The 94,857-nt window shown below is 67.7% G+C and carries 89 protein-coding genes and 1 tRNA gene (1 of these 90 cut by a window edge); 34 read left to right on the forward strand and 56 right to left on the reverse strand.

What is annotated here, in order from left to right:
• On the forward strand, window positions 1–1,213 hold the 3' portion of the coding sequence (locus AC1DKQ_RS10620) for a DUF445 domain-containing protein (RefSeq protein WP_476884166.1). The gene continues 119 nt to the left of window position 1, outside the view; only the last 1,213 of its 1,332 coding nucleotides appear in the window; its start codon lies beyond the left edge, outside the window; the stop codon is at window positions 1,211–1,213.
• 19 nt (window positions 1,214–1,232) lie between these two features.
• On the opposite strand, the gene AC1DKQ_RS10625 is transcribed toward AC1DKQ_RS10620, so the two are convergent.
• Both AC1DKQ_RS10625 and AC1DKQ_RS10630 read right to left on the reverse strand, forming a co-directional pair.
• Window positions 1,233–1,982: a LamB/YcsF family protein gene (locus AC1DKQ_RS10625; protein WP_476918959.1), complete on the reverse strand. Its 750-nt coding sequence runs from the start codon at window positions 1,980–1,982 to the stop codon at window positions 1,233–1,235.
• Window positions 1,973–2,857, reverse strand: coding sequence for a hypothetical protein (locus AC1DKQ_RS10630; RefSeq protein ID WP_476918960.1), 885 nt, complete (start codon window positions 2,855–2,857; stop codon window positions 1,973–1,975). The genes AC1DKQ_RS10625 and AC1DKQ_RS10630 overlap by 10 nt, the downstream gene beginning before the upstream one ends.
• Window positions 2,858–2,983: 126 nt before the next feature.
• Here AC1DKQ_RS10630 and AC1DKQ_RS10635 point away from each other — a divergent pair, with 126 nt between their 5' ends.
• Window positions 2,984–4,360: an MFS transporter gene (locus AC1DKQ_RS10635; protein ID WP_476918961.1), complete on the forward strand. Its 1,377-nt coding sequence runs from the start codon at window positions 2,984–2,986 to the stop codon at window positions 4,358–4,360.
• Between the two features lie 71 nt (window positions 4,361–4,431).
• Here AC1DKQ_RS10635 and AC1DKQ_RS10640 read toward each other — a convergent pair whose 3' ends face one another.
• The 4 genes from AC1DKQ_RS10640 to AC1DKQ_RS10655 all read right to left on the reverse strand — a co-directional run bounded on the left by AC1DKQ_RS10640 (window position 4,432) and on the right by AC1DKQ_RS10655 (window position 9,612).
• Window positions 4,432–6,762 carry a glycoside hydrolase family 65 protein gene (locus AC1DKQ_RS10640; RefSeq protein ID WP_476918962.1) on the reverse strand — a complete coding sequence of 777 codons (2,331 nt, stop codon included), beginning with the start codon at window positions 6,760–6,762 and terminating at the stop codon, window positions 4,432–4,434.
• 98 nt (window positions 6,763–6,860) lie between these two features.
• Window positions 6,861–7,604, reverse strand: coding sequence for an HAD family hydrolase (locus AC1DKQ_RS10645; protein ID WP_476918963.1), 744 nt, complete (start codon window positions 7,602–7,604; stop codon window positions 6,861–6,863).
• A 148-nt stretch (window positions 7,605–7,752) separates the two neighbouring features.
• Window positions 7,753–8,775: a LacI family DNA-binding transcriptional regulator gene (locus AC1DKQ_RS10650; RefSeq protein ID WP_476918964.1), complete on the reverse strand. Its 1,023-nt coding sequence runs from the start codon at window positions 8,773–8,775 to the stop codon at window positions 7,753–7,755.
• Window positions 8,776–8,994: 219 nt separating this feature from the next.
• Window positions 8,995–9,612, reverse strand: a complete 618-nt coding sequence (locus AC1DKQ_RS10655) for an alpha/beta hydrolase (protein ID WP_476884173.1) — start codon at window positions 9,610–9,612, stop codon at window positions 8,995–8,997.
• Window positions 9,613–9,925: 313 nt separating this feature from the next.
• Between AC1DKQ_RS10655 and AC1DKQ_RS10660 the strand changes: the two genes are divergently transcribed.
• From AC1DKQ_RS10660 to AC1DKQ_RS10685, 6 genes are all read left to right on the forward strand, one after another.
• Window positions 9,926–10,189: a DUF6458 family protein gene (locus AC1DKQ_RS10660; protein WP_377984549.1), complete on the forward strand. Its 264-nt coding sequence runs from the start codon at window positions 9,926–9,928 to the stop codon at window positions 10,187–10,189.
• Window positions 10,190–10,719: 530 nt separating this feature from the next.
• Window positions 10,720–11,538, forward strand: coding sequence for a DeoR/GlpR family DNA-binding transcription regulator (locus tag AC1DKQ_RS10665; RefSeq protein WP_476884175.1), 819 nt, complete (start codon window positions 10,720–10,722; stop codon window positions 11,536–11,538).
• Entirely contained in the window at window positions 11,535–12,521 is a 987-nt protein-coding gene (locus AC1DKQ_RS10670; protein WP_476918965.1) for a 1-phosphofructokinase family hexose kinase, read from the forward strand. Before AC1DKQ_RS10665 ends, AC1DKQ_RS10670 begins: the two co-directional genes overlap by 4 nt.
• A gap of 2 nt (window positions 12,522–12,523) precedes the next feature.
• Entirely contained in the window at window positions 12,524–14,599 is a 2,076-nt protein-coding gene (locus tag AC1DKQ_RS10675) for a PTS fructose transporter subunit IIABC (RefSeq protein WP_476884177.1), read from the forward strand.
• Between the two features lie 69 nt (window positions 14,600–14,668).
• Complete coding sequence (locus AC1DKQ_RS10680; RefSeq protein ID WP_018774864.1) at window positions 14,669–14,950, forward strand: HPr family phosphocarrier protein; 282 nt, start codon at window positions 14,669–14,671, stop codon at window positions 14,948–14,950.
• 325 nt (window positions 14,951–15,275) lie between these two features.
• Window positions 15,276–15,563: a DUF7218 family protein gene (locus AC1DKQ_RS10685; protein WP_476918966.1), complete on the forward strand. Its 288-nt coding sequence runs from the start codon at window positions 15,276–15,278 to the stop codon at window positions 15,561–15,563.
• A 35-nt stretch (window positions 15,564–15,598) separates the two neighbouring features.
• Here the strand turns inward: AC1DKQ_RS10685 and ku are convergent, their stop codons facing one another.
• Window positions 15,599–16,627: a non-homologous end joining protein Ku gene (gene ku / locus AC1DKQ_RS10690; protein ID WP_476918967.1), complete on the reverse strand. Its 1,029-nt coding sequence runs from the start codon at window positions 16,625–16,627 to the stop codon at window positions 15,599–15,601.
• A gap of 109 nt (window positions 16,628–16,736) precedes the next feature.
• Here ku and AC1DKQ_RS10695 point away from each other — a divergent pair, with 109 nt between their 5' ends.
• A complete protein-coding gene (locus AC1DKQ_RS10695) occupies window positions 16,737–19,289 on the forward strand; it encodes an ATP-dependent DNA ligase (RefSeq protein ID WP_476919012.1) in 2,553 nt (850 codons plus the stop codon).
• A gap of 22 nt (window positions 19,290–19,311) precedes the next feature.
• Here AC1DKQ_RS10695 and AC1DKQ_RS10700 read toward each other — a convergent pair whose 3' ends face one another.
• Window positions 19,312–19,569 carry a hypothetical protein gene (locus AC1DKQ_RS10700; protein ID WP_476918968.1) on the reverse strand — a complete coding sequence of 86 codons (258 nt, stop codon included), beginning with the start codon at window positions 19,567–19,569 and terminating at the stop codon, window positions 19,312–19,314.
• A 370-nt stretch (window positions 19,570–19,939) separates the two neighbouring features.
• On the opposite strand from AC1DKQ_RS10700, the gene AC1DKQ_RS10705 reads away from it, so the two are divergent.
• Window positions 19,940–21,538, forward strand: coding sequence for an MFS transporter (locus AC1DKQ_RS10705; protein WP_476918969.1), 1,599 nt, complete (start codon window positions 19,940–19,942; stop codon window positions 21,536–21,538).
• A gap of 201 nt (window positions 21,539–21,739) precedes the next feature.
• Window positions 21,740–22,792, forward strand: coding sequence for an FUSC family protein (locus tag AC1DKQ_RS10710; protein ID WP_476918970.1), 1,053 nt, complete (start codon window positions 21,740–21,742; stop codon window positions 22,790–22,792).
• A 12-nt stretch (window positions 22,793–22,804) separates the two neighbouring features.
• Here the strand turns inward: AC1DKQ_RS10710 and AC1DKQ_RS10715 are convergent, their stop codons facing one another.
• The 8 genes from AC1DKQ_RS10715 to AC1DKQ_RS10750 form a co-directional block, all read right to left on the reverse strand.
• Window positions 22,805–23,587 carry an SDR family NAD(P)-dependent oxidoreductase gene (locus tag AC1DKQ_RS10715; RefSeq protein ID WP_476918971.1) on the reverse strand — a complete coding sequence of 261 codons (783 nt, stop codon included), beginning with the start codon at window positions 23,585–23,587 and terminating at the stop codon, window positions 22,805–22,807.
• A gap of 25 nt (window positions 23,588–23,612) precedes the next feature.
• Window positions 23,613–24,443: a hypothetical protein gene (locus tag AC1DKQ_RS10720; protein ID WP_476918972.1), complete on the reverse strand. Its 831-nt coding sequence runs from the start codon at window positions 24,441–24,443 to the stop codon at window positions 23,613–23,615.
• 126 nt (window positions 24,444–24,569) lie between these two features.
• A complete protein-coding gene (locus AC1DKQ_RS10725) occupies window positions 24,570–24,914 on the reverse strand; it encodes a GNAT family N-acetyltransferase (protein WP_377984537.1) in 345 nt (114 codons plus the stop codon).
• A complete protein-coding gene (locus AC1DKQ_RS10730; protein WP_476918973.1) occupies window positions 24,911–26,251 on the reverse strand; it encodes an acyltransferase family protein in 1,341 nt (446 codons plus the stop codon). The genes AC1DKQ_RS10725 and AC1DKQ_RS10730 overlap by 4 nt, the downstream gene beginning before the upstream one ends.
• A gap of 212 nt (window positions 26,252–26,463) precedes the next feature.
• The gene (locus AC1DKQ_RS10735; RefSeq protein WP_476918974.1) at window positions 26,464–27,324 is read right to left on the reverse strand and encodes a class II fructose-bisphosphate aldolase; all 861 of its coding nucleotides are present in this window, start codon (window positions 27,322–27,324) and stop codon (window positions 26,464–26,466) included.
• Window positions 27,324–28,772 (reverse strand): GntP family transporter, encoded by a 1,449-nt coding sequence (locus AC1DKQ_RS10740; RefSeq protein WP_476918975.1) that lies wholly within the window; start codon window positions 28,770–28,772, stop codon window positions 27,324–27,326. The genes AC1DKQ_RS10735 and AC1DKQ_RS10740 overlap by 1 nt, the downstream gene beginning before the upstream one ends.
• 133 nt (window positions 28,773–28,905) lie before the next feature.
• Window positions 28,906–29,805 carry an NAD(P)-dependent oxidoreductase gene (locus AC1DKQ_RS10745; protein WP_476918976.1) on the reverse strand — a complete coding sequence of 300 codons (900 nt, stop codon included), beginning with the start codon at window positions 29,803–29,805 and terminating at the stop codon, window positions 28,906–28,908.
• A 59-nt stretch (window positions 29,806–29,864) separates the two neighbouring features.
• Window positions 29,865–31,352: a four-carbon acid sugar kinase family protein gene (locus AC1DKQ_RS10750; protein WP_476918977.1), complete on the reverse strand. Its 1,488-nt coding sequence runs from the start codon at window positions 31,350–31,352 to the stop codon at window positions 29,865–29,867.
• 192 nt (window positions 31,353–31,544) lie between these two features.
• On the opposite strand from AC1DKQ_RS10750, the gene AC1DKQ_RS10755 reads away from it, so the two are divergent.
• Window positions 31,545–32,255 carry a FadR/GntR family transcriptional regulator gene (locus AC1DKQ_RS10755; protein WP_476884190.1) on the forward strand — a complete coding sequence of 237 codons (711 nt, stop codon included), beginning with the start codon at window positions 31,545–31,547 and terminating at the stop codon, window positions 32,253–32,255.
• Window positions 32,256–32,339: 84 nt separating this feature from the next.
• Here the strand turns inward: AC1DKQ_RS10755 and AC1DKQ_RS10760 are convergent, their stop codons facing one another.
• Window positions 32,340–32,597 (reverse strand): metal-sensitive transcriptional regulator, encoded by a 258-nt coding sequence (locus tag AC1DKQ_RS10760; protein WP_277525530.1) that lies wholly within the window; start codon window positions 32,595–32,597, stop codon window positions 32,340–32,342.
• Between the two features lie 162 nt (window positions 32,598–32,759).
• Here AC1DKQ_RS10760 and AC1DKQ_RS10765 point away from each other — a divergent pair, with 162 nt between their 5' ends.
• From AC1DKQ_RS10765 to AC1DKQ_RS10785, 5 genes are all read left to right on the forward strand, one after another.
• Complete coding sequence (locus AC1DKQ_RS10765; protein WP_476918978.1) at window positions 32,760–33,695, forward strand: SGNH/GDSL hydrolase family protein; 936 nt, start codon at window positions 32,760–32,762, stop codon at window positions 33,693–33,695.
• 52 nt (window positions 33,696–33,747) lie between these two features.
• A complete protein-coding gene (locus tag AC1DKQ_RS10770) occupies window positions 33,748–33,957 on the forward strand; it encodes a dodecin (RefSeq protein WP_090954457.1) in 210 nt (69 codons plus the stop codon).
• Between the two features lie 110 nt (window positions 33,958–34,067).
• A complete protein-coding gene (locus AC1DKQ_RS10775) occupies window positions 34,068–35,039 on the forward strand; it encodes an aldo/keto reductase (RefSeq protein ID WP_476918979.1) in 972 nt (323 codons plus the stop codon).
• Window positions 35,040–35,360: 321 nt separating this feature from the next.
• On the forward strand, window positions 35,361–35,624 hold the full coding sequence (locus tag AC1DKQ_RS10780; RefSeq protein WP_476884193.1) for a GlsB/YeaQ/YmgE family stress response membrane protein: 264 nt from the start codon (window positions 35,361–35,363) through the stop codon (window positions 35,622–35,624).
• A gap of 171 nt (window positions 35,625–35,795) precedes the next feature.
• Window positions 35,796–36,239 (forward strand): YtxH domain-containing protein, encoded by a 444-nt coding sequence (locus AC1DKQ_RS10785; RefSeq protein ID WP_476918980.1) that lies wholly within the window; start codon window positions 35,796–35,798, stop codon window positions 36,237–36,239.
• Window positions 36,240–36,277: 38 nt separating this feature from the next.
• Here AC1DKQ_RS10785 and AC1DKQ_RS10790 read toward each other — a convergent pair whose 3' ends face one another.
• Complete coding sequence (locus AC1DKQ_RS10790) at window positions 36,278–37,183, reverse strand: class I SAM-dependent methyltransferase (protein ID WP_476918981.1); 906 nt, start codon at window positions 37,181–37,183, stop codon at window positions 36,278–36,280.
• A 254-nt stretch (window positions 37,184–37,437) separates the two neighbouring features.
• Here AC1DKQ_RS10790 and AC1DKQ_RS10795 point away from each other — a divergent pair, with 254 nt between their 5' ends.
• Window positions 37,438–38,538, forward strand: coding sequence for a lactonase family protein (locus tag AC1DKQ_RS10795; RefSeq protein ID WP_476918982.1), 1,101 nt, complete (start codon window positions 37,438–37,440; stop codon window positions 38,536–38,538).
• On the opposite strand, the gene AC1DKQ_RS10800 is transcribed toward AC1DKQ_RS10795, so the two are convergent.
• The 3 genes from AC1DKQ_RS10800 to AC1DKQ_RS10810 form a co-directional block, all read right to left on the reverse strand.
• Window positions 38,524–38,790 carry a hypothetical protein gene (locus AC1DKQ_RS10800; protein WP_476918983.1) on the reverse strand — a complete coding sequence of 89 codons (267 nt, stop codon included), beginning with the start codon at window positions 38,788–38,790 and terminating at the stop codon, window positions 38,524–38,526. The two genes, AC1DKQ_RS10795 and AC1DKQ_RS10800, sit on opposite strands and share 15 nt — an antisense overlap.
• A gap of 63 nt (window positions 38,791–38,853) precedes the next feature.
• On the reverse strand, window positions 38,854–39,348 hold the full coding sequence (locus AC1DKQ_RS10805) for a MarR family winged helix-turn-helix transcriptional regulator (protein ID WP_476918984.1): 495 nt from the start codon (window positions 39,346–39,348) through the stop codon (window positions 38,854–38,856).
• Window positions 39,349–39,471: 123 nt separating this feature from the next.
• Window positions 39,472–39,544, reverse strand: a tRNA-Lys gene (locus tag AC1DKQ_RS10810).
• A gap of 202 nt (window positions 39,545–39,746) precedes the next feature.
• On the opposite strand from AC1DKQ_RS10810, the gene AC1DKQ_RS10815 reads away from it, so the two are divergent.
• The 3 genes from AC1DKQ_RS10815 (at window position 39,747) to AC1DKQ_RS10825 (ending at window position 42,444) form a co-directional block, all read left to right on the forward strand.
• Window positions 39,747–40,400, forward strand: coding sequence for a hypothetical protein (locus tag AC1DKQ_RS10815; protein WP_476884198.1), 654 nt, complete (start codon window positions 39,747–39,749; stop codon window positions 40,398–40,400).
• 408 nt (window positions 40,401–40,808) lie between these two features.
• Entirely contained in the window at window positions 40,809–41,426 is a 618-nt protein-coding gene (locus AC1DKQ_RS10820) for a DUF47 domain-containing protein (protein WP_476884199.1), read from the forward strand.
• A gap of 4 nt (window positions 41,427–41,430) precedes the next feature.
• Complete coding sequence (locus AC1DKQ_RS10825; protein ID WP_476919013.1) at window positions 41,431–42,444, forward strand: inorganic phosphate transporter; 1,014 nt, start codon at window positions 41,431–41,433, stop codon at window positions 42,442–42,444.
• 21 nt (window positions 42,445–42,465) lie between these two features.
• Here AC1DKQ_RS10825 and AC1DKQ_RS10830 read toward each other — a convergent pair whose 3' ends face one another.
• The 5 genes from AC1DKQ_RS10830 to pstS form a co-directional block, all read right to left on the reverse strand.
• Entirely contained in the window at window positions 42,466–43,089 is a 624-nt protein-coding gene (locus AC1DKQ_RS10830) for a hypothetical protein (RefSeq protein WP_476918985.1), read from the reverse strand.
• Between the two features lie 99 nt (window positions 43,090–43,188).
• Window positions 43,189–43,968 carry a phosphate ABC transporter ATP-binding protein PstB gene (gene pstB / locus AC1DKQ_RS10835; RefSeq protein WP_229995114.1) on the reverse strand — a complete coding sequence of 260 codons (780 nt, stop codon included), beginning with the start codon at window positions 43,966–43,968 and terminating at the stop codon, window positions 43,189–43,191.
• Window positions 43,969–44,017: 49 nt separating this feature from the next.
• The gene (gene pstA, locus AC1DKQ_RS10840; protein ID WP_476884201.1) at window positions 44,018–45,127 is read right to left on the reverse strand and encodes a phosphate ABC transporter permease PstA; all 1,110 of its coding nucleotides are present in this window, start codon (window positions 45,125–45,127) and stop codon (window positions 44,018–44,020) included.
• On the reverse strand, window positions 45,128–46,060 hold the full coding sequence (gene pstC, locus AC1DKQ_RS10845; protein WP_476884202.1) for a phosphate ABC transporter permease subunit PstC: 933 nt from the start codon (window positions 46,058–46,060) through the stop codon (window positions 45,128–45,130).
• A gap of 196 nt (window positions 46,061–46,256) precedes the next feature.
• Window positions 46,257–47,378, reverse strand: coding sequence for a phosphate ABC transporter substrate-binding protein PstS (pstS, locus tag AC1DKQ_RS10850; protein ID WP_476918986.1), 1,122 nt, complete (start codon window positions 47,376–47,378; stop codon window positions 46,257–46,259).
• 248 nt (window positions 47,379–47,626) lie between these two features.
• Here pstS and AC1DKQ_RS10855 point away from each other — a divergent pair, with 248 nt between their 5' ends.
• From AC1DKQ_RS10855 to AC1DKQ_RS10870, 4 genes are all read left to right on the forward strand, one after another.
• Window positions 47,627–48,754: an FUSC family protein gene (locus AC1DKQ_RS10855; protein ID WP_476918987.1), complete on the forward strand. Its 1,128-nt coding sequence runs from the start codon at window positions 47,627–47,629 to the stop codon at window positions 48,752–48,754.
• Between the two features lie 80 nt (window positions 48,755–48,834).
• Entirely contained in the window at window positions 48,835–50,208 is a 1,374-nt protein-coding gene (gene radA / locus AC1DKQ_RS10860) for a DNA repair protein RadA (RefSeq protein WP_277525347.1), read from the forward strand.
• A gap of 64 nt (window positions 50,209–50,272) precedes the next feature.
• A complete protein-coding gene (locus tag AC1DKQ_RS10865; RefSeq protein ID WP_476918988.1) occupies window positions 50,273–52,468 on the forward strand; it encodes a copper-translocating P-type ATPase in 2,196 nt (731 codons plus the stop codon).
• 15 nt (window positions 52,469–52,483) lie between these two features.
• Window positions 52,484–53,119 (forward strand): class I SAM-dependent methyltransferase, encoded by a 636-nt coding sequence (locus AC1DKQ_RS10870; RefSeq protein WP_476918989.1) that lies wholly within the window; start codon window positions 52,484–52,486, stop codon window positions 53,117–53,119.
• A 234-nt stretch (window positions 53,120–53,353) separates the two neighbouring features.
• On the opposite strand, the gene AC1DKQ_RS10875 is transcribed toward AC1DKQ_RS10870, so the two are convergent.
• On the reverse strand, window positions 53,354–54,556 hold the full coding sequence (locus AC1DKQ_RS10875) for a fatty acid desaturase family protein (RefSeq protein WP_476884207.1): 1,203 nt from the start codon (window positions 54,554–54,556) through the stop codon (window positions 53,354–53,356).
• Between the two features lie 13 nt (window positions 54,557–54,569).
• On the reverse strand, window positions 54,570–55,652 hold the full coding sequence (locus AC1DKQ_RS10880; protein ID WP_476918990.1) for a ferredoxin reductase: 1,083 nt from the start codon (window positions 55,650–55,652) through the stop codon (window positions 54,570–54,572).
• Between the two features lie 97 nt (window positions 55,653–55,749).
• On the opposite strand from AC1DKQ_RS10880, the gene AC1DKQ_RS10885 reads away from it, so the two are divergent.
• Window positions 55,750–56,958, forward strand: a complete 1,209-nt coding sequence (locus AC1DKQ_RS10885; protein ID WP_476884209.1) for a PucR family transcriptional regulator — start codon at window positions 55,750–55,752, stop codon at window positions 56,956–56,958.
• Window positions 56,959–56,988: 30 nt separating this feature from the next.
• Here the strand turns inward: AC1DKQ_RS10885 and AC1DKQ_RS10890 are convergent, their stop codons facing one another.
• Window positions 56,989–58,347, reverse strand: coding sequence for a protein kinase domain-containing protein (locus tag AC1DKQ_RS10890; RefSeq protein ID WP_476918991.1), 1,359 nt, complete (start codon window positions 58,345–58,347; stop codon window positions 56,989–56,991).
• Between the two features lie 175 nt (window positions 58,348–58,522).
• A complete protein-coding gene (locus AC1DKQ_RS10895; protein WP_476884211.1) occupies window positions 58,523–60,136 on the reverse strand; it encodes a peptide chain release factor 3 in 1,614 nt (537 codons plus the stop codon).
• 332 nt (window positions 60,137–60,468) lie between these two features.
• Here AC1DKQ_RS10895 and disA point away from each other — a divergent pair, with 332 nt between their 5' ends.
• Entirely contained in the window at window positions 60,469–61,545 is a 1,077-nt protein-coding gene (gene disA / locus AC1DKQ_RS10900) for a DNA integrity scanning diadenylate cyclase DisA (RefSeq protein WP_018774911.1), read from the forward strand.
• A gap of 57 nt (window positions 61,546–61,602) precedes the next feature.
• Here disA and AC1DKQ_RS10905 read toward each other — a convergent pair whose 3' ends face one another.
• Entirely contained in the window at window positions 61,603–62,328 is a 726-nt protein-coding gene (locus AC1DKQ_RS10905) for a hypothetical protein (RefSeq protein ID WP_476918992.1), read from the reverse strand.
• A gap of 275 nt (window positions 62,329–62,603) precedes the next feature.
• Between AC1DKQ_RS10905 and AC1DKQ_RS10910 the strand changes: the two genes are divergently transcribed.
• Entirely contained in the window at window positions 62,604–63,440 is an 837-nt protein-coding gene (locus tag AC1DKQ_RS10910) for an HhH-GPD family protein (RefSeq protein WP_476919014.1), read from the forward strand.
• Between the two features lie 16 nt (window positions 63,441–63,456).
• The gene (locus AC1DKQ_RS10915) at window positions 63,457–63,954 is read left to right on the forward strand and encodes a hypothetical protein (protein WP_476918993.1); all 498 of its coding nucleotides are present in this window, start codon (window positions 63,457–63,459) and stop codon (window positions 63,952–63,954) included.
• 78 nt (window positions 63,955–64,032) lie between these two features.
• On the opposite strand, the gene dhaM is transcribed toward AC1DKQ_RS10915, so the two are convergent.
• The 10 genes from dhaM to lysS form a co-directional block, all read right to left on the reverse strand.
• Entirely contained in the window at window positions 64,033–64,704 is a 672-nt protein-coding gene (gene dhaM / locus AC1DKQ_RS10920; RefSeq protein ID WP_476918994.1) for a dihydroxyacetone kinase phosphoryl donor subunit DhaM, read from the reverse strand.
• The gene (gene dhaL, locus AC1DKQ_RS10925; protein WP_476918995.1) at window positions 64,701–65,333 is read right to left on the reverse strand and encodes a dihydroxyacetone kinase subunit DhaL; all 633 of its coding nucleotides are present in this window, start codon (window positions 65,331–65,333) and stop codon (window positions 64,701–64,703) included. Before dhaL ends, dhaM begins: the two co-directional genes overlap by 4 nt.
• Window positions 65,334–65,335: 2 nt before the next feature.
• On the reverse strand, window positions 65,336–66,337 hold the full coding sequence (gene dhaK, locus AC1DKQ_RS10930) for a dihydroxyacetone kinase subunit DhaK (protein WP_476884216.1): 1,002 nt from the start codon (window positions 66,335–66,337) through the stop codon (window positions 65,336–65,338).
• 160 nt (window positions 66,338–66,497) lie between these two features.
• On the reverse strand, window positions 66,498–66,749 hold the full coding sequence (locus AC1DKQ_RS10935; RefSeq protein WP_476918996.1) for a hypothetical protein: 252 nt from the start codon (window positions 66,747–66,749) through the stop codon (window positions 66,498–66,500).
• A 204-nt stretch (window positions 66,750–66,953) separates the two neighbouring features.
• Window positions 66,954–67,463 (reverse strand): amino-acid N-acetyltransferase, encoded by a 510-nt coding sequence (locus tag AC1DKQ_RS10940; RefSeq protein WP_476884218.1) that lies wholly within the window; start codon window positions 67,461–67,463, stop codon window positions 66,954–66,956.
• Between the two features lie 60 nt (window positions 67,464–67,523).
• Window positions 67,524–69,641, reverse strand: coding sequence for a S9 family peptidase (locus AC1DKQ_RS10945; protein WP_476918997.1), 2,118 nt, complete (start codon window positions 69,639–69,641; stop codon window positions 67,524–67,526).
• A 155-nt stretch (window positions 69,642–69,796) separates the two neighbouring features.
• On the reverse strand, window positions 69,797–72,289 hold the full coding sequence (locus tag AC1DKQ_RS10950; RefSeq protein ID WP_476884220.1) for an ATP-dependent Clp protease ATP-binding subunit: 2,493 nt from the start codon (window positions 72,287–72,289) through the stop codon (window positions 69,797–69,799).
• Between the two features lie 469 nt (window positions 72,290–72,758).
• On the reverse strand, window positions 72,759–73,085 hold the full coding sequence (locus tag AC1DKQ_RS10955) for a histone-like nucleoid-structuring protein Lsr2 (protein ID WP_476884221.1): 327 nt from the start codon (window positions 73,083–73,085) through the stop codon (window positions 72,759–72,761).
• A gap of 154 nt (window positions 73,086–73,239) precedes the next feature.
• Window positions 73,240–73,422 carry a hypothetical protein gene (locus AC1DKQ_RS10960; protein ID WP_277525310.1) on the reverse strand — a complete coding sequence of 61 codons (183 nt, stop codon included), beginning with the start codon at window positions 73,420–73,422 and terminating at the stop codon, window positions 73,240–73,242.
• A gap of 2 nt (window positions 73,423–73,424) precedes the next feature.
• On the reverse strand, window positions 73,425–74,957 hold the full coding sequence (gene lysS, locus AC1DKQ_RS10965; RefSeq protein ID WP_476884223.1) for a lysine--tRNA ligase: 1,533 nt from the start codon (window positions 74,955–74,957) through the stop codon (window positions 73,425–73,427).
• Between the two features lie 98 nt (window positions 74,958–75,055).
• Here lysS and AC1DKQ_RS10970 point away from each other — a divergent pair, with 98 nt between their 5' ends.
• From AC1DKQ_RS10970 to AC1DKQ_RS10980, 3 genes are all read left to right on the forward strand, one after another.
• A complete protein-coding gene (locus tag AC1DKQ_RS10970) occupies window positions 75,056–76,054 on the forward strand; it encodes an alpha/beta fold hydrolase (protein ID WP_476884224.1) in 999 nt (332 codons plus the stop codon).
• 56 nt (window positions 76,055–76,110) lie between these two features.
• Entirely contained in the window at window positions 76,111–76,737 is a 627-nt protein-coding gene (locus AC1DKQ_RS10975; protein ID WP_476884225.1) for a thymidine kinase, read from the forward strand.
• A gap of 96 nt (window positions 76,738–76,833) precedes the next feature.
• Window positions 76,834–77,667 carry an alpha/beta fold hydrolase gene (locus AC1DKQ_RS10980; RefSeq protein ID WP_476884226.1) on the forward strand — a complete coding sequence of 278 codons (834 nt, stop codon included), beginning with the start codon at window positions 76,834–76,836 and terminating at the stop codon, window positions 77,665–77,667.
• Between the two features lie 118 nt (window positions 77,668–77,785).
• Here the strand turns inward: AC1DKQ_RS10980 and AC1DKQ_RS10985 are convergent, their stop codons facing one another.
• The 15 genes from AC1DKQ_RS10985 to dacB form a co-directional block, all read right to left on the reverse strand.
• Window positions 77,786–79,273 (reverse strand): MDR family MFS transporter, encoded by a 1,488-nt coding sequence (locus AC1DKQ_RS10985; protein ID WP_476918998.1) that lies wholly within the window; start codon window positions 79,271–79,273, stop codon window positions 77,786–77,788.
• Between the two features lie 184 nt (window positions 79,274–79,457).
• Window positions 79,458–80,360: a pantoate--beta-alanine ligase gene (panC, locus tag AC1DKQ_RS10990; RefSeq protein ID WP_476918999.1), complete on the reverse strand. Its 903-nt coding sequence runs from the start codon at window positions 80,358–80,360 to the stop codon at window positions 79,458–79,460.
• Window position 80,361: 1 nt separating this feature from the next.
• Complete coding sequence (locus AC1DKQ_RS10995; protein WP_476919000.1) at window positions 80,362–81,282, reverse strand: Rossmann-like and DUF2520 domain-containing protein; 921 nt, start codon at window positions 81,280–81,282, stop codon at window positions 80,362–80,364.
• The gene (locus AC1DKQ_RS11000; RefSeq protein ID WP_476919001.1) at window positions 81,275–82,873 is read right to left on the reverse strand and encodes a PH domain-containing protein; all 1,599 of its coding nucleotides are present in this window, start codon (window positions 82,871–82,873) and stop codon (window positions 81,275–81,277) included. The genes AC1DKQ_RS10995 and AC1DKQ_RS11000 overlap by 8 nt, the downstream gene beginning before the upstream one ends.
• Window positions 82,874–82,891: 18 nt before the next feature.
• Entirely contained in the window at window positions 82,892–83,404 is a 513-nt protein-coding gene (locus tag AC1DKQ_RS11005; protein WP_476919002.1) for a PH domain-containing protein, read from the reverse strand.
• Window positions 83,385–83,909 carry a DUF3180 domain-containing protein gene (locus AC1DKQ_RS11010; RefSeq protein WP_476884231.1) on the reverse strand — a complete coding sequence of 175 codons (525 nt, stop codon included), beginning with the start codon at window positions 83,907–83,909 and terminating at the stop codon, window positions 83,385–83,387. Before AC1DKQ_RS11010 ends, AC1DKQ_RS11005 begins: the two co-directional genes overlap by 20 nt.
• Window positions 83,906–84,469 carry a 2-amino-4-hydroxy-6-hydroxymethyldihydropteridine diphosphokinase gene (folK, locus tag AC1DKQ_RS11015; protein WP_476919003.1) on the reverse strand — a complete coding sequence of 188 codons (564 nt, stop codon included), beginning with the start codon at window positions 84,467–84,469 and terminating at the stop codon, window positions 83,906–83,908. Before folK ends, AC1DKQ_RS11010 begins: the two co-directional genes overlap by 4 nt.
• Window positions 84,466–84,825 carry a dihydroneopterin aldolase gene (gene folB / locus AC1DKQ_RS11020; protein WP_476919004.1) on the reverse strand — a complete coding sequence of 120 codons (360 nt, stop codon included), beginning with the start codon at window positions 84,823–84,825 and terminating at the stop codon, window positions 84,466–84,468. Before folB ends, folK begins: the two co-directional genes overlap by 4 nt.
• Window positions 84,826–84,838: 13 nt before the next feature.
• Window positions 84,839–85,783 (reverse strand): dihydropteroate synthase, encoded by a 945-nt coding sequence (gene folP, locus AC1DKQ_RS11025; RefSeq protein WP_476884234.1) that lies wholly within the window; start codon window positions 85,781–85,783, stop codon window positions 84,839–84,841.
• An 11-nt stretch (window positions 85,784–85,794) separates the two neighbouring features.
• Window positions 85,795–86,436, reverse strand: coding sequence for a GTP cyclohydrolase I FolE (folE, locus tag AC1DKQ_RS11030; RefSeq protein ID WP_476919005.1), 642 nt, complete (start codon window positions 86,434–86,436; stop codon window positions 85,795–85,797).
• A 9-nt stretch (window positions 86,437–86,445) separates the two neighbouring features.
• The gene (ftsH, locus tag AC1DKQ_RS11035; protein WP_476884236.1) at window positions 86,446–88,512 is read right to left on the reverse strand and encodes an ATP-dependent zinc metalloprotease FtsH; all 2,067 of its coding nucleotides are present in this window, start codon (window positions 88,510–88,512) and stop codon (window positions 86,446–86,448) included.
• A 200-nt stretch (window positions 88,513–88,712) separates the two neighbouring features.
• Window positions 88,713–89,264, reverse strand: a complete 552-nt coding sequence (hpt, locus tag AC1DKQ_RS11040; RefSeq protein WP_277525279.1) for a hypoxanthine phosphoribosyltransferase — start codon at window positions 89,262–89,264, stop codon at window positions 88,713–88,715.
• Window positions 89,265–89,294: 30 nt separating this feature from the next.
• Complete coding sequence (gene tilS, locus AC1DKQ_RS11045) at window positions 89,295–90,332, reverse strand: tRNA lysidine(34) synthetase TilS (protein WP_476919015.1); 1,038 nt, start codon at window positions 90,330–90,332, stop codon at window positions 89,295–89,297.
• A gap of 95 nt (window positions 90,333–90,427) precedes the next feature.
• Window positions 90,428–91,591: a zinc-dependent metalloprotease gene (locus tag AC1DKQ_RS11050; RefSeq protein WP_476919006.1), complete on the reverse strand. Its 1,164-nt coding sequence runs from the start codon at window positions 91,589–91,591 to the stop codon at window positions 90,428–90,430.
• A 142-nt stretch (window positions 91,592–91,733) separates the two neighbouring features.
• Entirely contained in the window at window positions 91,734–93,227 is a 1,494-nt protein-coding gene (gene dacB, locus AC1DKQ_RS11055) for a D-alanyl-D-alanine carboxypeptidase/D-alanyl-D-alanine endopeptidase (RefSeq protein ID WP_476919007.1), read from the reverse strand.
• A gap of 141 nt (window positions 93,228–93,368) precedes the next feature.
• Between dacB and AC1DKQ_RS11060 the strand changes: the two genes are divergently transcribed.
• Both AC1DKQ_RS11060 and AC1DKQ_RS11065 read left to right on the forward strand, forming a co-directional pair.
• Window positions 93,369–93,860 carry an inorganic diphosphatase gene (locus tag AC1DKQ_RS11060; RefSeq protein ID WP_476884239.1) on the forward strand — a complete coding sequence of 164 codons (492 nt, stop codon included), beginning with the start codon at window positions 93,369–93,371 and terminating at the stop codon, window positions 93,858–93,860.
• Between the two features lie 100 nt (window positions 93,861–93,960).
• Window positions 93,961–94,713: a DUF429 domain-containing protein gene (locus tag AC1DKQ_RS11065; protein ID WP_476919008.1), complete on the forward strand. Its 753-nt coding sequence runs from the start codon at window positions 93,961–93,963 to the stop codon at window positions 94,711–94,713.
• Window positions 94,714–94,857: the final 144 nt, after the last annotated feature.

Below are 94,857 nucleotides of genomic sequence, written 5' to 3' on the forward strand. Positions count from 1 at the left end.
GCGCCGGATGAAACTCCTGGCCCTCGCGCTCCTGATCGTCATGGCCGTGATCTTCGTCGTCGCGTTCGCCCTGCAGAAGCAGTATCCGGGGCTCGAATACGTCCGCGCGGCGGCCGAGGGCGGCATGGTCGGGGCCCTCGCCGACTGGTTCGCCGTTACCGCCCTGTTCAAGTACCCGATGGGAATCAAGATCCCGCACACGGCGATCATCCCGCGCCGCAAAGACCAGATCGGCGCCTCGCTGGGCGAATTCGTGGAGACCAATTTCCTCTCCGAACAGGTGGTCCAGGAAAAACTCGCGTCCGCTGACATTGCGCGCAAAGCCGGCGCCTGGCTCTCCAGCCCCGGCGGCCCTGACCGCGTCGCCAAAGAGGGTGCCGCCGTCATCCGCGGCGCGTTCAAGGTCCTCAACGACGACGACGTCCAGGCCGTGATCGAGTCCATGGTCCGCAAGCACCTGCTCACTCCGCCGTGGGGACCGCCGGTGGGCCGGCTCGCCGAGCGGATCTTCGACGACGGCCACCACCACGCCCTGGTGGACCTGCTGGTAGACCGCACCGTGGACTGGGTGCGGGACAACCAGGAGACGGTCAACAGACTGGTCACCGACCGTTCCCCGACGTGGGTGCCGTCGTTCGTGGACGGGCTCGTGGGCGACAAGGTGTATGTGGAAATCCTGAAGTTCACCCGCGCCGTGCAGTCCAATCCGCAGCACCAGGTCCGCCAGTCGATCGACAAGTACCTCAAGGAACTCGCGCAGGACCTGCAGCACGACCCTGTCATGATCGCCCGTGCCGAGGGCATCAAGGCGCAGGTGCTCGGCGACCCTGAGATCCGCGAGCTCGCATCCCGCACCTGGGACACCATCAAGACGGCCCTGCTCTCCGCCGTCGATGACCCGCACAGCGAACTGACCGTCAAATTCAAGGCCGCCGTGCATGACTTCGGCACCCGGCTGCTGGTCGATCCCGATCTCGCCGGCAAGGTGAACGCGTGGATCGGCGACGCGGCGGGCTACCTCGTGAAGACCTACCGCTCGGACATCGCGGGCGTCATCACGGACACCGTGGCCCGCTGGGATGCTGAGGAAACGTCGCAGAAGATCGAGCTGCAGGTGGGCAGGGACCTGCAGTTCATCCGGATCAACGGCACCGTGGTGGGCGCCCTGGCCGGGCTGGCCATCTTCACGGTGGCCAGCATGCTGTTCGGCTAGTTACGTGCCGGCCCGCGGGTCAGGCGAAACTCTCGAGCTCCACGCCGGCGGCCTCCAGCCCGGCCCGCACGGCGGCGGCAACGCTGACGGAGCCGGGAGTGTCGCCGTGCAGGCAAAGCGACTGCGGCTCGATCCGGAGCACTGTGCCGTCCACCGCCTCCACCTCGCCCTTCGTGGCGAGCCTGACCGCCCGCTCGGCGACCTGTCCGGCGTCGAGCAGCACCGCCCCTTCCTGTGCGCGGGGCACCAGCCTTCCGTCAGGGGAGTAGGCGCGGTCCGGGAAGGCTTCGGCGACGACGGGGTGCCCGGCGTCCCGGGCGATTTCGAGCAAGGCCGAGCCGGGGAGGCCCAGGACGGGCAGTCCGGGATCGTAGGCCTGGATGGCGGCAATGACTGCGGAGGCCTGCTCGGCGTCGCGCACGGTGCGGTCGTAGAGCGCCCCGTGCAGCTTGACGTAGTCCACCGAGGCGCCCACGGCATGGGCAACGCCGTCGAGCGCGCCGAGCTGGTACAGCACCGCGCCGAACAGGTCATCAAAGGTCATGTCCAGCGAGCGCAGGCCGAAGCCAGCCAGATCGGGGTAGCCAAGGTGGGCGCCGACGTTGACGTCGAGCTCGTAGGCCGCCCGGCAGGTGTCCAGCATTGTCACGGGGTCCCCTGCGTGCATCCCGCAGGCCACGCTGGCGCTGGTGATGAGCGGAAACATCGCGGCATCGTCACCTCTGGTCCAGGTCCCGTAGGCCTCCCCCAGGTCAGCGTTCAGATCCAAAACGCGCCGCCGTCCTTCGTTGTCTTCGGGGCGCCGTTGTTTTGTGGCGCATCCGGTGCCGCGTCCAGGGCCGACTCCGGCGCAGACTCGTAGAGCGCGGCCGTGCCGGTTGTTTCGGCAAGGGCCTGCAGCTCCCCCGGGATCGTGTCCGGGATGGGACCGAACGCTTCCCTGGCATTGGCGACGACGGCGCGGCCCATCAGCCGGTTGCCGACGCCGCCCACGACGGCGCCGATGCCGAAGGGAAGGGCGCGGCCCAACAGGGCCGATCCCTGGGTCTTGAGCAGGGAGCGGAGGAACATCGTCTGGATCTTGGCCCGCACTGTGCCAAAGCCGGCGAGCGGGACGCTGCGGGTGAAGGCCGTGGTCCAGGCCTGGGTGGGTCCCCTGCCCCGTCCTGCCGCCTGCCCGCTCAACGAGCTCAACAGTTCGGTGCCTTCCTCGCCCAACATGATCGCCATGACCAGGGTGCTGGCCCTGTCCGGGTCCACCATCCGCACGCCATGCAGTTCGGCCAGCGCTGTGGAGAACAATGCGGTGGCTTCGAGGAACCCGACGGCCGCGGCGGCCGAAAGACCGAGGGCGGCCGCCGTTCCAACGCCCGGAATCACGGCTGCCCCGCCCACCAGCGCCCCGCCGCCGGTGACGGCCAGCAGGTAGTCGCGCTCCATGATGGCGGCGAGCTGAGCTGCCGTGGCGTGCGGGTGCTTGCGCTGGAGCCTGCGGATATTGGCCAGCACCAGCGGCCGCTGGACTTCAACGGCCCGCAGGAGCACCTTGTGGAGGCCTGGCCGGGGGTTGCCGGCGGCGTCGAACATCGCACTGTGGGCTGTCTGCTGGGCAACCTTAATTGCCGGGTTGCTGCGCTTGGCCATGATCGCCTCTCATCGGAACCAGAAAAGTAAGTTCACTTAACATTAGGGCACGGCCCGGCAAGCCGGGGTCCCGCTGGACCGCGGCGGGCGCCAGCCGGCCGCGTGGCCGGCTATTAGACTGGGCCCATGCCCGCCCTGCGAGCCCTCCGCCCCTTCGCGCACCGGGAGTACCGGGTGCTGATCACGGCGCTGGCCATCTCCATCTTCGGTTCGGGAATGTGGGCCGTTGCGATGGTCTACGAGGTCATCTACCTGGGCGGCGGTCCACTGGAGCTCTCGCTGGTGGCTGCGGCGGGCAGCGTTGGGCTTGTGGCGTTTCTGCTGGCCGGCGGCATCGCCGCGGACCGCGTTCCCCAACGGCTGCTGATCATCGCGGTCGAGGGCGCCAACCTCGCCGTCATCGCCAGCATCAGCGCACTGGCCCTGGCGGGCTTGCTGCAGCTCTGGCATCTGGCGCTGGGGGCCTTCGTGCTCGGCGTCGGGGCTGCGTTCTTCTTCCCCGCCTATTCCGCCATTCTGCCGCGAATCCTGCCGCCCGAGGACCTGCTGGCGGCCAACGGCGTGGAGGGAACCATGCGGCCAATCCTGCAGCAGGCGGCCGGGCCTGCCGTCGCGGGCGTCCTGGTGGCGGCCATGTCCCCCTCGTACGCAGTCACCGGCGTGGCGGCCTGCCACCTGCTGGCTTTCTCCATCCTGAACTTCCTCCACCGCCAGCCCGCGGCGGGGGCGCCGAGCGCTGCGGGCAGCGCCGGCGGCCAGAGGCGGGCGAAGGCGTCCTTGCGCCATGACCTCCGCGAGGGCGTCAGCTATACCGTGCGCACGCCCTGGCTGCTGTGGACCCTGCTCTGGGCCTGCATTTCAGTGCTGTTCCTGATCGGCCCAATCGAGGTCCTGGTCCCGTTCGTGGTCCGGGACCAGCTCGGTGGGGACGCGCGCATGTTCGGCTTCCTGCTCGCCATCATGGGCGTCGGCGGCGCCGCAGCCTCGCTGGCAACGGCCTCTTTTCCCCTTCCGCGCCGCTACCTCACCGTCATGATGGTGTCTTGGGGAGCGGGCAGCCTGCCGATCGCCGCCATCGGAATTATGGACAGCTTCTGGGCCCTGGCAGCAGTACTGTTCATCTTCGGCGCCACCGGCAGCGTGGGCATGGTGATCTGGGGAACCCTGCTCCAGCGCCGCGTGCCGCCGCATCTGCTGGGCCGCGTCTCCAGCCTGGATTTCTTCGTGTCGCTGGCGCTCATGCCGGTCTCCATGGCACTGGCCGGACCGGCCGCCGAGGTGCTGCCGCTGTGGCTGATCTTCCTCGTCGCGGGGACCGTGTGTCCGGTGATGGCCGTCGTCGCGATGGTGGTGGCGCGGATGCCGTCCGATGAGCTGGCCAACCCGCTCGTCCGCAGCGCTGAAGTGTCCAGCGGCGCGGAAGAGGCCAGCGGAGCAGAACACGCCGGCGGCGCCGAAGACCCTGCCGAAGCCCTCGGATCAGGGGAGCCCGGCCAGAAGTAACGCGGGGTCATTTAGCGCCCATGTCCGGGGGATCATGGGCGCTAAATGACCCGCGTTGCTTTGGCGGTGCCTCAGACTGCGGCGCGCACCACCGGGATCGACGACGTCGGAAGGCCGCTGGGGAAGATGGTCGGCTCAGGGGCCGTGACGGGCGCCAGCGGGACCCGGACCGGGCCGCCGTCGACGGTGAGCAGTTCCCCGCGCACGTCGATCTCCAACGGGGCGCCTTCACGGACCGTCAGGCTGATCGAATCCTGTTCCAGCACGACGTGCAGGAGCCTGCCCTGGATTTTCAGGTGGAACTCAAGTCCGTCCCATTCGGCAGGCAGCCGCGGATCGAAGTACGGCACCGCGCCCTGGTCCCGCAGACCGGCGAAGCCGCTGACCAACGAGCTCCACACCCCGCCGGTGGAGGCGATGTGGACGCCGTCGATCGTGTTGCCGTGGGTGTCGTCGAGGTCGATGAACAGGGCGTGCGTGAAGTGGTCCAGCGCAGCCTTCCCGTAGCCGACCTCGGCCGCCATGATCCCCTGGACACAGGCGGACAGCGTGGAGTCGCCGGTGGTGATGGGATCGTAGAAGTCGAACGCGCGGCGCTTTTCCTCGGCGGTGAAGTCCTGCCACTGCAGGAACATGGCCAGCACGGTGTCGGCCTGCTTCAGGACCTGGTGCCGGTAGATCACCAGCGGGTGGAAGTGCAGCAGCAGCGGGTACTTGGACCGGGGCGTGGTCCAGTCCCACGGCTCCAAGGCCATGAAGTCGTTGTCCTGGGAGTGGACCTGGAGGTCTTCGTCGTAGGGCAACTGCATGCGGTTGGCGGCCTGCTCCCAAAGCTCGCGTTCGGCGTCGTCGATCTCCGGGTGATCCAGGGCCGCGGCGGTGCGCAGGTTGAAGCGCGCCATGACGTTTGTGTACAGGTTGTCGTTGACGACGGCGGTGTACTCGTCGGGGCCGGTGACGCCGTGGATGTGGAAGAGCCCGTCCTTGCCGAAGAAGCCCAGCGAGACCCACATCCGGGCGGTTTCGATCAGCAACTCGGAGCCCAGGGTGTCCTGGAACTCGGTGTCCCCGCTGGCCCAGATGTACCGGTTGGTCGCGAACGCGATCGCGGCGGCGATGTGGAATTGCGCGGTGCCGGCCGCGTAGTAGGCGCTGGCCTCGAGTCCGTTGATGGTGCGCCAGGGGAAGAGGGCGCCGTCCACGCTGAGCTCCTTGGCGCGGATCTTCGCCTCGGGCAGGAGGTTGTGGCGGAATTCCAGGACCTGGCGGGCGTTGCCCGGGTTCGTGTAGGTCAGGTAGGGCAGCAAGTACACTTCCTGGTCCCAGAAGTAGTGGCCGTCGTAGCCGGAGCCGGACACGCCCTTGGCCGGGATGCCGGCCACGTCGGCGCAGGCGGTGGCCTGTGCGAGCTGGAAGAGGTTCCACCGGACGCCCTGCTGGAGCTCGGTCTGCCCTGCCACCACGATGTCGCTGGTGCTCCAGTAGGCGCGGTAGTGGGCCTCGCTCTGGGCAAAGACCTCGCTGACCGGCAACAAGGCCGCTTCGGCGTCGTCGGCCAAGTCCGCCGAGGCCTGGCCCACGGCGTAGCTGACGCTCTTCTCCAGCACGAACGGTGCGTCCGCGCTGACGGCGAGCACGTAGCGGACGCTGCTGTCGTCCTGGTCCACCAGGGTATCGAAGGGCTGGACCCCGGCCGAGGTCCAGTGGTCCACGGCCATTCCGAGTCGCTGCTCGGATTCCGCAGCTTCCCACGCGAGGCGCAGGGAGCCGTCGCCGCCTTCGAGACGCAACGGAAGCAGCACGCGTCCGGCGTGACGGCCGGCACGGCGCGGGTCATGGGCGGAGTGATCGTCCACCGGCTGGTCCTGGCGGTTGATAACCGAGGACGTGACGTCCGCGGAGATATCCCGGTCGGCCGCCACTTCGAGGCTGATGCCCAGCGCCCCGCGGGATTCGTAGCCGACGGCGCGGCGTTCGGTGGTGGTCACGGTCGCGCCGGAGCGGCACTGCCAGGTGATCCGGCACTCGTAGATACCGGTGGCGAAGTCCACCGAGCGGCGGTAGTCCAGCACCGTCGACTCGTCCAGGCTCAACGGCTCGCCGTCGATGATGACGGTGAAGTTGTTGGCGTCCGGGACGTAGAGGATCCGCTGCCCGGTGCGCGCGAAGCCGTAGGCGTTTTCCGCGTGCTTGATGTCCCAGGTCTCGTGGAAGCCGTTGATGAAGCTGCCGGGAAGTTCGGCGTCAGCGGCGCCCCAGTGCGCGCCGCGGATGCCCAGGTGCCCGTTGCCGAGGCTGAACAGGGTCTCCAAGGTGCCGGCGTTGCCGGGCAGGTGGACGGTCTCGACCAGCTGCCAGGGATCGTTGGGGAACCGGGCGCGGTCCGAGGTGATGAGGGCCATGGTTTAGGGGTTCTTTCGGCGGGAGTAGGCAGTGAGCTAGGCGGTGGGAGCTGGCAGCCGCAGGGGCTGAGCTTATGGCGGCGGAAGCCGGCGCTGGGTTAGAGCAGTTCGGCGAGGTCGTTGACCACTACCGTGGCCCCGGCGTCGAGGAGGGTCTGCCGGCCGGCGCCGCGGTCGACGCCGATCACCGAGCGGAAGTCTCCCGCGCTGCCGGCCTGGACGCCGGAGACGGCGTCCTCCACCACAACGCAGTCCTGGCTCGGCAGATCCAGGAGCCGGGCGGCGTATTCGTAGGTGGCCGGGCTGGGCTTGCCGGGCAGCCCCTCGGCGACTGCGACGACACCATCGACCACAACGGGGAAGTAATCGGAGAGCCCGGCGGCTTTGAGCACGGCCGGGGCGTTGCGGGAGGAGGAGACGACGGCGAGCTTGAGTCCGCGGGCCAGCGCGGCGTCGACCAGCCGGACGGAGCCCTCGTAGGGCTGGACTCCGCCGGCCTCGACGATGTCGTTGAAGACCTTGTTCTTGCGGTTGCCCAGCCCATGGACGGTGTCATGCGCGGGCTCGTCGTCCGCCGGGCCCTCGGGCAGCACAATCCCGCGGGAGGCCAAAAAGTCCCGGACGCCGTCGAAGCGCGGCTTGCCGTCGATGTGGTCGAAGTAGTCGCTCTCACGGTACGGCGCGGCATCAGGGACCGAGGCCAGGAATCCGTCGAAGAGCTGCTTCCAGGCCTGCTCGTGCACCACCGCGGTGGGCGTCAGGACGCCGTCGAGGTCAAAAAGGATGGCGGATGCGCCGGAGAGTGCACCGGCGAGGCCGGAGGTGTCGGGAACTATAGTCATGAGTCAGGGTCCTTTCAGACAACGGGCAAGCTAGACGGTTTGCTCAAAGCGGCGGTTTAGGGCAGTCAGTTCAGGGCAGTTCCGGTGCGACGGCGGCTCTGCCTTTGCTGCTCTGTTTGGGGACGTTCCGGTAGGGTCGCCGCCCGGATCAGCGGCGGCGCGTGCTGGTGCGCTCTACCAATTTGGTGTCCAGCAGATGGTTCGACGGCGGACTGGCAAGCGGCGGATTGGGAAGTCCCGAGCGATGAAGTCTTTCAATCAGCAGGTTGGCCGCGAGAGCGCCTTGGTCGGCCACAGGCTGGGCCATAGTACTCAGGCCCAGGAACCAACTCATCTGATGATCGTCTATTCCTATGATGGACACGTTTTCCGGCGCTGACAAACCGAGCTCCCGTAGTGCCATGAGCGCGCCGAAGGCTGTCTCGTCGCAACCGGCGAAAACCGCGGACGGCATTTTGCGGTTTTCCGCGAGCTCTGCCATGGCCAGCCGGCCGCCTTCGATGCTCGATCCAGCGTCGATCACGAGGCCCGGATCTACCCCGAGGCCGTGGCCGGCCAGGGCCTCTTCGAAGCCCCGCCGCCGCTCGCTGGCGGTCACGAGGGAGGGTGCACCGGTTTCGCTGCCGGCGAGGATCGCGATGTCCCGGTGGCCCAGTTCCAGCAGGTGGTTCGTGGCGGCGCGGGCGGCCTCCGCGTTGTCAATGCCCACGTTGTCCCACGGCACGCCGTGCATCCCGACGCTGGCCACGGCGAGGCCCGACGCGGCGAGGGCGGCCAATTCGGCCTTACTGAGGCCGATGTTGAGCAGCAGCACGCCGTCCACGCGCTGGGCCAGGCCCGCGAGGTCGCCGAAGAGCTTCTGCTGCACGCTGGGCCGGTCCCGGAGGCTGATCAGGACGGTGTCGTAGCCGCTGTCCACGAAAACTTCCTCGGCCGCTTCCACCGCGCGGGCAAAGAACCATGCTGTGGCAGTCGGGGCGATGATGGCCACGGAACCGGTGTTGCCGCCGGCCAGCCTGGATGCTGCCGACGAGGCCTTGTAGCCCAGCTGGGCCGCCGCGTCGCCGACCCTTGCCTTGGCTTGCGCGGAGACGTTGGGAAGCTGCCGGAGTGCACGGGAGACAGTGCAGATGGAGAGCCCGGAGAGCGCGGCGACGTCCTGGATTCTCACGCGCGGGGTTTTGGCCTGCGGCACGGGCTCAGCCCTTTCTCCCCCCGAAGTAGTGGGCCCGGTGTTCATGGCCGAGGTCGATTGTAAGCGCTTACAAATTTGGCATGCAAGTGGATGGTCCCATGTCGGGCGAGTGTTTGGCCGCGCGTTCGGACGGCATCTGGTCAGTGGCTGGTCAGTGGCCGCCCGGCGGAGGCCCGGCGGCCGCTCTGGATCTGGTCAGCGCAGGACGTAGTGCCGCAGGAAGGCGCTGACGTCCACCAGTTCGGCCTTCGAAATCGAATGGCCCATGCCGGGGTAGGTCCGGGCCGTGAGCTGCGTGTTCCGGTCCAGCCACTCCTCGGTGTGTTCGGCAGCGGCGTCGTTAATCACGACGTCGGCCCTGTCCCTGCCCCAAAAGAATGGCGGCCGGGAGGTGAAGGACTCACTCATGGTCAGGAGCTCGTTGTCCAGGACAAAGCCCGAGAGTCCGACCACCGCGCGGAACTGGTCCGGCCGGAGCCGTAGAAGCGTGCTGGCCATGGCCATGCCCTGCGAAAATCCGAACAGGCTGACGCTGCTGTGCCGGGACTTGACGGACTCGATCCAGGCGAAGACACCGTTCGTGGAGGCGATGACGTCGGCAAAGTCGTGGGTGAGGAAGTAGTCCAGCAGGAACCAGCCGTGGTGGTCGCCGATGTCCTTGGGGCCGCGCAGCGCGGCGCAAGTGAACTCCGGCGGCAGGGAACTGAACAGCTTGGACATCCGGGACTCGTCCGTGCCATAGCCGTGCAGCATCACAAGCAGCGGCGTGCCAGCGCGCTCGTGTTCGGGTCGTGACCAGACGACAGTCTCCATGGGCTCAGCCTATCCAGAGCGGGCGCTTCCTCGGCCAGCACTCCTGGCACGGCGGCATTGCACTCAGGGCCGGCCTCCTGCGCCGGCCGTCGGCTCCGCCGCGGAATCGGAGACCCACTCTGGGACCCGCGGCGCGCCCGTGGGAAACCGGGGCGGACGTCCGAGCACGGGCCGGATGCCGGAACCTGTGCGGAAATATCCCGGCCGGACCGAGGGGGATTTCATTGAAACGGCAGGGTCGGGGTTGTAGCGTGACGCTGGACAGCATGCTTAGCATCACCCATCCGTCCCCCGGGACACCAAGGAGCACGTCATGAGAATCGGTTCCGCAATCTTCCTCATTGCCATCGGCGCCATCCTTGCCTGGGCGGTTGCCCCGGGGCTGATCCCCAACGTGAACCAGGCCATGATCGGTTACATCCTGATGGCGGTCGGCGTTATTGGACTCATCGCCTCCCTGGTCCTCGCCTCCCCCGGACGCGGCCGCTCGCGCCGGGTCAGCGAAAGCCGCACGGTTGTTGACCCCAACACCGGCGAGACCATCACACGCAATGAGAGCCGCGACGCGAGCCTCTAAGCTCCGCCCACGGCCCCTTCGCGGCGTGGAATCCAACGACCCGGAAGCCGGGCCGGGCCTTGAGGTCAGGCCCGGCTTCTGCCACTTATGCCGCACGCCCCACGCGGAGCACATGCCCAGCCCCCGGAGCAGACCATGGACATAAGCCCCACCTGCCCATCCCCTGGCCCCACCACTGGACATGTCCCCCCGGCACCCGGCCCGACCCCTCCGCGCGCGCGGAGCACATGCCCAGCCCCCGGAGCGGACCATGGACATAACCCCGACCCGCCCATCCCCCGGCCCCACCACTGGACATGTCCCCCCGGCACCCGCCCGCAGCCACCCCAACCAAGGGACATGCCCCCCGAAACTTACCCATTTTCTGCGTTCATGTGGTTTTTCATTGACAAACCAACATGAACGAAGATAAAGTCAAACAATTCCACTTCATGTGACGGGAGTCACCGAAGCGGCGACATCGGGTTCGGCATTTCAAAGGCCCGGAAAGAACAGAAGCCAAGACAGTCGCAGTACGCAATGGAGGGTAAGTGTTTGCCGAAGAACGCCAGCAGCTGATCGTGGGGCTCATCTACGCCAGCGGCCGGGCCAGTGTCACAGACCTGGCCGAGCGCTTCAGCATCACCACCGAAACCGTCCGAAGGGACCTCGCCGCGCTGGAAACCGCCGGCAGTGTCCGCCGGGTGCACGGCGGCGCTGTCTCCCCGGACCGCTTCAGCACCACGGAGGAAAGCGTTCTCGAACGGACTGTCCAGCGCCAGTCCGAGAAGACCCGGATCGCCGAGGCCGCCCTTGCCCTCATGCCCCCGGGCCTCACCGGCAGCATCCTGATCGACGCTGGCTCCACCACAGAAGCCCTCGCCGAACTCCTGTCCGCCCGGGCCGCCGCAGCAGCCGCCGCCGGCAACCTGCCCGGCCCTGGGTCCGACGCCGAACTCGTCGTCATCACGCACTCCCTTCCCATCGCGTCCAGGCTGTCCGGCGAACCCGGCATCGCCCTGCACCTGCTCGGCGGCAAAGTCCGCGGCCTGACGCAGGCCGCCGTCGGCCAGTCCACGGTGGAGGCCGCCCGCCGGATCCGCCCGGACATCGCCTTCATCGGCACCAACGGCATCCATGCAGCCTTCGGGCTGAGCACACCCGATCCTGAAGAAGCCGCGGTCAAGGCTGCCTTCGTCCAATCAGCGCGCCGCATTGTGGTGCTGGCTGATTCCTCCAAGCTGGACGCGGAGACGCTGGTCCAGTTCGCCTCGTTGAAAGATCTGGACACCGTGATCACAGACACCCAACCCAGCCGGGAACTCGCGGACGCCCTTGCGGAAGCCGGAGTGGAGGTGGTGGTCGCGTGATTGTCACCCTTACCGCCAACCCCAGCCTGGACCGCACCGTGGCGCTGCCCGGCCCCCTCCTCCGCGGAGAAGTCCAGCGGGCCATTTCCGTCCGCCAGGAATCGGGGGGCAAGGGAGTCAACGTCTCCCGCGCCCTCGTTGCCTCGGGGCTCAAGACAGTCGCCGTCCTCCCCGGCGCCGAGGCCGACCCTGTCCTCGCAGGCCTGCGGGAGACCGACGTTCCGTTCGCGGCCCTCCCGATTGACGAGCCGCTGCGCAGCAATGTGGCCCTCACCGAGCCCGGCGGCGTCACCACCAAGATCAATGAACCCGGACCGGTCCTGAGCGCGGATCAGCAGGAGGCCCTGATCAGCCTGCTGCTGGACCACGCCCGCGGCGCCGCCTGGGTAGTCCTGGCCGGCTCGCTCCCACCAGGGGTTCCAGCCGACTTCTACGCGACCGTCACCCGGCGGCTGCGTTCCCTGTTCGACGGCGAGGCCGCACCTCGGGTCGCCGTCGATTCATCTGGCGAACCCCTCGCCGCAGCGGTCTCCGGCGACACCTCGGGAAAACCGGACCTCTTGAAACCCAACGCCGAGGAACTGGTGGAACTGGCTGCCGCAGCCGGTTTCGCCACGAACAAGTCCGCCGAGGAGCTCGAAGCGGACCCGGAGGCTGCAGCAGCGGCCGCCGCCGCCGTCGTGCGCTCCGGAGTGGGTGCCGTACTGGCCACCCTCGGTTCCAAGGGTGCCGTTCTTGTGACGGCCGACGGCGCGTGGCTGGCCACGCATCCGCCGGTCACCGCGGTCAGCACTGTCGGCGCCGGCGATTCCTCGCTGGCTGGATACCTGCTCGCATCCAGCCAGGGCGCCGCCCCGGTCGATTGCCTCCGTCAGGCGGTGGCCCATGGTGCCGCCGCCGCTTCCCTGCCTGGCTCCACTGTCCCGGCAGTCAACCAAACCACCCCTGATGCCGTAACCATCACGGCCCTCCGGAAGGATTGACAGTGACACAGCTCATTACTACCGAACTGGTCGAGCTCGACCAGAATCTGGGCAACTCGCCCGAGGACGTGATCCGGCATCTGGCAGGCAGAGTTGCCGCCACCGGACGCGCCACCGAGGCCGAAGGCCTCTTTGCCGACGCCTTTGCCCGGGAATCCAAGACCGCCACGGGCGTCCCTGGCGGCATCGCGATCCCGCACTGCCGCTCGACGGCGGTCACCGAGCCCACCCTGGCGATGGCGCGGCTGTCCCAGCCGGTGGACTTCGGTGCCAAGGACGGCCCTGCGGACATCATCTTCTTCATCGCCGCTCCTGAGGGCGCGGACCAGGACCACTTGAAGCTGCTTTCGAAGCTGGCACGGTCGCTGATCAAGAAGGACTTCACGGCCAGCCTGCGCGCCGCGACCTCCCAGGCGGAGATCGTCGAGCTCGTCGATGGCGCACTGGCGGACAAGCCGGCGGCCCATACCCCGGCCGAGGCGACCGGCGCAGCTTCCGCGGCCGCCGCCTCAGCCGCTGCCGGCGCCGGTGAAGGTGCGGGCGCAGCGAAGGCCAAGGGGCCCAAGCGCCTCGTCGCCGTTACTGCCTGCCCCACCGGCATTGCCCACACCTACATGGCCGCCGACTCGCTCGTTGCAGCGGCCAAGGAGGTCGGCGTGGACCTGCAGGTGGAAACCCAGGGGTCCTCCGGAGCCAAGGCACTTGACCCCGCCGTGATCGCCGCCGCGGATGCCGTGATCTTCGCCGTGGACGTAGACGTGCGCGGCAAGGAGCGCTTCGCCGGCATGCCGGTGATCAACGCGCCGGTCAAGCGGGGCATCGACGAGCCGGACAAGATGGTAGCGGAAGCACTCGCCGCCGCAGACAACCCCCATGCCCGCCGCGTGCCGCACTTCGGCGCCGAGGAGCAGGCCGAACACGAGGCCGAGGAAAAGGGCGAGCACCTTGGCACAAAGCTGAAGAAGGCCCTCCTGACCGGCGTCAGCTACATGATTCCGTTCGTGGCGGGCGGCGGTCTGCTGATCGCCCTCGGCTTCCTGTTGGGCGGCTACGACATCACCGCTTTCGCGGACAAGATCCTGGCGGAGAACAGCCTCTTCAACTTGCCCACCGCGTACCCGGAACTGGCGTGGGGCCCGCTGGGTGCCTACCTCGGTGCCGTGCTGTTCAAGATTGGCGCCCTGTCCCTGGGCTTCCTTGTGCCGGCGCTGGCCGGCTACATCGCCTACGCCATCGCTGACCGGCCGGGCATCGCCCCGGGCTTCGTTTCCGGCGCCGTTGCCGTCTTCATGGGTGCAGGCTTCCTCGGCGGCATCGTGGGCGGCCTGATCGCCGGCTACGTGGCGCATTCCATCGGCAAGCTCAACGTGGCCCGCTGGCTGCGCGGCCTGATGCCGGTGGTCATTATCCCGCTCGTGGCGTCGCTTGCGGCTTCCGGCCTGCTGTTCGTGTTCCTGGGCGCCTACATCGCCCGGGTCACCGTCGGGCTCAACGAATTCTTGTCCGGCCTTACCGGTGCCAGCGCCGTCGCACTTGGCATCATCCTGGGCCTGATGATGTGCTTCGATCTCGGCGGTCCGGTCAACAAGGTTGCCTACTCCTTCGCCGTCGCTGGCCTGAGCGCCGCCTCCATCACCAACCAGGCTCCGTGGCAGATCATGGCGGCCGTCATGGCCGCCGGCATGGTCCCGCCGCTGGCCATGGCGCTGGCTGCGACCGTGCTGAACAAGAAGCTCTTCAGCCTGGCGGAACAGGAAAACGGCAAGGCCGCATGGCTGCTGGGAGCCTCCTTCATCACCGAAGGCGCCATCCCCTTCGCGGCCGCGGACCCGCTGCGCGTCATCCCCGCCAGCATGCTCGGCGGCGCCGTAACCGGTGCCATCTCGATGGCGGCAGGCGTGGGGTCGAAGGCCCCGCACGGCGGAATCTTCGTCTTCTTCGCGATCGATCCCTTCTTGATGTTCGTCGTCGCGATTGCGGCCGGTACGGTCGTAAGTGCCTTCGCCGTGATTGCGCTCAAGCGCTGGGCAGTCAAGAAGCCGGTTGGTACGGTGGAAACGGTTCCCGTAGCCGCCTGAACCAGTGCACGATTTTCCAAGCAGATACTCACAGCTGATGAATACCCAAGCTGACTTCAAGGAGCAGAAATGACCGAACGTAACGCCACCATTGCCAGCCGCGTTGGGCTGCATGCCCGTCCGGCCGCCATCTTCGCCGAGGCTGCAGGCGAGTTCGACAACCTCGAGATCACGATTGCCCGCCTGGGCGAGCCGGAGGACGAGGCCATGGACGCCGCCAGCATCCTGTCGCTGATGAGCCTGGGCGCCTCCCACGGCGAGGTTGTGGTGTTGCGTGCCGAGGGTGAAGGCGCCGACGCGGCACTGGACCGCCTCGTGCAGATCCTTGAGACGGATCACGACGCCGAATAGCCTCACCTTCCGGCCCCGCGCCGGAACACCGGCAGCACCAGAAGGCCCGGCCGCCCCCGAGTTAGGGGCCGGCCGGGCCTTCGCGTTTTCCACCCCCTAGTTCAATGGCAACGCGGGGTCACTTACGGCCCATTCCGTTGGGGAACATGGGCGCTAAGTGACCCCGCGTTGCTCTGGCGGCGGACCGTCAGTGACCGCTTTTTGTCAGTGACCTTAGTAAGTGCTTGTCACCGCCCTGCGGCGCGGCTAGTTTGGAATCCCCGGCGGCACCGTCCGCGCGCCGCCGCCCAAGTGGTTCCCGGCCGAAGGAGATGACCTCGCAGCCATGCCAACGACGAAGGGCGAGCCCCGCGGCTCAGAAAGCCCCAGCATCAAGGACCCCGAGCTCTACGAGAAGCTGGTAAAGGACGGCGCCTCCAAGCAAAAAGCCGCCAGGATCTCCAACGCCGCCGCCAAGCGGGGCCGTTCCTCAGTCGGCCGCAAGGGCGGCAAGGCCGGTGACTACGAGGACTGGACGGTGCCACAGCTGAAGGAACGGGCCAAGGAGATCGGCCTCAAGGGCTACTCGGCCAAGAAGAAAAGCGAGCTCATTTCCGCCCTGCGAAACTCCTGATCAGGGTGGGCGACGGCGCCAGACGACAGCCGGGCTCAGGCACCCTTTCGAGCCGCAGTCTTCGCGGCCGGCGCCTTGGAATCCGCCGCAGTCTTGGGAGCCTCCGCGGTTTTGGAAGCTCCGGCCTTGGAAGCCGCCGCGGTCTTGGTGGACGCCGCCTTGCTTGCCGTGGACTTGCTGGCGGTGGACTTGGCCGCCGTCGTCTTGGCGGACGCCTTCGGGGCAGCCTTGCCGGCGGATGCGGAGGCCTCGGCGGGAGCTTCCGCGGCCCCTCCCCCGCCGCCGCGCTTTTTCTCGATGCTGCGCTTGAGGGCTTCCATCAGGTCGATAACTTCGCCCTCGCCCGCCTCGGCCGGGGCACCGAAGGTCTCCTCCGTGTCCAGCGACTCCCCCTTGTCCAGCTTCGCCTCGATCAGCTGGCGCAGTTGCTCCTGGTATTCGTCCGTGAACTGGTCCGGCACAAAATCGGAGGCCATCGAATCAACCAGGGCGGCGGACATTTCGCGTTCCTGCGCGGAGATCCGGATGGAGGTCTCGAGTGCGGGAAAGCTGGCCTCGCGGACTTCGTCGGCCCACAGCAGCGACTGCAGCACCAGGACGTCGTCGCGAATCCTCAGCGCACCAAGCCGGGTCTTGTCCCGGAGCGCGAACTGCACAATTGCCACACGGTCCGTGTCCTCCAGGGCGCGCCGCAGCAGCACATAGGCCTTGGGCGACTTCGAGTCGGGTTCAAGGTAATAGCTTTTTTCAAACATCATGGGATCGAGCTGATCGACCGGAACGAACTGGACCACTTCGATTTCGTGGCTGTTTTCCGCCGGGATGGACTTCAGCTCGTCGCGGGTCAGGACCACCGTGCGGCCATCGTCCTCATACGCCTTGTCGATGTCCTCGTAGTCGATGACCTTACTGCAGACCTCGCAACGGCGCTGGTAGCGGATCCTGCCGCCGTCGGCGTTGTGAACTTGGTGGAGACTGATGTCGTGGTCCTCAGTGGCGCTGTAGACCTTGACGGGCACGTTGACCAGCCCGAACGCTATTGCGCCTTTCCAGATGGCTCTCATGGATCAAGTGAACATCACAGTTGCGCGGAGGTGAAGGGTTTTGCCCAACGGTAAGGAACGCGTCCGGGTGGACGGACGCGAACTGGTGCTCACCAACCTGGAAAAAATCATGTACCCGGAGACGGGAACCACCAAGGCCGACGTCCTGGCCTACTACGCCGCCGTCGCGCCGGTGCTGATCCCCGCTGCCCGCAACCGGCCGGCCACGCGGAAGCGCTGGGTCCACGGCGTCGGGACCGCCGACGCCCCCGGGGAAATGTTTTTCCAGAAGAACCTGGACCATTCAACGCCAGGCTGGGTGCCCCGCGCCGCCATCACGCACAAGGACCGGACCATCCAATATCCCTTGGTCAATGATCCCGCCACGCTCACCTGGCTGGCCCAGATCGCAGCCCTGGAGATCCACGTGCCTCAGTGGGGGGTGGACTCCCACGGCAACGCGCTGCCGCCCGACCGGCTGGTGCTGGACCTGGACCCCGGCGAGGGCGCTGGGCTGGAGGAGTGCGTGGAGGTGGCCAAGCTGGCCCGCACCATCCTGCAGGATGTGGGCCTGGACCCGGTGCCCGTGACGAGCGGCAGCAAGGGCATTCACCTCTACGCGCCTTTGGACGGGTCCCAGAGCTCGGACCAGATTTCCGACTTCGCCCGCGAACTGGCCCGCTCGCTCGAAGCAGACCACCCGGATCTGGCCGTCAGCGACATGAAAAAGACACTGCGTACCGGCAAGGTCCTGGTGGACTGGAGCCAGAACAACGCCGCCAAGACCACTATCGTGCCGTATTCGCTGCGCGGCCGGCTCCGGCCCACAGTGGCCGCACCGCGCACGTGGCGCGAACTCAGCGCCCCTTCACTGCACCACTTGGACTTCCAGGAGGTGATGAAGCGCGTCGCAGCCGGCAAGGATCCGTTCGCTCTGGTCTCCGGCGGCCGGCACGACGCCGGAGCCGAGGCAGCCCACGCGGCGGTCAGCAGCCCCAGCGGACGGGCTGAAATGCCGCCCGAGCTGGCCGGCGACGGCGGCGACACCGACCCGCGGCTGGAAAAGTACCGGACCAAACGGGACAGGGCAGGAACGCCAGAGCCCTTCACCGCGGAGCGGCACCACGCCGACGGCGACGGCGGCGGGACACGGCAGGAGAAGTTCGTCATCCAGGAGCACCACGCCAGGCGGCTGCACTACGACTTCCGGCTCGAACGCGACGGCGTGCTCGTGTCCTGGGCACTGCCCAAGGGCGTCCCGACCAGCAAGGCAAAAAACCATCTCGCGGTCCAGACCGAAGACCACCCGATGGACTACGCGGACTTCGAAGGTGACATTCCCCAGGGCCAGTACGGCGCCGGGGTCGTCAGCATCTGGGACAGCGGATACTACGAATGCGAAAAGTGGATCGCCGGCAAGGAAGTCATTGCCACGCTGACCGGGGCAGAGGGCGGCGGCCTTGGCGGGACCCGCAGGTTCGCCCTGATCCACACCGGCCAGGCCAACGACCAATGGCTCATCCACCTGATGGACCCGGCCGGCCCGAAAGACTCCCCGGCCGGGCGGCGCCCCTCCGGCGCAGAAGACGACGAGGACGACGTCGGCGGCAGCGGAAGCGAGGACGGCGGCCGCCAAGTCGAAAGCGAAAGCCAGGACCAGGGCCAGGGCCAGGTCGCCGGCGGACCGGAAACCGATACACGCCACGAACCAGCCCCCGACGCCTCCGCGTTCAGCCCGATGCTGGCCACGTCCGGGACCCTGGCGGACCTCCCGGACCTGGACTGGCAGATCGAGCTCAAGTGGGACGGGGTGCGGGCCCTGGTCATCGGCGATGCCACCAGGATCCGGCTCATCAGCCGCAACGGCATCGACATGTCCCTGAGCTACCCCGAACTAACGGACCGGTCCCACTGGCCGGAACAGGACTTCGTCGCCGACGGCGAGATCATTGCCGTCGGGCGCTCCGGCCGGCCCGACTTCGGCCTGCTGCAGGGCCGGATGAAACTCACCAAGTCCGCGGACGTCAGCAAAGCGCGGGCATCGACGCCCGTGCGGCTGATGCTGTTTGATCTGCTCTTCGACGCCGGCAAGGATCTGCGGCGCCTGCCGCTGAGTGAGCGCCGCCGCGGGCTGGAGCAGTTCTTCCGCCCTTCCGCCGGCCCGGTGGAACTCTCGGGCGTGATCGACGGCGACGCCGAGCACATCCTCGAGAGCGTCGCCGAACTGGGGCTGGAGGGTGTCATGGCCAAGCGCACGGACGGGCGCTACGTCGGCCAGCGCAGCCGGTCCTGGCTCAAGCTCAAGGTTGAACGGACCCAGGAAGTGGTGGTGGGCGGCTGGCGGCCCGGAAAGGGCGGGCGCCGGGAATCCGTGGGCTCGCTGCTGCTGGGGATTCCGGACGGCGCCAAGCTGCGTTACGTCGGCCGGGTGGGCAGCGGCTTCAGCACCCGTGAACTCAAGGAACTCAGGCAACAACTGGACGCCCTGCCACGGAAGACCTCCCCGTTCCGGGACGTGCCGCACGCTGACGCCGCAGACGCCAACTGGGTGAGTGCAAAACTGGTGGGCGAGGTCACTTTCGGTGAATGGACCGGCAGCGGGAAACTCCGGCACCCGGTGTGGCGCGGCTGGCGCCTGGATAAGACGCCAGCCGACGTCGTGGTGGACCCTGGCGGCACCTAGTTAAAGGACCGGTTGTGATGGGCTAGTCGTGGTGGGGCATCTGCGGGCGGCTCTGCCGGTGCATGGCTCCGGCGGCCATCTGCTGGCCTTGCCGCCCGCGGGCGCTATCGCGGTCCTTGGGGTGGCGCTGCTTGCCGCTTCCGTCCGGCCACTGCTGTCCCTGGCCCGGCCCGGGGGGAGCATGGTGCAGTGTCTCCGGTCCGGGGGCTTCAGCCATGGACTGCCCCAGGTGGCTCGCGACCTCGGGCTCGATTTCTTCTCCGAACTGATGATCCGCCATTGATCTTCCTTTCCGCTGAAATAACCGCTGTGAAATGAAGTGTCCATCAATCGTAGGACCGCACTGATGAGATGTCTGTAGTGGCTGTGGCGGGCCTCTCGTTTCGGCCCGATTCCCACCCAATATCCCGCGTTTGCGCGGGCCGGTGGGGAAAACTTTGGCCTCGGCGCCGCAGGGCTCGCCGGTTCCCAGTAACCGCGCGGTGAAACAGGGCAAAAGAAATTCGCCGATCGGGCCCAAATACCGCCGAAACTCGGGATGATACGGCACGAAACTCGGAAACTCCAGAGAAATCCCGTAAAATTGAAAGCCTGCCCAGAGCGGGGCAGCTACAAGTCGCAAGCAAATGATCTCCCTAGGAGCTTCCCAAATGCCCACAGACCGAAGCATGACCGACTCTTCAGCAGGCGTTATCAACGCCAGCGGAACCAACCAAGGCGCGCCCAAGGGTGTGAAGAAACCGAAGCTACGCCGCCGTCGACTCCGCGAGTCCGACGTCAACGTAGTCGACCAGCCGATGCTTAAGAAAGCACTCGGCGGCACCATCGTGGGTAACACCATGGAGTGGTACGACGTCGGCGTGTTCGGCTACCTGATCACCACCATGGGACCGGTGTTCCTGCCGGAGGCGGACAAGTCCGTCCAAACCCTGTTCCTGCTGGGAACTTTCGCCGCCACGTTCATCGCCCGCCCCCTCGGCGGAGTCGTGTTCGGCTGGCTTGGCGACAAGATCGGCCGCCAGAAGGTCCTTGCCGCGACCCTCATGATCATGGCCGCCAGCACCTTCGCCGTCGGGCTCCTGCCCGGTTACGCACAGATCGGCATCTGGGCCGCGGTCCTGCTGGTCCTGTTCAAAGTTATCCAGGGCTTCTCCACCGGTGGTGAATACGCCGGCGCCACGACCTTTGTGAGCGAGTACGCCCCTGACAAGCGCCGCGGATTCTTCGCCAGCTTCCTGGACATGGGCAGCTACCTCGGCTTCGCCCTTGGTGCAGCCCTCGTCTCGGTGCTGCAGCTGACCCTCGGCCAGGACACCATGGAGCAGTGGGGCTGGCGCATCCCGTTCCTCCTTGCCGGCCCGCTCGGCCTGATCGCCGTGTACTTCCGGAGCAAGATCGAGGAATCGCCGCAGTTCCAGGCAACCCTGGATGCCCAGGAGAACCTCGCCAAGGACGCAACGGCCTCGGACACCGCAGCCTCCAAGGGCCCGGTGGGCATCGTGAAGGCCTACTGGCGCTCCCTCATCGTCGCGATGGTCCTGGTAGCGGCAGCAAACACTGCCGGCTACGCACTGACCTCCTACATGCCGACGTACCTGACCGAGTCCAAGGGCTACGACGAGCTCCACGGCACATTGCTGACCATCCCCGTGCTGGTCATCATGAGCCTCTGCATCCCGCTGACCGGCAAGCTCTCTGACCGGATCGGCCGCCGCCCCGTGCTGTGGATCGGCGCCATCAGCACAGTGGTCCTCGCCACCCCGGCGTTCCTGCTGATCGGTATCGGCGAAATCTGGTCCACGTTGGCCGGCCTTTCACTGATTGCTTTCCCGGTGACGTTCTACGTGGCCAACCTGGCTTCGGCCCTGCCGGCCCAGTTCCCGACGGCAAGCCGCTACGGCGCCATGGGCATCGCGTACAACTTCTCGGTGGCCATCTTCGGCGGCACCACGCCGTTCATCGTTGCCGCCCTGATCACCGCCACCGGCAACGACATGATGCCGGCCTACTACCTGATGGCCACCTCGGCGATCGGCGCAGTCGCGATCTACTTCCTCAAGGAATCGGCCCAGATGCCGCTGCCCGGCTCCATGCCGAGCGTGGACACCCAGGCTGAGGCCCGCGAACTGGTCGCGACGCAGGACGAGAACCCGCTGATCGACCTTGAGCACATGGACATGCCGATGGTCGCCCAGGCCGATTCCACCGCAGGGCGCGGGGAAGCCGGGAAACTCCCGACCCCAGCCTGAGACTGCCCGGTCCGACCGGACCCGGCAGCAGTAGTCCAGGCTACGTAGCTGACAGCCCCGCCCTTTGAGGCCTGTTCCGTATGCTTACCCGTTGGGAAGCATCCGGAACAGGCCTTAGGCGTGTCCAGACGCTTTCAGTCCCAAGGAACCCTGGGGAGCCCGGGCACCCGGAAACAACTAATCCGGAGAGAGGCAGTTGTGATGTCCCTGCTGCACCACATCCGTTCGCTGCACAGCTTTGCCCCGGCCAACAAGGACCACGTGTCGGCTTGGCGGGTGGCGATCAGCGTGGCCGTTCCGTCCCTGGCGCTGTTGGCAGCCGGGCGCCCGGAGCTGATCGGCTACGCTGTTTTCGGCGCGCTGACGGGCATGTACGGCCGCACCGAGCCTCATCAGCTCCGGCTCCGGCATCAAGGCCAAGCGGCCATCCTCCTGCTCGCCGGGGTGGGAATCGGCGTCTTCCTCTCTGTCCATCACATTCATTCGTGGGCCCTGGTGGTCGTGGAGGCAGCGTTTGCCGGCGTGGCGTCGCTGTTCACGGACAGGACGGCCCTGAAACCCGCCGGGCCGTTCTTCGGGATCCTGGCCCTGGGCGCGTGCGCGTCTGTTCCCGCCGCAGTGCCGTGGCACACCGCCGTCCTTATCGCCGCGGGATCGGCCGGGTTCTCGATTGTGATCGGCTTTGGCGGCTGGTTCCGGGGCCGCACCTGGCAGCGAGGTCGGCGGCGGGACGTCGAGTCGTTGCGCGGTGCAGGTCGCAGGGCGGCGTGGCTGCATGCCGGCCGCTACGTGAGCGCCGTCGGCGCCGCCGGCACGCTGGGAGTCCTCAGTGGCAGCGGCCGCCCGCATTGGGCCATGGCCGCGGCGGCGGTGCCGCTTTCCGGCGCGGATCTGCCCAGCAGCGTATACCGCGGTGTCCACCGAATTGTCGGCACGCTTCTGGGCCTGGTGGTGGTTGCGGCCATCCTGTTCCCGTGGCCGGGGTCGCCGCTGCTGGCCTTCCCCGGCCATGGGGCCGCGGTCCTGGCGTGCCTGGTGATCGCCCTGCAGTTCAGCACCGAGCTGTTCATGGCCCGGCACTACGGCCTCGCCATGGTTTCCTTCACCCCGGTGATCCTGTTGATCGGACAACTGGCGGCGCCGGCCGATCCCGGCGTCCTCATCGCCGAACGGGCCGTCGAGACCGGGGTGGGCGCCGCCGTCGGGATCCTGGCGGTCGTGCTGATCCGGCGACGGCGTGTGGCCGTTTCCTGATGTACCCGGCGGCTACTTGGCGCGCCGCGGCGGCCCGGCAACGAGCCGCGGCGGCAGCACCCGCGAAACCGATGTCAGGACCTTGTAGCGCTTGCTGGGGATCGAGACGGCCTTGCCCTTGGCGTTGTCCGCCAGACCCTCGCTGACCACCTGCCGGGCTTCGAGCCACATCCAGCGCGGCGTCACCGTCTTGTCCATCCCCATCCGGTCGTGGAACTCGGTGTGGGTGAATCCGGGGCACACGGCGGTGACCTTCACCCCGCGGGCCGCGTAGGCCATGTTGGCCGAACGAGAAAAGCTCAGCAGCCAGGCCTTCGCTGCGGAGTACGTTCCGCGGGGCAGGAAGGCGGCCACGCTGGCGACGTTGATGATCCTGCCGGACTGGCGCGCCAGCATGCCCTGCAGGGCGGCGTGGCTCAGTTCCATGGCTGTTTCGACATGGAGTTTCAGGTGCTTCTTCTCCTCGGCAATGTCGTTGTCCTCGAAGGACCGCAGCAAGCCGATTCCCGCATTGTTGACCAGGATCTCAACCGGCCGTAAGGGATCGGTGAGGCGCGCGACGACAGCGGCAATCCCGGCGTCGTCGGTCAGGTCCGCGGCAATTGTCTCTGCCGCAGCCCCGTAGCTGTTCTCCAGCTCCGCCGCCGTGGCCGCGAGGCGGCCGGCGTCGCGGGCTACGAGCACCACGCGGTGGCCATCTTCGGCGAGCTGGCGGGCGAACTCGGCGCCGAGGCCTGCCGTCGCGCCCGTAATGAGAGCGGTGGTGCCCGGCGTGGACGCTGTTTGTGGGTTCATAGCCACAGCCTAACGGTGCAGCGGCTCAGGCCAAGGCCGTGTCCGGCGCCAGTTCCTCCCCGTCCGCCAGACCGTCGCCGTCGCCGCCCGCCTGGTCGTCCCCGTCCGCCAGACCGTCGCCGTCCGCCTGGTCGTCACCGTCCGCCAGGTGGCGGTTCTGAAGCTCTTCGGCCGCGAGCTCGTACCAGGTGTGGGCCCCGTACAAAGGGGTGCTCGTGTCGAGGTGGCGATACAGGGCGTCTGCGAGCCGGCACAACGCGGTGTCGGACAGGGCCCGGACCGTGGCCACAGGATCAAGGGTGTCCTCGAAGTACTCCGAAAGCGCCAGCCCGTCCATGCTGCCAAAGTCAGTGGCGCTGCCGGTTTCCGTGGCCAGCGGAACGTGTGCTGCCCCCAGCTCGGCGTCCAGGCCGACCCGGAGTCCGGGGCCGATTCCGGTGTCCAGCACGGTCTCGAATCCGGCGTCAGGTCTTGTCGCGAGGCCGGTGTCGAGTCCGGCGAGGACCACGGCGTCGGAACCGACGTGCAGGAGGCAGATAGGCAGCTCGGCTGGCTCGTCGAGGATCAGGCGGAGCGGCACCACCGCTCCGGAGGGCCCGGCGTCCGGGGATAGCGCCGGTCCCGGCAGGTGTCCGGCCTCCGCGAGCCGACGAAGGTCCAGCAACAGTTCCGGGTCCAGGTGGGACGTGCCGTGCAGGTCGATGACCACGTCGGCCCCCGCGGCGAGCCGGGAGGCCCGACGCACGATGTGCATGAGGGCATCCGAATCCGACGGGGTAACGCAGCCGGTAATTTCGAGCGTGACATTGGCGGGATCGACGTCCATACGAACGAACACTCGCAGCTTGTGGTTCATGGGGTTCTCCAAAAAGGGACCTGTCCAAGAGCCAACTGCATAACTCTGCTCAAACTTTACGAGGTTGTTCTCCGGCTCACAAGCGGACCCGGCGCCCGCGCCAGTCCAGCCTGCCGGGACAGGCGCTCAAGCCCCCTCAGGCACCCGTTCCGGCCAGTCCACGTACTGGTGGTATGACTCATGTTTGCGCAGGTAGCGGTACATGAACGGGCAATTCGGGATGATCCTCTTGCCGGATGCCACCACGTCATCAAGGGCGAAGTGCGCCAGCACCTTGGCGAGCCCCTGGCCCTGGAACTGCTCTGCGGTATCCGTGTGGATGAAGTCGATATGGCCGGGCCTGTCGATGAAGCGCACCTGGACGGCCAGCTTGCCGCCGACACGGAGTTCGTAGCGGTGCAGCTCGTCGTTTCTGACTGTGGAGACGTCCGGGGTGAAGGTGTCTTCCGTGGTTGCCGAGTTCTCCGTCATGGTTCGACATTGGCACTTAATGGCGGGTGTGGCAATGGCGGTTCAGATCCGCCCTGCCGGTCAGGCGGCGTTGTGAGCCGAACGGGAATCCGGCCCAGGAGCACGACGGCGAGCGCGAAGCAGGCGGCACCCCCGCCGAGGAGCCCGAGCGTGAGCCCGTTGAGCGCCGCGTCGACTGCCGGGACAAAAACGGCGACGGCGGCCAGCAGCACGGCGGCCGCCGGCCGGCTCTGGGACGGGCCGGACGCCGTCGGCCGCTCCTCCAGCCAGCCGAACAGCGCCAGCACCGGCAGCAACAGCGCAACGACGCCCAACAGCACCAGGGGCCGCCCCCACCACCAGGCCGCGCTTCCCCCGGCCGGCTGGGGAAAATTGGTCAGCAGCAGCAGCCCGGACATCGCCGCCAGCAGGGGCAGGTGCCACAGATAAACGGTCATGGACCGCCGGCCGGCCACGGCCATGGTCCGCCGTACCCCGGCCAGGGACGCCATCCGGGACAGCCGGGGCCGGAAGAGCTGGAGGGCGGCGGCCTGCGAGATGCCCAGGAGCAGCAGCGTCACGTTGGGCGGGTTGAGGTTCACCAGCATGTTCCCGGAGTACAGCCCCAGCAGGACTATCAGCCCCAGCAGCATGTTGCTGGCGACCATGATGCCAACGTGCGCCGGCCGGCCCGGCAGCAGCCGCGGGCCGTCCGCCAGGATGAATCCGAGCTGCTGCACGGCGCACCACAGGAACACCATGTTCAGGTAGGCCAGCGGCGGCAGCACTCCCCGCAGGCAATCGACCGTTACCACCAGGGAGGTGAGCCCGGCGAGGGTCAGCCACGGCGCGCGGGTGTGGAGGGCGGCCAGCCAGGGAAGGTTGAGTTGCGCGGCGAGGTACGCGGCCAGGAACCACAGCGGCATCCCGGCTCCGCTGGTGAGCAGCTCGATGACCTGCGGGTCAACCCCGGCCAGGCGGGCCGCCGACAGGGCGATGAACATGATGGCCAGCAGGACTGCGGCCGGACGGATCAGGCGCAGCAGCCGGCCCTGCATGAAATCGAAGGCGTTGCCGCCCCTGGCGCGGAGCCGCCGCCAGGACTGCAGGCCGGTGATCCCGCCGGCCACGAAGAACAGCGGCATGATCTGGAGGACCCACACCACAGGCTCAAACCAGTGCTGGTTGCCCAGGATGTTCTCGGTGGTCACCGTGCCGTCCGGGTGCAGCACGGGGCTGACCATCATCGTGTGCGAGACCACCACCAACGCCAAGCAGAAGAACCGGACAAGGTCGATCACCGGGTCGCGGTCCGGCATCGGGGCCGGGCCGCCGGCTGACCGCTGCTGTGGAACCATGGCGCCCCCTGGGAAGGCTGGCTGTAGCGTCCATTGTCGGCCTTGGGGGCCCTGGCGGCCAGAGCAGTTTGGCCCAGATCCGCGCCGATGGTCAGGAGGGTGAGCAGCCTCCAGCATGCCGGTCACGGCGGCGGGGCAACGGCGTCAAAAGGGCAAAAACGAGGGAGGCCAGGATCATGGTTCGATCCCGGCCTCCTGTTCCGCCTGCTACCTCAGCGGGAGAGCGTGGCCAGTGCGGTAGTGGCGAACGCCTTGGCAGATGCATCCCAGTCGCCCAGCAGTGCCTGGAGGTTCTCGCCGTCGGCCCGGTGGACGGTGGTCTGTTCCTCAAGGACCGCCAGGACGCCGGTGCGCAGCTCGGTGTTGAAGTTGACCTTGCCCACGTTCATGGCCGCGGCCTTGACCAGTTCCTCGGCCGGAAGGCCCGAGGCCCCGTGCAGGACCAGCGGAATCCGGGTCCGCACGGCGATGTCCTGCAGCACGTCCCAGCGCAGCCGGGGCTCCCCCTTGTACTTGCCATGGACATTGCCCACGGCCACGGCGAGCAGCTGTGCCCCGGTGCGGGACACGAAGTCCTCCACCTGAGCGGAGTCGGTGAGGCCGGCGGGTTCCTCGGCCACGTCGGTCCCGAAGGCCCGGTCCTCGTCGCCGGCGAGTCCGCCGAGTTCGGCTTCAATCACGACGTCGGCTCGCCCCTGCGCCGCCAAGGCTGCCCGGACGCCCTGGACCAGTGCGATGTTGTCCTCGTAGGGCAGCGAGGACCCGTCGACCAGCACCGAGTCGGCTCCGGCGCTGACGGCATCGGTGATCACCTGCGGGTCGGCGGCGTGATCGAGCTGCACCGCAATCGGAACGCCGGCTGCGTCGGCCAGTCCGCGGAGGGCGGTAACCAGCCGAAGCCCGTTGGGGGTGGCCGCGGTCTTCGGCGCGACCAGCAGGATGGCGCCCCGGCCGGATTCCTCGGCCGCCGCCACCATGGCGAGCGCGGTGGTGAAGTCGTAGCAGGTGAACGCCGGGACGGCCGAGCCGTGCTGCAGGGCGCCGGTGACCAGGGTGTCGAGTTGGGTACGCATCAGGCGCTCAAGCCTCCTACCAGGATCCAGGCGACGAACGTCAGGGCGAAGCCGGCCAGCCCGAGAATGGTCGTCAGCACCGTCCAGGTCCGGAGGCCGTCGGAGACGGTCAGGCCGTAGTAGCGCACGACGGTCCAGAATCCGGCGTCGGTCACGTGGGACAGGCCGAGGGCACCGAAGCCGATGGCGATCACGATCACAGCGATCTGGGCCGGCGAGTAGCCGCCGCCGGCAACGGTGGTGGTGACGATCGCGACAGTGGCAGAGCCCTGGGCGGCGCGGAGGGCAAGGGAAATGATGAAGCCAAGAACAATGACCGGCAGGCCCAGTTGGTCCAGCGTCTGGGACAGGGCTGCACCGATACCGGAGGTCCGCAGGACCTCGCCGAACACACCGCCGGCCGCGACGACCATGAGGATGGACGCGATGGGAGGCAGGGCACCTTCGAAAATCTCGCCGGTTTCCTTCAGTGACCAGTTGCGGCGCACGGCCAACAGGAAGAAGGACAGTGCCACGGCCACCAGCAGGGCGAAGAACGGGTTGCCGATGAAGGCGGCCAGGCCATACCAGCCGTTGTCTTTGGGAATGGTGAGGGTGCCCAGCGTGCCGACCAGGATCTGCACGATCGGGGCAGCGATGAGGAAGATGATCAGGGCCGGACGCGGCGGGGCAACGGCGAGGGCACCTGGGCCGTCGTGGCCGACGCGCACCAGGGACCCTGAACCGTACTCGTCCACCTGGGCCTTGACTGCGGGCAGCAGCTCGTAGTCCCTGCTGTTCATGATGCTGGCAACCCAGTAGGACAGGAAGCCGAGCGGGATGCAGATGAGCAGCGAGATGAGGGTGATCAGTCCGATGTCGGCGCCGAACACCCCGGCACCGGCCACGATGCCCGGGTGCGGCGGGACAGCCACGTGAATGGACAGCATGATCCCGGCCATGGGCAGGCCGAACTTGACCGGGTGCACCTTGGCGATCTTCGCGAACGCGTAGACGATCGGCACGAGCACGATGATGCCCACCTCGAAGAACACCGGGATGGCCACGAGGAATCCCACCGCGGTGAGGGCCACGGCCACCCGCAGGGCGCCGAGCTTGGCGGTGAAGTGCGCCGCGAGGGACTGCACACCGCCGGAGACCTCGATCATCCGGCCCAGTATGGCGCCGAGGGCGATCAGGAGTGCCACCTTGCCCATGGTGCCCCCCACCCCGTTGGCCACCACGGTGAAGACGTCCTTGAGCGGGATCTGCGCGGCCACGGCCACCAGGATGCTCACGGTCAGCAGCGCCACGAAGGCCTGGATCTTGAAGCGGATGATCATGAGCAGGAGCAGGGCTACGCCGGCGGCGGCGATGGTCAGCAGCAGCGGAGTTCCCAGCTCCACGGCGGGCTTGATGACGGGCGCGTCGGCCGCGCGCACCATCAGGGAATTGAGCAGGGGAGTCATGAAAGGGGTGTCTCCTTTGACAGGAAAGTCGTCCGACGATTCAACCGCGAGGTGAAAGTGGCGGATCAGGGGCGGGAGGGACCCGGCGACGGCGGAAGGGGGGACCGCCGTCGTTCGGGGGTGTGGTGGATGGTTAGGCGGTGCGCTTGGTGGGCGCGATGACCTTGATGACGGCGGAGTCATCCGCGGCGGCGAGGCCCTGGGCCTGGCCCAGGAGGTAGAGCTGCTCCGCGGCGGCGGCCACCGGGGCGGCGAGGCCGGCGGCGCGGGTGGCCTTGCCGACGATCCCCATGTCCTTGACGAAGATGTCCAGGCGGCTGAGGACCTCGGCGCCGTTTTCCGTGTAGGCCTCCAGGATCCGCGGGCCGCGGTTGGAAAGCATGAAGGAGCCCGCCGCGCCGGCTTCGAGGGCGGCGAGGGTCTTGGTCTGGTCCAGGCCGAGGGCGTCGGCCAGGGCCATTGCCTCGGCGGCGGCGGCGATGTGGATGCCGCAGAGCAGCTGGTTGACGGTCTTGAGGGCCTGGCCGTCGCCGGGCTTGTCGCCGACCACTGTCAGGGTGGAGGCCAGAAGTTCCAGGGCCGGGCGGGCCTTTTCCTGGGCTTCGGGCGATGCGCCCACCACGATCAGCAGGTCGCCTTCGCCGGCACGCTTGGGGCCGCCGGAAAGCGGGGCATCAACCAGCTCGACGCCGTAGGCGGCCAGGCGGTCCACGGTGGCCGGGATCGCCTCGGTGCCCACGGTGCTGCCCAGGATCACGACGGAGCCCGGCCTGAGCACGGAGGCCACGCCGTTCTCGCCGAAGAGGACATCGTTGAGCTGCTCCCCGTTGCGCACCGCCAGCAGCAGCGCGTCGGCGCCCTTCGAGGCTTCCTGGGCGGAGGCGAACGTGCGGATGCCGGCCTCTTCAGCCAGCTTCAGGCGCGGCTCGGCGATGTCGAAGCCGTGGACGGTGAGCTGGCTTGCCAGGCGCGTGGCCATGGGCAAGCCCATGGCGCCGAGGCCCAGGACGGTGATGGTGTAGTTGCTGGTCATGGTGTTCTCCATCGAATGACGTGTTGTGGCGTGCGGTGCTGGTAAGAATGCGGTGCTGGTCAGAAGGTGCTGCTGAGCTTGCGCGTGACATCGGCGAGGGACTGGTCATCTCCCACGTTGCCGGCGAAGACGATGTACGGAATGCCCTTGGCCGGGCCGTCCACCGGCTCCCACAGGCTGACAATGCCCGGCAGCATGGGCCCGCGGACAATCGCGTGCCGGATTTCCAGGCCGTGCGCGGCCACGTCCGAGGACGTAATGCCGCCCTTGGCGATCACAAAGCGGGGAGGGAAAGTCTTGAGCGTGCGGTTCACGACGGCGACGACGGCGGCCGAGACGGTGCGCGCGATCCGCAGGCTTGCGGCGGCGTCGTCGGTCTTGATCAGGAGCCGGCTGGTGTGGACGATCACGTCGCCGCCGTGCAGGGCATCGACCACCTTGTCAACGGTCTGGTCCAGGTGGCTGTCCGCGTTGTCGCCGAGCAGTTTCTCGACGTCGATTTCCACGATGCGGGCGGCGCTGTGCTGCTCGGTGAGGACCTTGAGCTGACGGGTTGTGACGCCCACGTGCGAGCCGACCACGATCAGGCCGCCGGCTCCCGAGGGGGTGTTGCCGGCGTAGGCTTCCTCGCCGCTGAGTTCGGTCCGGATTTCCTGGCCGATCCGTGCCCGGACGAACGGCGGGCCCACACGGTAGAGGAGCTTCTTGCCGCGGCGTTCCGCTTCTTCCAGGCCCAGGGACAGGGCACGCAGATCGTTTTCTGTGACGATGTCCGCGACGATCGGGTTGGAGTCCGTGGCGGTGTCGACGGCGTCGGCAATGGCCTTGGCGGAAATGTTCGGATCGGTGGAGGCCCGGATGATGTTCAGGTCCAGCACGATCACCGAGCCTGCGGCGAACCGGCCGTTCGATTTCTCCTCGACGTACTTGGCCATCTCGGAGTTGGCGAAGCCGAAGCTGGCGTCCTTGGCGAATTCGGTCTCAGCCACGGGGGTGAGCTTGCCGGCGTCGTCGCCGGTGCCGCGCATGTAGTGCACACCGCCGATCGTTACGCGGCCGGCGTCCGGGAATGCGGGGACGATCACGACGCCGTCGGTCGTCTGACCGTTGACGGCGGTGACGGTGGCGGCGATGACATCCGGTTCGAGCGGGTAGTGGCCGCGGAGGGTGGAATCGCTGCGGCTGACGAAGCTGAGCCGCAGGGCGGGGTCAGCGGATGCTGCGGCAGCGAGGGCGTTCCGGACGACTTCCTCGTTGCGGACAGCCGCCTCGGCAGGGTCAAGGCTGCGGGTGTTGGTCAGGACGTAGACCGCGCGCTGGCGCTGGCCGTTGACTTCGTAGCCGAATGCCCAGGCGAAGTCCGCCACGTCCCAGCGGGTGAGGACCGGCAGGTTCGCCACTGACTGCGTGCCGGTTGGGTCGTCGTCGAGCACTACCAGGACCCGCGGGGATGCCTCGGACGAGGCGGCCACGCTGTCTGCCACTAGCCGGGCGGGGATCTGTACTTCCGCGGGGAAAGCGGCCAGCACGTCTGCTTCGAGGGGCACTATGCACTCCATTGTGTGGGGATCATTCGGTGGAAACCTGAGGCTCCACGGGAGCCACAGAAGGGTGGTATATGTAAGATGTCAGACATCTTATATCTGGGTGCTAGTGTGGCATATGGCACAACGGCGCGCAAGTAGACTTGGCCATCAGGAGCACGCCATCAGGCATAGCATGACGCTGGACGGGGAGAATTGGCTAGGAAATCGCTGGTCGGCGTAGTGGCCGACGAACTGCTGGACCGGATCATTGCCGGCGAGTTTCCGCCCGGCGCGAGCGTCCCCGGCGAACTTGAGCTCAGCTCCCGGCACGAAGTCAGCCGAATGACCGTGCGCGAGGCCATGAAAACCCTTGAAGCCCAGCGGATTCTCAGCGTGGAGCGAGGCCGCGGCACGTTCGTGAACCCGCTCAACCGCTGGGGCTCCCTGGATGCCGTGCTGCGGGCAGCCTCGGAGGGCAAAAACGACGCGTCGGCCGCCATCCAGCTCATTGAGCTGCGCCGGATGCTGGAAACGGGCGCCTGCGAACTGGCCGCCGGGCGGATGGCGGATTCCGACATCCTGGCCCTCCGCGCGCAGGTCGATAAGATGCGGCTGGCGCACGAGAACAACGATCTGGCGGCGTTCGTCGAGGCGGACCTCGCCTTTCACGACCTCATCCTGCAGGCGTCGGATAACGTGTTCGTCGCCGTATTGTTCGAGCCCCTGCACCGCGTGCTGGAAAAGCGGCGGACGGAAACGTCCAAGGTCCCGGAGATCCAGGAGCACGCCATCGGGCACCACCAGAGCATCGCGGATGCCCTGGCCTCACGCGACCCGCACCGCGCCCGCGACGCCATGGACGCCCACATGCAGCAGACCCTCGACGACCTGAAGACCTTTGTCCTGGCCGAAGGGCCCGCCTGACGCGAAACCGCAAGGCTTGGTGCGCCTGGGCGCGCGGGCCGTGCCGGGCGCGCTTGGCCGGGCGCGCTTGGCCGGATGCGCGGCTCAGGCGAGCGAGAGGAAGAGCTTCTCGAGTTCGGCCCGGTCCACGCTGGGGTCTTCCTGCTGCATGCAGTGCTGCAGGCCCGTGGCGATGATGGAGAATCCCGCCTTGTCCAGAGCGCTCGAGACGGCAGCCAGCTGGGTCACGACGCTCTTGCAGTCACGGCCCTCCTCGATCATCCTGGTGACTGCCGCGAGCTGCCCCTGGGCGCGGCGAAGCCTATTGATGACAGGCTTCATGTCGGTGGGATCGAGTTCCATTGGTTCCTCCGGTTCGATGCGTCGGGTCATCATTATACCCCCCTGAGTATTTTGGCCCCCTTGTCGCAGACCCCGTGGGGGCGGCGGCGAAAGCGTCCACGGTGCCTCGCTAGGGGCATAAGTACCTAGCGCGGCATGGAATATCGGCGTATTGGTGGTGATGTGAACGCCGCCAGGTTCCTCGAGCCGGACGCCGGCCATACCGGCGCCAATATCCCCGCCGCGGGGCCGTGGCATTCAGGGGATCGGGGCTCCGCACGAGGGCATCCCGGCGCCCGGCGTTCCCGGCCCTGGAGCCGGTACGTCGCCTTGGGAGATTCGTTCACGGCAGGCGTCGGCGACCCGGAACCGCTGAGCCCCGGCGGCATGCGGGGGTGGGCGGACCGCATTGCCGAGGAACTCGGTGAGGGCCGCGGCGAGTTCGGGTACGCCAACCTCGCCATCAGCGGCCTGGTTCTGCGCGAAATCCTCGACCAGCAACTCGGACCGGCCCTGAGCCTGAAGCCGGATCTCGTCACCCTCTCGGCCGGCGGGAACGATCTCGTTTTCCATCGCGGCGATCCGGACCGGATGGCGGCCGCCCTCGACGAGGCTGTGGCAGTACTCTCGGCCACCGGGGCCACGGTGGTCCTGTTCACCGGGCCGGACTGGGGCGAGACCGCCGTGTTCGGGCACATCCGGGGGAAGGTCGCGGTATTCAACGAGCACCTCCGTGTCATCGCCGCCCGGCACGATGTCCTTATCGCTGACCTGTGGGCACTGCGGCAACTGAGCGATCCGCGGATGTGGGATCCGGACCGCCTGCACTTTTCGCCGCTGGGACACCACACCATTGCAGCCATGGTCCTGGACACGCTCAACGTGCCACACCGCCTGCGGCCGCTGGAGCCCAAGCCCATGCCGCCGGGCAACTGGCGGGAGGCCCGCGCCGGTGACCTGGCCTGGGTGGCGCACTACATGCTGCCCTGGATGGTGAGCCGGATCAGGCCGCGGGCAGACCCTCTGCCCCGGCAGGCCAAACGCCCGCTGCCCGGACCCCCTCCCGGGGTCCCCGGCTCCGGACCCAAACCCCTAGTCCGGCCGGGTTCAGTCGGCTAGTCTGCAGGAACGGCCCGCAGCCGGGCATCGATGGCGATCACGAGGAGCGAAGTTGTCTAATCACACTTACAGCATTTCTGAAATTGTCGGAACCTCGAACGAGGGCGTCGATGCAGCCGTCCGGAACGGCGTCGCCGAGGCCGCCAAGACCCTCCGGAACCTAGATTGGTTCGAAGTCAAGGAGATCCGCGGCCACCTTGAAAACGGGCAGGTAGCCGACTGGCAGGTCACCATCAAGCTCGGGTTCCGCCTGGAGCGCTGACGCCAGCCTCCGGAGCGACGGCGGCACGCAGTTGGAGCAACGGCGCCCGCCTTCGGAGGAAACCCGCAATGCGTCAGGGCGGAGGAGGTCAGGACGGAGAGGAACGCGTTATGCGCTACACGCACCTTGGCCGCTCCGGTCTGACAGTCTCGCGTCTGTGCCTGGGGACCATGAACTTTGGCCCGCAGACCGAGGAGAGGCAGGCCTTCACCATCCTGGACGCGGCGCAGGCCGCCGGCATCAATTTCGTCGATACCGCCAACGTGTACGGCGGCTCGAGCCACCGCGGCTGGACCGAGGAAATACTCGGCCGCTGGTTTGCCCAAGGAGGCGAGCGCCGTGAGCGCACGGTGCTCGCCACCAAACTGTTCGGCACCATGACGGACCGGCCCAACGAGGCCAAGCTCTCGGCCTTGCATATCCGCCGGGCGCTCGATGCCAGCCTGAAGCGGCTGCAGACGGACTACATCGATCTCTACCAGTTCCATCATGTGGACCGGAACACTCCCTGGGAGGAGATCTGGCAGGCCATCGAGGTCGCCGTCAGGCAAGGCAAGATCCTGTACTCCGGCAGCAGTAACTTCGCCGGGTGGCACATCGCCCGGGCCCAGGAAATCGCCGCCCGCCGCAACTACAACGGGCTGGTCAGCGAACAGTCGATCTACAACCTGCTGACCCGGGACGCGGAACGGGAAGTCATCCCTGCCGCCCAGCAGTACGGCCTGGGGATCCTGCCATGGTCGCCGCTGCACGGCGGCCTGCTGGGCGGCGTGTTGAAGAAGGACGGCGACGGCGTCCGGCGCGTCGCCGGTCGCGCCCTCGAGGCGCTCAAATCGCACCAGAAACAGATCAGGCGGTACGAGGACTTCGCCGCCGAGCTGGGTCAGGAACCGGGGGACGTGGCGCTCGCGTGGCTGCTCCACCAGCCGGCAGTCACCGCTCCGATCATCGGCCCGCGGACCCCCGAGCAGCTCGAGGGCTCCATCAGGGCGCACAAGTTGAAGCTCGACGCCGACGCGCTCAAGCGCCTGGACGAGATCTTCCCGGGCCATCGCACGGCACCGGAAGACTACGCGTGGTAGGCCCCGGCCGGCGTCGGGGCCGCCAAACGCACAATGAAAACACGAACATTTGAACCGTGAATATTTGAGCCGTGACCATTCGAACCGGTGAATTTTCGAACGGTGAACAGCTGAACGAATGACAACGAAACAACGCCTGTACGCGGCGTGAACTCCCGTGAATCGCCCGGCCACATTGTTGCTGTTTTGGCACCCCGTCTGACAAACCCACAGGTAGCCGGGTGGCTCTTTGATACTAAGCATGATTAGTATTGAGGCAGAAGGATGAAGCGCACCCGGCGATCCGGGTGCCTCCTCAATGAAAGAAGAAGGAACGAAAAAATGGGTTTTCTCGCATTTCTGATTCTGGGCCTCATCGCCGGAGCAATCGCTAAGGCCATCCTCCCGGGACGTCAGGGCGGTGGCATCATCATCACTCTGATCCTCGGCGTCGTCGGCGCCCTCCTCGGTGGATTCATCGGCAGCGCACTGTTCGGCGTGGGAATCAACGAGTTCTTCTCGCTGTCCACTTGGCTGCTGGCCATCGGCGGTGCGATCATCGTCCTGCTCGTTTACGGCATGATCAGCAAGCGCTCAGTTCGCTAACACGGCGACTGGCCGGAAACCGGTCCCGGGATATTCCCGGGGCCGGTTTTTTGCATTACTTTGACAGGCAAGGGTGGCCTGCGGGCCCCAAGAGACAGCCCCGCCATCCACAGTTTAGGGACTGTTCAGAAACGTCTACTTTTCACCAACGTCAGGGAGCAGGAGCACAGCATGAAAGGCAAACTTCTTTTCGGCATCGGAGTGGCAGCAGGATATGTCCTGGGATCAAGGTCCGGCCGCGCCGCCTATGACAAGCTCAAAGCCCGCAGCGAAGAACTGTGGCGCAGCAAGCCGGTCCAGGACAAGGTGGCCGCGGCAGCCGAAACAATCAAGGACAAGGCCCCTGAGGTCTCCGAGCAGCTCGGCGAGGCCGCCCGCCGCGCGGGTACTGTCATCAGCTCCGCCGTTCACCGCGATGCCGGACACGGGAGCACCACCGCCACGCCCGCAACAGCCACACACGGAACAGCCACGCCTGGAACACCCCTGTCCGCGGCCGGCGATGTCGACTCCGACCCTGCCCTCACCGACCAGGACGGCCAGGACTGGTCCGACGAGGGCGGCGCCACCCCAGCCGGTCCCGCTACCAACGTGGACGGGGACAAACTGCCCTAGGCGGTATCCGCAGTGACCGCCGGAGCCGCCCACGGCAGCTACTGTCCGCCGGCAGGCGCCAGCGCGCCGGCCACCACCGTAGCCCCCAGCTCCTCCGAGCGCAGCACGCGGGCCGCCAGCCCGTGCCTGCGAAAAATTCCGGCCGTCTGGGCGGCCTGCCCGCGGCTGGTCTCTATCAGCACGTGGCCGCCGGGCATCAGCCACTCCCGAGCGCCGGCGGCGACCCGGCGCTGCACTTCCAGTCCGTCAACGCCGCCGTCGAGGCAGGCCCGCGGCTCATGCACACGCGCCTCCTGCGGCATGGTTTCGATGTCCGAGGAGGGCACGTAGGGGGCGTTGACGGCCAACAAACGGACGCGGCCCCGGAGCCCCGGCGGTAGCGGAGCATAGAGATCGCCTTCGTGGACCTCCCCGCCCAGTGGCAGGACGTTGGTGCGCGCGCACGCCACGGCCGTGGGATCGATATCCGCGCAGTGCAGTTCGATGGCGCAGTGCAGTTCGATAGCGCGCTGCAGTTCGGCAGCGCAGTGGAGTTCGGCAGCGCAGTGGAGTTGGGCGGGGCCGGCGAGCGCGGCCAGCGCCGCGCCGACAGCCCCGGACCCGCAGCAGAGATCGACGACGACGGGTGCCGGGCGGCCAGCACCCGGCACCATGCGCCACGCGTCCAGCAGCGCAGCGGCCTGCCGGACGAGGAATTCCGTCCGCCGCCGCGGCACAAATACCCCGCTGGCGACGGCGATGCGGAGTCCGCAGAATTCCGCCCAGCCGAGAATGTGTTCAAGGGGAAGGCCGGCAACCCTCCGGGCGGCCATCGCCTCGAGTGCGTCCGGCGCCGGGGCTGCGTCGATCATGAGGCGGGCTTCGTCTTCGGCAAACACGCAGCCGGCGGCACGGAGCCTGGCCGTGAGGGTCTCGTGCGTGGAAAGATGGCGGATTACTCCCATGGGAGCGCCTTTCGGTCTGGTGTCAGACGCCCTCACCGTGAGCTGGCCGCAGCCGGCACTGCTGTGAGGGCACCCCTTCTGGACTTGCGGGAACGGGACCCACCTCCTTTTGCTGCAGCTGCGCGGACTCCCCCATGCTACCGAAGGCGTGGGGTCCCCACCCACGGGCACGTTCCGGCGGTTCGCGACTGTTTTTTCGACGGTTGTTTGCTGAGGTGCCGCGCCGCAGCAGGGCCGGCTGGCAGGATGTCAGCATGGACTCCATCCCTGCAAACGACCTCATCTGGACCGGCTCCTATACGGCAGACTCTGGTGGCAGCGGCGCGGGGATCGGCGCGGTTGCCGCGGCGGCCGACGGCACCCTGCACTGGCTCGGAGTAGCGGCCGCGGCCGACTCACCGTCCTTTCTGGCGGTCCACCCCACACTGCCCGTGGTCTACGCCGTGGCAGAGTACGCCGGGACTGTCCGGGCCTACCGCCGGGCCGGCACGTTTGGCCTGGAGCCCGCGGGCCCCGCATGGCCGGCTGGGGACGCGGCCTGCCATGTCGCCGTCGAGCCTTCCGGCCGCTTCCTCGTGGTCTGCTGCTGGGGCGACGGCCAGGTGCTGTTCTATGAGCTCGACGCCGACGGCGGCATCATGGACCGGACCGCCGCCGCCGAATCCCGCGACCCCTACGGTGACGTTCCCGACGGCGGCGCCGCCGAACAACAAGAGCGGCCCAGCCGCGCGCATGCCGCGCTCATGCTGGCCGACGGCCGGGTGATGACCACCGATTTCGGCCACGATCTCCTGCGGATTTGGAATGTCCGCTCCGGACCGGGGCGGGCTTCGGGGCCGGTTCTGGATCATGAGGTGGTCCTGCCGCGGGGCAGCGGCCCCAGGCACCTGGTCCAGCACCCGGGCGGCAACGTCTTTGTGGTGACCGAGTATTCAATTGAGGTGGCCGTGGCCGTGCTGTCGCCGGGCGCCGGGGACTTCCGGCTCGGTTTCGTCGGGCCGGCCACCGCCGGTGGGGCGCTGGCTGGAGACTCGGCAGCCGAGATCGCGTTGGCAGCCGGCGGCAGGCACGCCTACGTGGGCGTCCGCGGCTCGAACCGGGTCAGCGTGCTGGAGGTCGAGGCCGGAGGCGCGGCGCTGCACCCGGTGGCCGATGTCCCCAGCGGCGGCAACTGGCCCCGGCACCACCTGGTCCGCGACGGGTCGTTGCACGTCGCCCACGAACGCTCCGGCGACGTCGTCACGTTTGTCCTGGACGCCGAATCAGGGCTGCCGGGAGTCCCCGCGGACCGGCTGCACGTGGCCTCGCCCACCGCGCTCGTGCCGGCCCGGCCCCGGCTCTCAGCGCGAGACTGAGGGGCTGACGCCCGCGTGGCCCCGTTCAAGACCGTCCCGCTGGAAAGCGCCGTCCAGCTGGAAGCCGCAGTCGCAGCGCCAGACGGCTGGCAGGGTCAAGGATGGGTCGGCGGGCCCGAACGAGTACGAGGACATGGCGTCCGGCTCCGGCGAGCGCCACTCCATGGGGGCACCGCAGTGCAGCGGGGCCCAGGGAGAGGGAACCGACAGAACCGTCCCCAAGTGCCCGGTCTGGGTTGCGGATTCAGCCACGGCCCCTACTCTCGTTGAGATCAAAAACCAAGTAGTAAGCATACATATAAGTAGTTGAACGAGCTAGTTGCGCTGCTCGTCGCCAAGGGCCGCGCTCATCCGGCGCAGAAACGTAATGACCGCCCGGGCGTCCTCAGTGCTCATGGACTCGGCCACCTCCATCATCCGCTGGTGCATGTGGCCGAGCGTGGCGCGGACCTCGGAATCCGTCGCCACCGTCGGGACGATCACGAGCGAGCGCCGGTCGGTCGGGTGCGGCTCGCGTCGGACGTGCCCGCTGGCCACCAGCCGGTCGATCAGGGACGTGGTGGAGGCAGTGGTGATGCCCAGGACCCTGCTGAGATCCTTCGGCCCCGCCTGCTGGCCGGTCACAGCGGCCCGCAGCAGGTAGCGCAGGGCCAGCAGGTCCGTCTCACCCATCCCCATCGAATCGCGGGTGGACCGTCTGGTCGCCACCTCCGCGGTCCGGTAGTCGCGGAGGGCCTGCAGGAGGGCCGCAGGGGTGTCCAGGCTGCCATCCGGGCCATACCAATATCCGGAGGCGCCGTGGGAGTCCATCCGCCAAGCGTAGCCGAACTGCTAACTAGCCAGCCGTACAATCCGGCCGCCCGCGGCGGGCACAAAAAACCCCGGCCTCCTGTTGCCAGGAAACCGGGGAATTTCCACTCTTCTCTAAAAGAGTGGGCCCTGTGGGGATCGAACCCACGACCCACGGATTAAAAGTCCGATGCTCTACCAACTGAGCTAAAGGCCCCAGCCGATAGCTCCGCACCAGCGGACAAATCCACTGCTGCGGTGCGTTTCAGCCCAGTCCATTTCTGGACGTTAACACTGTACCCCAGACCTGGACCGGCTTTTTCACATTCCCCGGGACCGGCGTCGTCGGTCACCGGCGTCACCGGCAGCAGCGCCGGCCGATCCTCGATTCCCTTGCGGCACTGGAGTAGCCTGGGGGCATGAGCGAGCAAGCAGGATCAAGCGCCACCGGCCCGCGGCACCACAAGCCCAAGCCCTTCGCGCCGATCGACTTTGAGCCCTTCGCCGGCGGGGCCGATCCCGCCCGCGTCTCGGAAGCGGCCCATCTGGCCGCGCAGGCGCTGGTGCGCCGCGGCCGCGACAGCGACGACCCCAAAGTCACCAAACGGCTCGTGAAACTGGCCGATGAGCAGGGACTGGAAGCCATTGCCGAAATGTGGGCCGAAAGCCCCGCCCGGTCCCTCCCCGGCGCCCTGTGGCGCCTGTACGCGCTGCGGGCCGCCACCATTCAGGATCCCGAGCGGATCTCCGTCTACTTCAAGGCGGGCAAGGACACGGCCCAGGTTTCGCATGTCGTGGCCGGCGCCGCCGAACCGCCCGGCGCGGATGAGATGAAGTCCATGGCGGATGCCATTCTCTCCGGGGCGTTCGACGGCGAATTCGACGTCGCACTGGAACGTTCTGCCGCATTCTGCCGCGTGGTGGCCCTCGGCCAGGCGACGCTTGCCGACAATGCCGAGTACAGCAACGAAAACCACGCCAGCAAGCTCACCCGCAACTCGCATCTTCTGGTCAAGACTGCGGAGGACCTCGAGCACGCTGCCAATGCGTGGCGGCTGGGCGAGCTGGACTAAATGGCTGGCCGACCGGGGGCCGGTGACGCCCGAATGAGGGGGAGAAACCACCTCCGACACGCACGGCAGGGGCAGGCTGTCAATGTTGACTTGCAGGAACCTACGTAGAAAACTGAAAGCGGTGCCGAACCGCGAAACCCCCGGGCTTCAACATTTAGCCGCCTAGAGCGGCCTACCGCCGAGAGGCGTATCCGGTTCGGCACCATTTTCATGTCCTTTGTGCCTCCGGCTTTAGCTGCCCTTTTTAGCTGCCTCTGCAGCTTGGCCGCTGACTGCGCCGTCACACGCCGCGTCCGGCCGGTCCGGGCCGGAGGCTGACGGTAAAGTAATGCGTATGCGCAGGTCGTCGTCAAGTAACACGGCCGGCCGACTCCACCCGCGAGCCCCTCTTCGGAAGACCGGTACCACGTGAAGCTGCGCCTGTTCCCTCAGGAGTCCGCCGGACTGAACCTGCTCTCCCAAATGGCGCGCCAGATCGTGCTGGCGACCGGGACCCTCTCGGAGATCCTCGGTGCCCCGGCCAGCGAGCATGCCCGGCTCGTGGAAGACATGCACAACCATGAGGCCAAATCGGCGGAGCTGCACTTTGCCCTCCTGACCCATATGCGGACCAGCTTCGTAAACCCGCTGCCCCGCGAGGACATGTACACGCTGTCCCGTTTCCTCAACGAAGCCATGGAGAAGCTCGACGCCGCCGCCGAGCTCGTGTCCCTCTACAAGCTCGAGCGGCTGTCCAAACGCGCCGCGGACCAGCTGGAAATCATCAGCCGCCAGGCCGAACTCACGGTCGATGCCATGCGGAAGCTGAACAATCTGGACGACCTTGAGGACTACTGGATCGAGATCCTGCGGCTGGCCAAACGCGCCGAACGCACGCACCGGGTCTGGGTGGCGGACATGCTCCACGAGATGAAGGCGATGCAATACGCGCGTAACCGTGACGTCGCGAACCAGCTCGTGGAAGTCACGAAGGACATGCGCCGGATCGCCACGCAGGTGGGCAGCATTATCGTCAAGGAATCCTGACGTGATGATGTTCTTCCTGGCCCTGGTGCTGCTCTGCGCCGGGGCCTACGCCTTTCTCAACGGCTTCAGGGACGCGTCCGCGTCGGTGGCACTGGCCGTCAGGACGCGGGCGTTGACCCCAACGGTGGCGGTGCTGCTGGCAAGCCTTTTCAACTTCATCGGCGCCGGGCTCAGCGCCGCACTGACGCTGGCCGTGAGCCAGGCCTGGCTGTCGCTGCCGCCGGGCACGAACGGCCTGACGATCCTGCTGGCCGGGCTGCTCAGCGCCATCCTCTGGGGCGTGTACATGTGGTGGCGCGGCATCCCGGCCTCCTCCACACATGCCCTGGTCGGTGGGCTCGCCGGGGCGGGGGTCGCGAGCGTCGCCGTCGGCGGTAACCCCGTCACGGGCGTTGACGCCTCGCTCCTGTCCCAGGTGGTGCTACCGCTGTTGGTCTCACCGGTGATCGCCTATGTCGGGTCTTACCTGCTGGTCTGGCCTGCCAGCTGGGCCGCCCGCTATACGCCGCCCAACGTCGTCAACACCCGCTCCCGCAGGGCCCAGGCCATTGCTGCCGGTGCTGTCGCCTTCGGTCACGGGCTACAGGACGGCCAGCGCACCAGCGCGGTGGTGATCCTGGCGCTGCTGGCCGCCGGGCTCTCCGACGGCGGCTCCGTGCCGATGTGGGTGGCCCTGCTGACGGCCCTCTTGTTGTCGGCGGGGACCCTGGCCGGCGGCTGGCGGATTTCCTACACCATCGGCTACCGGCTGACCCGAATCGACCCCCTGCGCGGATTCGTCGCGCAGATGTACACGGCGGTGATGCTGCTCGTGGGCGCGATCGGGCTGCACTGGCCCGTCTCCACCACCCACACGGTGACCGCGGCAACCCTCGGCGCCGGCGCCCACCAGTCTTTCCCGGACACTAATCGCCTGCTGGTGATCCGCATCCTGGCGTTCTGGGTCCTGACCCCAGTTGTCACCGCGGCCGCCGCGTTCGTCCTTCAGCTGGCGCTCTCGCCGGTGGCCGGGCTGTAGGACCGGTTCCTGTAGAGCCGCTCAGCCACCAATCGCGTCGCCTATCCGGGATGTTTCCCTGAATACGACTACATCCCCGTAGTGGTGGGCTATTTCGATTACGGCCGGATTGTCCCTTATCGGGATATCCGGTCGTCCAAGGACTCCAACTACTACTGCGTCCAAGGCTGTGTTTAGGCCTACCGACTGGATGGCCTCCTGGCCCTTCCCCATGTACTTCTTTACGAGGATGTCCTTTACCGAATCGAGTTCGGACCAGGACCACTGGGCCTCCACCAGGACGATCTGCCTGTGGCCCGGATCCAGCTTCTTCGCCAGCTCTTCGAGCTCTTTGGCGGCGGCGTCGGAAGGCCTGGCAACCCCCACGAACAGCTTGGAGGAGTCCACAGAGAAGTAGGCCCCTGAAAAGGTGTCCGGGTGCGCGGTGACGTAAAGGTTGACCTTGTCCGCCATACCGCTCAGCTCGCCACTGGCCGATCCGGTGTAGGCAGGATCGGTGACGATGCGGACCGGCTTCTGCGCCGGGGCCGTTTCGGTCGGAGTTTGCAGTCCCGGTTGGGCGTCGGCTCCTGGAATACCGCACGCAGCCAGACTTAAAGCCACGCCCAGAACAGCCGCCAGCGAGGGCTTGGAGAGATCTTTCACCTGCGCGCCCTTCAACGAATCCCTACGCCGAACTATTCGCCCGCCCGTGGAGTGTGTCAAGGAAATGGGCGGGGTCCGGGTGCTAGGAAGCGTCGCGGGTTATCCGAAGCGGCCGGAAACGTAGTCCTCGGTGGCCTTCTCGGTCGGGTTGCTGAAGATCGTCGGGGTGTCGCCGAACTCGATCAGCTTGCCCGGCTTGCCGGTACCCGCGATGTTGAAGAAGGCCGTTTTGTCCGACACGCGGGCCGCCTGCTGCATATTGTGGGTCACGATCACCACCGTGTACTGGTCCTTGAGCTCGTTGATGAGGTCCTCAATGGCCAGCGTCGAGATCGGGTCCAGGGCGGAGCAGGGCTCGTCCATGAGGATCACCTGGGGCTCAACGGCTATCGCGCGGGCAATGCACAGGCGCTGCTGCTGGCCACCGGAGAGTCCGGAGCCGGGCTTGCCCAGACGGTCCTTGACCTCGTTCCACAGGTTCGCCCCTTGCAGGGAACGCTCCACCAGGACATCGGCCTCGCCCTTGGAGATCTTCGTGTTGTTCAGCTTCACGCCGGCCAGCACGTTGTCCCGGATGGACATGGTGGGGAACGGGTTGGGGCGCTGGAACACCATGCCGATCTGGGAACGGACCGTCACCGGGTCAACGCCGGGGCCGTACAGGTTGTCACCGTCCAGCAGCACCTCGCCTTCAACCCGCGCACCGGGGATGACCTCGTGCATGCGGTTCAAGGTGCGCAGGAAGGTGGACTTGCCGCAGCCTGAGGGGCCGATGAAGGCCGTGACGGACTTGGCCTCGATGTTGATGTTGACGTCTTCGACGGCCAGGAATTTGCTGTAGTAGACGTTCAGGTCCTTGACGTCGATGCGCTTAGACATGGTGTTCCTTCACTTGCTGGAGGTATGGGCGGCGGGGCGCGGGGGTGGCCTAGCGGCCTGTCTTGGGGGCGAACATGCGGGCAATCAGGCGGGCGCCAAGATTGAGCAGCATCACCAGGATGATGAGCACCAGGGCCGCGCCCCAGGCCCGCTGGGAGGACGGATCCGGGTTGGACGGCGAGGTCGGGTTCAGGATTTGGGTATAGATGAACGTCGGCAACGAGGCCATCCAGCCGCTGAACACGTTGGTGTTGATGGTGGTCGCGAATCCGGCGGTGACCAGAATCGGCGCGGTTTCGCCGATCACGCGGGCGATCGCCAGGGTGATGCCGGACGCGATGCCGGAGATCGCCGTCGGGAGAACCACTTTGAGGATGGTCCGCCACTTGCGGACGCCGAGGGCGTAGGCGGCCTCGCGGAGTTCGTTGGGCACGATCTTGAGCATTTCCTCGCTGGAGCGGACCACCACCGGGATCATCAGGACCGAGAGTGCGACGGCGGCAACGGCGCCCGTCTTGGTGCCCGGACCGACCAACGCGAAGAAGGCGGCAGCGGCGAAGAGGCCAGCGACAATCGAGGGAATGCCGGTCATGACATCCACGAAGAAGGTGATGGCCCGGGCCAGTGCGCGGTCCTCGCCGTACTCCACGAGGTAAATCGCGGTCAGCAGGCCCACCGGGACCGAGATGATGGTGGCGAGCACCGTGATCAGCAGTGTGCCCATGAGTGCGTGGTAGATGCCGCCCAGCAGGGGGGCGCCTTCCTCGACGGTCTTGTTATCGAAGGCGCCGGTGACGCCGTTCATGGAGGTGGTGAGGAAGCCGGGGTCCAGGAGCCCGGGGAGCCCGTTGACCAGCACGGTCCAGATCACCGAGAACAGGGGCAGCAGGGCAACCAGGAAGGCTCCCACCACCAGGCACGTGGCCAACTTGTCCTTGGCCTTGCGGGCGCCTTCCACAACCAGGCTCCAGCCCACCAGGCCGGCGGCGAAGAGGATGGCGGAGACGATCCCCCAGCCGAAGGCGTTGAAGCCGATCAGGGCCAGGATCGCGGCGCCGAGGACCAGGGCAACGGCCAGGACGATGTACGGCGCGGCCTTGGGCAACTGGCCCTTGGTCAGTGCCGAACGCTTGCGTACCGGGGTCAGGGTGGAGGTCATTTAGTTGGCTCCCGAGAATTCTTTGTGCCGGGTGATGATCCCGCGGGCGATCATGTTCACGCCGAGGGTGATGACGAACAGCACCAGGCCGGCGGCGATCAGCGTGCTGACCTTGAGTCCGCTGGCCTCGGGGAAGTTCAGGGCGATTTCGGCGGCGATGGTCTGGTTGCCGCTCTGGATCAGGCTGGCCGTGAGGGCTCCGGAGGATAGGACCAGCGCCACTGCCATCGTCTCACCGAGGGCACGGCCGAGTCCCAGCATCACGGCGCTGATGATTCCGGGCCGGCCGAACGGCAGCACGGTCATCCGGATCATTTCCCAGCGGGTGGCGCCGAGCGCCAGCGCGGCCTCTTCGTGCAGCTTGGGGGTCTGCAGGAAGATTTCGCGGCTCAGGGAGGTGATGATCGGCAGGACCATGACGGCCAGCACGATCCCGGCCGTGAGGATGGTCTTGCCGGTGGCGGAGGCGGGACCTTGGAAGATCGGCAGCCAGCCCATGTTGTTGGCCAGCCAGTTATAGGCCGGGGAGATTTCCTTGGCCAGGAACGCAACGCCCCAGGCGCCATAGACCACGGACGGGATGGCGGCGAGCAGGTCAATGACGTAGCCCAGGCCGGAGGCAAGCTTGCGCGGTGCGAAGTGCGAGATGAACAGCGCCACTCCGATGGCGATCGGCGTCGCGATCGCGAGTGCTATCACGGCGGCGATGAGGGTGCCGATAACGAGCGGCCAGATGTAGGTGAGGAATCCTTCGCCGCCCTGGATCTTGTCCGGCGAGGCCACGAGGGCCGGGAAAGCCTGGATGACCAGAAACAGTGCCACGCCGAAGAGCACGACGAGGATCAGACACCCTGCCGCCAAGGCGGCAGCGGAAAAGACTTTGTCACCGGTGTGGCCTGCGCCCCGGGACTTGGTCAGGGAGGTGGTGGTCACTTCACGGTCCTTCGGTTTGGATGGGGATCCGGGTGCCGGTTGCGGAGGCCTCCGCGGCCGGGGTCCGGCAAATCTTGATGTTTGGAACAAAATGCATTGGTTCCCTGCCCCGGTTGGCGATCTGCGATCGCTTTCCCGGGACAGGGAACCTTGGTCAGGCTCGTGTTTCCACTATGCCTCGCGGTGCAGCGTATCCCTAGGCCTTGCCCTTGACGGCCTCGAGGGCTGTCTTTACCTTGTCCTGGAGGGTCTTGGACAGCGGCGCCGACTTGGCGGAGTCGGCCGCGGCCTTCTGCCCGGCGTCGGAAGCTGCGTAGGTGACAAAAGCCTTGACCAGGTCAGCGGTGGCCTTCGTGTCGTAGCTCGTGCAGACGATGTGGTAGGACACCAGGACGATCGGGTAGGCGCCGGCGACCGTGGTCTTGCGGTCCAGCTTGATGGCGAGGTCGTTGGCGTTGCGGCCTTCAACCGGCTTGCCCTGGTCGACTGCCTTGGAAGCAGCCTCGGCGGAGATCTTCGTGAAGGAGTCGCCGACCTTGATCTGAGCGGTGCCGAGCTTACCGCTCACGGCAGAGTCGTCGGCGTAGGTCACGGCACCGGAGGTGTCGGTGACGGTCTTGACCACGCCGGAGGTGCCCTTGGCGTTCTCGCCCTTCAGGCTCGCGGGCCAGATTCCGGAAGCCTTGTCGGTCCAAACCTCGGGCGCGACAGCGGACAGGTAGTCCGTGAAGTTGGTGGTGGTGCCGGAGTCATCCGACCGGTTCACCGGGGTGACCTTGAGGTCCGGCAGCTGAACGCCCGGGTTCAGTGCCGCGATGGCGGGGTCGTTCCAGTTGGCGATCTGGCCGCGGAAGATCTTGGCAACGGTGGCAGCGTCGAGCTTCAGGTCCGTGATGCCAGGCAGGTTGAACGCCACGGCGATCGGGGAAATGTAGACCGGGAGGTCGATGGCACCGTCGGGACCGCACTTGTCCTTGGAGCTGGCGAGCTCCTCGTCCTTGAGGTAGGCATCGGAGCCGGCGAACTGGGCCGAGCCGTCGAGGATCGCCTTGCGTCCGGCGCCGGAACCGTCCGGGGAGTACTGCACGGTTGCACCCGGGTTCGCGGAAGCGAAGTTGGTCTTCCACACATCCATGGCCGCGCCCTGGGCGGTGGAACCGACGCCGGTCAGGGTGCCCGTGACTGCGGGACCAGAGGCGGACGGCGCGGCGGACGAGGGCGTGTTGGTTGCGTTGTCCGAACCGCATGCGGTCAGCGCGAGTGCGCCGACGGCGATAACAGCGATAGCCGCGTTGCGGCCGAAGCGGAGTGCCTTCACTTAGATGTACCCCTTTCAGGGCTTTGCGTGCCGGGCCGGAGATGGCCAGCAGGGATGCGTACGGGTTTGTACCTTTACCGACCGTAGGCGGCCCAGGTGAAGAGAATTGCGGACCAAAGTGAACAGCCGGTTAACGACGCCGGGCTATTGGCTTACATCTGCCGGGCACCCATTGTGTTCTGTGCGTCACAGTCGTATCGCCCCCAGCCGTGAACGCCCGCCCCCGGGCAGCAAATAGACTGGAGCGCATGGCCTCCGCGACTGGACTCTCCGCAAGCGCACGATTCCTGCGCGTCCGGGTCCGCACCGGCTTTGTCCGGAGCCGCAACTCACTGGGCCCGGCCATCCAGATGACCGCCTGCGCGGTCAGCGCCTACGCGTTCGCCGAATACGTCCTGGGCCACTCCGGACCGTTGTTTGCGGCCACGTCATCCCTCATTGCCCTCGGCTTTTCCCGCGACCCCAGGCTGCGCCGCGTCATCGAGGTGGGCCTGGGCTGCACGCTCGGAATCGTGGTCGGGGACCTGCTGCTGCACTGGCTGGGCTCCGGAATCTGGCAGGCCGCCGTCGTCCTGCTGTTCTCCATCCTGCTGGCCAGGTTCCTGGACAGCGGGACCATCTTCACTACCCAGCTGGGCCTGCAGTCAGTGCTCGTGGTGCTCCTGCCCGCGCCGGTGGGCGGTCCCTTCACCCGCAGCATCGACGCCGTGGTGGGCCTGGTGTTCGCCCTCCTGATGACCGTCCTCGTTCCCAAGGACCCCCGGCGTGAACCCCGCAGCGATGTCAAGAAGCTCCTGCATGAGCTCGCCGAAGTGCTGCGGGAATGCTCTTCGGCGCTGACCTACAGCGACTCCACCCAGGCCTGGCATGCCCTGATCCGGGGGCGGAACTGCCAGCCCCTCGTCGACGCCATGCGGCAGTCCCTGCGCGCCTCCGCCGAGGTGGCCACACTGGCCCCCGCCTACCGGCGGCACCGGGAAGAGCTGGACCAGATGGAGCAGTCGCTGGACTACATCGACCTCGCACTGCGCAACAGCCGGGTCTTTGCGCGCCGCCTGACCAGCGCCATCAATCATGCGGCGCTCTCGGACGAGGCCACCCAGAACATCGCCGAGGTCCTCCAGGACACGGCGGCCGCCGTCGACGAGCTCTCGCTGGGCCTGGCGGAAGTCCACGACGGCGCCCGCCGCGCCCACCTGCGGACAGCCCGGACCGAGCTGCGGGAGATCGCCGTCCGCCTGCATCCGCGGATGCTGGACGTCCAGTTGCTCGAGGGCGAAACGGTGGTCATGCTGTTCCGCCCGCTCATGGTGGACCTGCTCGAGGCCGCCGGCGTGGATTCCAAGGAAGCACGGGACATCCTTCCTCCGCTGTAACTGCCACGGCAGATGCCGCCTGAGCGCCGCTGACCCCGCTGGCGCCCCTGGTTGTCGCTAGCCACCGATAGTGTGGACCAATGGCTACGAAGACTTCCCGGGGGCCGAAGGCACCGGGCTACAAATGCGCCGAATGCGGCTGGACGACTGCCAAGTGGGTGGGCCGCTGCGGCGAGTGCCAGGCGTGGGGCAGCGTCGAGGAGACCGGCAACGCCGTCGCCCGGACGACGGCGGCCACGACGGTTCTGGAACCGGCCCGCCGGATCGCCGACGTCGACGCCACCACTGCCGCGTTCCTGCCCACCGGCGTGGACGAGCTGGACCGCGTGCTCGGCGGCGGGCTGGTGCCCGGCGCCGTCATCCTCCTGGCGGGCGAACCCGGGGTGGGCAAGTCCACACTGCTGCTGGATGTCGCGGCCAAGTTCGCCCGCACCGCGCAGGACGTCCTCTACATCACCGGCGAGGAATCCGCGGCCCAGGTCAAGCTCCGCGCGGACCGGATCGACGCCGTCGCCGAATCCTTGTATCTGTCCGCCGAAACGGACCTAGGGCAGGCCCTGGGTCAGGTGGAGAAGCTGGAACCGCGGCTCCTGGTGGTGGACTCCGTGCAGACTCTCAGCAGCGCCGATGTCGAGGGCAGCGCCGGCGGCGTGTCCCAGGTGCGCGAGGTCGCGGCATCCCTGATCGCCGCGGCCAAGCGCCGCAACATGACCACGCTGCTGGTCGGACACGTGACCAAGGACGGCTCCATCGCCGGGCCCCGGCTGCTGGAGCACCTTGTGGACGTCGTTTGCCAGTTCGAGGGCGAACGGCACTCGCGGCTGCGGCTGCTGCGCGCCGTCAAGAACCGCTACGGACCCACCGACGACGTCGGCTGCTTCGATTTGAATGAAGACGGCATCGAGGGCCTCGCCGATCCCAGCGGACTGTTCGTCTCCCGGACCAAGGAGCCCGTTTCGGGAACCTGCATCACGGTCACGCTGGAGGGCCGCCGGCCGTTGCTGGCCGAGGTCCAGGCCCTGCTGGCCGAGAGCGCCAGCTCCCAGCCCCGCCGCGCCACCAGCGGACTGGACAGCTCGCGCGTGGCCATGTTGCTGGCCGTCCTGCAGCAGCGCGCCGGCTGCCTGCTCAACAAGGACGACTCCTATGTGGCAACGGTCGGCGGGGTCAAGCTCAGCGAACCCGCCACGGACCTCGCCGTGGCCCTGGCGGTGGCTTCCGCCAAGGCCAAAAAGCCGCTCCCCCAGCGCCTGATCGCCTTCGGCGAGGTGGGCCTGGCAGGCGAAGTCCGTCCCGTGCCCGGCATCAACCAGCGCATCCAGGAGGCACACCGGCTCGGGTTCACCCATGCCGTGGTCCCGGCCAGCCCCAACGGGCACGGACCGGTTCCCGCGGGCTTCTCGGTCCGCGAGGTCGGCCACCTGGCCGAGGCGCTGGGACTGCTGATCAGCTGACGCCCCTGTTTCGCGCAACCCCTTGCGCGCAATACCCCCAGGGGGTATGTTTGTGAGCCTGCAGATGACTGAACATCCTTCAGGAGCACGCACCATGGAACACCGGCACAGCAGCGCAGGCGCGGACCAGGGCATCCGGGCTCAAAGCCCGCACCGGCTGCCTCCTGGAAACCATGCAGCGGGCCCAGCCGTCCCCCCTGCCGCCCCCGCAGGCCCCGGCCCTGCCGGGGACGACCACACCGTGCACACCCGCGGCCAGCATGCCGGGCACAGCGTCGCAATGTTCCGGGACAGGTTCTGGCTGACGCTTGCCCTGGCCGTGCCCGTGGTCTTCTTCAGCCCCATGTTCGCGGACCTCCTGGGCTACGAGCCTCCCGCCTTTCCCGGCTCAGCCTGGATCCCGCCGGTATTCGGCACAGTGATCTTCGTTTACGGCGGCCGACCGTTCCTCACGGGCGGCCTCGCCGAACTGAGGACGCGCAAACCGGGGATGATGCTGCTGATCGCCATGGCCATCAGCGTCGCCTTCATCGCCTCCTGGGTGACCAGCCTCGGCATCGGCGGTTTCGATCTCGACTTCTGGTGGGAGCTGGCGCTGCTGGTCCCCATCATGCTGCTGGGCCACTGGATCGAGATGCGCGCCCTCGGCTCGGCCCAGGGCGCCCTGGACGCGCTGGCGGCGCTGCTGCCCGACGAGGCAGAACGCGTCACAGCCGCCGGCACCGAGACTGTAAGCCTCGCAGAGCTCCGCGCCGGAGATACCATCCTGGTCCGCCCCGGCGGCCGGATGCCGGCCGACGGCACTGTCAGCGGCGGCCAGGCCGACTTCGACGAATCCATGATCACGGGCGAATCGAAAACCGTCCTGCGGGCCCCGGGCGATCCCGTGGTGGCCGGCACCATCGCCACGGACAACTCGGTGCGGGTCAGGGTGTCAGCCATCGGCGAGGACACCGCCCTCGCCGGGATCCGCCGCCTTGTGGCCGAGGCGCAGGCATCCTCCTCCCGCGCCCAGGCCCTGGCAGACCGGGCCGCGGCGTTCCTCTTCTACTTCGCCGCAGGCACCGGCGTCGTGACCTTCATCTTCTGGACCCTGATGGGCAGCGTAGGCGACGCCGTCACCCGCACCGTGACGGTCCTCGTGATCGCCTGCCCCCATGCGCTCGGCCTGGCCATCCCGCTCGTCATCGCCATCTCTACCGAGCGGGCCGCCCGGGCGGGCGTGCTGATCAAGAACCGGATGGCGCTGGAGCGCATGCGGACTGTCGACGTCGTGCTGTTCGACAAGACCGGAACCCTGACCAGGGGCGCGCCGGAGCTCAAGGAGGTCGCCGCCGCAGGCGCGGGAACAGCAACCAGCCAAGACGCCGCCGAGAATACAGTGCTGGGGCTCGCGGCCGGCGTGGAGGCTGACAGCGAACATCCCCTGGCCCGCTCGATCGTTGCCGCCGCCCGGGTACGGGGACTGCCGATACCGGCGGCGGACGGGTTCACCTCGCTGACCGGACGCGGAGTCCGCGCCACGATTGATGGCCGCATGGTCCAGGTGGGCGGCCCAGCCCTGCTCCGCGAGCTCGGATTGCAGGAACCGCCGGCCTTGGCCGCCGCCACCGCCGCCTGGCTGGAGCGTGGGGCCGCGGTGCTCCACGTGGTGGACGGCGGCACGGTCCTGGGCGCTGTTAGCCTCGAGGATGCCGTGCGGCCCGAGTCCTATCAGGCTGTCCGGGCACTCCAGGCACGCGGCATCAAGGTGGCCATGGTCACCGGCGACGCCCGACAAGTGGCGCACGCTGTCGCCGCCGGGCTCGGCATCGATGAAGTGTTCGCCGAGGTCCTCCCCGCCGACAAGGACAAGAAGGTCGCGGAACTGCAGGGCCGCGGACTGAAAGTGGCCATGGTGGGCGACGGCGTCAACGACTCCCCCGCGCTGGCTCGGGCGGAGGTGGGGATCGCGATTGGCGGCGGCACCGACGTGGCAGTGGAATCCGCCGGTGTGGTCCTGGCCGGCAACGATCCGCGCGCAGTGCTGTCGATGCTCAAGCTTTCCAGCGCGAGCTACCGGAAGATGTGGCAAAACCTCGTGTGGGCCACCGGATACAACATCATCTCGGTGCCGCTGGCGGCCGGGGTCCTGGCCTTCGCGGGAATCGTCCTCTCCCCCGCCGCCGGCGCCGTGATGATGTCGGCGTCGACCATTGTGGTTGCCCTGAACGCGCAGTTGCTGCGCAGGCTCAAGCTCAACCCGGCCGATCCCGGCTGACCGGAAGGAATTCCCATGCCGGAAACGAACCGCCGCGAATCGTCGTTCGGGGCATCCTATGCCCGCGTGGGTCCGCGGATGGATGCCCGCGGGGCAACGGAGCACCGCCGGCGGCTCGTGGAAGCGGCGCACGGCGTCGTCATCGAAATCGGGGCGGGCTACGGGGCTACGTTCCCGTTCTACCCTTCCGCTGTGTCCAGGGTGCTGGCCCTGGAACCGGACCCCACGCTCCGTGGTCTGGCCCTCGCCGCCGCCAGCACGGCACCGGTGCCTGTCAGCGTGAAAGACGGAGTGGCGGAAGCGCTGCCGGCGGCGGATGCCTCGGTGGACGTCGTCGTCTCCAGTCTGGTGCTGTGCAGTGTGGCGGACCAGTCCGTTGCCCTGGCGGAGGTGGTCCGGGTCCTGCGCCCCGGCGGCTTGCTGCTGTTCTACGAACACGTCCGCTCCGCCCACCGCGTGCTGGCGGCCGCCGAAGACCTGGTCACCCCGCTGTGGAGCCGGGCGGCAGGCGGATGCCACCCGAACCGTGACACCGCCGCCACGATCGCGGCGGCCGGCCTCACTGTGCAGCGCCTCGAGCGCTTCGGCTTTTCGGTCCTCCCCGGCAACCCGAGGCTGGCCCACGTCCTTGGCGCGGCGAGCAAGCCCTGAGCCCGCCGCCGGGTGTGACGCTCCTGCCCAGTTACTTCGGCCTGCCGAACCGCTGCGGCGCGGATTTCCGGCGATTCCCGCTGCCGGGGGGACGTCGCGGGCCGGGTAACCGGGCGGGAGCGTCGGACCCACGGTGGAGGGACACGGCAAAGGGGCGCCTGCCGCGATGGCAGACGCCCCTCTGGTCAATCACTCACGCCAGCCAATCATTCAAGGCCGGTTGGGTCAGTGTGCCTAGGCCTTCTTCGGAGGCAGCGCCAATTTGAAGACCTTGGCCCAGGTGGAGCCGACCTGCTTCAGCAGCGGCCCGGTGGTGTACGGCAGCCCATAGCGCTTGCAGATCTCCTGCACCTTCGGGGCCACTTCGGCGTAGCGGTTCGATGGAAGGTCCGGGAAGAGGTGGTGCTCGATCTGGTGCGAGAGGTTGCCGCTCATCAGGTGCATGAACTTGGACCCGGAGATGTTAGCCGATCCGATCATCTGCCGGACGTACCAGTCGCCGCGGGTTTCGCCTTCGACCATCTCTTCGGTGAACGTGTCGGTGCCGTCGGGGAAATGCCCGCAGAAAATAATCGCGTGCGCCCAGACGTTCCGGATCGCGTTGGCGGTCAAGGTGCCATACAGGGCCTGCTTGCCCGAGCCGGTCAACATGGCGACGGCCGGTGTGGCGGCATAGTCCTTGGTGAATTGCTTCACGGCCTTGAGCCCCAGCGCCTTGAGGTCCCGGGTCATGGCCTCCTTGCTCTTCTTGCCCTCCTGGTAGTCAGGCAACTCAAGATCGTAGAGGGCGATGCCCCATTCGAAGACTGGCGCCAGGATCGCGTTATACAGCGGATTGCCCAGGTTGAAGGGCTTCCATTCCTGGGACGGGTCCATCCGCAGCAGGTTGTACCCGATGTCATTGTCCTTGCCCACGACGTTCGTCCACCGGTGGTGCAGGTCGTTGTGGGTGTGCTGCCAGGATCGCGTCGGGGTGACGAAGTCCCAGTCCCAGGTGGTGGAGTGGATGTCCGGGTCCCGCATCCAGTCCCACTGGCCGTGCAGGATGTTGTGGCCCAGTTCCATGTTTTCCAGGATCTTGGCGAAGCTGAGCATCGCCGTGCCGGCGACCCAGGCTGCTTTGTGCTTGCTCACCAGAAGGGTGGCGCGGCCGGTGATCTCAAGCCCGCGCTGGACCTTGATCACCCGGCGGATGTACGCCGCGTCGCTGGCGCCGCGCTTGGCGAGGATCTCGTCCTTGATGGCGTCGAGTTCGCGGCCGAGCTCGGCGACCTGCTCGTCAGAGAGGTGCGCCGCCGCGTCCGGACGGACCAGCGGGCTGCCGGACTCCGCTAGGGCACCGGGCCGCGGCTTTACGGCAGCGGACGCTTTGCTTTGCGAAGGGTTGCCCTTGGGAGCTTCCTCGGAAACGTCGGGTTTGTCGGAAACAATCGTCATGCGGTGGTACTCCTTAGAGGTCGAGGTTAACGGGTCCAGCGGCTGCCGAAACACACGTCTGAATTAGTTGGCCGGGCTCGCCATGGACTTCGTCCGTGCGCAGGTCACGAACATGGCCGGCCCGGAGTGGGATGAGGCAGCTGTGGCAGATGCCCATGCGGCAGCCGCTGGGCATCAGGATGCCGGCGTCCTCGCCGACGTCGAGCAGCGGCGTGTCGCCGTCGGCTTCGATTTCGCGGTCGGAGGCCTCGAACGTGACCAGGCCGCCGTCGTGTCCTTCCCCGCCGGCGAGCTTCGTGCTGAAGCGTTCGATCGTCAGTGAGCCTTCCACGGCCGACGGGGCTTCAGTGGCCTCGGCGGCTTCGGCTTCCCACAGCGTCTCGGCATCGTCGAGGAAGCCTTCCGGGCCGCAAGCGTACGCGGCGCGCTGCCGCCAATCCGGGCACAGCCTGTCCAGGTCGGCGGGGGAGGTGAAGTCCAGCCGGCCTTGCTCGCCGGTAAACCAGTGTGTGACCCGGAAGTTCGGAAACTGGTCGGCGAGCTCCGCGAGCTCTTCACGGAAGATGGTGTCCGCGGCGGTGCGGGCGGTGTGGATCAGGACGACGTCGGAGTCGGGACGGTGCGGGACCAGCGTGCGGATCATCGACATCACCGGTGTGATTCCGCTGCCGGCCGTGAGCATCAGCAGCGGACGGGGGTGTTCGGGCAGGACGAAGTCGCCTTGCGGAGGCGCCAGGAACAGGACGTCGCCGGGTTTGGTGCCGCGCACGAGGGCGCCGGAGACAGCGCCCATATCGGTAACAGTAATTGCCGGGTCCTGCCCGGCGGGGGCGCTGAGCGAATAGGACCGCCAGTGGCGGACGCCGTCGAGCTCGACGCCAATACGGGCCCATTGGCCAGCAAGGTGCGCTTGCCAGCCGCGGCCGGGACGGAAGAAAATAGTGGCGGAATCGGCCGTTTCTGGAACCACCCTCGTGACCACGCCGCGCAGTTGGCGGGCGGAGAAAACAGGATTGAACAGCGACAGAATGTCTTCTGGAGCTAGTGGGGTGGTCAGTAGAGATGCGGCGCGCGCCAGCTTACGGAGCCGGATCATCTATCAAGCTTATGTCAGTTTGCGTAATACATCTTCACCCAAGGCATACGATCGACACAAGAAAACTATCCCGCCGCAACAACTCATCGGATTGACCATGAACGCAGCCCCTGTTCCGGAGCCCTCTGGGCCCGCCCCCGCCCACGAACCTCCGTGGCTGGCACTGCCCCGGGAGGTCAGCGACATGCTGCGTCCCAGGATGCCCGGCATCGTCGAGGCGATCATCGAGGCCGTCCCGCAGCTCGTTCCGGCGTACGCCAGGCCGATTGAGGGGCGTTTCGGCCGGGGCCTGAGGCGGGGCGTTGCCGCTGCGCTGGACCGCTTCCTGCAACTGCCCGGGACCCGATTGCCGGCGTTGTCCGAGGAGAGCCGGGAGCTGGTGGCCGGGCTCGGCAGCGGCGAGTTCCGGCAGGGGCGGAGCATGGACGCGCTCCTGAGCGCCTACCGGATGGGTGCCCGCGTGACCTTCCGTGAGATGTCCAAGGTCTCGGTGGAACACCATCTGGGCCAAGGGGTCGTGGTGGACCTGGGCGAATCGATCCTGGCGTACATCGATGAGCTGTCGGCGGTCAGCGCCGAGGCCTATGCCTTTGAACAATCCGAACGCGCCGGAGCGGTGGACCGGCGCCGCACCGAACTGCTGGACCTGCTCCTGCTCGGCCAGGCCGACGAGGCAGCCCTGCGCCAGACGGCGGCGATGGCGGACTGGTCCCTGCCGCAGCGCATGGCGGTAGTGACACTTCCGCTGGACCGGGCGGCCGGGCTGCGGCTGCGCCTCGGGCCGGGAACCCTCGTGATTGAGCGTGAGACCGACGTCGTGGCGCTGGTGCCGGCGCGGAATTCGCGGTCCGCCCGCGAGGACCTGGATCGTGCCCTGAAGGGGCGTGGCGCTGCCGTGGGGCCGGCCGGCGGCTGGGAGCGGGTTCCGGATTCACTGCGGCTGGCTGTGCTGGCGGCCGCGGCGCTGCCTCCGCGGGAGGGGCCGGACGATCCCCCGATATGGGCGGACGAGCACCTGGCGCAGGTGATTCTTGGTGCGGAACCCTCGGCAATCACCGAGCTGGCCACCCGGCGGCTCGCGCCGCTGGAAGGGCTCCGGCCCGCGCAGCGCGAGCGGCTCGCCGAAACCCTGCTCTCCTGGCTGCGACACTGGGGCCAGCGGGCACCCGTGGCCGCCGAGCTCGGGATCCACCCGCAGACCGTGGGCTACCGGGCGGCGCAGCTGCGCGAGCTGTTCGGCGACGCCCTCGAAGATCCAACGGCGCGCTTCGAACTCGAACTGGCCCTGCACGCCGGGCGGCGGTAGGCGCCCCGCGGGCGCGGTGCGGCCCGCAGACTACCCGGCGAGCGCCCGCCGGCTGTGGAGCCGCAGCTCCAGGTCGTGCATCACGAGCGCTGCCAGGTCCTCCAGCGCAGCTGTGTCCTCATCGCTGAACTCGCGGGGCTCACGGTCCAGGATGCACAAGGTCCCCAGGTTGTAGCCGTCCGGGGTGCGCAGCGGCACGCCGGCATAGAACTGCAGGCCGAACTCGCCGGCCACGAGAGGGTTGGACAGCGTCCGGGGATCGTTGACGGCGTCCCGGACAATCCAGGCATCGCCCTGCAGGACGGCGGAGGCGCACAGGCCGGGGTCCCGGCCGATCTCCGTGACGTCCGTGCCGTGGTGCGCCTTGAACCAGATGCGGTCATGGTCCACAACGCTGACAATCGCCACGGGCACCGAGAACATGCGTGCGGCCAGCGCCGCGATCCGGTCGAAGGCGCCGTCCGCGGGAGTATCCAGGATCTGGTACCGCTCGACCGCCTGCATGCGCCCGTCTTCGTCGGTCAGCAGCGCGACCGCGTCGCGGCGGTGGCGTCCCGTGCCATAGATGACTTCCTGGCGCAGGGCCAGGGACACTTCCCGGGCCGGCGGGCGGGCCGCCGGATCCCTGTCCAGCATGGAAGTCAGCAGTGCCACCCACAGGGGCGCGAGCTCTTCGGGGATGTGCGGGTCCTGGAGCAGCCGGGCCAGGGCGGACTGGACCGGCGCGCCGGGGTACGCCATCTTCCCGGTAAGGCCTTCCAGGAGGACCAGCCCCAGCGAATAGACGTCGCTGGCGGGGCCGGCCGGTTCGCCGGCGGCCTGTTCGGGGCTGAGGTAGGCCGGGGTGCCGGAACTGTCGCCAGGGTCGCCGCAGTGGCGTTCGCGGATTGTGATGGCCACGCCGAAGTCGCTGAGTTTGGCGCGCGGGCGCCGGTCTTCGACGCTGTAGTCCACAAGCAGGATGTTGGCCGGTTTGACGTCCCGGTGGATGATGCCGTGGTGGTGGATGTGGGCCAGTCCGTCGGCGACATCGTGCCCGATCAGCGCCATGTGGGCTGCCGAGAGCGGGCCCTCGGCCGAGCGGCGTCGGAGGTCGGGGCCGCGGACAAGTTCCATCACCAGGTAGCTGAGCCTGCGGGCCGGGTCGCTCAGGTCTGTCCCGGCGTCGAACAGTGTCACAAGGGCGTGGTGGGCCATCCCTGCCAGGATCCGCACTTCTTCGCTTTGCCTGCGGGTCCGCTCTTCGTCCACAGTCCCGTCGCGGAAAAGTTTGACTGCCACTTCGCGTCCCAGGACCTCGTCTGTGGCACGGTACACACTCGACTGGCTGCCCCTGCCAATGAGCTCTTCGATCCGGTAGCGCCCGCTAAGCAGGAACCCGGGGTTCATGGTTGTCAAAAGGTTTACGTGGTCCCTCTAATGGGGCCGCCGCTGGAATCGGGGCGGATCAGTCCAAAGCCGGAAACTGATCCCGGCGCCCGCATCATAAGCAAGCTTACTTATGATAACGCGGAACCCGGATTTCGGAAGACGTCCCGGGGTTCTTTCCGTCCGGCCCTTGCCGCTATTTTGCGGGGTTGTGGGTCCCGATCGGCACCAGGGTGAGATCAGGGTGGTTCTTTTCGATCCGGCGCAGGGCCCAGACGTCGTTGAACAAGGCCAGATATTCCCCGTCGGAGCGCAACAGGACTTCGGCGCCGGGGACGTTGGCCAGCGCCGGCATGGCGTCGGCGGTCGAGATCCGGGCCATGGAATACGGCAGGCGTTCCAGCCGCATCGGGGCGCTGAAGTCGTGCGCCATGCGGTCTTCGACCACTTCGAACTGCATGGGGCCGACGGCGGCAAGGACGGGCGCCTGGTCACCGCGGATGTCGGAGCGGAGCACCTGGATGACGCCCTCGTGCTCGAGTTGTTCGATGCCGCGGCGGAACTGCTTGAACCGGCTCGGGTCCTTGGAGCGCGCCACCTGGAAGTGTTCCGGGGCGAACAGCGGGATCGCGGGGAACTCCACGGGCTGGTCCAGGAACAGGCTGTCCCCCACGCGAAGGGAGGAGGCGTTTACGAGGCCAACCACGTCGCCCGGGAAGGCCTCGTCGATCACCTCGCGTTCGCGGCCAAAGACCTGCTGGGCGTACTTGGTGGCGAAGGATTTCCCCGTTCGGGTCTGGGTGACCACCATGCCGCGCTCGAACATGCCGGAGCAGACACGGATGAAGGCAACGTGGTCGCGGTGGGCCTTGTTCATGCCGGCCTGGACCTTAAAGACGAATCCGGCGAAAGGGGCGTCGACAGGGCGGGGCTCACCTTCGACATCGGGCCGCGGGGCAGCGGGCGGGGCAAAGTCGACGAGGGCGTCGAGGATTTCCTTCACACCGAAGTTCAGCGCGGCCGAGCTGAAGAGGATCGGCGTCGCCTTGCCGGCGTGGAAGGCCTCGACGTCGAACGCCAGATTGGATTCAACGACCAGCCCCGCCTCGTCCACGGCATTCGACCAGTCATCTCCCTGGCTGGCCGCGGCCTCGTCCGGGGTGAAGTACTCGGTGAGGGCGATATTGGCCCCGGAGTTGTTGCGCTTGAACTGCGCGAAGCGGTCATTGCGCAGGTCCCAGACGCCGCGGAAGTCGCCGGAGATGCCCACGGCCCAGGTCAGCGGCATGGGCTGCAGGCCGGTGCGCTCGGTGATCTCGTCCATGAGGGCCAAGGCGTCCAGGCCGGGCCGGTCCCACTTGTTGATGACAGTGATGATGGGCAGGTTGCGCTGCTTGCAGACCTCGAAGAGTTTCATGGTCTGGGTTTCCAGGCCCTTCGCGGCATCGACCAGCATGACGGCGCAGTCCACGGCCGCGAGCACGCGGTAGGTGTCCTCGGAGAAGTCCGCGTGGCCGGGGGTGTCCAGGAGGTTGATGACGGTGTCCCGGTAGCCGAACTGCAGCGCGGCGGAGCTGATGGAGATGCCGCGGTCCTTTTCCATCTGCATCCAGTCCGAGACCGTCTCCTTGCGGTTGGCCTTGCCGCTGGAGGCGCCGGCAGTGCCGATCACCTTTGCGTGCAGCGCGAGGGCCTCCGTCAGGGTGGATTTGCCGGCGTCGGGGTGCGAAATGACCGCGAAAGTCCGGCGCCGGGCCGCCTGCTTGTGAATCTCCTGGACTCGGGCGGGGCTGGGGACTTCTTGAGACACGATGCTACTTTCGCTGCGGCTGTGGACGGGTCACGGCGCGGAGAGCCCGCGGTACACCCAAGGATCCAAGTTTATCGCAGGCCGCGCACCGCGCACGAAGCGGGCGGCCATTCAGCACCAAAATGCCTTCGCGGGAAGGACCTGGGACAGCCGTTCCGGAGGCTCCCTGCGGAACGCCGCAATGGACCACTTTAAGGCTTGCCTGTGCGGAAGTGGCTGTGCTTTACCTCTATCATGGGGAGAGCGGGGAACTGAGTACTTTTGATCCTGCCGGGGGACCCTGGAAACCGGCGCACTTGCAGGCTCTCGCCTGCACCTTTGAAGGGAAATCTATGGCTCGGAGCCCTGAAGATGCGCTGAAGGCCACCCTGGCCAGGGTGGCACCGGGCACCGCCCTCCGCGACGGCCTGGAGCGCATCCTCCGCGGACGGACCGGTGCGCTGATCGTGCTGGGCATCGACAGAACAATCGAGTCCATCTGTTCGGGCGGCTTCGAAATCGGCATCGACTTCTCCCCCACCCGGCTGAGGGAACTGGCGAAGATGGACGGTGCCATCGTCTGCGATAAGGATGCCAGTAACATCCTGCGCGCGGCGGTCCAGCTCGTCCCGGACTCGAGCATCGAGACGCAGGAATCGGGAACCCGGCACCGGACCGCGGAACGCGTGGCCATCCAGACGGGTGTCCCGGTCATTTCGGTCAGCCAGTCAATGCAGATCATCGCGCTGTACGTGCACGGGCTGCGCCACGTCCTGGAGGGCTCGGAGAAGGTCCTGGCCCGCGCCAACCAGGCCCTGGCAACCCTGGAACGCTACCGCTCGCGCCTGGACCAGGTGACCAGCTCACTCTCGGCCCTCGAAATCGAGGCCATGGTGACGGTCCGCGACGTCGCGGTCACGCTTCAGCGCCAGGAAATGGTGCGCAGGATCTCCGAGGAAATCTCCCAGTACGTCTTGGAACTGGGCGAGGACGGCCGCCTGCTCTCGCTGCAGCTGGACGAGCTCACCGTGGGCCGCGGCCCGGGCAGCGACGTCATCATCCGCGACTACTCGGGCCCGGCCGCAACCGCGGAGGACATCGACAAAGCGGTCAAGGCCCTCGTCAGCCTGGGCCCAACCGAGCTGATCGACCTGGGCAAGATCGCCGGAATCGTTGGCTTCGCCGGCGGCGAGGCTAACCTCGACGCCGTCGTGCAGCCGCGCGGCTACCGCCTGCTCTCCGGCCTCAAGGCCGTGCCGAAGGCCGTCGCCGACCGGCTCGTTGACCACTTTGGCGGCCTGCAGTTCCTGATGGCGGCAACAATCGATGACCTCATGACCGTGGACGGGATCGGAGACCAGCGCGCCAGGACCGTCAGGGAGGGCCTGAGCCGAATGGCCGAGGCCAGCCTGCTGGACCGGTTCCTCTAGCCCTAGCCCCCTCCAACACCCTTCGATTGCTCCCCACTCGACGGGGGATTAGCGGGGTTAGTTGAGTTGGAACACGGCCTTGGGGCTGGTTTTGTTCGCCAGCCGGGCGGTGAAGACATAGTAGGCGCCACCGGCTCCGGGCTTGGCGTCGACTGGTTCGCAGCCCTGCACTGTGCGGTTGCGCTGCCACGGGAAGTTCGCGGTCTCGCTCTTGCCCGGGGCAATGGTCTTCATCAGGTCCGTGCTCTCCGCCTGACAGTCCTTGGAGGAGAAGATCCGGTCCGAGCCGCTGGTGATCATGTACTCCATCTGCGATGTGCCGATGTTGACCTCGCAGGGCAGCTTGTTGTTGTTGGTCACAGTGAGGCTCAGCAGCGGCTTCTCGCCGGCGGCATAGATCTGTTTGTCGGTGGCAGCCGTGACGACCACCAGATTCTGCTCGCAGCCATCGCCCGAGGTGGCCGTGGATGAGGCCGAAGGATCCCGGGACGCCGTAGGGCTCCCCGACGCGGACGCAGTCGGCTGGCTTTCCTGCGCTGCGGCCCCTGAAGGCTGGTCGCCTGATGAGGGGCCGTCGCCCGGGCCGGCACTCAAGGCGCTCGAGAGTGCGACGAAGCCGCCGAAAGCCACAGCGAGAACGAGCAGCAGGACCACGCCCGCGATCAGCCGGCGACGGCGGTACACCGGGCGGAGCGGGGGTCGTCCGGATTTCCGGCCGGATCGTCCTGGGGGCGAACCTTTCGGCCGCGAACCACCCGTTCCTGAACTGCCTTGCCTAACCATTCTTCTAGCCTAGAGAACCGCGCGGGCTATGGCGCCCGACCACGCCGCGGGACCTGACGCCGTCCCGATCCGTTACCCCGATCTATTACGCTGAATGGATCGAAACTCTAACCCCAACGCCCCCAGTATCCGCCGCGGCGCAGCGGGAGCCCCTGCCCGCCGGGCCGGGCGTCCACGCCCCGGATCTCCCCGCCCTCCATGCCGCCTTGGACGACTGGTTCGCACTTAATGCCAGGGAACTGCCGTGGCGGGCCGCGGAGTGCACACCCTGGGGCGTGCTGGTCAGCGAGGTCATGCTCCAGCAGACGCCGGTGGTCCGGGTCCTGCCGGTCTGGGAGGAGTGGCTGCGCCGCTGGCCGGAACCGTCCGCGCTGGCCAGCGAACCCGCCGGGGAAGCCGTCCGGTCATGGGGCCGGCTGGGGTATCCCCGGCGCGCCCTGCGCCTGCACGCGGCTGCCGTGGCCATCAGGGACAGCCACGGCGGGGCCGTCCCCGGCGCCTACACCGAGCTCCTGGATCTCCCCGGCGTGGGCAGCTACACGGCCGCGGCCGTCGCGGCGTTCGCCTATGGACGCCGGGAAACGGTGGTTGACACCAATATCCGCCGGGTCCATGCGCGGCTGGTCTCCGGTTCTGCCTTGCCGGCGCAGGCCTTGACCGCTGCCGAAATGCGGCTGGCGGCGTCCTTGCTTCCCGACGACACGGCCGCCTCGGTGCGCTGGAACGCCTCCGTCATGGAACTCGGCGCCCTGGTCTGCACGGCGCGGACCCCCAAGTGCGGCCAGTGCCCAGTCCGGGAGTCCTGCGCCTGGCTGGCGGCCGGCGAGCCCGCGCCAACGTACACGCCCAAGAGACAGGCCTGGCACGGCACGGACCGGCAGGTCCGCGGCGCCGTGATGGCCGTCCTGCGGGTAGCGGCGGACCCCGTGGCGCCGGTGCTGTTCCACCACGCTGCCGCGGACTTGGGCTTCGAACCCCAGGGAATCGGGATCCCGCTCGCGGCCCTGCACCGGCTCAATGCGGCTCCCGAGCAGCTGGAACGGGCGCTGGCCGGCCTGCTGGGCGATGGCCTCGCGGAACTGCACCGGGGCGGCTTCCGGCTCCCAGGCTGAGGATCTACGCTGGAGCATGCGCAAGCTGGCGGCCGCGGCCGCTCTGGCCCTCACCGCCGTCCTGGTAGCCTCGTGCCGGGCGGAGGCCGCCTGCCCGGCGATCGGCCAGGCGCCCGTCGTGACCGTCACCGTCGCCCGAGAGTATGCCCCGTCAGTGCGTGCCATCCACCTTCGGGCCTGCCAGGACGGGCGCTGCAAGGAAGCGGACCTGGAATTGGTGCCCGGGGGCACGGCCGTGGACCAGGGCTGTGAACCGGTTCGCTACGGCGGCGACGGCGTCTGCTCGGCCACTTCGTCGCCCAACGGCACCCTGACCGGCATGCTGATGATGGAGACGCTGACGGCCAGCCGCATCGAGGTGACGGCCACGGGCACGGATAGTGCCGGGAACCCGCTGCCGGCACGGACCGCGGCCTTCACACCCCGGGCTGCGCAGCCGTTTGGAGAGCAGTGCGGTACCTTCGTCAGCGCCGGCGTGGTGCTGGACGCGGCCGGCCTCCGGCAGGCACCCTAGCCGCGGCCGCCTGGCCTGCCAACCCCGCCCTGCCAGACCCGCCCGCCCTGCCAGACCCGCCCCGAAAAATCCAGGCCGCTACGGTTCGCCGAACCCCGAGCCGACCAGGCGTTCCAGGTACCCGACCGCCTTGGCGGCGTCCGGGCCGCTGGCCTCCACATGCAGGATGGTTCCCTTGCCGGCAGCAAGCATCATGAGCTCCGTCATGGAGGCACCATCGGCACCATTGACGGTCACGTCGGCGTCCATGGCGGACAGGCCGCCGGCTATCTTCGCCGCCGGCCTGGCGTGCATGCCGGCCTGGTTGACGAGCTCGAAGTCCCCTGTGGCATCCGGCGGCTGCTGGTGCAGATGCTCGGCCTCCGCGGGGTGGGCCGGGGGCCGGTAGACAGCCTCAGCCGCGTCCTTCACCGCCGCCGCTTCGGCTCCGGCCTGGGCAGCCACCGCGGCCGCCACCAGTCCTTCCACCAGGGGCGCGTCCGCCAGCAGCACGGATCCCGGATCGGCTGCGAACTCCGCTGCGGATTCGGCCGTCATCACCGCGGATCCGAGGTCGGCGAGCACCACCACCCCGTCACCGGCGGCTTGCTCCAGCGCCGCCATGACCTTCTCCAGGCTCGTGCCGATGCGGCCGTCGTCGGTGCCACCGGCGGGGAGGATCAAGACGTCGGGGGCCATCTGCGCGGCGAGCTCGGCGGCGCCGTCCGCGATCTTGGCGCTGTGCGAGACCACCACCAGCCGGACTGTCACTCGGTCGCTCCGGCCGCGGCGCGCAGGATCAGTGCACTGGAGACCGCTCCGGGGTCGCGGTGGCCGATGCTGCGCTCCCCCAGATAGCTGGCGCGGCCCTTACGGGCGAGCATCGGATCCGTGGACACGGCGCCGGCCTCGGCGGCCTCCGCCGCGGCGAGCAGCACCTTCCGGACGTCGCCGTCGCCAGCCGCGGCAGCGGCTGCGGCCGCCTCGATCGCGGGCGTCCAGGCATCCACCATCGTCTTGTCCCCCGGCTCGGCCTTTCCGCGGGCGACGATCCCGTCGCGGGCGGCCTGCAGCGCGGCCGCCAGGGTGGCGGCGTCGACGTCGGACGTGTCACCGAGTGCTGTGGCGGCCCGCAGGAACGCGGTGCCGTACAGCGGGCCGGCCGCGCCGCCAACCTTGGACATCAGCGTCATGGCCGTCAGTTTCAGGGCCGCTCCCGGGGTTTCCGGCGGCGCCTCTGCAACCTTGTCCATCACGGCCTTGAAGCCGCGGTCCATGTTCTCGCCGTGGTCCGAGTCCCCGATGGGCCGGTCCAGCTCGATCAACTCCACCCGGTGTTCCGCCATGGCCTGCGCTGAAAGGGTCAGCCAGCGCACGGCCCAGCCGACGTCCAGCCCCATGGTCAGACGCCCCAGCGGAGGGCCGGAGTGTGCACGGGAGCGTCCCAGAGCGTCGCCATTTCATCATCGAGGCGCAGGACGGTGATGGAGCAGCCCTGCATCTCCAGGGCGGTGATGTAGTTGCCCACCAGGGACCGTGCCACCGTGACGCCCTGCTCGGCCAGTCTCTGCGCCGCCCGGCGGTACACGATGTACAGCTCGCTGGCCGGGGTGCCGCCCATGCCGTTGACGAACAGGAGCACCTGGTCGCCGGAGCTAAGCCCGAGATCGCTGACCACCGGGTCCAGGAGGCGGTCGGTGATGCCGTCGGCGTTTTCCATGGGAATTTTCTGCCGGCCCGGCTCGCCGTGGATGCCGATCCCGATCTCGATCTCGTTTTCCTCGAGATCAAAGCTGGGGACCCCCGCGTGCGGAACGGTGCAGGCGGACAACGCCACGCCCATGCTGCGCACGTTCTGGTTGACCCGGTCACCGATCGCGGCGACCGCGTCCAGGTTGTCGCCGCGTTCGGCGGCCGCACCGGCGATCTTCTCGACCAGGACCGTTCCGCCGACGCCCCGGCGGCCGGCCGTGTACAGCGAATCCTGCACGGCGACGTCGTCGTTGACCAGGACAGTGCGGACCTCTACGCCTTCGGCCTGCGCGAGTTCGGCGGCGGTCTCGAAGTTCAGAACGTCGCCGGTGTAGTTCTTCACGATGTGCACGACGCCGGCGCCGGAGTTCACGGCCAGCGTTGCCGGCAGTATCTGGTCGGGGGTGGGCGAGGTGAACACGGCGCCCGGAACGGCGGCGTCGAGCATGCCCAAGCCCACGTACCCGCCGTGCAGCGGCTCGTGTCCGCTGCCGCCGCCAGAGACGAGCCCGACTTTCCCCGCCACTGGGGCGTCCTTGCGCACGATGTATTTCGGGTCGGGAAAAACGGTCACGAGGTCGGCGTGTGCAAGCCCGAACCCTTCCACTGACTCGTCGACCACGGCTTTGGGATCATTGATGAGTTTCTTCATGGCGGTGCTCCCTGGATGGTGTCCTGGCTGCTTGCTTAGACCCTACTACCGGGGCACGGCCGGCGGTAGGCTCCTGATTCCCACTGCCCGGGGCTCCCTGGCGGGGCTGCGAATCCAGGCCGGAGGGTGTTGCGTTGCGTTCCCTGGTCCTGCGGATGCTTCAGGCTTGTTTGTCGGCCCACGCCGGGAAGTGCGGCCACGCGTCGACGCCCAGCCAGGAGAACGGCGGAGCGGCGTGCCGGCCGATACGGGTGCGGGACGTGGCCGGCGGGCCGGCCGCGGCAGGCGCAGGGCCAGCGGTTTGTCCCGCCACGGGACCACCCGTGCCTGGCGACGAGCGGTTGGTGGATTCTGCCGGTGGCGCTTCCAGCGGCTGGACCGGCGGCACTGCCGGAGCGCCGGCGATTGTCATTTGGAAAGCTGAAAAATCGGGAAAAATCACGGCTTTGTGCAATTTTCTGCCTCCGAAAGTATGCGGCCCACCCCCTGGACCGGGATCAGTTTATCCACCAAATTTATTGAAGGGAAGCCCCGGGCAGGCGTCAAGCTCCTCGCGGCCGCCAGTGCGGGCCGCGGAACCCGCCGCACGCTCCCCGGGCGGGCACAGCCGCGGGCGCTACAGCTCCTTGATCATCCTGGTGTTGCCCAGCGTGTTCGGCTTCACCCGCGCCAGGTCCAGGAACTCGGCCACGCCCTCGTCATGCGAGCGCAGGAGCTCGGAGTACACCACGGGGTCGACGGCGGTCTGGTCAGCCATGACTTCAAAGCCGTGCTTCCTGAAAAAATCCACTTCGAACGTCAGGCAGAAGACGCGCGAGACGCCCAGCGCGCGGGCATCCTCCAGCAGACGCTCCACCAGCGCGTGGCCCACGCCCCTGCCGCGCCAGGCATCCGAAGCCGCGAGGGTGCGCACCTCGGCCAGGTCCTCCCACATGACGTGCAGTGCTCCGCAGCCGATCACCTCGCCGTTCTCCGATTCGGCGATCCGGAATTCCTGCAGGCTCTCGTAGTAGGCCACGGTTTCTTTGGCCATGAGGATCCGCTGGTCGGCCAGCGGGGCCACGAGCGTCTTGATGGCGCCAACGTCGCTGGTACGGGCAAGGCGGATGCGGATCGAGTCAGTCACAGCCCAATCCTACGGGCGCCCAGGCCTGGCCGGCTCGCGGCCGGGCCCGTGGCCGCCCTGTCAGAGACCCAGTTCGTCCGGGACGGGAATGTCCTTGTCCAGCAGGTTCCGGGCTAGGAAATGCTCCACCACGCCGTACCAGACCTTGGCGTGCTGCGGTTGCAGGATCCAGTGGTTCTCGTCCGGGAAGTACAGGAAACGGTGGTCCGTTTCGCCGTTTGCGTCGGCCGCCAGCTGTGACTTGGCGAGCAGTTCGTACCAGAGCCGCAGCCCCTCCCCGATCGGCACGCGGTAGTCCTTGTCGCCGTGGATGACCAGCATGGGAGTCCGGATCTTTTCCACGTGCAGATGCGGGGAGTTCTCCAGCGCCATCTCGGCCGTCATCTCCTTGAGCCAGTACTGCGCGGCGTCCGTGGTGGGACCGAACTGGTCAAGGGCCCAGAGGCTGGCGTGAGTGACGATTGCCTTGAAGCGGTCCGTGTGCCCGGCCACCCAGTTGGCCATGTAGCCGCCGAAGGAGCCGCCCATGGCGGCGGTGCGCGTCTCGTCGATGTCTGGGCGCTGCACGACGGCGTCGGTGATGGCCATCAGGTCCGTGAACGGAGCCTTGCCCCATTCCCCCCAGCCGCGCTGGATGTGCTCCTGGCCGTAGCCGGTGGAGAGGGCAGGGTCCGGGAGCAGCACCGCGTAACCGCGCGCCACCAGCAGCCACGGGTTCCAGCGCCAGGTCCAGGCGTTCCAGGATCCCAGCGGGCCGCCGTGGATCCAGAGCAGCAGCGGGGCCGGGTTCGCGGCGGACGCGCCCTCGGGAAGGGCCAGGTACGCGGGCACACGGGCGCCGTCGGCCGCCGTCGTCTCCACGCGCTCCAGCGTCCCCTTGAAGTGCGGGCGCTCCGCGGGCGAGGGCAGGCGGACCACGCCGCCGCCGGCGAGGTCGATCCGCACAGGTTCGGCGGGGAATTCGTAGGAGCTGCGCAGGGCGTAGGCGCTGCGTCCGTCCGGTGCGACGACGACGTCGGTGTACGTGGCGGCGTCGTCCGTCAGGCGGAGCACCTGGCCAGCCTGGCTCCCGGCTGCACCGATCCGGAACACCGGCGAGGCGCCGTCCTCGTCGGCGGTGACCAGCAGCGCCGATCCGTCCGGCAGCCATGCGGCGGGGCGGGCCCAGCGGTCCCAGTCGTGGGCGAGCGGCGTCAGGGCGCCCCCGCCTTCCGCCGGGCCGGTGACGTCGAGCAGGTGCAACTTGACCTGCGGAGCCTCCAGGGGCGTGGTGTCGCTTTCACTGAGCACCACCAGGCTCCGGCCGTCAGGACTGACCGGGCCCGGGAAGTAGCTCAGGCCTTCCGTGTCCAGCAGAACCGTCCGGGTGCCTGTGGCGACGTCGATGGCGACCAGCACGGACCGCGAATCGGCGTTGGCGAGCGGCTTGACGAAGCTGCTGTAGATCATCGCGCCGTCCGGGCTGACCACCGATTCGGCGTCCCTGAGCCGGGTGCCGGCGTCGGGCGTGAGGTTGCGGAGCTTCAGCGGCGGCGCGGCGTCGACGGTGGTCGGTTTGCCGGCCTCCAGCTGCCCTCCGGTTTCGACGGCGAACAGCCGCGGCTGCCCGGGGCCCAGGTCCGCGTCCCAGTAGCGGACGGGGTAGCCGCTGTGCAGGATGGCCGCGACCTTGTTGTCCTTGCGCGCCTTGCGGCGTTCTTCGTCATTGTCCTCGTCCGTGGAGCCAGCCAGCACCGAGGCCGCGACCACCACGGTGTCGGCGTCCTTGGCGGCGTGGACCCCGCCGATTCCGCCGGCGCGGGACAGCGCCACCCGGGCTTCGCCGCCGTCGGACGGGAGGATCCAGAGGGCGCTCACGGGGTCAGCCTCGGGGCTCTCGGGATCGGGGCGGGCAGAGGTGAAGTAGAGGTCGCCGTTGGCGGCAAACACCGCACCGGCCTCCCCCTTGGCGCTGCGCGTGATCCGGCGGGCGTGCTTGACCCCGCCCGGATCTACTTCCCACAGCGCGGTGCAGTATTCGGTGCCCTTCGCGCCGAGGGTCGCCACGGTGGTGACCAGCCGGCTCCCGTCCGGGCTCAGCGTCAAACCGCTGACTTTGGGGATGGCGAGGTAGTGGTCCAGATCGTGGAAGGGGGTCTCGGGTTGTTCGCTCAGGGTCTCTGAGTCCTTGGCAGCCATGCACCGATTCAACACCTTATGTGGCATCGATCACAGAAAGTTCACTGAGAGTGAAACACTGCTTTCAGATACTGAGTGTCGTCGAGCTGGACGCCGGGGGCAACGCAAAGGCCCCGCCGTCCCTTTCGGGACAGCGGGGCCTTTGGTCTTGGTGCTTAGACGCTCGGAGCGATCTCCGGGATGCGCGGCTTGGCGTTGCCGGCGAAGGTGAACTTCGCGTCGTCGCCTTCGCCTTCCACATCCACCACCACGATGTCGCCGGAGTGCAGTTCGCCGAACAGGATCTTCTCGGAGAGCTGGTCCTCGATCTCGCGCTGGATGGTGCGGCGCAGCGGCCGGGCACCCATGGCGGGGTCGTAGCCGCGGGTCGCCAGGAGCACCTTGGCCGCGGACGTGAGCTCGATGCCCATGTCCTTGTCCTTGAGGCGCTTCTCGAGGCGGCCGACGAACATGTCCACGATCTCGATGATCTCGTCCTGGGTCAGCTGCGGGAAGACCACAACATCGTCGACACGGTTCAGGAACTCGGGGCGGAAGTGCTGCTTGAGCTCCTCCGTGACCCGGGCGCGCATCCGGTTGTAGCCGGTCTGCGTGTCGGTGCCGGACTGGAAGCCGGTGGCGACACTCTTGGAGATGTCCCTGGTGCCGAGGTTCGTGGTCATGATGATCACGGTGTTCTTGAAGTCCACCACGCGGCCCTGGGAGTCGGTCAGGCGGCCGTCTTCCAGGATCTGCAGCAGCGAGTTGAAGAGATCGGCGTGCGCCTTCTCCACTTCATCGAACAGGACCACGGAGAACGGACGACGGCGGACCTTCTCCGTCAGCTGGCCGCCTTCCTCGTAGCCCACGTAGCCCGGAGGGGCACCGAAGAGCCGCGAGACCGTGTGCTTCTCCGAGTACTCGGACATGTCCAGGGTGATCAGCGCGTCCTCTTCGCCGAACAGGAACTCGGCGAGGGCCTTCGCCAGTTCGGTCTTTCCGACGCCGGTGGGGCCGGCGAAGATGAACGAGCCGCCCGGACGCTTGGGGTCCTTGAGGCCCGCACGGGTGCGCCGGATTGCCTGGGACAGTGCCCTGATGGCCTCGTCCTGGCCGACAACGCGCTTGTGGAGTTCGTCTTCCATCTTCAGCAGGCGCGAGGACTCTTCCTCGGTCAGCTTGAAGACCGGGATGCCGGTGGAGTTCGCCAGCACTTCAGCGATGAGGTCCTCATCAACTTCGGAGATGTCGTCCATGCCGCCGGTCTTCCACTGGCGTTCCTTCTCGGCGCGCTCGGCAATGAGCTTCTGCTCCTTGTCGCGCAGCGACGCGGCGCCTTCGAAGTCCTGCGCGTCGATCGCGGATTCCTTCTCCAGCTTCATGGCGGCGATCTTCTCGTCCATGACCTTGAGCTCGGGCGGGGCGGTCATGCGGCGGATGCGCAGCCGCGCGCCGGCCTCATCGATCAGGTCGATCGCCTTGTCCGGCAGGAACCGGTCCGAGATGTACCGCTCGGAAAGGCTCGCGGCCGACGCGAGGGCGCCGTCGGTGATGGTGACGCGGTGGTGTGCCTCATACCGGTCGCGAAGGCCCTTAAGGATCTCGATCGCGTGCGCAACGGAGGGTTCCTTGACCTGGATCGGCTGGAAACGGCGCTCCAGCGCGGCGTCCTTCTCGATGTGCTTGCGGTATTCGTCCAGCGTGGTGGCACCGATGGTCTGGAGTTCGCCGCGGGCCAGCATGGGCTTCAGGATCGAGGCCGCATCGATGGCGCCTTCAGCGGCTCCGGCACCCACCAGGGTGTGGATCTCATCGATGAACAAGATGATGTCGCCGCGGGTGCGGATCTCCTTGAGGACCTTCTTCAGGCGCTCTTCGAAGTCACCGCGGTAGCGGGAGCCGGCCACGAGGGACCCGAGGTCCAGGGTGTACAGCTGCTTGTCCTTGATGGTTTCCGGGACATCGCCACGCACGATCGCCTGGGCGAGGCCCTCGACGACGGCGGTCTTGCCGACGCCCGGTTCGCCGATCAGCACGGGGTTGTTCTTGGTGCGCCGGGAAAGGACTTGCATGACGCGTTCCATTTCCTGCTCGCGGCCTATCACGGGGTCCAGTTTGTTCTCGCGCGCCGCCTGGGTGAGGTTGCGGCCGAACTGGTCCAGGACGACGGAACCCGCGGGGGTGCCCTCGGCCTGCCCGGGACCGACGCCGGCGCCCGTGGTTTCCTTGCCCTGGTAGCCCGAGAGCAGCTGGATGACCTGCTGGCGGACCCGGTTCAGGTCGGCGCCGAGCTTGACGAGCACCTGGGCGGCAACGCCCTCGCCCTCCCGGATGAGGCCGAGGAGGATGTGCTCGGTACCGATGTAGTTGTGGCCCAACTGCAGGGCCTCGCGGAGCGAGAGCTCCAGGACCTTCTTGGCACGAGGGGTAAAGGGGATGTGGCCGGAAGGTGCCTGCTGGCCCTGGCCGATGATCTCCTGGACCTGCTCGCGGACACCGTCGAGCGAAATGCTCAAGGATTCAAGGGCTTTGGCGGCAACACCTTCACCCTCATGGATCAGACCCAAGAGGATGTGTTCGGTACCAATGTAATTGTGGTTCAGCATGCGTGCCTCTTCTTGGGCAAGCACAACTACGCGACGGGCACGGTCCGTAAATCGCTCAAACATTTCGCCACACTCCTAGCTACGACGTACTTTGATGCTACGTGGCCGGGTTCCAGAATTGGGGCTTGTTCGCCACAGGGGAAACCGGAGGGTTGCGCATCGCTGCCCGGACGCCCCTCCCGGCAGGGGCGGGATGGGCCAGAACCCGTCCCGGGCGGGCGCAACCGGCCGGGCCGGGCGGTTCCTTCCGGCACCTACCGGTAGGGCAGGCGGCAGCGCCAGGTGTGTTCTTCGGCGCTTACTCGGGGGCGGGCGCAGTCCGGCCCGAAAGGCGTGCCGCCGTCGGCATGGCAATGCCCCCGCTAGATAACGGGGGCATTGACATTTGACCGTGACGTCATTGGGACCTCATTGCGACTTCACCGCGAATCCACTGCAACTTTTTTGCGACTTGATTGCGCCTGTGGACTTGTTGAGACGTGATTGTCTCTTGATACCAGGCCGTGATACTGCGCCACCCTGCGAGTCCTGGCTAGGAATTAGCCTTTTGGTAGGCTTCCTGAATTTCGGCCTGGATACGACCGCGGCTGTTTACCGCATAGCCGTTGTCCCGTGCCCACTGTCGGATCTGGGCAGAGTCCTGATTCCGTCCGCTGGAAACTTTCGAGCGCGTGGCGCGTCCGCTGGACGTCTTGCGTGCGTGCGATACAAATCGCTCTACCGCGGAGCGCAGCTCTGAAGCATTGCTTGACGACAGGTCAATTTCGTAGCTGACGCCGTCAAGGCCAAACCGGACAGTTTCGTCCGCGGATCCCCCATCCAGATCATCAACGAGGATGATTTTTACTTTCTGTGCCATAAAGGACTCTCTTTCCAAAGATCGAGCGTTAAGAAAAGCAGGATGTATCTGGAATAAGTATCCTCCGCGTTACAGCAGGGAGTCAAAGCGCAAAACTTCTGTTCAAAGGAAAACCACAGGCGGCAATAGGGAACTATTACTTCGTTCCGGGTAATTAGCCCCCGAGGGCGCCGGAATCCTGCTCCCGGTTTTGAGCTTCCGCTCGCGCTTCCGCTTCGGCATGGGCGCGGGCTTCTGCCTGCCGCTCCGATTTGTCGGCATTGAATATGGATTTCATGGCAAACCAGAAAAGCAGGCCCACCACGATGGGGGGCAGCAATACGGCGATATAGTCCATGCTCAGTGTCCTTCGGGCTTCAAAAGGGGGAAGAGGATCGTTTCGCGGATACCGGCGCCGGTGAAGAGCATCACGAGGCGGTCGATGCCCAGGCCGATTCCACCCATGGGCGGCGCGCCGTACTCGAGGGCACGGAGGAAGTCTTCGTCCAGCTGCATAGCCTCCACGTCGCCCGCGGCGGACCGGCGGGACTGTTCGGTGAGGCGTTCGCGCTGGATCACCGGGTCAATCAGTTCGGAGAACGCCGTGCCCCGCTCCATGCCGCCGATGATGAGGTCCCAGGCCTCGATCAGGCGGCCGTCTTCGCGGTGCTGGCGGGCCAGCGGCTGGGCGGACGGCGGATAGTTGTAGACGAACGTGGGGTTCATCAATGTGGGTTCCACCAGTTCGCCGAAGAGTTCGACTACGAGCTTCTCGGCGTCCCAGCCGGCGTCGACCTTGACCTCGTGCTTGGCGGCCAGTTCCAGCAGTTCCGCAACCGGGGTGTCCGGGGTCACTTCCTGACCCACGAATTCGGACAACCCCGGGTAGACCGCCAGCCAGGTCCAGTCGCCGTCGAGGTTGATCTCCCCGGCTTCGGTCTGCAGCACGCGGCCCACACCGGCCGCGTCGGCGGCGTCCAGGATGATCTCCTTGATCCGGTCCGCCATGACGAACTGGTCCGCCCACGCCTCGTAGGACTCCAAGGTGGTGAACTCGGGGCTGTGCGTGGAGTCCACCCCTTCGTTGCGGAAGACCCGGCCCATGTCGTAGACGCGGTCGATCCCGCCGACCACCGTGCGCTTGAGGTAGAGCTCGGTGGCGATGCGCAGCGTCATTTTCTGGTCGAAGGCGTTCATGTGCGTCTCGAAGGGACGGGCCGTGGCGCCGCCGTGAACCAGCTGCAGCATGGGGGTTTCCACCTCAACGTAGCCCTGGCGGTGCAGGGTTTCGCGGATGGAGCGGGTGATCGCGGCGCGGGTGTAAACCATCTCCCGGGCTTCGTCGCGGACAATGAGGTCCACGTAGCGCTGGCGGACGCGCGTTTCTTCATTCAGCTCGGCGTGCAGCACCGGCAGCGGGCGCAGCGCCTTCGAGGCCATGGTCCAGGAATCCGCCATGACGGACAGCTCGCCGCGGCGCGATGAGATGACCTCGCCCTTGACGAAGACGTGGTCGCCGAGGTCCACGAGGGACTTCCACTCAGCGAGCGCCTCCTCACCGATGTTGGCCAGGCTCAGCATGACCTGCAGCCGGACGGCCTTGCCGTCCACGCCGCCCTCCTGGAGGGTGGCGAAGCAGAGCTTGCCCGTATTGCGGATGAAGACAATGCGGCCGGTCACGCCGACGGTGTCGCCGGTGGTTTCATCGGCCTGCAGGTAGGCGTATTTCTCACGGATTTCCGTGAGCGAGTGTGTGCGTTCGACACCCACCGGATATGCCTCGACGCCGCTTTCAATCAGCTTGGCGCGCTTCTCCATGCGGATGCGGGTCTGCTCGCTGGCATCGTGCGGCTCGGCGGCGGTGTTCGGGGCGGGGGTGTTTTGGGAAGTCACAATCCCCAAGTTTACCGTCGATTTGCGCCCGGGCAGGTCCCGGTCCGGTTCTGGCGGGCGTAGCCGGGCAGACAGGGTGCGGGAATAGACTCAGGGCTGTGGAGACATGGACTGTGAGGACCGACGACGGCGAGGGGCACCTCGAGCTGCACACCATCCGTCCGGTGGTGCGGGCGCCGGGCGGCCCGGGCGCATCCGCCGCCATTGCGGCGCAATCTCAAAAACCCCGCGGTGAAGGGTCCGGCGTCGTCATCGTGCACGGGACGCTGATCACCGACAAGCTCTACCTGCCGTTTGCAAGGAAACTCGTCCGGCTGCTGGGCACCCCTGTGCACTGCTACAACCGGCGCGGGCGCGCCGGTTCCTCGCCCCAGCCCGCCGACTATTCTGCCGCCACGGAGGTGGCCGACCTGGCCACCGTGCTCCGTGAGACCGGGGCCAGCGACATCGTGGCCCACAGTTACGGCGGGTTTGTGGCCCTGCAGGGCGCCCGCAGCCTGCCGATCCGCCGCATGGTGACCTACGACGCGGCCGTCAGCGTCTCCGGGAACCTCAGCCAGCGCTGGCGGCCGGAGCTTGAACGTTCCGTGGCCTCCGGCCAGCTTGACGACGCCTGGGCGCATTTGGTGCAGGGCCTGGAGACGGCGGGGCCGGTGTCCCGGCTGCCGCTGGGCGCGCTGCGCATGCTGAGCATCCTCTCGGCCCGGACCAACCTGGGGGCGGAAATGCGGGAACTGCTTCCCACGGCTGTTGCGGAGATGCGCGCCGTGCTGGCCGCCGACGCCGAACTCGGTGAGTTTGCCGCCATCACCACGCCCACGCTCATGCTCAGCGGCGGCTGGAGCCCTCCCTACTTCGCCGAGACGGGCCGCCAGCTCGCCGACGCCGTCCCGGCGCTCAGCTTCGCCGTGGTTCCCGGGCAACTCCACGAAGGCCCCATCCGGCCGGGGAACCGGCTGGCCCTCCGCGCGGCACGGTTCCTGCTCGGCGGGACCGGCGCTGTGACCCGGCCCTCCGGCAGCCTGACGGCCGGGGGCATGGCAGGCATTGCCGGACGCGTGCCGGCCCGGTGGCGGCGGATTGGGTCCGGCGGCTGACGGCAGCGCGGCGGCCGACCGCTAGAATCGGGGGCGACCCTTTCGAAAGGACCCCCTTGGCCAAGCTCTACTTCCGCTTCGGCGCCATGAACTCCGGCAAATCTACGGGGCTGCTGCAGGCGGCGTTCAACTATGAGGAACGCGGGCAGCGGGTTCTGCTGGCGAAGCCGGACGTGGACACCAAAGGCGACTCCGACGTCGTGTCCCGCCTGGGCATGACCCGTTCGGTGGACTTCCTGATCCCCGCCGGCGCATCGGCCCGCGGGCTTTTCACCGCCCAGGCCCACGGTGACGATCCCGACGCCCTTCTGCAGCACGTGGACACCGCACCGGTGGCCTGCTTGCTGGTTGACGAGGCCCAGTTCCTGGAACCGGAGCAGGTGGACGATCTCTTCCGCATCGCGGTCCTGGACAACGTCCCCGTGCTCGCCTACGGCATCCGCACCGATTTCCGGACCCGCGCCTTCCCCGGGTCCCTTCGGCTCCTGGAGATTGCGCACACCGTCGAAGAACTCAAGACCATCTGCCGCTGCGGACGGAAGGCTATCTTCAACACCCGGCGGATCGGGGACCAGGTGGTCTTTGACGGGAACCAGGTTGCGATCGACGGCCAGGACGTCTGGTACGAGTCGCTCTGCGGCGCCTGCTACCTCGAGGCTTCCGGCGGCCGGCTGGGCAACTAGCTGCACTGTGCCCGGGCAGTGCCGTGCCCGATTGACCTGCCCTCTACTGAGTTGTGGCTTACTGCAGTGGGGCGCGGCCTCGGCTAGGCTCGGAGCATGACCCGCGAGAACATCAGAACCCCCGACGGCGGAACGATCGAGCTTTTCAGCACGGGCGCCGAGCTCGCCTCGGCGGGCTCGGGAATCGTCGTCGTGCCGGCCTCGATGGTGACGGCCGCCGATTACACGCGTTTCGCGCAGAAACTCAGCGCGTCACTTGGCCGGCCGGTGCACACCTTCAACCGTCGCGGCCGCGGCACGTCCTCCCCGCAGCCGGAGGACTACACCCTGGACGTGGACATCCACGATCTCGACGCCGTCATGAAGCAAACGTCCAGTACGGACGTCTTCGGCCACAGCTTCGGCGGGGCGGTGGCCCTGCACGCGGCCCGCACCCTGCCGGTGGAGCGGCTGGCTGTCTACGACCCCGCCGTGTCCGTCAACCACAGCGTGACGGCGGACTGGACGCCCGAATACGAGCGGGCGACCGCGGCCGGCGACGACGACCGCGCCCTCGCCGTCCTGCTCAGAGGACTCGAGACCGGCAGCGCCCTGTCCCGGATGCCGCTGTCAATGTTGACGCTGGCGAACAAGCTTTCGGCGGGCACGCCGATGGGCAAGCAGCTGCGCGACCTCATGCAGACCGGTGTCCGCGAGATTAAGGCGATCATCGCCGCAGATATGCCGGCAGAGCCGTTCCTGGAACTTCCGCTGGAGACGCTGATCATTGTGGGCGAGAAGAGCCCGGCATACTTCGGCGTGGCCTGTGCCCAGATCCACGATGTCCTCTCCGGTTCCAGCTACACGATCCTGCCCGGCATGGGCCACGACGGTGTCAACAAGGCGCCGGACAAGCTGATCGCCGAACTCAGCGCGTTTTACGCGGGCTGACCCGCGTAAGTCCAACGCAAAACCAACCAACGCAAACCAACGCGGGGTCATTTCGCGCCCATCCGCCCCTAGGACATGGGCGCGAAGTGACCCCGCGTTGCTCTTAGTGGCGTCGCTGTTAGTGTGCGGGCTGTGCCGCGCCGGCGGTCTTGCGCATCATGGTAGACAGCACGACGGCGGCGAGGGCTATGACAGCCGCCGTCAGGAATGCGGCGTGCATGCCGGCAACCATTCCCGAGGACTCCGCCACCACCGCGTAGATCGAGACCAGGAGCGCCGTGCCAGCGGCGCCGGCTACCTGCTGCAGGGTGCTCATGATGGCCGAGCCGTGGGAGTAAAGGTGCGGTGGCAGCGGGTTCAGGCCCGTCGTGAAAGCAGGCGTGAACAGCAGTGCCAGGCCCAGGCTCAGCGCCACGTGCAGGGCAATGATCCACCCCAACGGTGAGCCGGCGTCCAGCATTGAGAACTGCCAGAGGGACAGCACCATCATCACCGAGCCCGTCACTGTCAGCGGCAGCGGCCCGACCCTGTCGAACACGCGGCCGATGAACGGCCCCAGCAGGCCCATGGCCAGGCCACCCGGAAGCAGCACCAGGCCGGTCTCGAGTGACTTCAGGCCGCGGATCTCCTGCAGGTACAACGGCAGCAGGATCACCGCGCCGAACAAGGCGATCATGGCCACGACCAGCAGCAGCACGGACACGGTGAACATCCGGAAAGTGAAGGCGCGCAGGTCCAGCAGGGGGCCGTCGCTCTTCTGCAGCTTCAGCTGGCGCAGGACGAACGCGGTCAGGGAAACCACGCCGACGGCCAGGGCCACCACGGCCGGGGTGCGGGAGCCGGCCTGGCCGCCGCCGATCTGGCTCAGGCCGTACACCAGGCCGCCGAATGCGGGGACCGTGAGCACCACCGAGAGTGCATCAAGCCGGGTCTTTTCGGAGGTGCCGATGTTGGTCAGGTATTTGGCCCCGATGGCCAGCGCGGCCAGGGCGATCGGCAGCACGAAGACGAACATGAACCGCCAGGAAAAGTGCTCGAGGATCAGGCCGGAAACCGTGGGGCCCATGGCCGGCGCAACCGAAATGGCGATGCTGACATTGCCCATGACGGCGCCGCGGCGTTCCAGCGGCACGAGCGTGAGGATGGTGGTCATCAGGAGCGGCAGCATGATGGCTGTGCCGCCGGCCTGGACGATGCGGGCCAGCAGCAGGACTTCGAAGCCCGGCGCGAGGGCGGCCAGCAGCGTGCCGCCGGAGAACAGCCCCATGGCCAGCATGAACACGGCACGGGTGGACAGCCGCTGCAGGATGAACCCGGTGGTGGGGATCACCACAGCCATGGTGAGCATGAAGCCGGTGGAGAGCCACTGCACGGTGGGCGCATCGATGTTCAGGTCCACCATCAGCCGCTGCAGGGCCACGTTCATGATGGTCTCGTTGAGGATCACCACGAACGTGGCCACGAGCAGCGTGACGATGATGGTTACGGACTCCCGGGACATCTTCGCCGGCGTTGTCGGCGCGGCGGGCACGTTCCGCGCGGGGATGGTGGGGGCAGCGCCCGGTGCGGGATCGCCAGAGGCGTTGGACGAGACGTCTGTTGACATGGGAATTCCCTCAGGGAGTTTGGTGTGGGTCCGGCGAGCGTCGGCGCTGCTGCAGATTCCAACAGTCTAAGGCCCGGGGGCATTCCCGTCGCCACAAAAGCAACGCGGGGTCAGATACGGCCGATGAAGTGCCTCGGGATGGGCCGTATCTGACCCCGCGTTGCTTTTTGGTGGCGGGGTTGTGTTAGGAGTTCAGGGGCGCGTTGTCGATGAGGCGGACGGGGCCCACCTTGGCGGCGATGATCGCCAGGCCCTCGCCGCGGAACGGGGTGTCCTGGCAGTTCTCCGCGAGGGGCTCGAGGGTGCGCGGATCCACCACGTCGAAATAGTCCAGTTCCACGAGCGGCTGGGACCGGACCAGGGCCTGAGCGGAGTCGACGTCCAGTGGCTCATGCGCGTTGGCACGCGCCTCGATGAGCCGCAGCGCCCGGGAAAGGACCAGGGCGGCCTCGCGCTGGTCCTCGGAGAGGAAGCGGTTGCGGCTGGACAGTGCCAGGCCGTCGGCCGATCGGACAATGGGCACGGGCACGATCTCCACGGGGAAATTCAGGTCCGCCACCATGCGCTGGACCAGCGCCAGTTGCTGCGCGTCCTTCTGGCCAAAGTAGGCGCGGTAGGCCGGCTGGCCTCCGCCCGGCAGCCCGGCGCCAGGGATGCCGTAGTGCAGCAGTTTCGCGACGACGGTCAGGGCCCCGTCGAAGTGTCCGGGCCGGGACGCGCCCTCCCACTTTTCACCAAGGGGTCCCGCCGTGATCCGCACCAGGGGTGCCCCGCCGGGGTAGACCTCCTCAACGCTCGGCGCAAACGCCAGGTCCACGCCCTCGGCGTCGAGCAGCGCGAGGTCCGCATCCAGCGTCCGGGGGTAGCGGTCCAGATCCGCGGCCTCGCCAAACTGCAGCGGGTTAACGAAGATGCTGGCCACCACGACGTCGTTCTGGGCAACGGCTGTCCGGGCCAGCTGGGCATGCCCCTCATGCAGGGCGCCCATGGTGGGCACGAGCCCCTGGGACACGCCGCCCTTCTGCGCCAGCAGCCGGGCGCTGGCGGCGCGGAGCTGGTCAGCCGTGGTGACGAGTTGGATTGTCATGTCAGGGTCCTTCCGGGGCGGGCGTCCCGTTCTGGCCGGGGCCGCCGAGCGCCTGTTCGATGCCGTCGAGTTGTTCCGGCTTCAGGAGCCCGCGGCTTCCTGCCCGGCGGGCTGTCGCCCGGGCCATGGCCAGGTACGCCTCAAGAATATCGCCGGCGGCGCCGTCGTCGTACTCGCGGAGGGCGCCCGCGTGGGCGGCAACGGTGCCCATGTCACCGCGGGCAACAGGTCCGGTCAGGGCCGATTCGCCGGAGGCGAGGGCGTTCTCGAGGGTGGCGCGGAGCAGCGGGCCCAGCATCCGGTCCGGTGCGTCGACGCCGACGTCGCGGAGCAGCTGCGAGGCCTGCGCCACGAGCGTGACCAGGTGGTTGGAGCCGTGCGCGAGGGCAGCGTGGTAGAGGACGCGGTCCGCCTCGGCGATCGCGACGGGCTCGGCGCCCATTTCGACGACGAGTGCCTGGGCGATCGGCAGCATCGCGGCGTCGGCCGTGACGCCAAAAGTACAATCCAGGAGCCTCGTGAGGTCAAGGCTCATGCCCGTGAATGTCATGGCCGGGTGCAGTGCGAGCGGCACGGCGCCGGCGGCACGGACCGGGTGCAGGATCCCGACGCCGAAGCGCCCGGAGGTGTGCGCCACGAGCTGGCCGGGCTGCCAGGCGCCGAGCTTGGCCAGGCCGTTCACGAGCGGGCCCAGGGCATCGTCCGGGACGGCCAGCAGGACCAGCTCGGCGCGCTCCACGATGTCCTGCACGTCCAGGATCGGGACGCCGGGCAGGAGAGTTTCGACGCGGTCCCGGCTGGCATCCGAAACGGCGGACGCCCCGATGACGGCGTGCTCTGCTCCGCGCAGCGCCGCCCCCAGGACAGCGCCGACCTTCCCTGCGCCAATGATTCCGACGCCAAGGCGTCCTGGTTTAGCCATGATGCGGGCCTTCCTGAGGGTGGTCTGCGGGTGGTGCGGCCGGCTGGGCCGCCGGCTCCATCCAGTGCTCGCTCTTCTGGCGCTTGCGCGCGGCGCGGGCACGGGCGGACTGGGCATCGAACAGGGCCCGGGCTTCGTCGAGGCCGGCCTGGATGAGCCGCGGCGCCACCGGACCGGCCGTGGTGTGCAGGACCAGGTCCGCCACCCGGAACCTGCGGGCGAGCGGGCCCTGCTGCAGTGCCATGGACTGGGTGCGCTGGTGCGGCACCACCACCAGGGCCCGCCACCACCGGCCCGACCTCAGGAGCAGAGCGGTCTCCGTTGCGGTGAAACCGTTGCGCCGCCAGCCCAGCGGCGCCAGGAACCGGGCCCGGCGCGGGCTGGTGACGAAGCCGCCGTCGGTGTCCTGGCCGCCGCCGCCAGGAGTCCCGGCGGCGTCCGCGAGACCGGTGATCCCTGCGGTGAACACGCCCAGCGGATCCGGCGTTCCGGGATCCGGGAGGACTAGGGACAGGATTTCCAGGACGTCGGCGACGGATCCGACCGGAAGCAGCGTGGTCCGGGCCGTCCCTTCGCCGGCGCTGGCGGCCAGGCCGTAGCCGGCCACGTTGACCTGGATCCGGTACCAGCCGAATATCCGCCACAGCGGCGGCTGGCTGACCTTCAGCGCCTGGATCCTGCCGGGCGGCACAGTCTGCGCCTGCGTGTCCAGCAGGCCGTAGCGCAGCCGGATGCCGTCCGGGGAAATGGCGGCCGTGAAGTTGTAGCCCTTGTTGAACGAGGACCAGTACGAGGCGACGAGTCCGATCGCGGCAGGGATCAGGAAGACCACGAAGCTGCGGTTTTCGGTGACGGCGGACAGCAGCACGGAGGCGATGCCGCCGGCCAGGATCACGACGCTTTGTTCGCTCAGGAGCAGCGAGCCCACCAGGCGCGGCGGCGGCACGGTCAGCACCACCTGTTCCGGGGCCTCCACGGCGGCGGTCGCCAGCTCTCCGGACTCCGGGTCTCCCGGCTCCGGCGACAGCGACAGCGACAGCGTCCTGCTCGAGGCACCGGAGGCGCGGGCCAGGATTGTCGCGCGGAGCTGCCGGGCCTCGTCCGCGCGCAGGTAAGCCAGGCGCACCGCGGATTCGCCGGCGTCTGCGACTTCGAACCTCAGTTCAGCGAGTCCGAAGATCCGTGCCAGCAGGGGCTGCACGACGTCGATTGCCTGCACCCGGTCCAGCCTGGCCTGCCGCTGCTGCTTGAAGAGGAAACCGGTGTTGACGCGCACGTAGCCGCCCGCCACCTGGTAGCGGGTGAAGTACCAGCTCAGGACGTAGCCGCAGACAGTCAGCAGCAGCAGCGTGCCGCCGCCGAGCAGCAGCCACGGCGCCCGTCCGGCGAGCCGCTCGTCAAAGAGCGGACCGCCCTGGAGCAGGCGTTCGAAACTGTCGCGTCCAAAAAAGAACAACAGAGCAACCAGGGCCACCCAGCCACGGACAAAGGGCGAGGCCGGGTGCACGCGCAACCAGTCGGCGTCGGCATTTCCGGCATTAGCAGCTGCGTCGGCACCGGCGCGTCCAGCACCCTCCGGTGTCACCGCCATACCGTCACGATCGTCCCGTCACAACCCGGCCAGCCGGGCTTCGCCGCGGGCGGACAGCTGTTCGCGGAGCCGGGCCCCTTCGCTGGCGGGCAGGCCGGGAATCTCGGCGCTGGTCGCGGCGGCGGCGGTGTGAAGCTTGAGGGTGCACAGGCCCAGCGGACGCTCCACCGGGCCCACCGCGATGTCCACGTACTGCATCCGCCCGTAAGGGACCACGAGGGTGCGCTGGAAGAAGATGCCGCGCCGGATCAGGAGGTCGTCCTCCCGCTCGGCGTAGCCGATCGAACGCACCTGCCGAGGAATCAGCAGGAGCCGCCACAGCGCCAGAAGCAGCCAGACGGCGGGAACGGCGACGCCCAGCCAGACGGGCGGCCAAGTCCACACACCGGTCAGCACCAGGAGTAGGGGAAGGGACAGCAGGGACACCGCAATCAGGTTTCCCAGCGCCCACCCCGCGAGGCGGACCTTGACGTACTTCGGTGACACCCTGAGCCAGTCGAGGCCCGGCGGATCAATCGCTTCGGTACGCATATTCGCCTTCCGACGAGGGCTTGCTGCGTTTTCCCTGCACGCCGGGCCGGGATTCGGCGTCGCCGTCTTCAGGCGGAATCCGGCAGAACCGCTCGACGACGAGCCCCACGATCACCATGATCAGCCCGCCGCCGGCCATCGCCAGGGCCTGCCACGTGAGGTCCTGGTTGCTGCGCAGGTTCCACAGCCGAAGTTGCTCCACCAGGATTCCCGCGTGCCAGCCCAGCAGGACCGTGCCGGTGTAGGCGCAGGCCTGGGCCAGGACCAGCGTCCAGGCAGCCAGGATGGGGTTGAGGATCTTCTTCTTCTTGCCGTTGCGCCAACGGAGCACGCGGATGCCCAGCACCAAGGTGAGCGCCACGATCACCCCCATGGTCAGCAGCCCTGTCAGCGGCAGCACCGGGGTGGCGAGGCTGTAGCGGCCCGAGATCATGGTGGCGGACCAGCCGGCCACGGCCACGACCACGCAAATGGCCAGCAGGAGCAGGGGGCTGGTCAGCTTCACGGGCGCTCCGCCGCGCCGGACACGCCCGTGCGCTCTGTGACATCCGCTGCTCCGTGGTTCTGGAAGCCGTCAAACGTCGTGAGGTCGCCGAAATCGGCGGCCTTCGCTGCGAGGTCCCCCACGCGTTCGCCGTTGAGCTCCGCCGCGGGATCGATCAGCGACCACGGATAGAGCACGAAGGCCCGTTCGGCGGCCCGGGGATGGGGCAGCGTGAGCTCGGGGTCAGAGCTCACCACGTCTCCGTAGGTGATGATGTCCACGTCAAGGGTCCGCGGGCCCCACCGGACCTCGCGCACCCGCAAATGCTTCTGCTCCACGGCATGGCAGTGCTCCAGCAGCTCGCGCGGCGGCAGGGACGTCTCGACGGCAATCACCATGTTCAGGAAGTCAGGCTGGCCCGGCGGCCCGCCCACGGCCTTCGTCTGGACGATCGGCGAGATGGCCAGCAGGCGCACCTCCGGCGGGTCGACAAGATCCGCGACGGCGGCGGACAGGGTGTCGCTGCGCTCCCCCAGGTTGCTGCCGAGCGCGATCACGGCGCGGGTGTAGAGCGGGCTCACGACCGGCTCCGGTGCACGCTGACGGAGACGTCGCCGAAGTCGACTTCGATCGGGGCCTTGGGCTTGTGCACGGTGACGTCCACGGCGGCCACCGGGAATTTCTCCAGCACGTCCTCGGCGATCCGCACGGCGAGGGCCTCGATCAGGTTCAGCGGTCCGCCGATGATCCAGTCGCGGATGCAGTTGGCCACTTCGCCGTAGTGCGCGGTATCCAGGACGTCGTCGGAAGCCGCGGCCTTGCTGAAATCCAGGTGCAGCACAGCGTCAACAACGAACGGCTGGCCGTCGCGGCGCTCGAAATCGAACACACCGTGATGGCCGACGGCGGTGACGCCGCTCAGCGTGATCTGGTCCATGGCGGCCGCCGGATCAGTTGGTGCCGGCGGCAGCAGCCGTTGCCGGGTGCGTCGGGGGGACCATGCGGGCGGCGACCTTGACGGCGTCGAGGCTCGCGCCGACGTCGTGCACGCGCACAGCCCAGGCGCCGCGGAACGCGCTGATGGCGGTCACGGCGGCAGTGGCGGCGTCGCGTTCCACCGGCTGGGCCGCTTTGCCGGCCACGGTCAGGAGGCTGCCGAGAAAGCGTTTGCGGGAGCCGCCGACGAGGACCTTGTGGCCCATGGCCTGCAGCACATCCAGGTGCTGCAGGAGCTCCCAGTTCTGGACGTCGTTCTTGGCGAAGCCCAGTCCCGGGTCCACAATGATCTGCTCCGGGGCGACACCGGCGGAGTACAGCTTGTCGCGGATGCCGGCGAGTTCCGTCACGACTTCCCCGGCCACATCGCGGTAGTCCGTCAGGGAATTCATGGTGCTGGCGTCGCCGCGGCGGTGCGTCAGGATGTAGGGGACCTTGGTCCGGGCGGCCAGTTCCGCCATTTCCGGCTCCAGGGTCAGACCCGAAACGTCGTTGATGATCGCGGCGCCGGCCTTCAGGGCTGCAGCCGCCGTCGCGGCGTGCGTGGTGTCGATGCTGACGAGGGCGCCGGCCTTGACCAGGGCCTCGATGACCGGCAGGACCCGGCGCTGTTCCTCGTCCACGTCCACCGCCGCGGCGCCCGGGCGGGTGGATTCGCCGCCGACGTCGATGATGTCCGCCCCGGCGTAGAACATCCGCAGCCCGGCCGCGATGGCCGTGTCCGGCGTCGGGTGCGATCCGCCGTCGCTGAAGGAATCAGGGGTGACGTTAAGGATTCCCATGACGAGTGTCCGGTCCGTGGGCAGGTCCTGGAACTTCGCCGCCGGGCGCGGCTTGCGCAGGATCGGCAGTGGCGAGGTGGCGGGGCCGGTCCCCGGGGCTGCAGCTAGGGAGTCCATAGTCTGTGTTCTTACCTTCCGAGTATGAGGCTCATGGCTTCGGCACGGGTGGCCGGGTCATGCAGTTGCCCGCGCACTGCGCTGGTGACGGTCTTGGCGCCGGGTTTGCGGATTCCCCGCATGGACATGCACAGGTGTTCACATTCGACGACGACGATCGCGCCGCGCGGTTTGAGGTGCGTGACGAGGGCCTCGACGATCTGGGTGGTCAGGCGTTCCTGGACCTGGGGGCGCTTGGCGAACATGTCCACGAGCCGGGCCAGCTTGCTCAGGCCCGTGATCTTGCCGTCGTGGGACGGGATGTAGCCCACGTGCGCCACGCCGTGGAACGGCACCAGATGGTGCTCGCACGTGGAGTAGAACGGGATGTCCTTGACCAGAACGAGTTCCTCGTGGTCCAGATCGAAGGTGGTGGCCAGGATCTCGGCGGGGTCGTGGTGCAGGCCGGCGAACATTTCCGTATAGGCCTTGGCTACCCGCTTCGGGGTGTCCAGGAGCCCGCCGCGGTCCGGGTCCTCGCCGATGGCCAGCAGGATTTCCCGCACGGCGGCTTCGATCCTGGGGCGGTCCACCTTGGTCTTTGAATGCGCGGCTTCCCCGTCCCCCGCCGAAGCAGCGGGGGCGGGAACGTCGTCGTCGAAGTTAGAAGTCACAGAAGAAGCCTAGCCGGGATGACCATCAGTCCCGATATCCGTAGCACCGCCCTGGAAGGACTCCTGCCCGCCGACACCCTGGGCATGCGGGGGCTGGGCATCCAGGGGCTCTTCGAGCCGGGCCTGGGTAGCTTCCTCGTGCGCTTCACGCTCCGCCTTTTCGCGGCGCGACTCCACCGGTCCGGCGGACTGGAGCGTGCGGGTCTCCTTGGAAAGCCAGACGTCGCGGAAGTCGCGTTTGCGGATGTTGGTGAAGACCTGCGCGATTTCGGCCTGGTTCAGCGTCTCGCGTTCGAGCAGTTCCAGCGCGAGCTCGTCCAGTACGTCCCGGTTCTCGGTCAGGATGGCGTAGGCCTCATCATGCGCGCCGTCGATCAGGCGGCGCACCTCCTCGTCGACGATGTAGGCGATCTGGTCCGAGTAGTTGCGCTCGTGCCCGGCGTCGCGGCCCAGGAACGGCTCGCCGCCGCCCTGGCCGAGGCGAACGGACCCGACCCTTTCGCTCATGCCGAACTCGGTGACCATCTTCCGGGCGATCCCGGTGGCCTTCTCGATGTCGTTGGACGCACCCGTGGACGGATCGTGGAACACGAGTTCCTCGGCGACGCGGCCGCCCATGGCGTAGGCCATCTGGTCGAGCAGCTCGTTGCGGGTGATGGAGTACTTGTCGTTTTCCGGGACCACCATGGTGTAGCCGAGGGCACGGCCGCGGGGCAGGATGGTGATCTTGGTGACCGGGGCGGAGTTCCGCAGGGCAGCCGCCACAAGGGCGTGGCCGCCTTCGTGGTACGCGGTGACCTTGCGTTCGTGTTCCTTCATGACCCGGCTGCGCTTCTGCGGGCCGGCCATGACGCGGTCAATCGCCTCGTCGAGGGCGCGGTCATCGATCAGGTTTGCGTTGGAGCGGGCCGTCAGCAGGGCGGCCTCGTTCAGGACGTTGGCCAGATCCGCGCCCGTGTAGCCGGGGGTCTTCTTGGCAACAGCCTTGAGGTCGACGCCGGAAGCCATCGGCTTGCCCTTGGCGTGCACCTGCAAAATCTGGTCGCGGCCGATCAAATCGGGGGCCTCCACCGAGATCTGCCGGTCGAAGCGGCCCGGACGCAGCAGTGCCGGGTCCAGGACGTCGGGGCGGTTGGTGGCGGCAATCAGGATGACGTTGGTCTTGACGTCAAAGCCGTCCATTTCGACCAGCAGCTGGTTCAGGGTCTGCTCGCGCTCGTCGTTGCCGCCGCCGATGCCTGCACCGCGGTGCCGGCCGACTGCATCGATCTCATCGACGAAGATGATTGCCGGGGCGTTGGACTTGGCCTGCTCGAAAAGGTCGCGGACGCGGGAGGCGCCCACGCCGACGAACATTTCCACGAAGTCGGAACCGGAGATGGAGAAGAAGGGAACGCCGGCCTCGCCGGCAACCGCGCGGGCCAGGAGGGTCTTGCCGGTGCCCGGAGGGCCGTAGAGCAGCACGCCCTTGGGGATCTTGGCGCCGACGGCCTGGAACTTGGCCGGCTCCTGCAGGAATTCCTTGATCTCCTCAAGTTCCTCGACGGCCTCATCGGCGCCGGCGACATCGCTGAAGGTCACCTGGGGCATGTCCTTGTTGACGAGCTTGGCCTTGGACTTGCCGAACTGCATGACCTTGGACCCGCCGCCCTGCATCCGGGAGAGCAGGAACCAGAAGAGGACACCGAGCAAGAGCACAGGCACCAGCAGGGAGAAGAGCCCGGAGAACCAGTTGTTTTCGATCGGCTGGTCAGTGAAGCCGCCCGACGGTTTGGCGTCGGTGACCGCCTTGACGACGTCCTGGGCGCGGGCGTTGACGAAATAGAACTGGACGTTCTTTCCCTTGTCCTGCCCGTCGACCTGCAGGTTGTCCTTCAGGACCAGGTCCACACGGTTCTCGGCGTCGAAAATCTTGGCTTGTTCAACTTTTCCGCCGGCGCTCAGCAGTTCAAGGCCCTTGTCCGTGTCGATCCGACTCGCGCCGCCCGGCGCCAGAGTGGCAAATGCCAGTAGCAGCATGGCCACCACGACGACAATCCAGATGCCGGGGCCCTTGAAGAAACTCTTAGCTTTCATCTGTTCGGGGCTGGCCCCGTCCCTCCTGGTAGTGCTGCACGGCGACCGTTCTGCGCGCGTGGGGTGCTGCGTCAGGTTCTAGCTATACACCGTCGCACTAACTCACGCACGGCGGAGGGCAAAAGTTCCCTGTGGGCGTAGCGCGGCAGGGCCTCCCCGGCGCCCGGGTCCCGGGCGGGGGGTGCCGCTGCGTGAACGATTTACTCGTAGACGTGGGGGGCCAGGGTGCCGACGAAGTCCAGGTTGCGGTACTTCTCGGCGTAGTCCAGGCCGTAGCCTACGACGAATTCGTTGGGAATGTCGTAGCCGACGTACTTGACGTCGATCTTGACCTTGGCGGCCGTGGGCTTGCGGAAGGCGGTGCAGATTTCCACCGACGCCGTGCCGCGGGATTCCAGGTTCGTCTTGAGCCAGGACAGCGTGAGGCCGGAATCGATGATGTCCTCGACGATCAGGACATCCTTGCCCATGAGGTCGGTGTCGAGGTCCTTCAGGATGCGGACCACGCCTGAGGACTGCGTGCCGGAGCCGTACGAGGAGACCGCCATCCAGTCCATGGAGACGTGGCTGTGCAATGCACGGGCCAGGTCCGCCATGACCATGACGGCGCCCTTGAGCACGCCGACGATCAGGAGGTCGCGGCCCGCGTAGTCCTCGTCAATCTGCGCCGCGAGTTCGGTGATCCGTTGCTGGATCTGTTCCTTGGTGTAGAGAACGTGTTTGAGGTCTGCCTGGACGTCGTTTGAATCCACCAATGGCTCCTGTGTAGATGCGGGGTGCGACTAATTTCGGGGCGGCTGTTGAGGCCGGAATACAAGCTTCCCACAGCGGGCGGCTTCGCGGGGAACACCGGCGGCGGCGGTCGGCTCCGCAGCAAGGAGCTGCGCGAGCGAGAGCCGGTAGACACTGACCGCACCGGGAAGCTCCACCGGGCCGGCCGATCCCTGCCGGCGCAGCAGTGCTTCGGCCGCGAGCAGGCGCTGGTAGCTGGGCTGCTGACCTCCGACGGCGGCGGCGGCCTTGGCGATCACGCGGAACCTCACGGCCGGGGCAAGGCCGCGCAGTTCGGCCTCAGGGAGGCTGATCTCGTGTCCGGTCTGCTCGCGCAGCGTCTCGAAGGTGTCATTCGCCACCTCCTCCAGGTAGTCGGCGTCCAACTGCAGGATCGCGGCCGTGCGGGCGAGGGACTCGGCCACGCCGGGGCCGAGCTTGTCCTCAAGCAGGGGAAGCACTTCAACCCGCGTCCGGGAACGCGCGTACACCGGGTCCGTGTTGGACGGGTCGTGCCAGGGTTCCAGGGCCTCCACCCGGCAGATCTCCAGGGTATCCGCGCGACGCAGGCCCAGGAACGGGCGCAGCAGCCGGCCACGGGAGGGTCGCATCCCGGCGAGCGACCGGGTGCCCGACCCCCGCGCCAGGCCCAGCAGCACTTGCTCGGCTTGGTCATCGAGGGTGTGGCCGAGCAGGATCGCGGCTGCACCTGCCTCGTCCGCGGCGGCCTCGAGGGCCGCATGGCGGGCGTCCCGGGCAGCCGCCTCGGGGCCTGCTCCGGTGGAGGCGACGTCGACAGTCCTGATCTGCACGGGCGAGAGCCCGAGCTCCTCCAGGGTCCGGGCGGTGGTTGCGGCGACCCCGGCCGAGCCCGGCTGCAGCTGGTGGTCCACGACGACGGCGCCGACGGACACTGGGTGGCCGTCCACGTGGCCGCGGCGGCAGAAGTAGGCGGCGACGGCGGCGAGGGCCAGCGAGTCCGGCCCGCCGCTGCAGGCGACCAGGACGCGGTCCGGGTAGCCGGCCCCGGCCAGGGCGTCCTGCAGCATTTTCCGCGCCGTGCCGACCACCGGCGCGAGGCGGCCGGGCCGGCGTCGTCCGCTGGAAACCGAAGTGGAACCGGCGTTACGGGCAGTCATGGCTGCTAGAGGCCCATCCGGTCGAGCCAGAGCTTGGAGTCGTGGATCTCTGGTTCGCTGGGAAGGTTCTGGGCGGACTCCCAGACCCTGTTGAAGCCTGCCATGCCGGCGGCGTCCACCACTTCCCGCACGAACTTGGCGCCGTCGCTGTACTGGCGCATCTTGGCGTCGAGGCCAAGCAGGTTGCGGATGAATTTCTCGATCACGCCGCGGTCCTGGCCGCGGGCGTTGAAACGCTGCCGGATGGTCTTCACCGACGGGACAATGCTGGCGTCCACGGCGTCCATGACCACGTTGGCGTGCCCCTCGAGCAGGCTCATCAGGGCCGTCAGGCGGGACAGGGCCGCCTTTTCCTCCGGGTTCTGGAGCAGATCCAGGATGGCGCCGCGTCCGGGCGCGGCACCGGGGGCCGCGCGGTCCTTCAGCGACTTCGCGGCCGCGGAGGCCCGTTCCATCAATGAATCGACGTTGCCCAGCAGCAGCCCGCTGAGGTTTTCGATCTCCTGGAGCATGTGGTGCCGCAGCCACGGGGCCGCGGCGAACTGCACCCGGTGGGTCTGTTCGTGGAGGCAGACCCAGAGCCGGAAGTCCGCGGGCTCGACGTTCAATTCGCGTTCCACGGAGATGATGTTCGGCGCTACGAGCAGCAGACGGCCGGACGCGGGGGCGGTGGAGTTCTCGGCCAACGCGGAGAAGGGATCGTACTGGCCCAGGACCTTGCTGGAAAGGAAGGCCAGGATGGCGCCGAGCTGGCTGCCGGTGATGGCCGCGCTGACGCCTGCGGCTCCGGGGCTGAGGGATCCGCGGCCCTCCAGCAGCTTTTCCATGGCCGGCCGAAGCATGACGGCGAAGCTCTGCGTGTTGGCCTTGGCCCATGAGGCCCTGTCCACCACCAGGACCTCGGAGTCGCGCAGGTCCCGTGCTGCGTCAAGGCCGGTGATGTGGTGGACGTGCGGCACGGAGATATCCGCCATGAGCCGCAGGTTTTCGACGGCGGCGCCGATCTCGGCAGCGCCCAGGACAGGGCCGGCCGGTGTCAGGCGGGCTGCGGTGGACGCGGCGAGCTCCCAGTTGATGAGACCTTGGGCCTGGACCGATGCCTCACTTGTTGTCCCACTCGGAGTCTTTGGTGATGGATGGCTTGATGTCTCGCGTGCAGAGGGCTCCATGTGATCCATCAGAACACAGGGGCCCGACAATCCGCCTTAATTTTCGCTGACCGGCGAACCGGCCGGTCCCACGTCCCAAGTGGCATCGGGCCTAGCGGACACCGGATTCCAGGCGGGCATGGGTTCCAGACGGGCCGACCCGTCAGCGGCAGCCGCAGCCGGCGAGGACGGCGGCGGAACGGTCCAGCGCGGCCTTGTTCGCGGCGCCGGGGGTCAGTCCGTTGCCGACGAAGGAAAAGACCAGAAGCCGGCCGTCGGCGTCGACGACGTAACCACTGAGCGCAATGACCGTGTTCAGCGTGCCCGTCTTGGCGCGGACCAGCCCGGCGCCCGATGCCGAACCCGCATCCGCGTACCGGTCCCCCAGCGTTCCGGTGAGCCCGGCGACCGGGAACCCGGTCAGGGCCGCGCGCAGCCGGGCGTCCGTCCCCGAGGTCATGGTCCGGACCACGTCCGTGAGCTGCCGGGCCGAGACCCGGTTGGCCAGGGCCAGGCCGGAGACATCCGCGGCCCGGAGCCCGTCAGTGGGAACGCCCATGTCCTTGACCTGCGCCAGCACGGCGGTAATGGCCTCGTCGCTGCTGCCTGGCCGGCCGGCGCCGAGGGCCGTCATCCGACCCATCACCTCGGCGAGGTAGTTGTCCGAGGTCTGCAGCATAAAGTCCACCTGCTGCCCCACCGTGGCGGACTGCACCTCGGCCAGGACCTTGGCGTGTGCGCTGTCGGGTGCATTGGCGGGCTTGATCCGGGCGACCCCGGGGGCCACGGACAGTCCATTGTCCGCCGCGGCCGCCTTGAGCCGGGCTGCGAACGCCGTGGCGGCGGTCATGGCGGCGTCCTGCGGGCGCGGTCCGGTGGTCTTGGCGGGATCGAACCTGGCGGAGTTCAGTGCCAGCGGGTACAGCGGAGCCATCTCCCCCGCGGCGACGTCCTCGGGGCTCCACACCTGGCTGAGCGACGGGCCACTGAAGAGGGAGTCATCCAGCAGGACGCTCACGGTGCCGGTCACGCCGCCGGCCTTGAGGGCAGCGGCCGTGGCCTCGGCGAGCGTGGCGAGCCCGGCGCGGCCTAGAACGGCTCCGGGGGCGGATGTTCCGGCGCCCAGGAGGACGTCGCCCCCGCCTGTGAGGACCACCGAGCCGGGGGTGGGCCCTGCCAGCACACGGGTGCTGAAGCGGCGGTCCGGGCCCAGGACGCGCAGGGCCGCGCCCGCTGTGAGGAGCTTCATGTTCGACGCCGGAATGCGGGCCTTGTCTGCCCCGCGTTCAAAGAGCACCTGGCCGGTGGTGGCGTCCTGGACGATCCCGGTGAAGGTGCCGGCGCCGTCGGGCTTAAGGGTTCCATTGAGCCGCGCCGCGAGGGCGGCGCCGGTGGGGAGGGGCGCGGTGCCGCTGAGGGGCCCGATTCCGCCGCCGCTGCCGCCGGGGACGCTCAGCGTAGCGGGAATCTGCTGCCACGCTAGTGCTGTCGGCGCGGCTTCGGAGGGCCGTTCCGGCCCGAGGAATGCCGGGGCGATGGCGATGCCGGCTGGCAGTGCCACGGCCACCACCAGGAGGGTCTGGAGCAGCAGTGCCGGGATCCCGTGAGGCCTGCCGGGTGCCTGTTCGGGGCCCTCGCCGCTGGTTCTCGGTTTCATGCTGCTGCTGATCCTTAGTCCTGAAATGTCCCCACTAGTTCCTGAAACCAGCGCCTCTCGCTATATCCTCAATAGTAGTCGGCGGCACCGACAGCCTTTATGCACGTGCCGCGCACCCCTGAATTTGTCAAGGAGCATTCCATGAAGCATGACGTGACCATCGAGATCCCCAAGGGATCGCGCGTCAAGTACGAAGTCGACCACGAGACCGGCCGTGTCCGCCTGGACCGCGTCCTGTTCACGTCGATGCAGTACCCCACCCACTACGGTTTCTTCGAGAACACCCTGGGTGAGGATGGGGATCCGCTGGACGCACTGGTGCTCCTGCAGGACTTCGACCTCTACCCCGGCGTGATCGTCGAGTCCCGCCCGATCGGCGTTTTCAACATGACCGACGACGGCGGCGGCGACGCCAAGGTCCTGTGCGTCCCGACCGATGCCCGGTTCGACCACATCAACGAGATCAGCGATGTCAGCGAGTTCCTGATCAAGGAAATCGAGCACTTCTTTACCCGCTACAAGGACCTGGAGCCGGGCAAGTGGGTCAAGGCCGAGGGCTGGGGCGACCGCGCCGCAGCCGAAGCCGAACTGGCTGCTTCCATCAAGCGCTACGTGCCGGCGGCCGGTCACTGACTGTTCCTGCACTCCAACGCGGGGTCACTTACCGCCCATCCGGACCTCCGGAACGGGCGGGGAGTGACCCCGCGTTTTTTGATTGTGGGCGGGTGCAACGGTGAGGACCCTCGGCGTCGACCTCGCTGCTGCCACGAAGAAGACGGCGGTGGCCGTCATCGAGTGGGCCGACGGCGCGGCACGCCTGGCGCAGCTGTCCCTGGGCGTGGGCGACGAGGAGATCGTTCGCCTCTTCGGCACCAGCGACATGACCGGGATTGATTGCCCCTTGGGCTGGCCGGACGCGTTTCTTCCCTTTATCGCCGGGCACCTGTACTTCGACGCCCATCCGGTGCTGGATTATGACGGGATCGAAGGCCGCCGGCTGCTGGCCTACCGGGACACCGACAGATTCGTCACCGCTCAAACGGGCCTGATCCCGCTCAGCGTCTCCGCGGACCGGCTGGCCCACCCGGCGATGCGTTGCGCCGTCATCCAGGCAAAGATCGCCCAGGACTACGGGCCGCAGGCCCGGGACGGCAGCGGCCGGCTGGCCGAGGTGTACCCGGCCGCGTCGCTGAAATTGTGGGGCCTGCCGACCCGCGGCTACAAGGGGCGGGGCGCACCGGAAACGGAACGGCTGGCAGTGGCCCTGGACGCGCTGTCGGCCGCCGCGCCGTGGCTGGACCTGGCCGGACACGATGACCGGCTGGCCGCCTCCGATGACATGTTTGACGCCGTCATCGCCTCCCTGACCGGGCGGGCAGTGGCCCTGGGCAGGACACTGCGCCCCGTAAGCGGACATTCCGCCGCCGCCCTGACCGAGGGCTGGATCCACCTCCCCCGGGGCGGCCTGCAAGAACTCGCTGGCTAGACGATATGAAGTGTGGTGATCGCCTGACGTAGGACTGGAACCCCGGGTTCAAAGAGGTTCGTGGGTTGCCGGTCCACGGTCTGTTCCGCAATCTGGTGCGGGGTGTGGACTGGTAGAGCCACATTTGAACGTCTGGAGGTTCCA

The organism is Arthrobacter sp. 05L421 (assembly GCF_056397785.1).

Bases quoted from the DNA above. Each gene is read 5' to 3' on its own strand.
- AC1DKQ_RS10885 (WP_476884209.1), top strand. From the start codon at position 55,750: ATGAACGCAGCCCCTGTTCCGGAGCCCTCTGGGCCCGCCCCCGCCCAC.
- dhaL (WP_476918995.1), bottom strand. From the start codon at position 65,333: ATGGGGCTGGACGTCGGCTGGGCCGTGCGCTGGCTGACCCTTTCAGCG.
- AC1DKQ_RS10935 (WP_476918996.1), bottom strand. From the start codon at position 66,749: ATGACAATCGCCGGCGCTCCGGCAGTGCCGCCGGTCCAGCCGCTGGAA.
- AC1DKQ_RS10760 (WP_277525530.1), bottom strand. From the start codon at position 32,597: ATGGAACTCGATCCCACCGACATGAAGCCTGTCATCAATAGGCTTCGC.
- AC1DKQ_RS10785 (WP_476918980.1), top strand. From the start codon at position 35,796: ATGAAAGGCAAACTTCTTTTCGGCATCGGAGTGGCAGCAGGATATGTC.
- AC1DKQ_RS10705 (WP_476918969.1), top strand. From the start codon at position 19,940: ATGCCCACAGACCGAAGCATGACCGACTCTTCAGCAGGCGTTATCAAC.
- AC1DKQ_RS10855 (WP_476918987.1), top strand. From the start codon at position 47,627: ATGGCCTCCGCGACTGGACTCTCCGCAAGCGCACGATTCCTGCGCGTC.
- AC1DKQ_RS10685 (WP_476918966.1), top strand. From the start codon at position 15,276: ATGCCAACGACGAAGGGCGAGCCCCGCGGCTCAGAAAGCCCCAGCATC.
- AC1DKQ_RS10880 (WP_476918990.1), bottom strand. From the start codon at position 55,652: ATGATCCGGCTCCGTAAGCTGGCGCGCGCCGCATCTCTACTGACCACC.
- pstB (WP_229995114.1), bottom strand. From the start codon at position 43,968: ATGTCTAAGCGCATCGACGTCAAGGACCTGAACGTCTACTACAGCAAA.
- pstA (WP_476884201.1), bottom strand. From the start codon at position 45,127: ATGACCTCCACCCTGACCCCGGTACGCAAGCGTTCGGCACTGACCAAG.
- radA (WP_277525347.1), top strand. From the start codon at position 48,835: ATGGCTACGAAGACTTCCCGGGGGCCGAAGGCACCGGGCTACAAATGC.
- AC1DKQ_RS10815 (WP_476884198.1), top strand. From the start codon at position 39,747: ATGAGCGAGCAAGCAGGATCAAGCGCCACCGGCCCGCGGCACCACAAG.
- AC1DKQ_RS10915 (WP_476918993.1), top strand. From the start codon at position 63,457: ATGCGCAAGCTGGCGGCCGCGGCCGCTCTGGCCCTCACCGCCGTCCTG.
- AC1DKQ_RS10790 (WP_476918981.1), bottom strand. From the start codon at position 37,183: ATGGGAGTAATCCGCCATCTTTCCACGCACGAGACCCTCACGGCCAGG.
- AC1DKQ_RS10780 (WP_476884193.1), top strand. From the start codon at position 35,361: ATGGGTTTTCTCGCATTTCTGATTCTGGGCCTCATCGCCGGAGCAATC.
- ku (WP_476918967.1), bottom strand. From the start codon at position 16,627: ATGAGAGCCATCTGGAAAGGCGCAATAGCGTTCGGGCTGGTCAACGTG.
- AC1DKQ_RS10740 (WP_476918975.1), bottom strand. From the start codon at position 28,772: ATGACTCCCCTGCTCAATTCCCTGATGGTGCGCGCGGCCGACGCGCCC.
- AC1DKQ_RS10890 (WP_476918991.1), bottom strand. From the start codon at position 58,347: ATGAACCCCGGGTTCCTGCTTAGCGGGCGCTACCGGATCGAAGAGCTC.
- AC1DKQ_RS10645 (WP_476918963.1), bottom strand. From the start codon at position 7,604: ATGACTATAGTTCCCGACACCTCCGGCCTCGCCGGTGCACTCTCCGGC.
- AC1DKQ_RS10630 (WP_476918960.1), bottom strand. From the start codon at position 2,857: ATGGCCAAGCGCAGCAACCCGGCAATTAAGGTTGCCCAGCAGACAGCC.
- folP (WP_476884234.1), bottom strand. From the start codon at position 85,783: ATGGACTCCCTAGCTGCAGCCCCGGGGACCGGCCCCGCCACCTCGCCA.
- AC1DKQ_RS10680 (WP_018774864.1), top strand. From the start codon at position 14,669: ATGACCGAACGTAACGCCACCATTGCCAGCCGCGTTGGGCTGCATGCC.
- AC1DKQ_RS10775 (WP_476918979.1), top strand. From the start codon at position 34,068: ATGCGCTACACGCACCTTGGCCGCTCCGGTCTGACAGTCTCGCGTCTG.
- AC1DKQ_RS10875 (WP_476884207.1), bottom strand. From the start codon at position 54,556: ATGACGATTGTTTCCGACAAACCCGACGTTTCCGAGGAAGCTCCCAAG.
- AC1DKQ_RS10960 (WP_277525310.1), bottom strand. From the start codon at position 73,422: ATGGACTATATCGCCGTATTGCTGCCCCCCATCGTGGTGGGCCTGCTT.
- AC1DKQ_RS10980 (WP_476884226.1), top strand. From the start codon at position 76,834: ATGACCCGCGAGAACATCAGAACCCCCGACGGCGGAACGATCGAGCTT.
- panC (WP_476918999.1), bottom strand. From the start codon at position 80,360: ATGACAATCCAACTCGTCACCACGGCTGACCAGCTCCGCGCCGCCAGC.
- AC1DKQ_RS10695 (WP_476919012.1), top strand. From the start codon at position 16,737: ATGTACCCGGAGACGGGAACCACCAAGGCCGACGTCCTGGCCTACTAC.
- AC1DKQ_RS10730 (WP_476918973.1), bottom strand. From the start codon at position 26,251: ATGGTTCCACAGCAGCGGTCAGCCGGCGGCCCGGCCCCGATGCCGGAC.
- AC1DKQ_RS10710 (WP_476918970.1), top strand. From the start codon at position 21,740: ATGTCCCTGCTGCACCACATCCGTTCGCTGCACAGCTTTGCCCCGGCC.
- AC1DKQ_RS11000 (WP_476919001.1), bottom strand. From the start codon at position 82,873: ATGGCGGTGACACCGGAGGGTGCTGGACGCGCCGGTGCCGACGCAGCT.
- AC1DKQ_RS10655 (WP_476884173.1), bottom strand. From the start codon at position 9,612: ATGGAGACTGTCGTCTGGTCACGACCCGAACACGAGCGCGCTGGCACG.
- AC1DKQ_RS10950 (WP_476884220.1), bottom strand. From the start codon at position 72,289: ATGTTTGAGCGATTTACGGACCGTGCCCGTCGCGTAGTTGTGCTTGCC.
- AC1DKQ_RS11005 (WP_476919002.1), bottom strand. From the start codon at position 83,404: ATGCGTACCGAAGCGATTGATCCGCCGGGCCTCGACTGGCTCAGGGTG.
- AC1DKQ_RS10660 (WP_377984549.1), top strand. From the start codon at position 9,926: ATGAGAATCGGTTCCGCAATCTTCCTCATTGCCATCGGCGCCATCCTT.
- AC1DKQ_RS10905 (WP_476918992.1), bottom strand. From the start codon at position 62,328: ATGGTTAGGCAAGGCAGTTCAGGAACGGGTGGTTCGCGGCCGAAAGGT.
- tilS (WP_476919015.1), bottom strand. From the start codon at position 90,332: ATGCTGCAGGACGCCCTGGCCGGGGCCGGCTACCCGGACCGCGTCCTG.
- AC1DKQ_RS10825 (WP_476919013.1), top strand. From the start codon at position 41,431: ATGATGTTCTTCCTGGCCCTGGTGCTGCTCTGCGCCGGGGCCTACGCC.
- AC1DKQ_RS10985 (WP_476918998.1), bottom strand. From the start codon at position 79,273: ATGTCAACAGACGTCTCGTCCAACGCCTCTGGCGATCCCGCACCGGGC.
- AC1DKQ_RS11060 (WP_476884239.1), top strand. From the start codon at position 93,369: ATGAAGCATGACGTGACCATCGAGATCCCCAAGGGATCGCGCGTCAAG.
- AC1DKQ_RS10635 (WP_476918961.1), top strand. From the start codon at position 2,984: ATGCCCGCCCTGCGAGCCCTCCGCCCCTTCGCGCACCGGGAGTACCGG.
- AC1DKQ_RS10735 (WP_476918974.1), bottom strand. From the start codon at position 27,324: ATGCGTACCCAACTCGACACCCTGGTCACCGGCGCCCTGCAGCACGGC.
- AC1DKQ_RS10955 (WP_476884221.1), bottom strand. From the start codon at position 73,085: ATGGCACAGAAAGTAAAAATCATCCTCGTTGATGATCTGGATGGGGGA.
- disA (WP_018774911.1), top strand. From the start codon at position 60,469: ATGGCTCGGAGCCCTGAAGATGCGCTGAAGGCCACCCTGGCCAGGGTG.
- AC1DKQ_RS10945 (WP_476918997.1), bottom strand. From the start codon at position 69,641: ATGGCTGCCAAGGACTCAGAGACCCTGAGCGAACAACCCGAGACCCCC.
- AC1DKQ_RS10865 (WP_476918988.1), top strand. From the start codon at position 50,273: ATGACTGAACATCCTTCAGGAGCACGCACCATGGAACACCGGCACAGC.
- AC1DKQ_RS10725 (WP_377984537.1), bottom strand. From the start codon at position 24,914: ATGACGGAGAACTCGGCAACCACGGAAGACACCTTCACCCCGGACGTC.
- ftsH (WP_476884236.1), bottom strand. From the start codon at position 88,512: ATGAAAGCTAAGAGTTTCTTCAAGGGCCCCGGCATCTGGATTGTCGTC.
- folB (WP_476919004.1), bottom strand. From the start codon at position 84,825: ATGGACCAGATCACGCTGAGCGGCGTCACCGCCGTCGGCCATCACGGT.
- AC1DKQ_RS10700 (WP_476918968.1), bottom strand. From the start codon at position 19,569: ATGGCGGATCATCAGTTCGGAGAAGAAATCGAGCCCGAGGTCGCGAGC.
- dacB (WP_476919007.1), bottom strand. From the start codon at position 93,227: ATGAAACCGAGAACCAGCGGCGAGGGCCCCGAACAGGCACCCGGCAGG.
- AC1DKQ_RS10795 (WP_476918982.1), top strand. From the start codon at position 37,438: ATGGACTCCATCCCTGCAAACGACCTCATCTGGACCGGCTCCTATACG.
- dhaK (WP_476884216.1), bottom strand. From the start codon at position 66,337: ATGAAGAAACTCATCAATGATCCCAAAGCCGTGGTCGACGAGTCAGTG.
- AC1DKQ_RS10870 (WP_476918989.1), top strand. From the start codon at position 52,484: ATGCCGGAAACGAACCGCCGCGAATCGTCGTTCGGGGCATCCTATGCC.
- AC1DKQ_RS10720 (WP_476918972.1), bottom strand. From the start codon at position 24,443: ATGAACCACAAGCTGCGAGTGTTCGTTCGTATGGACGTCGATCCCGCC.
- AC1DKQ_RS10715 (WP_476918971.1), bottom strand. From the start codon at position 23,587: ATGAACCCACAAACAGCGTCCACGCCGGGCACCACCGCTCTCATTACG.
- AC1DKQ_RS10995 (WP_476919000.1), bottom strand. From the start codon at position 81,282: ATGGCTAAACCAGGACGCCTTGGCGTCGGAATCATTGGCGCAGGGAAG.
- AC1DKQ_RS10745 (WP_476918976.1), bottom strand. From the start codon at position 29,805: ATGACCAGCAACTACACCATCACCGTCCTGGGCCTCGGCGCCATGGGC.
- AC1DKQ_RS11050 (WP_476919006.1), bottom strand. From the start codon at position 91,591: ATGGAGCCCTCTGCACGCGAGACATCAAGCCATCCATCACCAAAGACT.
- AC1DKQ_RS10805 (WP_476918984.1), bottom strand. From the start codon at position 39,348: ATGGACTCCCACGGCGCCTCCGGATATTGGTATGGCCCGGATGGCAGC.
- AC1DKQ_RS10640 (WP_476918962.1), bottom strand. From the start codon at position 6,762: ATGGCCCTCATCACCTCGGACCGCGCCCGGTTCCCCAACGATCCCTGG.